The sequence below is a fragment of the Niveispirillum sp. FG156 genome, from assembly GCF_057809555.1.
Genome location: NZ_JBMDKE010000013.1, coordinates 1 through 112,508 on the forward strand (window position 1 = coordinate 1; position 112,508 = coordinate 112,508).

Here is a 112,508-nt window from a genome sequence, read left to right on the forward strand (position 1 = left end):
TCCAGGTCGCCGATTACGGCATCGTCGGCGATCTGTTCAAGATCGTTCCGGAGCTCACCGAGGCGCTGGGTTGATGTGAGTGCGGCGCGCCGGGGGAGACCCCGGCGCGTTTTTTCCAAACCGGTATTGGACAAATGTCGCCGGGACGAAGGCGTGGCCTTCATGCAAGACTGGGGGATGCGGGAGGTCAAAATTGTTGACCGCCCGTACGGCGGCGACCGCCGCCGCGCGCCACGTGGCGCGTAGCCAAACCCACGCATGTGGGTGCCGGCGATTGAGGGGCATGAAATATTGACCACCGGTCAAGATTTCATGCCGTTGGCATATGTTGGAATTCCAACCCTGAATGGGGACTGTGATGATCGAGAAGGTTGGCGTTATCGGGGCGGGTCAGATGGGCAGCGGCATCGCGCAGGTCTGCGCGGCGGCGGGCCTGTCGGTGGTGATCTCGGACATCAATGCCGAACAGCTGTCCAAGTCTGTGGCCGGTATCGCCAAAAATTACGATCGCCAGATCGCCAAGGGCAAGATGAGTGATGCCGAAAAGGATGCGGCCCTGGCCCGTATCGGCACCTCCACCGAACTGTCGATCTTCAAGGACAGCGATCTGGTGATCGAGGCGGCGACCGAGTCGGAAGACGTCAAGCGCCTGATCCTGAAGGCCCTGGTCCCCAACCTGTCGCCCACCGCCATGGTGGCGACCAATACCAGCTCCATCTCCATCACCCGTCTGGCAGCCGCCACCGACCGGCCGGAAAAATTCATCGGCATGCATTTCATGAACCCGGTGCCGGTGATGCAACTGGTGGAGATCATCCGGGGCATCGCCACCGATGACCCGACCTTCCAGGCCATCAAGGCCCTGACCCTCCGGCTGGGCAAGACGGCGGCCATTGCCGAGGATTTCCCCGCCTTCATCGTCAACCGCATCCTGCTGCCCATGATCAATGAGGCGGTCTATACCCTGTATGAGGGTGTGGGCGGGGTGGAGGCCATCGACACGGCCATGAAGCTGGGCGCCAACCACCCGATGGGGCCGCTGGAACTGGCGGATTTCATCGGATTGGATACCTGCCTGTCGATCATGCAGGTGCTATATGAGGGCCTGGCCGACAGCAAGTACCGGCCCTGCCCGCTGATGGTGAAATATGTCGAGGCAGGCTGGCTGGGTCGCAAGGTTGGCCGTGGCTTTTACGACTATTCCGGCCCGACGCCGCGCCCGACGCGGTGAGGATCGGCGGATAGCAACGCACAAGGGTACTGATCATGGGTAAGCTGCTGCGATCACTGATTTTGACCGCCATGCTGGCCAGTTGCTCCTTTGCCTTGTGCGTTGCTGGACCGGCGATGGCCGGTGATGCGGGCCGTGATCTGGCCCAGGAAGAAGCAAACCGCAAGCTGGTCCTGGACTTCTATAACACCGTGTTCAACAAGCACGATGTCGCCAGGGGCGCCGCTGTCATCGGCGATACCTATATCCAGCACAATCCGGCGGTCCCGGACGGCAAGGCACCGTTCGTCAACTTCTTCACCGGATATTTCAAAGCCAATCCGCAATCGGCAGCGCGCATCGTGCGGTCTGCCACTGATGGCGATCTGGTCTATCTGCATGTCCATGCCACCAACGGCAGCGATGATCGCGGTGCTGCCGTGATCGATATTTTCCGCGTAAAGGACGGCAAGATCGTCGAGCATTGGGACGTGGTACAGATGGTGCCGGCCAAGGCCGCAAACCAGAACACCATGTTCTGATGCTGCTTCTGCCGGTGGCGCTCCCGGCTTGTCCTTGATGATCGGCAGGGCCGTCATGCCGCGATCGTCGGCAGGGTACTGTCTCCTATGCCCAATTCCTCTGTCCGATGGTATCCTGTCCCTGTCACGGGCGTTCATCGGAGATACTGGTGCGTGTAGTCGCGTTGTGTTGCCTGGGTATCGCGCTGCTGACCTTTCCGGCTGCGGCCACATCGCCGGCCAAGACCTTCACATCGGCCTTGCAGCACCGGTTGAACAGCGGCGTAGGCACGCCGGAAACCGACCGCGACAGCCAGGACCTGCTGACGCTGGGGCGTTTTTATGAAAAGCGGCATTACGCGCCGGCCTGGATTGAACAGGGCAAGCCGTCGGACCGGGCGCGGCTCTTGCTGCTGGCCCTGCAAAAGGCGGCGTCAGAGGGGCTGAACCCTGCCGATTATGGCGTGGCACGCATCGCCACCCTGCTGGAACGTGGCGACAGTCCCGATGCGCTGGCCGAACTGGAAGTGATGCTGTCGCATGGGGCGCTGGATTATGGGCGCGATCTGGCCACGGGCCGGCTGGCCCCCATGAGTATCGACAGCGAGCTTTATGTCGAAAAGCGTGAGATCGATGTCCTGACACTGTTGAGCCGGCTGGCCACTCTGCCTGACCCCGGCGTCGAACTGGCCGAGCTGCCGCCGCGCCGGGCCGAGTATCAGCGTCTGAAAGGCGCGTTGCAGCTTTATCGCGAACTGGCGGCGGCGGGCGGGTGGAATCCCGTGCCCGTCACCGATGTCTCCCTGAAGCCCGGTGGAAATGACGAACGGCTGCCAGCCCTGCGCGCCCGGCTGAAGGTGACGGGGGAGCTGGCGGCGGATGCGCCGACACCGGAAGACCCAACCCTGTTTGATGAGGCCACGATCGCGGCGCTGCAAAAGTTCCAGGGCCGGCATGGGCTGGAGCCTGACGGGGTGCTGGGCAAGCAGACCTTGCTGGCCCTCAATATCAGTGCCGAACAGCGCGTGGCCCAGATCGCCATGAATATGGAGCGCTGGCGCTGGATGCCCATCGATATGGGCCCGTCCTATATCCTGGTGAACCTGGCGGCCTTCCACCTGTCGATCTTTGATCAGGGCAATGTGGTGCATGAGGCCCGCGTCGTGGTGGGCACCACCTCCACCCGCACGCCCGTCTTTTCCCGCAAGATGTCCTATCTGGAGATCAATCCCTATTGGCATGTGCCGACCAAGATCGTGCGGGATGAGATTTTTCCCAAGGCCAAGAAGGACCCCACCTATCTGGCCAAGCAGGGCTATGAGCTGCTGTCCGACTGGTCGGAAAGTGCGGTGCCGGTCGATCCCAAGACCCTGGATTGGGCGCACATGACCCGCCTGCCCTACCGCGTGCGGCAGGTGCCGGGCGATAAGAACAGCCTGGGCCGCATCAAGATGATGTTCCCCAACGAGTTCGACGTCTATCTGCACGACACGCCGTCCAAGAACCTGTTCAACCGCGCCAACCGCAGTTTCAGCCATGGCTGCATCCGGGTGGAGCATCCGTTCGACGTGGCCGACACCATCCTGCGTCTGACCGGCACCACCGATTGGCCGCGCGCCAAGGTGGATGAGGTCTTGGCCAACGGTCAGCGCACCGTCGTGCGCCTGAAAAAGCCCATCCCCATCCATATCTCTTATGTCACGTCCTTTGTGGCGGATGATGGGACGGTGAATTTCCGGTCCGACATCTATGGCCGCGACCGCAAGCTGGCCACGGCCATGCGTGCGTCGCGCGTGAAATGGGATGCGGTGGAGGCCGAGGCGCGGCTGGCCCCTGGCGGGGCGGCGGCGGGGCGGGCCAAGGACAGCCCCCCGTAATCTCCCGATCACGGAAGAGATATACCGGAAATAGGCCGGAAGGGTGGATTTCTGCTTGCACCCCCTATGCCGTTCTGCCAGAAGTGCAAATGTGTCCTGCTTGTGGCGCGGGGGCATTTGACGAAATCAGGAAAGAGAGTGTCCCCGGCGCAACGGACGCGGGGGGTGCCTGACGGGGCTGAAGGGGGATTAGGGCATGGTGGCACGGCCGAACACGACCGATCTGACCATTGGTATGACGCCCGACACCCAACCTGAATCCGCCCCTGTTCCCTGTTCTGCCCTTGATACCAGTGTTGAGACGGGCCGCCGTGGCTTCCTGCGCGGGCTGGGTGGCTTGTTCCTGGGTGCCGGTGCCGCGATTGCCGCCCCTGCTATCATCACCAATCCGGCGGAGGCCGCCGCCTCCGTCGCGGCCCCCCGTCGGCAGTTGTCCTTCGTGTCGCTGCATACCAGCGAGAAGCTGCGGGTCACCTATTACAATAACGGTTCCTACGACCGCTCGGCCCTGAAAGATGTGAACCACATGCTGCGCGACTGGCGCACGGGCGAGGTGGGGAGCATGGATCCCAAGCTGCTGGACCTGCTGTTCCAGTTGCGTCAGCGCCTGCGCACCGATGAGCCGTTCCAGGTGATCTCCGGCTATCGCTGCCCCAAGACCAACGCTATGCTGGCGTCGAAGTCGGAAGGTGTGGCGACCAAGAGCCTGCATATGGAAGGTAAGGCCATCGACATCACCATGGCAGGCCGGCAGTTGAGCCGCATCCGCCAGGAAGCGCTGAACATGCGCATGGGTGGCGTCGGCATCTACAGCAAGACCGGCTTCGTGCATGTCGATACGGGCCGCGTGCGGCAATGGGGCGTCTGACGCGTCCTATTGTTCCGGGCCTGCTGGCCCTGCTGCTGGGCACGGCCCCGGTCTTTGCCGCTGACACCCATCAGCACAGCAACGCCCCCGCCCCGCAGAGCCTACGTAATCCTGGCAAAGGCGCGCCCGAACCCATTGGCACCTATGCCAATGGCTGTGTGCGGGGTGCCGAGGCGCTGCCCGCCGATGGTCAGGGGTTTCAGGTCATGAACCTGTCCCGCCATCGCAATTACGGCCATCCCCAGCTGACCGCCTATCTGAAGGCCCTGGCCGGAGAGGTGGAGCGGGAAGGGCTGGGCATCCTGTCCATCGGTGACATGTCCATGCCGCGCGGCGGGCGCATGAAGACGGGCCATGCCAGCCATCAGATGGGGCTGGATGTGGATATCTGGTTCGCCCTGGACCTGGGCCGCTTACCCGTGGCAGCGCGGGAGCGGGAGGATTTTGCCAGCATGGCGGATGCCAAGGCCCAGCGCGTGAACAGCCAGTTCGGCCCGGCCCAGGCGCGTCTGGTGAAGCTGGCGGCAGCCGCCCCCAATGTCACCCGCATCTTCGTGAACCCGGCCATCAAGCTGGCTTTGTGTGAGCGGGAAACCGGCGACAAGGCCTGGCTGCACAAGGTTCGGCCCTGGTTCGGGCATGCCGCCCACCTGCATGTGCGGCTGGCCTGCCCGTCAGGGGCCGGCCAGTGCGAGACGCAGGAGCCGCCGCCCGATGGCGATGGCTGTGGCGAGGAATTGCTGAGCTGGTTCAAGCCGCCACCGCCCGTGACCGGCCCGCCGCCCGCACCAAAGCCTCCACCCCCGCCGCCCGCCGCCTGTCTGGCGCTCTATGCCGAACCGGATTGAGGGACGGCAAAGCGGGAGGGCATTTTGCCTGATCCGTACAAGCGCCCCCTGCATAGTTTCCCCCTGACAAGCCACCCTGCAATGCCGCGTCGGAAAGGCGCATCTGCATCGTCAGGGATTGCGAGCGGTTCGCAGGGGTGGGACAAGAGCACATGACCCAGCACACCCTGACCGATCCCGTCCCGACCCTGCCTGCCCCGGCCGCCGCCTGGCGCCGATACCTGCCCAGCGGCTGGACCCTTGTGGTCCTGGCCATTGCGCTGGGTGTGGCGCTGCCGGTGATGATCGTGGGCAGCCGGGTCTTCGTCTCCTCCAACGGGGTCTGGACGCATCTGGCGAATACGGTCCTGTGGACCTATATCGGCAATACATTGATGCTGGCCGGCGGGGTGGCGGTGGGCGTGTCCATCATCGGGGTGGGCACGGCCTGGCTGGTCACCATGTGCCGGTTTCCGGGGCAGCGCTGGCTGGAATGGGCGCTGCTGCTGCCCATGGCGGTGCCGGCCTATGTGATGGCCTATACCTATACCGACCTGTTGCAGTTCGTCGGCCCGGTGCAGACGGCGTTGCGCGAGCTGTTCGGCTGGCGGCGGGCGGATTACTGGTTCCCCGACATCCGCTCCCTGGGCGGGGCCATCGCGGTCCTGTCCTTTGTCCTTTACCCCTATGTCTATCTGCTGGCCCGCGCCGCCTTCCTGGAACAGTCGGTCTGTGTGCTGGAGGTGGCGCGAACCTTGGGCGCGGGGGCGTGGCGTAGCTTTGCGCGTGTCGCCCTGCCGCTGGCCCGGCCCGCCATCGCCGCCGGTCTGGCGCTCTCCATGATGGAGGTGCTGGCCGATTTCGGGACGGTGCAATATTTCGCCGTCGATACCTTTACCACCGGCATCTACCGCACCTGGTTCGCCATGGGGGAACCGGTGGCGGCGGCACAGTTGGCCTCTGTCCTGATGCTGTTCGTCATGGCGCTGGTGGTGATGGAACGGACCAGCCGGGGCCGCGCGCGGTATTTCCATTCCACGGGTCGTTACCGCGTGCTGCCCTCATACCGGCTGCGGGGCGTGCGGGCGGGGGCGGCGCTTGCGGCGTGCCTGCTGCCCTTGCTGCTGGGCTTCGTGGTGCCTGTCATCCTGCTGCTGCATATGGCCGTGACGGAGGGGGATAGCCTGTTTGCCGACAGTTTCCGGCAATTGGCGGGCAATTCCTTCGTGCTGGCCGGCATCACCTCGGTCCTGGCCGTGGCGCTGGCCGCGCTGGTTGCCTATGGGCTGCGGCTGCGGCCCACGCCTGTGCTGAAGGTGGCGTCGCGGGTGGCGGCCATGGGCTATGCCGTGCCGGGCAGCGTCATCGCCGTGGGCATCCTGATCCCCGCTGCGCATGTCGATAATGCCCTGGACGGGTTCATGCGCGGCCATTTCGGTGTGTCGACGGGTTTGATCCTGTCGGGCACCATCGTGGCCATCGTCTATGCCTATCTGGTGCGGTTCCTGGCCGTGTCCTTCAACACCGTGGAGGCCAGCCTGTCCAAAATCCGCCCCACCCTGGATCAGGCGGCCCGCATCCTGGGCCAGACGCCGGGCAAGACATTGCTGAAGGTGCATACCCCCATCATGCGCGGCAGCCTGCTGACGGCGGCCCTGCTGGTCTTTGTCGATGTCATGAAGGAATTGCCGGCCACGATGATCGTGCGGCCCTTCAATTTCGATACGCTGGCCGTGCGTGTCTATACCCTGGCCAGCGACGAACGGCTGGCAGAGGCCAGCACCCCGGCGCTGGCCATTGTGGCCGTCGGCATCATCCCCGTCATCCTGCTGTCGCGCGCCATCGCGAAAAGCCGACCGGGTAGCGCGGATTAGCGAAGCGTAATCCGCGGGGCAACGGTTCCGGGCTTTCCGCGGATTACGGCTGACGCCTAATCCGCGCTACGACACCCGGTTGTCCGCCCTCACTTACCCGTAAGGATGCGATCCACCAGTTCCTTGACCGTCGGCACGAAGCCGTTGGCGTACCAGGGGTCCTGGGCGAAGCGATAGGCATTGTGGCCGGCGAACATCAGCTGATGCTCGCAATCATCAGAATGGCTGATGTTCTGCAGGGTCTTCTGGATGCAGAAGGAACGCGGATCGGCGCGGCGGCCCGTGGTCCCTTCCTCATTCTGCGACCAGTTGGAAAACGCGCAGGCCGACAGGCAGCCCATGCAATCCACCTGGTCCTTCAGGATGGCGCGGCCACTATCGGGCGTCACGAACACCATGGTCGTGTCCGGGGTCTTCAGCGCCTGGGTATATCCCTCTGCCACCCAACCCTCGGCATGGGCCTTGTCAGCAGCGGTCAGATAGACGGGGCGGCCGCGCGGGCCGATGGCGAATTCTTCGGTCAGTTCACCCACCGGCTCCGTCGCGAAGGCCACCTGCCGTTCGGATCGCAGACGCAGATCTTCCAGGAAGGGGTTGCGCACCGCGGACGAGTAAAAGCCCGTGGGGGAGAATTTGTTCAGATAGACGTCGCCCGCCTTCAAGGTAAGAAGCTTCTGCTTCCAGGCGTCCGAAATCGGGCTTTCCTTGGTCAGCAGCGGGCGGGTGCCGAACTGGAACGCGACCGGGCCGATTTCCGGGTTGTCCAGCCAGTGATCCCATTCCTCCAGCCACCAGACACCACCGGCCATGACGATGGGCGTTTGGGTCAGGCCGAAGCTGTTCATCATCTGGCGCAGGGCCGCGACGCGCGGATAGGGATCTTCCGGCTTCTGCGGGTCCTCGCTGTTGGACAGGCCGTTATGGCCGCCGGCCAGCCACGGGTCCTCATAGACCACGCCGCCCAGATTGCTGGGGAACTTGTTGTAGGCGCGCAGCCACAGGGCGCGGAAGGCGCGGGCCGAACTGACGATGGGATAGTAATGCACGCCGTGGCGCACGGCGATTTCCGCCACGCGGTAGGGCATGCCGGCCCCGCAGGTCACGCCATGGACCAGACCCTTGGCCCCATCCAGGATGCCTTCCAGGATCTCCTCGGCCCCGCCCATTTCCCACAGCACATTCACATGCAGCCGGCCATTGCCGTTCGACACTTCATGCGCGATGCGGGCCTGGGCGATACCGCCCTGGATGCCATAGGCGATCAGCTCGTGATGCCGTTCACGGCGGGTGCGGGTGTGGTAGACCTGGGTAATCAGATTGCCGTCTTCGTCATACGTATCGGCATTGACGCCTGAGAAGGTGCCGATGCCGCCGGCCGCGGCCCAGGCGCCCGCACTTTGCCCGTTCGACACGGCGATGCCTTTCCCGCCTTCGACCAGGGGCAGCACTTCCTTGCCGGACATGAACAGGGGCTTCAGCGCCTTCACCGTACTTCCTCCGAAAGACCAACCGGTACCAGCCCCGCCGCCAATCACAGGCGCGGGTTCACCAGGGCTGCATATAGGAAAAGATATCGGAGCGAAAGAGGGGGGTGGCAAGCGGGGTCAGATTATGTTGACGTAACGGAAGGTCATAAGGATAGCAGCGGGGGCAAAGGCATGTCGGAACAGGACCGTAATGGGCAGGTCACCCCCTGTCTGCGCTATCGCGACGCGCCCGCCGCCATTGCCTGGCTGGGCCGTGTGCTGGGCTTTACCGAACAGCTGGTGGTGCCGGGCGAGGACGGGGGCATCGTGCATGCCCAGCTGGTGCTGGGCCAGGGCATGGTCATGCTGGGCAGCGACCGGGAGGATATTTACGGGTTCCGGGCACCCGGCCCCGACGGGTCGGGCGCGGCACTGAACTGTTTCATCATCACCGACATCGACGCTGCCTATGCCCGTGCGGCGGCGGCGGGGGAGAAGGCGCTGGAAGGCGGGATCACCGAGACGCCCTACGGGTCGCGCGCCTTCACCCTGCGCGACCCGGAAGGCCATCTCTGGCACCTGGGGACCTACGATCCGTGGAAAGGGTGATTACCCCCCGTACGCCCGGCGGAACCCTTCGGTCACCTTGGCGATGAAACCGGGGTCGCGGTCGCGCCAGTAGCGGGGGTCGGCGATCATGCGGTTGAGGTCGCCCATCCCCTCGCCCCCGCCGTCACCGGTTCCGGGCCGCAGCACCTTGGGTTCGCCGCCGCCATCAGCCATCAGCCGGTGCAGCGCCATCACCCCATCCGCCGTGCCCGACAGGGCCGACAAAAGCGGGGCCGGCAGGTTGCGTTGACCCCAGGCCAGCATCTGGCCCGACAGGTCGCGCCATTTCTCCTCGCCCCCGAAATGGCCGATCAGCTTTTCCAGCTCTGCCTCGGCCTGATAGCCTTCGGCCATCTCCTGCAACAGGGGCAGCAGCTTTTCAGCGGCCAGATCATAGAGAAGCTGGGCCTGTTCGGGCGTGTAGCCGGCACCGTGCAGGCGGGTATTGATCTCCGTGTCCGGTTCGAACAGGCCATGGTCGCAGCGGATGCCGTAATCCGTCGCACTGGCCGGCACGCCCAGCAACGACATCGCCTTGGCCTTCTCCGCCGCCGGGTCGGGCGGGGTGGACAATTTACGCTCCAGCTCCTGATAGGATTTCAGCAGGGCATCGACCCGGATAGTGCCCGCGTCCGGGTCCCAGAATTTCACGGGCACATGGTCGGGACGGGCCGGGGTTTCGGTGGTCTGGGTAACGTCCATGATGGGTTCCTTTGATGTAAAGGCCGGCGACTGCCGGCCCGCGACCCCATGGTCGCGTAAGCCAAGCCGCCGGAGAGCGGCGCCCGGCGTTTGAGGGCGTCACGTAACGCCCAAAACCAGGCCGCCGCGCGCGGCAAGGGTGCGCAGGGTGAGGACCAAGGCCCGCTGCCCCTCCAGGTGGCGCAGCCGCGCCTCCGTCACGTCGGGGCCGGGGCTGGTGGTCAGGGTGGTGCGGGTCAGGTGCGACAACAGCAGATGCCCGTCCGGGGTGGCGAACAGCCGGGCACAGGCGGCGGCCAGCCGATCCTCCACCTCTGGGGCGGGGTCGGGATCGATGCCCGTCCAGGGCCAGCCAGGATCAGCCATCCGTGGCCTCCACCACCGGCAGCGACCGGATCAGCGCCGGTGGCACCCCCGCCGCGTCCGCAAGGAACCGGGCGCATGCCGGCAGGTCAACGACGGACAGGGCATCCGGCCCCAGGCTGGACACGGTTTCCAGCCAGCGCAGCGTCGCCTCCGCATCGCGCTGCGCCTGGGCGCGGGCCAGCGGCGATAGGATGCGGATCTGCACCTGCCGCCCATCGGCGGCGATGTCGGGCACCAGACCCCGACGGCGCAGGATCGACAGGCAGCGCCGCACTAGCGGCACCAGCAGTTCCGATTGCAGCCGCCCGAAGGTGGCGCCCAGCAGCCGCGCCACCTCCGCCCCCCGCTCCAGCACCTCCGTCGCCGTCATGCGCGGCCCCGCAACGGGGGCCAGCCGGTCGGCCAGCAGGGCATGGCGGATGCGGGCGCGCAGATCATCCAGCACCAGCTGACTGACATCGAACCGCCCCGGACTGGCCAGCGGCGTCAGCCCCGCCGACCCCACGGCCTTGGGAATGATGGTACCGGGCACCAGCCGGATGGAACCAGGGTTCAACACCCCGTCATCATCAGCCTGCCAGATGCCGGTGACGGCGATGGAGGCGTTTTTCAGGACGAGTTCGACCACCTTGTTGGCGGTCTTGATATCGGGCAGGGCCTTCATCACGGGGCTGCGGCCATAGGTTTCGCCCGGTGCCTTCAGCCAGCGGAAGGCGATGAAGGGCATTTCGGCAAAGCGGCCATCGGCCAGCAGCACCGGGTCGCCTTCCTCCAGCACGATACGCCAGCGCCAGCCGGCCCCTTCGGCCATCACCGCCTCGATGATGGGGAAGCGGCGGGCGGGGTCGGCGGCACCGTCGCGCTTGACCGTGTCGGGGATGCGGTCCACGGGCACGCGGGCCGCCAGTTCGGCCAGGGTCAGGCGCTGGCGGCGGTAAAGCTGGTCCAGCCGTCCCTCCTCCCCCTCCTCCAGCACCAGATCGGACAGGGGGACGGCGGTGAAGCGCAGGGCGGATGGGGCACCGGGGGCGGCTTCTTCCACCAGCAGGCAGCCGGTTCCACCCGTCACCACATCCAGAAAGGCCTGATGCGCCTCCACCGCGAAGTTGGAGCGGTCGATTTGGGCATGGAATGCCTCCGACGCCTCCAGCAGCAGCGGGGCCAGGGCATCGGTCAGGTCGGCATCCAGCGCCGGGCCGGGCATCAGCCCCATCCAGCGCGACCAGGGCGGCGTCAGCTGCGCCAGCAGGGAGGCCGCCAGCTGATCCACGGCATCGGCGGCGGTGGCATCATAGAGACGGTCGCCGCGCCGGGTGCCGGCGGTGGCCCCGCTGTCGAAGGCCGCATGCTGGGGCAGGGCATGCTCATAACATTCCCGCCATAGCGGTTCCCAATTGGCCCGGAGCGCGGCGGCACGGGCGTAACGGTCCAGAAGGAAGGCGGCCTGCGGATCGGATTTCAGGCTGTCGGCGGTGTGGGGCAGGGGACTGTCCATGGATCATTCCCCCAGCAGGGTTTTGCGGGCAGGCGCCAGCGCACCGGGGGCCAGCACCCCGCGCCAGCCGGTCAGGACCGTGCCCGCCCGGCCCGTAGCCCGGCGCAGCAGGCTCTGTTCGCCCGCCGTATGGCCGGTGACGGTACTGGCCGGGGGGACGACGGTGGCGGATGTGGCGACCGCAGATGTGTTGGCCGCAGCTGTGGCAGGGGCCGCGACCGTGACGGCACGCGGTTTGGGGGCGGAGACGAGACGGGCCAAGATCGAAGGCTCCTTCCTGATGTTCCGGGGAATGGGGGGATCGCCGCCCAGATGGCGGTAGAGCTGCCAGGGCGTCAGGATCAGCGGGGCGCGGATGCCCAGGATGCGTTTGGCCACGGACACGCAGGTCAGCGGCGTGAACGGCCATTGTGTGGGCAGGGGCGGATGAAGCGGGCTTTCCAGCACGCGGTGGCCACGCGTGCGGAACCAGGCGGCCAGATCGGTGTCGGGCGGCAGCGGGTGATATTCCACCTCCAGCAGGGTCGACAGCGGATCGATGGTGATCCAGCCACCCGGCACTGGCAGCGCCACGAACACATGCCGGAAGCCGGGTTTCAGCCCGCGCAGCCAGGCAATCTCCGTCTCATGACAGAAGACCAGCAGGGCCGGCCCCCTCATGTCACGATGCCCTTCTCGTGCAGGACCGGGGCCAGGACGGCAAAGGCCTCGCACCAGATTGTGTGATCGCGCATTTCCCGCCGGCATGCCGGATCGGGCGCGCATTGCCGACGGCCGTAATGGGCCAGGACCAGCAGGTGATCACGCAGCAAACGGCGCTTACGGTGCAGCCGGTCCAGGGTGCGCAGGATGTCCAGCGGCTCACAGGGGCGGTTCACCAGACCCTGGCCGGCCCGTATGCGGGCACCGGCCTGCCGCGCCTCATTGGCCATGATGAACCAGAACCACGCCTCTTCCGCGCTGTCGAAGGGAGTGGTGGGCGGGGGAGGTGGAATGCGCGTGGCACGCGGGTGCGGGCCAGGGCTGCGGGAAAGGGGTTGTGCCGTCATGTCAGGGGCTCCCAGGAAGGGTGAGGAATATTTACCCTAAAACGACATGTAATAATTCCTATGTCAAGGGATAAATGAAAATTATCCTAGGGACAGGGTTGGTCGTTTCTGGGATAAGACTCCCATGCTCAAGCATGCAGACATATGGCGGGCCATCGATCGGCTGGCGCAGCGACATGGCCTCTCCGCTTCCGGACTTGCCAAGCGCGGCGGTTTGGACCCGACCACCTTCAACAAGTCCAAGCGCATGACGCCGGATGGCAAGCTGCGCTGGCCCTCCACGGAAAGCATCGCCAAGGTGCTGGAAGCGACGGCCAGCAGCTTCACTGACTTCGTGGGCATGACGGGAGAGGGCGCGGGTTCCGGCGATGCACCCACGGCCGCCGCTGCGGCCTCCCTGCGCCGTGTGCCGGTCATCGGCTATGCCCAGGCGGGCAATGACGGCTATTTCGACGATGCCGGTTATCCCGCCGGCAATGGCTGGGACGAGCTGGAATTTCCGCATGTTACAGACGACCATGCCTATGCGCTGGAAGTGTCGGGCGACAGCATGGAACCCGTCTATCGTGACGGCGACATCATCATCATCTCGCCTGCCGCATCTGTCCGCCGGGGGGACCGGGTCGTGGTCCGCACCCGGGATGGTGAGGTGATGGCCAAGCAGCTGGCCCGCCAGACGGCCAACCGGCTGGAGCTGGTCTCGCTCAACCGCGCGCATCCCGACCGGTCGCTGGCCATGGCGGACGTGTCCTGGATCGCCCGCATCATGTGGGCCAGCCAGTAGTAGGCGGCGGCTTTTTGACCCCCTAACCCTTGTGGTGCATCCGATTCGTTTCCCGTCTTGGCGACTCGAGTCGCAGACACAGGGACAGAGTCAGAATGCGCGACTCTTCTGTCCTAGGAATAAAAGCATTGACGACAGGTGTCAGGCTGCCATAGCCTGTCTCCAGTTGCTTTTTCCTGCCGGAGTCGCGTCCATGTCCCTGCCAGATGGCGTTGAAACCCCTGAAGCGGAAGATGATCTGGCGGTACTGCAGGCCCGCTATGATGGACGGCCACCGCGGCGGGCGCGGTTGTCGGCTTTGGCGGGTGGGGATGATATCCTATATTCCTGGGCCGAACAGGCGCGGGGTGACCGGCTTCTGGTGCAATGTGCGGCGGCACGGCTGGCGCTGGCCCGACGGCGCCGGCAATTGCCGGCGGTACAGGCCCCCGACGATCCCTGGCTGCGCCGCCTGACCGCCGCCTTGCGCACCGCGCGGGACGGGGTGGTGGCTCGTGTCCTGATCGCGAAACTCCCAAGATCAAGCGGGTGATTTTAGGGGACAATAATGGGTAAGGCGGCAGTATCAGATAACTCTGGGCGCCCCGCAGCAGGAAGAATTGAGGGCTCTTTCGCCTGCGCGCAAGACCAGCCAAAGGATGCGCTTCGGGCTCGAATCATGCTTTTGGCGGCGTCTGGTGAGGAGAACAAAGCCATCTGCGCTTTGGTTGGGGCAATGGTGAACACGGTGTCTAAATGGCGTCGTCGGCTTACCGACACCATCCGGTCCCCCCTCACCATTCCACCGGCTCATAGGCCAGAACCGCATCAAACGCGGCATTGGCCGGGTCGATATCGGCATTGATCGGGTCGGCCTTGCCCAGAATCTTCAGCACGAAGCGGCTGGCCACCAGCCATTTGCGCCGGTCGCCCCATTTCAGCTCCGCCACCGCCTCCTCGCACAGCAAGGCCGCCGCCAGCGTATCGGCCATCAGGGTCAGCAGGCGACGCCCATGGCGCGGCCCCTGTTCCGGATTGCGGCGCAGGAAGGACAGGGCGGCGCGGCATTCCTCCAGTGCGCCTTCCAGAATGGCCGACACATCGTCAACCACCGGTTCCTGCAGCCGCGTAGGCAGGTCGGACAGGATGGTGCCGACGCGGGCCAGGAACATCTGGTCCCCCGGTCGCTTCCCCGTGACCAGCCGCAACAGTTCCAGCGCCTGGATATTGGCCGGCCCTTCCCAGACCGACACGACCAGACAGTCGCGGTAGAAGCGGCTGGTCGCCATCTCGTCGGTATAGCCATTGCCGCCCACCATCTCCACGGCCTGACGGCAGCCGGTGACGGCCTGCTCCGCAGTCCGGTATTTGGCGAGCGCGGTGGCAAGACGCAGCCAGTCGCCGCCCATGTCCGGGTCGGCCAGCTGCGCATCGAAGGCCAGGACCGACTCGAACGCCAACGCCGTCGACGCCTCCAACTCCATCTGCATGTCCAGCAGTTGGTCCTGCACCATCGGGTATTTGCGGATGGGCTTGCCGAAGGCCACCCGGTGCGTGGCCCACCCCGCACTTTCCAAAAACGCCCGGCGCAGCAGGCCCGCCGATCCCACGGCATTGTGGATGCGGCTATATTCCAGTGCCGCCATCATGACCTTCAACCCGTCCGGCGGCGGCGCCAGTTCCACGGCAAAGCAACCGTTCAGGTCCAGTTCCGCGGTCGCCAGCCCCCGGGTCCCCGCCTTTTCCTTCAGCCGCCGGGCGCGCTGATGGTTGGGCGTGCCATCCCCCAGATGGGAGGGGACAAGGTAGCAGCCCAGACCCCGCCCGCCCGGCTCCGCGCCATCCGGCCTTGCCGTCGCCATCGCCAGACCCGCCCCGGCATTGCTGGTAAACCATTTCAGCCCGTGCAGGCGATAGAAGTCATTGCGCTGTTCGGCCCGCGTCGTGGTCGCCCCCACATCCGACCCGCCATGCCATTCGGTGGCCCAGGTGCCGCCCGACAGGGCCTTGCCATCCATGCGGATCATGTCGGGTAGATAGCGGCCACGCACAGCGGCGGGGGCCGCCATGTCCAGCACATGCGCCACCGCCCCCGTCATGGTGACGGGGCAATGGATGGAGATATCGGCCTGCGACAGCATATAGCCCATGGTGAAACAGGCGGCATGGCTGGGCGCCCCCGTCGGCCCCTGCCCTTCTGGCAGATAGGCCAGGCCCACGGCCCCGCGCCGGTACGCCTCGGCATGACAGGCAAGGTAATCGGGGTTGAAGACCACGCGTCCCGTGCGATTGCCGTCACTATCATAGGGGTCCAGGCGCGGTGGCGCGAACCGGTCTGTATACTCGGCCTGTCGGTCCAGCGCGTCGCTCGCCCAGGCCCCGAATTCCGACAGCCGCCCCTCATGCGCCTCCAGAACATGCGGCGCCCGGCGTTCCAGAAGGCGGATCAGGTTGGTATCCGTCTCGAAAAAATTCGTGCCGCGCGCCGTGCGCGGATAGTCGGCGGCGTCACTCATGCCCGCTTCCTCCCTGGATTTGGGCCGCAGCATGACGCAAAGAGCAGCCGTGTGATAGAGGGCCGGTCGGGACCGCGCGCAACAGCCATGTGTACGCCCACCGACGATAGTTCTTGTTATGGGACGCAAAGACGCCCATGTTTGGCAAGTCGACTTTGCTACTGGGCTATCTTCCGGCTACCGCTGGTTCTTCCCTGTCGTGACTTTGATGCCCGTGCCGCACTCTCGCGCCGGGCAGCTCCGAACGGGAACTATCCCAGGAGGCTTTTATGTCTGTCGGTACCGTCAAGTGGTTCAATGGCACCAAGGGTTTTGGCTTCATCCAGCCCGAGGATGGCTCGGCTGACGTGTTCGTCCATATCTCCGCCGTTGAGCGTGCTGGCCTGTCCAGCCTGAACGAAGGCCAGAAGGTCACCTTCGACGCCGTGCGCGATCCGCGCAAGGGCAAGACGGCGGCTGAAAACCTGCGCGTGGCCTAAATCCACGTTCAGTAAACGGCTTTGAAGGGGCGGCGGCATGGTTTCATGCCGCCGCCCTTTCTGTTTCAGGGGTACAGAATGACCAAAGAAGAATTTATCGAGTTCGACGGCATCATCTCGGAAGCGCTGCCCGACGGTCGCTTCCGTGTGAAGCTGGAGAATGGGCACGAGATCATCGCCTACACCGCCGGTCGCATGCGCAAAAGCCGCATCCGCTCCCTGGCCGGCGACCGCGTCACCGTGGAAATGACGCCCTATGACCTGACCAAGGGCCGCATCACCTATCGTCACAAGGACGAGCGCCCCGCCGGTGCCGGCGGCCCGCCGCGCCGTCCGGGCGGCCCGCCATTCCGGCGCTGACAAGCCTGCCCCGCGAGGGGTGAAGAATTTACGCCCCTCGCCCACGAAAGTGGGAGAGGGAGGGGCCTAAACGCGTCAGCGCGTTTGGGAGGGTGAGGGTTCAACGCCCCCACCCAACCCCCACTTAAAGCGCTACCTCGAACACCGCTTCCGTCTTCTCCTTGATCTCATCAAGCGTCACGCCGGGAGCCAGTTCGATCAGGGTCAGCGGGCCGGTGCCGTACTTGTCCACCTGGAACACGCCCAGGTCGGTCACCACCAGATCAACAACGCGCGTGCCGGTCAGCGGCAGGGTGCAGGCCTTCAGCAGTTTCGGCTCAATGGTGCCCGTCTTCTTGTCGACGGCGCAATGTTCCATCACCACCACGACCTTCTTGACGCCGGCGACGAGGTCCATGGCCCCGCCCATGCCCTTGACCATCTTGCCGGGGATCATCCAGTTGGCCAGATCGCCATTGGCGGCCACCTGCATGGCGCCCAGCACCGACAGGTCGATATGCCCGCCACGGATCATGGCAAAGCTGTCGGCGCTGCTGAAATAGCTGCTGTAAGGCAGCTCGGTGATGGTCTGCTTGCCGGCATTGATCAGGTCGGCATCCTCTTCCCCTTCAAACGGGAAGGGCCCCATGCCCAGCATGCCGTTCTCCGACTGGAGCGTGACATGCATCCCCTCGGGGATGAAGTTCGCCACCAGGGTCGGAATACCGATGCCCAAATTCACATAGAAACCGTCGCGCAACTCCTTGGCGGCGCGGGCGGCCATTTCCTCACGGGTCCAAGCCATTTTTGTTCCCCTCGAATTACAGTGCCCCCTCAAGCGCCGGGCGCCGCCATCCGGCGGCTTGGCTTGCGGCACCATGAGGTGCCGGGCCGCCGGTCGGCGGCCTACCCGCCACTCGCTGGGGCGAGCGTCGGGTTAATCGCGCTTGCGGGTGGTACGCTGTTCGATGCGCTTCTCGTGCTCACCCATGATGATGCGCTGCACGAAAATGCCGGGTGTGTGGACATGATCGGGGTCGATCGTGCCGACATTCACCAGCTGCTCCACCTCGACCACCGTGACCTTGCCGGCCATGGCCATCATGGGATTAAAGTTCCGGGCCGTCTTGCGATAGATCAGGTTGCCTTCGGTATCGCCCTTCCAGGCCTTCACGATGGCCAGATCGGCGCGCAGGCCACGTTCCATGACATAGGTCTCGCCGTCGAACTCGCGCAGTTCCTTGCCGTCGGCCACAAGCGTGCCCACGCCCGTCTTGGTGAAGAAGGCGGGGATGCCCGCACCGCCGGCGCGGATACGCTCGGCCAGCGTGCCCTGCGGGTTGAATTCAAGCTCCAGCTCGCCCGACAGGAACTGCTGTGCGAACAGCTTGTTCTCACCCACATAGGAGCTGATCATCTTCTTGATCTGCTTGGTCTCCAAAAGCTGGCCCAGGCCGAAGCCATCCACGCCCGCATTGTTGGAGATGACCGTCAGGCCCTTCACGCCAGACAGCTTGATCGCAGCGATCAGATTTTCGGGAATGCCGCAGAGGCCGAACCCGCCGGCCATCACGGTCATGTCATCGCGCAGCAGCCCCGCCAGGGCCGATACGGCGTCGGTATAGACTTTCTTGCTCATGAGCGTGCCCGCGGCCTCCTCCATTATGTGGGCTTTTCTCTTGAGGTGTACGGCGGTGCAGCATGGGTGTCAATGCGCCATCCCACACAATATGAAACATGATTCAATTTTCATGTTTGATGTGTCCGACAGGCGACAAATCGACCGCCATGTTACGAATGTTACACCTGTGGCGTGTGGGCATCGGTCACGGCATGATCATCGCGATGGGGTGTTCGGGGGGCCTGGGGGCGGGCCCGTATCTTCCAAGGAATCTCAAGGTCAGATCATGTCCATGTCTTCTACGATCGGGCGGGCCCTGCGCCCCGTCCTGCTTTCCTGCATCCTGCTGTCCGCCACCGGGGTCGCCCTGGCGCAGGACCGGCCCAACCCTGACAAGGTGGCGCGCGGCGCCTATCTGGTCGGCATCCTGGGCTGTGGCGACTGCCACACGGCGGGCGCCATGGCCGGGCATCCCGATACGGCGCGCCTGCTGGGCGGCAGCGATGTCGGCTGGCAGGTGCCGGGTCTGGGCACCTTTGTCGGCCCTAACCTGACGCCCGACCGCGATACCGGCCTGGGGGCCTGGACCGATGCGGAAATCGTGAAGGCCCTGCGCACCGGTGTCCGCCCTGACGGGCGGCAATTGGCCCCCGTAATGCCATATATGGGGTATAGCCGGATGACTGACACTGATGCCGGCGCCATCATCGCCTATCTACGCTCGCTGACGCCGGTATCGGGCGCCGTGCCCGGACCCTTCGGGCCTTCGGAAAAGCCGACCCTGCCCTATTTCGCCCTCACCATGCCGGGCAAATGACGGAGAACCTTCGTGAAGATCGCCCATGTCGCCCTGTGGACCGCTGATCTGGACGCGGCTGCATCCTTCTGGGCCACGCATTTCGGGGCCGATGTGGGCGATCTTTACGAAAGCCGCCGCCGACCGGGCTTCACCTCCCGCTTCCTGCGGCTGCGGGAAGGGGCCATCATCGAACTGATGAGCGCGCCCTGGCTGTCGGGCGAGGGTGAACAGGGCTGGGAACGCTATGGCTGGGCCCATATCGCCCTGTCGCTGGGGTCCGAGGCCGCCGTCGATGACCTCGCCGCCCGCCTGTCCACCCTCGACCTGCTGGAAAGCGCCCCGCGCTGGACCGGCGACGGCTATTACGAGGCGGTGGTGAAGGACCCGGACGGCAACCTGATCGAGATCACGGTGTGAGTGCCCGGCCTTCACATTGAACACCGTCACTGTAGGTCAGGTCGAGCCGAAGGCGAGCCCTGACAGGTATGGCTTTCAATCCTTTACTGTCAGGGCTCGGGCTGATGCCCTCGACCTGACCTACACCATCCAACACCCGCCATGGCAGCCCTGTCGGCCCGGCATTTTACAGCCGCGCGGCCCTGGGATAGAGAATGTCCATTCCCGACATCCCCTGTTCCCGCCCGGTGGCCATAATGACCGACCTGGTCCTTTCCACTTTTATCGCCTTTTTCGTGACCATCGATCCCATCGGCCTTGGCCCCATGTTTGCGGGGCTGACGGCGGGCATGGATGCGCGCCACCGTCGCCGCACTGCCGTGAAGGGCGTGCTGATCGGCACGGGCCTGCTGTTCGGCTTCGCCTTCATCGGCGAATTGCTGCTGACCTCGCTGGGCATCGGCGTCGGGGCCTTCCGCATCGCGGGCGGCATCCTGTTGCTGCTGGTCGCCATCGACATGGTGTTTGCGCGTGAGAGTGGTCTGCGCACGGCCACGGCGGAGGAAAAGGAAGAGGCGACGCACAAGGCCGACATCTCCGTCTTCCCCCTGGCCATCCCGCTGATCGCGGGGCCGGGCGCCATGACCTCGGTCGTGCTGCTGATGGGCCGCGCCGATGGCGACCTGATGATGCAGGCGACCGTGCTGGCCGTGCTGTCGGGCGTGCTGCTGGCCACCCTGTTCGTGCTGGTCTTCGCGGGCGAGGTATCGAAGCTGCTGGGCGTCACCGGCATCAACGTGATCAACCGCGTCCTGGGCATCCTGCTGACGGCCTTGGCCTGTCAGTTCATCATCGACGGCGTCATCGAAAGCGGCATTCTGGGCCATTGATTACCCTATGACCATATCGCCCTTTTGGGGATATTGCGTCGGGTGAACACTTAAAAACTGGCATTCCCATCATTGGTGCGTTTTATTCCCCCATCCGGGGAGTGACCTGACCCGCGGATCGTTTTCTTGCGGAAGGCCCGATGCACGATCCCGTCGAACTGTTGAATGCCTGGCTGGCCCTGGAAGCGCTGGAACCCGTCAGTATAAAGCGCCAGCAGGACCTTCTGGGGGAAGAGGCCCCGCGCAAGCGCAAGGGCGAAGCGGATCGCCACCCGTCGCGGTTGCTGGTTCCGTTTGATCTGGACAAGGGATTGATGCCCTGGCAAAGCCCGGCCGGCGACCGGCAGGTGCTGGGCCTTGATCCGGAAACCGGCATCCGCTGGTTCGTGCCCCTGGGCTTCATCCGGCTGAAACCCGCCGTGGAAAAGCTGGTGACGAGCGTGGAGCCGGACGGGCCGGAACGGGAAGCGGCGGACGGCCTTGCCATCGTCGCCCTGGCCGCCTTCGATGAACAGGGATATGCCGCCCCGTCCAAACTGCTGCTGTCCGCCTTCGGCTGGGCGGCGGGCGAGGTGCTGGCCGGGCGGATCAACACGCTGCACCGGTTCCTGGATATCCAGGATGATCTGCGCCATGAGATCGCGGAACCGCTGGTGGAACGTGATGATGATGGAAGGGTGGTGCCCACGGGCAAACGCGGCTTTGTCCAGAGCATGAAGGCGCTGATGCGCCGCTTGAACCTGGACAAGGATCTTCTGGCTGGACCGGAGGTGGCCATCCGCGTGCTGGGGGATGCGGAAAAGGACCCGGTCGAGATCATCAACAGTTTCCTTCTGGATGATCTGCATCGGGTCCGCAACGCCTTGAGCAGCGGAGCTACGGGCGATTGCGGGCCGGCCCTGCGTGCCTATCTGGGCATGACCGCACCGGCGGCCCGCCATGATGTGCTGCGGGACAAGGTCAGGCTGGAGGCGCTGCTGGCGCCGTCCCGGATACCGGCGGCCCGCTGGCCAGCCCCGCCACCGGCCAAACTGGTGACCTTGCAGCAGGCTGCCGTCAACGTTGCCGTGGCCGAACTGGCCGATGGCGGCATCATGGCGATCAATGGGCCGCCGGGCACGGGCAAGACCACGCTGCTGCGCGATGTCGTGGCGGCGGTCATCGCCGAACGGGCCGACCGGATGGCCGAATTCGATGATCCGGCCCTGGCCTTCACGGCCATCGATCTGGTGGCGGAGGGAGGGCAGGCCCGCAGCCTCTATGCCCTGGATGAAAGGCTGCGCGGTCGGGGGATCGTTGTGGCGTCCGCCAACAATGCCGCAGTCCGCAATGTCAGCGCGGAACTGCCCCTTGCCAAAGCGGTCGACCCCGCCCTGGACCTGCGGCATTTCCCCGGTGCCGCCGACCACATGGCCGAGGCGCCGGGCAGCAGCTGGGGTCTGGTGGCCGCCGTGCTGGGCAACCGCGCCAACCGCAGCCGGTTTGTCGAAACCGTCTGGTGGGATGAGGAATGGGGGCTAGAGCGGTATTTCGCCGCCATCACCAACCGCATTTCCAAGAGCCGGACAGGCCGCCCGCCTTCCCGGCTGGTGGAAAGCGAACAACCGCCGGCCAATATGGTGGCGGCGCTGGAGCGCTGGCGCCGGGTGCGGCTGGATTACGCGGAAAAGCGCGCGCATCTTGAAAGGCTGCGGCACGAGCGTGAGGATCTGCGCGCGGCCCTGGCCCCCGGCGCTGCCGGTCAGCAGGCGATAGAAGCGGCGGAAAGGGCCGGAGCCGAGGCCGCGATCGCCGAAACGGAGGCGGCGGCAACCGTGGCCGCCGCCGGCACCGCCCTGAACAAGGCGCAGCAGGGGCTGGCCGATGCACGGCGTCTGCTGGACGGCACGCTGGCCCTGAAGCCGGGTCTGCTGGGCCGGCTGCTGGGCGATCGCCCCACCTGGTCCCAGGATCACGAACGGGCGCTGGCCCGCCTGGAATCCTGTCTGCGCGACCATGACCGGGCGGAAGTGGAACTGAAGGCGGCCCAGGGCAGGCTGGCCACCGCGCGGGCCGAAGCCAGGGCGGCAGCGGCGGCGGTCGATGCGGCGAAGAACCATCTGCGCCGTATGGCAGCCGTGGCGGCCCGTGCGTCCGACATCGCGGGCGACACCGCCACCGGCCCCGCCTTCTGGGACCGCTCGCATGCGGATATCCACACGGCCAGCCCGTGGAGCGATCCGGCCTTCACGGCGGCGCGCGACGCGATGTTCGTCGCCGCACTGGCCCTGCACCGGGCCTTCATCGACGCCGCCGCCCATCCGATGAAGTCCAATCTGGGCCTGATGATGGAGCATCTGAAGGGCAAACGGGTGCCATCGGGTGCGGCCCGTCACCTGGATCAGCTGTGGGACAGTTTCTTCCTGCTGGTTCCGCTTGTGTCTAGCACCTTCGCCTCCATCGGGCGGCTGCTGGACGGCATGGGCCGCGAAAGCATCGGCTGGCTGATCGTGGACGAGGCGGGGCAGGCGACGCCGCAGCAGGCCGCCGGTGCCATCTGGCGTGCGCGGCGTGCGCTGATCATCGGCGATCCGTTGCAGATCGAGCCGGTAACGACGGTGCCGGTGGGGCTGATCCGGTCCATCGCCGATGCCCATGGCGCCCAACCGGACCTGTGGACGGCCCCCCGCGCCTCGGTGCAGACATTGGCCGATGCCGCCAGCACCCACATGACGGTGATGAGCGGCAGCAAAGGCAAGCGGGAGATCGGCCTGCCGCTGCTGGTTCACCGCCGCTGCATGGACCCGATGTTCACCATCGCGAATAATATCGCCTATGACGGGCTGATGGTCCATGCGGTGAAGCCGCAGCCATCCGCAATCGCCCATTCTCTATCGCCCTGGCTGCCGGTGGATAGTTGCTGGATCGACGTCCAGTCCAATGCCGTGAAGTTCAGCCCGCAGGAAGCCGCCGTCGTGCTGGACATGCTGCGCCGGATGGCCGCCGCTGGCATCCAGGAACCCGACCTCTACATCATCTCCCCCTTCCGCGACATCGCCCTCACCCTGCGCAAGCGTGTGGTGAAAAGCGGGGTTCTGGGCGATCTTGGCATTCCCCGGGGCGAGAATTCGGCCCGCTGGAAGAAATGGGCGGAACAGCATATCGGAACGGTCCACACGTTCCAGGGCAAGGAGGCGGAGGCCGTGATCCTGGTGCTGGGCGCATCGGCAGCGGAAAGCCGGGGCAGCCGCAACTGGGCCGGCAATACGCCGAACATCCTGAATGTGGCCGCCACGCGCGCCAAGCGGGTGATCTATGTCGTGGGCCACCGCGAGCATTGGCGCCAGGCGGGTGCATTTGCCACCGCCGCCGCCGAACTGAACCAGGCCGTCTGGCCCCTGCCGGGTCAGGATATCGACGGTTCTGCAAATGAGTCCAGCGATGAGACTGACGGGGAGGTGTAACGCTCACTCCCCCGCCAGCCGCGCCCCTTCCCAGGCCAGAAGCGTGCGCTTCTGCACAGGCCCCCAGCGGTAATTGTCCAGCACGCCCGTCCCCCGGATAACGCGGTGGCAGGGGATCAGCCAGGCGAGCTTGTTGGCCCCCACGGCATTACCCACGGCGCGGGCCGCACTGGGCTGCCCGATACGGTCGGCGATGCCGGCATAGGTGGTGACACCGCCATAGGGAATATCCAGCAGGGCCCGCCACACCCGCATCTGGAAGTTGGTGCCCTTCAGGTGCAGCGTCACCCGCCCCTGCCCCGATGACACGGGATCAAGGGAGGCCGCCGCCGCCCGCGTCGGCTCCGGGTCTTCCACAAACGTCGCCATCGGCCAGTCGTTGCGCAGCTCCGCCATCTGCCCCGCCGGGTCGCCATCGGCCCCGATGAAGCCGAACCAGCAGACCCCACGGTCGGTCGCGGCCAGCAGGGCTGCCCCCAGCGCCGTCTGATGCACGGCCCAGCGGATGACCATGCCCTTGCCGGCGGCCTTGTATTCGCCGGGCGTCACGCCCTCTGCCACCACGAACAGGTCATGCAGGCGGGATGGGCCGGACAGGCCCAGATCCAGGCTGGCGCCCAGCAGATCATTCCCGCCTTCGCCCCGCAGCAAGGCGCGGGCATGGCCCAAAGTCGCGAATTGGGCAAAGCGTTTCGGGCTGATCCCGGCCCAGCGCTTGAACAGCCGCTGGAAATGCCACTGCGTCAGCCCAGCATCAGCCGCCAGTTCCTCCAGCGAGGGCGGTTCCTGCCAGTCGCGGGCCAACCGGTGCAGGGCACCCGCCACCAGCCGCGCCCCGCCATCGGCCAGCACCGGGTCGCGGGGATCATCGGGGGCCGGGGCGGTCTGGTCATTCATGGCGGTCAGGGCGCGCAACGGGGTGAGGGTGGATTGCGTGGCGGTCAGCATGATCGTTCCTTTCCGGTTCCTGAACCAGAAAATGACGCAAGGCCCCGCCGCCCCCCACCCGATTATTGCGGTCACTGACCCCGGATCGGACTTTAAGCCGCGTGTATATGATGACAATATACATTCATGATTGATTTGGACCGGATCACAGGGTTCGAATGGGATGCGGGCAACCTGCTCAAGAATGAGCAGAAGCACGGCGTCACCCCGGCGGAAGCCGAACAGGTCTTCCTGAACGATCCCCTGCTTCTGTCGCCCGACAGGGGACATAGTCAGTGGGAGACGCGCTTCCATGCGTTGGGGCGGACAGATGATGGCCGGTTTCTGCACCTCACCTTCACCCTGCGCGATGACCGCAGGCTGATCCGGGTGATTTCCGCCAGACCGATGAGCCGCAGGGAAAGGATGCACTATGCCAAAGAAGCTTGAACCTGTTCCCAGCTTCGCGTCGGAAGCAGAAGAACGGACATGGTGGGAAACGCATGACAGCGCCGATCATGTCGACTGGACAAAGGCGGCACGGGTGCGGTTCCCCAACCTGAAGCCCAGCACCACCGCGATTTCCCTGCGCCTGCCCGTCACGCTGCTGGAACGGATCAAGGTGGAGGCGAACAAGCGGGACGTTCCGTATCAGTCGCTGATCAAGATATGGCTGTCGGAACGGCTGGACAATCCATCCGCCGGTTGACGCACGCGCCACGCGGCCCCACCATCCCCCCTGCCACCAAAGGGAGAGCAGCCGGTGAAGGAGAAGGAGCTTCGCATCGCGCTGGTCTGTTATGGCGGGGTCAGTCTGGCCGTCTATATGCACGGCGTGACCAAGGAACTGTGGAAGCTGGTGCGGGCCAGTCAGGCCCTGCATGCGGGCCGCAACGCACACGGCAACGGCCATGCCGGCAGTTTCCAGACGGCGATGGCCGGTGATCCCCGGCCCTTCGATACCGAATCCATCTATTTCGACCTGCTGCGCGATCTGCTGCCCGACCTGTCCTTGCGCGTCCTGATCGATGTGGTCGCGGGCGCCAGTGCTGGCGGCATCAATGGTGTGCTGCTGGCCCGCGCCCTGGCCCATGATCTGGACCTGGAGCCGCTGACCAGCCTGTGGCTGGAAAATGCCGACGTGACACAGCTGCTGACGCCCGACAGCCGGGCCGGCAAATGGTCGAAATGGTTCATGCGGCCTGTGGTCTGGGCCATGACCCAGCGTCTGGAACGGCTGGCACCGGACGCGGAGGTGGCGGAGAAACTGTCGCTGTTCGTGCGGTCCCGTTGGTTCCGCCCGCCCTTTGACGGCAAGCGGCTGATGGAATTCCTGCTGGATGCCGCCCATGCCATGGGCGACAGCACGAAAAAGCCGCTGGCCAGCCTGCTGCCACGCGGCCTGCCCTTGTCGCTGCATGTGACGGTGACGGATTTCCACGGCTACACCACGCGCATCCCCGCCCATGACCCGCCGGAGATTCTGGAGCGGGAGCATCGCCACCGCTTTACGTTCCGCTATCGCCGGACCGAGGGCGATCTGGACAGCGATTTCAAGGATGACAATGTGCCGGGCCTGGTGTTCGCGGCCCGTGCGTCCGCCTCCTATCCCGGCGCCTTTCCCCCGGCCCAGGTGCGGCAGATGGACCGGCTGCTCAATGAGCGGGATGAACGGTGGGAGGGGCGGGCACGGTTCTTCGAACGCAACTTCGCCGAATATCGCCGCCAGGGGGCGGACCCCGAACAGGCCAGCTTCATCGACGGCTCCGTGCTGAACAACAAGCCGTTCGCCGCCGCCCTGTCGGCCATCGCAGGCCGCCCCGCCTATCGCGAGGTGGACCGCCGCATCGTTTATATCGATCCCAAGCCGGCGGCCCGCGTCGGTCTGGGCGGCCGGCCAGAGGCGCCGGGCTTTTTCCGCACCATCCGGGGTGCCTTGTCCGACATTCCCCGCAATGAACCCGTGCGTGATGAGCTGCTGGCCATCGCGGGCCGCAATGCCCGCATTGAGCGGCTGCGTGGCCTGCTGGATGCCGCCCGCCCGCGCGTGACCGAACAGGTGGCGCGCGTGCTGGGCGGGCCGCTGCCGCCAGCCCCCACTATCGAACAGATCCGCCATTGGCGCGATCAGGCCAGTGCAGTCGCCGCCCAGCAGGCGGGTTTCGCGTTCGAGGCTTATCTGCGTCTCAAGATCGAAGGGGCGCTGGAACATCTGGCCACGCTGCTGTCGCCATGCCTGGGCCGCGCCGATGCCGGGGCCAGACCGGCCCTGCTGGCAGCGTTGAACGGTTGGGCGCGGGCGCGCGGGGTTCTGCCCGACCGGCTGGATTTCCCCGCCGACGGGGAAAAACCGGCCTGGGTGCGGTTCCTGCGTGATTTCGACATCGCCTTCCGGGGACGGCGCCTGCGCTTCCTGATCCGGGAACTGAACGCCATCTATCCGATGGTGGGCGAAGGCGAACATGCCGATACGCGCGCCCCGGACCTGGATGAGATGAAAGCCAGCCTCTACAGCGCGCTGGAGCGGCTGCCCGGTCTGGCCGCCGATGGGTTGGGCCTGTTCAATGCCGGGGAACGGATCGCGCTCAACAACCTGATGCGCGCCGACGGGCCGGTACCATCCGCAGAGACCCTGGACCGCATGCTGCCGCAGTTGGCAGCCGTCTGGAAGCTGGAGGATCAGTCAGCGGAGATTGACGAGATCTTCGCCCTGATGGGCCTGAACTATCTGGGTCCCGCCGCGCGGCGGCAGATATTCGAGGCCTATCTGGGCTTCGCCTTCTGGGACGTGCTGACCTTTTCGACCAGCGGCTGGGTGGAGCTGGATGAATTCCACGCCATCCGCGTGGACCGCATCGCCCCACCCGATGCCCGCCTGCTGCGCCGGTCCGGGGCACCCACCGACCTGCGCAGTGCCCGCATGAACGCCTTTGGCGGCTTTTTCAGCCGCCATGACCGCGAACATGATTACCTGCTGGGCCGCCTGCACGCCGCCGAGCGTGTCATCGATCTGGTGGTGGATGCCGGCGGCATCGCCCTGTCGGAAGCCCGCATCAACGGCCTGAAACTGCGCGCCTTCCACACCGTCCTGGTGGCCGAGGAAAAACGCCTGGGCAAGGGCAACCGCGCCCTCGAACAGGTCCGCGCCTGGGTGGAGGCTTGTGGCTAAATCGTGTTTGCGTTGCCTCAAGCGCCGGCGCTGCATCCGCAGCTTGGCTTCACGCCGCACGTGCGGCGCGGCGGCAGTCGCCGCCGTCAGGGAGCTGCGGGCACCGCTTAGAACGGCCGCACGATCACCAGGATGACGATGCCGATCATCAGGACGGTCGGCACCTCGTTCAGGATGCGGAAGAACTTGGCCGGCTTGGTGTTGGCGTCATTGGCGAACATCCGCACATGCTTGGCCAGCACCCCATGCACGCCCGACATCAGCAGCACCAGCGCCAGCTTGGCATGCAGCCAGCCCTGACCCTTCATCAGCTCAGGATTCAGGGCGATCATGGCGATGCCGAAAATCCAGGTCCCGCCCATGGCCGGGTTGATGATGGCCTTCAACAGGCGGCGTTCCATCACTTTGAAGGTTTCCGACTGCACCGACCCGCGCTCTGCATCGCAATGATAGACGAACAGGCGCGGCAGATAGAGCATGCCCGCCATCCAGGCGATGATGCTGATGACATGCAGGGCCTTGATCCAGAGGTAATAATCACCCACGCCGCACCCTCCCCGTTTCGTCCTGGATATCCCGATGGACATTTGCCCATGGGTACATGCCCCGGCTAAATAGCATCTGACCAACCCTTCACCAAGCACCATGCCACGTCCGCGACAAGGGAACGCCTTGCATACACGGCGATGCGTGCTAGGTTGCCGCTCACAAAACCTCCGGCCATCCAGGCCCTGGGAACCGATATGGCCGATACCGCCCAGACCGACGCCCCCGAACAAGGGGAAGTTGAGGTCGCTCAGTTCGATGACGCGTCGCGCGATGCGCTGCATATCCTGCCCATGGCCATGCTGCCATTGGAAACGCCGGGCCTGCGCCGTGCCAAGCTGATCAAGAATGCGCGCCTGGAAACCGTCGTGGAGATTTTCCAGGACCGGTCCACCGGCAGCGGCCAGATCAGCCCCGACCATCTGGGCAGCCTGTTTCCCAGCCACAGCAAGACCCTGCGCGTCGATATGATGCAGATCAGCAAGCTGGTCCGCATCAACAGCTTCGATATCTATACGCTGCGCAAGGAGCTGCGGCGCGTCGGCATCGCGGTCAACGATGCCAAGGCCCTGCAATTGTCGGACAGCAAGCGTGCCGAACTGACCGGCTATATGAAGGATTTCACCCGCCCCCTGCTGCAGCAGGTCTATGGCGGGGAGCAGCGGCAGATCAGCGACGTGTCGGACATCCTGGCCATGCTGGCCAATCCCGACCGGGAGGAGGCGCTGGCCAACCTGCGCCTGCTGTCGGAAAAGCTGAAGGTGAAGCTGAACGAGATCCCGGACTTTCTGGAGGATTACGGCGACGTCTTCCTGTCGCTGGCCTATTTCCGGTCCTGCCTGGACGGCATCGTGCCGGAGGTGCAGAAATTCCTGAAATGGGCCATGGAGCCGAAGGCGTCGGAACTGATCGCGCGTGACCGCAATATCGTGAAGATGCTGTCGGATGTGCAGTCGAAACTGACCTCCATCACCACCTCCATCACAGGCCGGTTCGAAGCGTTCGACCGCCGGTCCAAGGATTTCTGGAACGATATCAGCGCCGACAGCTTCCGCTCGGTGCGCCACCAGATCGAAAGCCACCATGTCACCATCGGCGGCGTGCTGTGCGGTCTGGCCGTGAAGATGGCCCTGTGGAAGGCCCGCTTCCCGCAGGGCGGGGCCGGCCCCAACAAGCGCGTGGAATTCATCCGCTCCGAGATTCTGCCCGGCCTGGACCATATCCTGGCCATCGAAAACGCGGCCAGCGGGATGAAGTGAGGGGCCTCAACGTAGCGCGGATTAGCGAAGCGTAATCCGCAGAAATCCCCTCAACGTCATTCCCCCCGCAGCATCTTGCGGATCGCGTCGGCCAGAAGCTGATAGGGGTCTTCCCCCTTGGCCTTGGCCGCCCGCTGCACCTGTTCCTTGAAGCCCTTGTCGCTGGCCTGACGGCGCAGCCGTTCAATCTCCCCCTGCCGGATGCGCCCATCCAGTTCTCCCGCCTGGGGAGCGCCGGAGATGGCGGGCGCTTTCGGCGGGGCGCGCTTCACCTCACACCTCAATCACCGACATAGGTGTTGCCGACGCCGGTATTGCGGACATTGGCCTTGCCCTCATGCTTGGCGATGCGGACATTGCCGGCGCCTGATGCCACCACCGTGGGGTTGATGGCGGTGCCGTTGAATTCCAGCGAGCCGGCACCCGTCACCCGCGCCTCCAGCTCCGCCTCGCCCTCGCCGATGCTGATGCGACCGGCACCGGGGAAATCGACGCGGACCGGGCCGTTGACGCGACCGATATCCATCTCGGAATGGCCAGCGATGGACACGGCCAGACCGTTTTCCACGCGGCCCAGCGAGACATTGGCATGGCCGTTCACGTCCAGCTTGGCCGTTTCCGCCCGCTCCACCGACAGTTCGCCGGCCCCCTGCACCCGGAAATTCAGCGGCCCCTCGACCCGTTCGACGGAGACGGAACCCGATTCCAGGATATCAACCGACAGCGCCCCCACCCGTTCCGCCGCGACGTCGCCGCGCAGCAGCTGCACCGACAGCTTGGCATTCGACCGGCCACCGATGGACAGATCACCGGCCAGGCCCGCGACCGTCAGGTCGGTATCGGACGGGATGGTCAGGCGCATGTCGGTCCTGCCGACATGGGGATCGCCGCGGCCCCGGACGGTCAGCACGCCATCCTTGACGTCCAGGTCCATGTTGCTGGCACCGCTGTCGATCTCCACTCGCACCTTGTCAGACCGCGAGGAGCGTTCGATGGTGATGTCGCCGCCGATATTGACCAGTTGCACGCCCTTGGGTGCGTCAAAGGACTGCATGAGACTGCCTTCGCCCTGCTGGGTCTGGGCCTGCGCGCCCTTGGCGGCACCGGCGGCGGCGGCCACACCCAGTTCCGCCACGCGCAGGGCACCCTCGGCGATGGCCGGCACGTCCTTGCCTTCACGCTGCAACTGTGCGCGGGCGGCGGCCAGCTCGCGCTGGGCATCGGCAAGCCCTGCCTGCGCTTCCCGCAAACCCTGCATCCGCGTGGCATCGAGATCCACCCCGCGCATGGCGTCGCGCACGGCGCGTTCAACCATCTGCGGGTTCACATCGACATTCACGCGCACATCCGGCGGCTCGGGCGGTTCCGGCGGCTCAGGGGGTTCCGGTGGCTCCGGCGGTTCGGGGATATTGATATCGAAATGCGAGGAATGGCGTTCCTGCGGGCCATCAATGTCGCCGGCGGCCAGGCCCCAGCCGATGACACCCATCGCCACCAGGATGGCGGCGATGCCACCCGCCGGCACGCCGGGAGTCAGGCGCGGACGGTTGGAAAGGCTGCTGGGCGTAGTGCTGGAAAGGGCGCCATCCATGGGTCGGTTCCTGTACTTCATCGGTTACCCGTATCTCGCCTTGGATAATGCGGCTGCCCGGTCCCCCTGTCCGCCGCATTTGCAGGGGGTTTACAAATATCCGGCCTTGGTAACCGATGATAACGGATTGTTACGAACGCTTAACTCTTCATCCGCCATCCCGCCGAATAAAGCCGTGCTGCCAGCGCATAGAGCAGGACGATGGCCACCAGCAGGAACAGCGCCGATCCCCAGGGCATAGCCCCGCCCAGGATACCGTAGCGAAACCCCTCCATCGCATGGAAGATCGGGTTCAGCCGCACGATGGTGCCCAGCGTTTCCGGCATCGACTCGACCGGCGCGAACAGGCCCGACAGGAAGGAGAGTGGCGTGAACAGGAAGGTGAAATAGGCGGAGATATGGTCCCACTTGGTGCTGGCCATACCGCAGAGCAGACCGCACAGCGCCATGAACAGCGATCCGGCCAGCGCAAAACCCAGCGCCGACAGCGGGTTCGCCACCGGCAGCGGCCAGAAGAACAGGGACGCGATCCAGACCACGATGCCGCTGCCCATGCCGGCCACGACGCCGGCCAGAAGATAGGCCGGGATGGCCTCCCGCGCGCCAATGGGGGCCATCAGCTCATCGATGATATGGCCCTCGATCTTGCTATAGAGCAGCATGAAGCCGCCATTTTCCGCCGAGCGCAGCAGGATCGACAGCATGATCAGGCCCGGCACCAGATAGGACAGAACCGCGTCACCTTCCGGCGTGCCCCGCTGCGGACCCAGCCCGAACAGGAAACAGACGAAATAGATACCCGCCATCAGGGCCGGCGCGATCAGGAAGGCCGCCGCCATCTTCACCATGCGCCGCAGCTCGCGCCGGCACAGCGTCAGGAACGCCACCCAGTGGAAACCGGGCACCTGCCGGCTGATCGCGGGATTGAAGGCGCCGGCGGGGCCGCGCGTCTGTTCCATGCTCATTCCCAGCTTTCCTTCACCTTGAGCGCAATGTCGCTTCTATCGTCATCCCGGCGACAAGCCGGGACCCAGGGGTCCCAAGATCAACAGCGCCGCGATCTGGATAAAAGCGGTGGAAAGGTCGGGCATCTGATCCCTGGGTCCCGGCTTGTCGCCGGGATGACGAAGGGGGATGCCAAATCCCTCACGCCTTCAGCTTGTAACCCTTGTTGATCATCCGCCAGGCCACAAAGCCCAGGACCAGATTGATGCCCAGCATCACCAGGATGCCCGTCACCAGGGTCCCGTCCGTCTGGCCGATGAAGCCGTAGCGGAAACCGTCGATGAAATAGAAGAACGGGTTCAGATGCGCGATGAAGCGGAAGGCCGGCGGCACACTGTCGATGGAATAGAAGGTGCCCGACAGGAAGGAGAGCGGCGTCACGATGAAGTTCGTGACGACGGCCATATGGTCGAACTTGTCGGCCCAGATGCCGCCGATCAGGCCCAGCAGCGCCAGAAGCGAGGCCGCCGCCACCCCGTGGAACAGGATGAAACCGATGGAATGCAGTTGCAACGGAATGAACAAGGCGATGGCCAGCGCCGTGACCAGCCCGACAATGGCCCCGCGCACCACGCCGCCGATGACATAGGCCGCTGTCAGTTCCAGCGCGGAAATCGGCGGCATCAGCACATCGACGATATTGCCTTGCACCTTGGCCACCAGCACGGAGGAGGAGGAATTGGCAAAGGCGTTCTGGGCGATGGCCATCATGATCAGGCCGGGCGCCAGGAACAAGAGGAAGGGCACATCCCCCACCATCCGCACCACCCCGCCCAGCGCCAGGGCGAAGACGGCATAGAACAGCAGCGTGGTGACGACCGGGGCGGCGATGGTCTGTATCCAGACCTTCAGGAACCGGTGAACTTCCTTGCGGATCAGGGTGGCAAGCCCGATCCAGTTGACGGCGCCGACGGCGCGGGGCATGGGGATGGTCGGTTGCGACATGGCTTTCGGGATCTTCCGGGGCAGCGGAAAAGAGGTGCCCGACACTATACGGGCATCCGGTCGGCGGCAATGATGGCGCGAAGGCAGGGGATTGGCAGTGACGGACGACACGGGACGGGCCGGAAACGGGCGCAAGGTGGTGAAGCGGGTGACGGCAGCCTATCTGGACCGGGCGGCCCTGCATTATCTGGAGCGGTTCGCCAGTTCGGCGGCCAATCTGCGCCGGCTGCTGCTGCGCCGCGTCGATGCCTCGGCCAAGGCACACGACACCGACCCGCAGGAGGGGCGGGAATGGGTCGACGCGCTGATCGCGCGCTATGTCCGCTCCGGTCTGCTGAATGACGGGCTTTACGCGGAGATGAAGGCGTCGGGCCTGCAACGGCGCGGCGGGTCCACGCGGGTCATCCGCCAGAAGCTGATGGCCAAGGGTCTGGACGGCGATCAGGTGGAAAAGGCGCTGGGCAGCCTGGAAGGGGCCGAGGAGGGGGAGGCGGAATGGAACGCGGCGCTCGCCTATGCCCGCCGCCGCCGGCTGGGCGGCTTCCGTCCCGACCGGGGCCTGTCGGAGGAAGAGGCGCGGATGCGGCGCGACAAGGATATCGCCGCCATGGCGCGGGCCGGGTTCGACCTGGAAACCGCGCGGCGGGTGATCGACAAGGAGGGGGAGGAATAGCCCTCCCCCACAAAAAATCTACTACTCGCTCTGGATCTGCTGGCGGGCCGTGTCCAGCAACGTCTCCAGTTCCTTTTCGATGCGGTGCTCCGACACGTCCACGCCCTTGGCCTGGAAATCGGCCAGGATGCGGCGGACGATATCCTTGTGGCCCGGCTCCTCGAAATCGACGGTGACGATCTGCTTGGCATAGGCGGCGGCATCGTCGCCGGTCAGGCCCAGCAGGCCGGCGGCCCACAGGCCGGCCAGCTTGGCGCGGCGGGCGAAGACACGGAATTGCACTTCTTCGTCATGCTTGAACTTGTTTTCGAAGGCTTGTTCGCGTTCGTCAAACGTCGTCATTTTTAATCCTCTGCTGGCGGGTCGAACGTAAGAGCCCTAGCCCTTATATATGCCCGATGTGACATAAGCCACCATCCCGCCCATCCTGACCATAGGGATGGACAGGTCTTCAGGAAACGCGGAAGGTCGACGCCGCCATGTGTACACTTGTGATCCTGCGCCGCCCCGGCCATGACTGGCCCCTGCTGCTGGCCGGCAACCGGGACGAGATGAAGGGACGGCCCTGGAAGCCGCCGGCCCGCCACTGGCCCGACCGGCCGGAGGTGATGGCCGGCATCGATGAAACGGCGGGCGGGTCCTGGCTGGGCCTGAACGACCATGGCGTCGTGGCCACCGTGCTGAACCGTGAAGGCACGCTGGGCCCCATGGCGGGCAAGCGGTCGCGGGGCGAACTGGTACTGGATGCCCTGGACCATGCCGATGCCGCCAGCGCCGCCGAGGCCCTGGCCCATCTGGATGGCCGCGCCTATCGGCCCTTCAACCTGGTGGTGGCCGACAATCGCGACGCGTTCTGCCTGTCCCTGACCGGGGAAAGCCGGCGGGTGCGGGTGGAAACGGTCCCGGCGGGCCTGTCCATGGTCGCGGCCTCCGATCTGAACGACCCCGACCATCCCCGCCTGCGTTTCTTCCGCCCCTTGTTCCAGGCGGCACCCGTGCCAGATCCCGCACAGGATGACTGGTCCGGCTGGACCCCGCTGCTGGGTAGCCGCATCTGGGACGGGGATGCCGGCCCGCGCGGGGCCATGTGCATCGTGACGCCCAGCGGGTTTGAGACGGGCAGCTCCGCCCTGGTGGCCCTGCCTTCCATCGACCGGCTGGGCACCAAACCGCGCTTCCTGTTCGCGCCCGGACGGCCCGATCAGGTGGCGTTCGCGCCTGTCGCCCTCTGATCACCGCCACCCAGCACTGACCCGCCCGCATCGCTGGTTTCATTGTGCGGAGGCGCGTTGCTTGCTATAGGGTGGGGCGTCGGACCCGCTGGTTTTGCCATGCGGGTCCGTCTCCCTTTGGCTGGAACGATTGCTGGACACCAGACCCATGACGCGACGCCGGCGCATCTACGAAGGCAAGGCCAAGATTCTGTATGAAGGCCCTGAGCCTGGCACCCTGGTCCAGTACTTCAAGGACGACGCGACCGCCTTCAATGCCCAGAAGAAGGGCACGATTACGGGCAAGGGCGTCCTGAACAACCGCATCAGTGAATATCTGATGACGAAGCTGGGCGAGATTGGCATCCCCAATCATTTCGTGCGCCGCCTCAACATGCGTGAGCAGTTGGTGCGCGAGGTGGAGATCATCCCCATTGAGGTGGTGGTCCGCAATATCGCCGCCGGGTCCCTGACAAAGCGTTTCGCCATTCCCGAAGGCACGCCCCTGCCCCGCTCCATCGTTGAATATTATTTCAAGAACGATGAGCTGGGCGACCCGATGGTCTCCGAAGAGCATATCACGGCCTTCGGCTGGGCGGCCCCGCAGGATCTGGACGACATGCTGTCGCTGGCCCTGCGCATCAACGACTATCTGAATGGTCTGTTCCTGGGCATCGGCCTGAAGCTGGTGGACTTCAAGGTGGAGTTCGGCCGGCTTTATGAGAATGAAGAGATGCGCATCATCCTGGCCGACGAGATCAGCCCGGATAATTGCCGTCTGTGGGACGCCAAGACCAACGAGAAGCTGGACAAGGACCGTTTCCGCCAGGACCTGGGCAATGTTGCCGAGGCCTATCAGGAAGTGGCCCGCCGCCTGGGTATCCTGCCCGAGGCCGGCCCCGGCGACCATACCGCGCCCAAGCTGGTGCAGTAAGTTTTGATCTTCCATTGCTGAAAAGGGTTCTCCCATGAAGGCCAAGGTCGTTGTGACGCTGAAGAACGGCGTGCTGGACCCGCAGGGCAAGGCCATCGGCCATGCCCTGACCAATCTGGGTTTCGATGGCGTCGGCGAAGTCCGTCAGGGCAAGCTGATCGAGCTGGAGGTCGCCGAGACCGACCCGGCCAAGGCCAAGGCCCAGATCGAGGAAATGTGCCGCAAGCTGCTGGCCAACACCGTGATCGAGAATTACGCGATCGAACTGGTGGCCTAAAGTCTTGTCGGGGTTCGGCGATGCCTCACCCGCGACCTACGAAGGAAGAGTGCCGTAGGTCGCAGGTGAGCGGAACGCGAACCCCGACAATGACCGTGCCAAGCAAAAAGGGGCGCCCCACAGCGCCCCTTTTTGCTTGCTGAGTTGAGATATTCGCGGCCAGCGGCTACAGGATGGTTCAAGGACCTTCCTTTGGGGAAAACCACCCGATGCGCCAAATCCGTCTGTCCCGCCTGCTTGCCGCCGCCCTGATCCTGGCGGCCCCCGCATCGCTGACCCTGCCGGCATCGGCTGCGGGTCAGGATGATGTGCTGAAATGCCTGGGCATCGTCGATAATGGCGCCCGTCTGGCCTGTTACGACCGCACGGTTCCGGCCCTGCGCCACACGCCGCAGCCGCCCACCGCCCCATCGGCCCCCGTGGCTCCGGCGGCCCCCGCCGTCGCGGCGCCGGTGAACAAGGAACAGGCCTTCGGCGCCGAACGCATCGACCGCAAGGATGCCCCCGCCGGCACGGTGGCGCAGGAAGCTGAAAGCATCACGGCCAAGCTGACCAGCGTCAGCCAGCAGACCGTGGACCGCTACACCTTCACCCTCGACAATGGTCAGGTCTGGTCCCAGGTCGTCGCCCGCTCCGTCGCCAATGCCAAGCCGGGCAAGGAAGTGAAGATCGAAAAGGGCATGTTCGGCAGCTTCACCATGACCATCGACGGCGTCACCGGCATCATCAAGGTCCGCCGGGTGAAGTAGGGGCGGGTGGACTTGTTTTCCGGCAAAGGTCCACGGGCGCCATGGTTGAAGTTTGTCAGGTCCAGGTGGAACCGCCCTTTTTCGTCATCCCGGCGAAAGCCGGGACCCAGGGGCCGTAGGAGCAGCCGTTGACGCTGCCTTGACCAACACAGCCGATAGGTTGGGCGTTTGGCACTGGGTCCCGGCTTTCGCCGGGATGACGAAGTGTAACGCCTCAACGTGAACCCGACCGGTACCGATGTGATCCCCCTTGACCGTGTTCCGTAAATGAGATTTTATCTCTTTTATGGAACACGACATTGATACACGTCTGGCCGCGCGTCTGGCCCAATTGCGCCGTGATGCCGGCTGGTCGCTGGATGATCTGGCGGCGCGCAGCGGTGTGCCCAAGGCCACCCTGTCCCGGCTGGAACGCGGGGAGACCAGCCCCACGGCCAGCCTGCTGGGCAAGCTCTGCGCCGCCCATGGCCGCCCCATGTCCCGCCTTCTGGCGGAGGTGGAGGCCGAACCCGCCCTGCTGATCCGCGCAGGCGACCAGCCCGTCTGGACCGATCCCACCAACGGCTTCGTGCGCCGCTCCCTGTCACCGCCCGCAGCAGGGCTGGAGACGGAGATGATCCACGGCACCCTGCCGCCCGGTACCATCATCGATTATGACGCCCCGCCCGTGCCGGGCCTGGAACAGCATATCTGGCTGCTGGACGGGCGGCTTGAATACCGGCTGGATGGGGTGGCCCATGTGCTGGAACCAGGCGACGTCCTGCGCTTCCGGCTTTACGGCGCCTCGCGCTTTCACGCGCTGGGTGACGCGCCCGCCCGCTACATCATCGCCATCACCCGACCCTGAAGGTTCATCCATGCGTTACGACATCGTCACGGCTGGTGCGGAGGATTTCGCGGCGGCGATACCGGATCTTGCCTGTGTCCTGGGGAGTTGCGTCGCCAGCGGGGCCGCCGTCGGCTTCATCCCACCCCTGGACCTGGATAGCGCCGCCGCCTTCTGGCGCGGACAGGAAGGGGCCGTGCGGTCGGGGGAGAAGCAGATATTGCTGGCCATGACGGAAACGGGCCGCATCATCGGCACTGTCACCCTGGCGCTGGCACCACAGGTCAACGGCACCCACCGGGCGGAGATTGCCAAGATGCTGGTGCATCCCGATGCGCGGCGTCAGGGCATCGCAGCCAGCCTGCTGAAACGCGCGGAGGAGGTGGCAAGGTCCAAGGGCCGCCGGCTGCTGGTGCTGGATACGCGGGAGGGCGACGATGCCGAACGTCTTTATGCCCGCCTGGGCTGGCAAAGCTGCGGCACCATCCCGGATTATGCCCTGAATGGCGACGGCACCAGCCACACGACCCATGTCATGTATCGGCAGCTGCCGGCAGCACCCGCCGGCCTGAGCATCGAACCGGCCAGCCCCGATGCCCAAGACGCCATCCCCCTGATCGACGCCCTGTCCGCCGATCTGGCCGCACGGTTCGGCAGTGACGGGCGCGGCGGGCTGGCCGGGTGGGACGCGGTGGCGGACCGGTCCCTGTTCGCCCTGGCGCGTCTGGACGGGGTGCCCGTGGGCTGCGGCGCCGTGCGGCCCTGGGAGGATGGAGAAGTGGCGGAGATCAAGCGCATGTATGCCGTGCCGGGCAGTACCGGCGTGGGTGCCGCCATCCTGTCCTTTCTGGAGGATGGGGCACGGCGGCTGGGCTATCGCCGACTGGTGCTGGAAACACGCTGGGCCAATGACCGGGCCGTCTCCTTCTACCGCCGCCATGGCTACCGGCTTGTGCCCAACTACGGGACCTATCAGGGATGGGTGGAATCCGCCTGTTTTGGCAAGATATTGTAGGCCAAACCCACTGCCGCCCGTACAGGTTGACGCAAAGGGCGCATCTGGTCAGGATGCGGCCCAGTGGATACCAGGGTTTGGGGGGAGTGGGAGATGGCACGGCTGACGGATCGCGTGGCCCTGATCACGGGGGCGGGCAACAATATCGGGCGGGCGGTAGCGCTTGCCTTCGCCCGCGAAGGGGCCGACCTGATCCTGCAATATGAGGATGACGCCCAGTCCAATGCCGTCAGCGAACTGTCGCGGGAGGTGGAACGCCATGGTCGCCGCGTGCTGGCGCTGCGTACCGACGTGACCCATGCCGATGGCGCCTATGGCTTGGTAGAAACTGCCGTCACGGGCCTGGGCCGCGTCGATATCCTGGTCAACAATGCCGGGCTGCGGCCCGCCATCTCCTTCATCGACACCACCGCCGAACAGTTTGACGTGGTGATGGCCGCCAATGTGCGCTCGGCCTTCATGATGACGCGCATGGTCCTGCCGCTGATGTTCGCGCAGAATTACGGGCGCATCGTCACCACCGTATCGGATGTCGCCTATCACGGCGCGCCCGGCTACACGCTCTATGGCGCCGCCGCCGGTGCGCTGCTGGGCTTCACGCGCAGCCTGGTTCACGATATCGGCCCGCGCAACGTCACCGCCAACTGCGTGGCCCCCGGCGCCATCGACCCCAAGGCGGGATCACCTGTGGCCCAGGCCGGGGTGGACGCCCTGCGCCGCGCCCTGCCCAGCCAGCGCCTGGGCAGCGTTGACGATGTCACGCCCGCCTATCTGTTCCTGGCGTCCGACGATGCCAACCACATGATTGGCCAATGCATCAGCCCGTGTGGCGGCGCGGTGATGCTGTAGTCATGGCCGGTAGCCCTGCGTAGCGCGGATTAGCGAAGCGTAATCCGCGGAAACCCCGGCCCCGTTGCTCTGCGGATTACGCTTCGCTAATCCGCGCTACGATTCTGCCGCCGGATCAATCTGACACGTCACCATTTGAACTATGCCTCGACCCGGTCCCCCGGGGCGGCCATCAGGTCCGGGTAACCCGTCACCCAGACATTCCCGTCCTCCACACGGACCCCGGCCCCGAACCGGCGCAGCAGGTCCAGCGCCGGTTCCATCCCCGGCAGCATTGTGACGCCCGTCCGCCCCGGACTGTTCAGCCCGGCCAGCAGCAGGCCCATCCCGTCCGCCGCACCCAGCCCTTCATGCAGCGCCGGCAGCGGCCATGGCGTGCCCGTGATGGCACCCGGCAGCAGATCGCCCCGGCGCAGGGTCAGCCGCGCGCCCACCCGTTCCAGCGCCGGACGCAGCCCCGTCAGCGACACCGACTCGGCGGCCAGAACGGCTGTGACATCATGCGCGGCCAGCGCACCGGCCAGCAGCGGCACCGCCCCCGGTCGCGGCCCCAGATCCAGGACCCGGTCCGGTTCACGCCATCCCCCCATCCCCCTTCCCTGTATCCGCCAGGCCTCCCCCCCCTTCACCATGGCGCCCAGGGCCGTCAGGGCATGCGCCAGCGCGTCCAGGCCATGCGTGTCGCGGACATGCACATGCGCGCCGCCCCGCGCCAGGGCAGCCAGGATCAGGGCCAGGGAGGGCAGGTCGATCGCAGACATGATCCGGCCTTCGGTGGGGGATTTATGGGGACCGGGCATAGCATGGACGGACGGCACCGCAAAGCATGCCGGCCCCGTTTCAAAGGCCCCGCATGGCGGCACCACGCGCGAACCGTGACAGTTCCGTTTGACAGGGGCGCTAAGCCATGGCAGATGCGGCCTGAACCGCGGCGCATGTCCTGGCGCGCGTGATTGACGGAGGTATTGCCGTGGCCAAGGCCGAGTGGGGTATCAAGCGCATCTGCCCGAATTGCGGCGGGCGTTATTATGACATGAAGAAGGACCCGCCGACCTGCCCGTCGTGCGGTACCGTGTTCGATCCCGAAGCGCTGCTGAAGTCGCGCCGCGCCCGTCCCATGCCGGTGGAGGACGTCAAGAAGGTGGTCGCCCCGCGCGACGACGAGGAAGCGTTGGATACGGAGGTCGAGGAGGAACTGGACGAGGCCGCCGATATCGCCGATGACGATGTCGACGTGGCCGACGCGCTGGAAGCCGACGAGGTCGATGACGCCGTGGGCGAGGACGAGGACGTCCTACTGGAAGATGCTGACGAGCTGGATGACGGCGACGACATGGGCGAAGTGGTCGATGTCGAGGGTGAGGAGGAGGTCTGATTCTCCCCCGTTCGGGCCGGCGATGTCAGAAATCCGTCACCGGCCCGAATTTTCTGCTTGCATCCCTGCACGAGTTTCTAGATAAACCCGCGCACGGCGCTGACGACCCAGACAGCGCCAAAAGTTTCGGGGCCATAGCTCAGCTGGGAGAGCGCTACAATGGCATTGTAGAGGTCAGCGGTTCGATCCCGCTTGGCTCCACCAAATCGAAAAGGCTCCGCTGGACACAGCGGGGCCTTTGTCGTTTCGGGCCTTTGACAAATGACGGGTCCGCTTCTGGCCAGGGGGATGGAACCACCGGGCTGGATTGCCGCTATTTCAGTCCTCGGGGCGCTGCTGATACCCGCTGTCCGACCGGTATTCGTTGCAGGTTCTCAAATAAAAATCCCGAATCATGCACCATTGGCCCCATGCCACTTCCGCTCGGTGGCATTTGATTCTTTACATTTCCGCCCCTATAAGTGCCGGCCAGGGGCGTTACTTGGTTGTCGAAATCCAAACCCCGAATGGACTAGCCAAAACAGATATGAATTCACGGATCGGCCCCGGGCCGGTCACGGCGAAGCCATGATCGGGCAGGTAAATCCAAAGGCAGGGGCGGCAACCATCCTTTATGGATCGAGAAAAATGTCTGGTAGCTTGCGGGCGGGTACGCCCAACGATGATACGCTGCTTTCCCAGTCGCCGCGCGACACGCTGGCCGGCGGTGCCGGCGACGATATCTATGATGTCCTGCATTACGGCACGGTGGTGCGGGAGCTGCAGGATGGTGGCTACGATGTTGTGGTCGCCCATATCGACTATGTCCTGCCCGACTTTGTGGAGGATCTGGTCCTGGACTATGCGGCGCGGGGGCATCAGCCCAACCCGGCCAGCGCCGGCGCCCTGATCGGCATCGGCAACCGCATGGACAACACCATCGCGGGCAACGCCCTGAACAATGTCATCAAGGGCATGGCCGGCAATGACACGCTGCTGGGCAATGGCGGCGATGATGTCCTGGAGGGCGGTGACGGCAACGACCTGCTGTCCGGCGGGTCCGGCAATGACACGCTCTATGGCGGGGCCGGCAATGATGATCTGGCCGGCGGCATCGGTGACGATGTCATCATCGGCGGGGCCGGCGATGACCGTATCTTCGGCAATGATGGGCTGGATGTGGTCCGCTATGACGGACGTCTGGGCTTCATCGGCGGTGACCATGCCTATATCCGTGACGCCAATGGCGGCATCACCGTCAGCAGCGTGAATGGCGATGGCGTCGACACCCTGACGGGGGTCGAACTGGTGGTGTTCGGCCTGGATGTGCTGGTCAACAGCCTGCCCACGCCCGGCACGGCCCGCAATGGCTTTGACGAGAAGCTGTATCTGTCGATGAATGCCGACGTGGCCGCCGCCGTCCGCAATGGCAGCATCGCCAGCGGTCAGGAACATTTCCGCCAGTTCGGGGAACGGGAGGGGCGCGACCCCAATGCCCTATTCGACACAGACTATTATCTGGCAAACAACAAGGATGTGGCTGCCGCCGTGGCGCGCGGGCAGATCACGGCCTGGTCGCATTACAGCAATTACGGCTGGAAGGAAGGGCGCGACCCGTCGGCCTATTTCAATACCCGCGCCTATCTGGAGGCCAATGACGATGTCGGGGCCAGCGGCATGAATCCGTTGCTGCATTTCCTGCATATCGGCGCCGACCAGGGCCGTCTGGCCCAACTGTCGAACAGCACGCTGGACTGGATCGGGTAATCCGGGTGCCCTGGCTCTCCTTTCAGGCGGAAGCCAGGGCCCTCAACGGAAACCGCGAATATCGCACCTTCAGTATTATCAAAAATGAAATCAATCTCGCCTCAACGCCCATAATATCCAAAATAAATAGAGAAGTTTCTATTGTTTCTATTTGAAAAAATCTGTTGATCATTTGCAAAAATGTGCAACATTCGCCTTACAGGGGTGATGATTGGCGTGACCGGCCTTCCGGAGCGGGGCCTGGGCGGAGGGGCGCCAGGGCAACCGACCGGGTGGAACAGCGGCGGCAGCCATTTCTTGAGAATTGACACATCATGTCTGCAACCATGCGGGCGGGAACGCCCAATGACGACTATCTCTATTCGGAATCACCCAAGGATACGCTGGCCGGCGGTGCCGGCGACGATACCTACGACATCCTGCATTACGGCACCATTATCCGCGAGGAAGCGGCTGGTGGGCACGATCTGGTCATCGCCCATATCGATTTCGTACTGCCGGATTTCGTGGAGGATCTCAGCCTGGAATATGCCGATCGCGGCCACATTCCAAACCCGGCGACCCGCGGCCCGCTGGTGGGCATCGGCAATGCGCTGGATAATGTGATCCTGGGCAATGTCTTGAACAACACCCTGCGCGGCCTGGGCGGTGACGATGTCCTGAAGGCCGGGGGCGGGCATGATCTGGTCCTGGGCGGCACCGGTCACGATATCCTGCTGGGTGAAAGCGGCAATGACACCTTGATGGGTGAGGCCGGGAACGACGTGCTGAATGGCGGCTTCGGCGACGATATCCTGATTGCCGGCATGGGCGAGGACCGGCTAGTCGGCGGTGATGGGCTGGATATCGCCTATTTCGACAGTCCGGCCAACTCATATCAGTTCACATCGGCCAGCAGCAGCCAGGGCCAGTATATGGTCACCAACACCAAGCTGCCGCAGTTCCAGGAAAGCGCCGATATTCGCGGCGTGGAAGTGGCTGTATTCGGTGTCGATGTGAAGCTGCTGATACCCATCACCCCCGGTACCGGCCCCGCCGGCTTTGACGAGGCGTTGTACCTGTCCCGTTACAGCGATGTCGCGGTCGCAGTGCGCAATGGCAGCTTTGCCAGCGGCTGGGAGCACTTTCAGCGGTATGGTGAAAAGGAGGGACGCGATCCCAACGCCCTGTTCGATGCCGATTATTATCTGGTGCAGTACAAGGATGTCGCTGCCGCCGCTGCCCGTGGGGAGATAACCGCCTGGTCCCATTTCAGCCAGTATGGCTGGAAGGAAGGGCGCGATCCATCGGCCCTGTTCAGCACCAAGGCCTATCTGGCCGCGAACGAGGATGTGCAGGCGGACGGCCTGAACCCGCTGCTGCATTTCCTGACGGTAGGTTCGACCGAGGGCAGGCTGGCCCAGATCGCCAATTCCACGCTGGACTGGCTAGGGTGACATTACACCAGCGGCCTTTAATCCCGACAGGTCGGGATTAAAGGCTTCGGCGGCATGAGCCGCCGCCGCGCCCGTCGGTGCGGATACTAACGGTCAAGAATCTTGACCGTTAGTATTACGTTCCCGCGTCGTTTTGTCCCGCGACAGGGGGCGGAACGGGGCGTAGCAATGAAGGGTGGCCGTGCCGATGACCGGGCGGCCATTCCCATATCCGCGCAGCCGCTTTTATACAGGTGCGTCATGTATGTTGTTTATATGCTGCTGGGCATGCTGGTTGGCCTGCCCTTTGCCGGTGTCTTCTATTACGCCATGTGGATGTTCCTGACCGGTGGCGATGCCGGCGGCGGGGACAGCAGCCCCTTCTGATCCCCACATGCGCTGCCTGACGGCCCTGATCCTGACCTTCGCCGCCCTGGCTTTGCCCTGTGCGGCAGAGCAGACGCGCGTGCATGTCGTGTCGGAGACGCGCGCGCCTGGCGTTGCGGCGGATGACAGCCGCCAGATTGTCGATATCACCGGCCCACCCTGGAACAGCATCGCGCGGGTACAGACCAATATCGGCGGCAAATGCACCGGCACCGTGATCGGCACCCGTCTGGTGCTGACCGCCGCCCACTGCCTTTACAATCCCCGCACCCGCCGCCTGCTGGCGGCTGGGTCGCTGCACGTGCTGCTGGGATATGAGCGGGGGGATTACAAAACCCACCTGACGGTCGATGCCCTGCATGTCCCCGCCGCCTATGACGGCACGAAACCGGGGGAGAGTGTGCGCCATGACTGGGCCCTGCTGCGCCTGTCGGGGCCGGCGGATGTCCCCGTCCTGGCCCCCGCCCCCCGCGCCGCCGCAGCCGGCGACAGCGTGGCCCTGGCCGGGTTCAGCCAGGATCGCGTGCATCTACTGATGGCCGACCGCGACTGTGCGGTGACGGCGCAGGGCCGCCCGGCAGGACCGGGTGGAATGCTGATCTTCCATTCCTGTTCGGCCAGCCGGGGCACCAGCGGCGGGCCGCTGCTGGTCCGTACCGATGGGCAATGGCGGGTGGGCGGCGTGAATATCGGCATTACCGCCCAGGCCGGCAATCTGGCCATCTGGCCCGACGGGCTGGACGGTGCCATCAAGGCGCTTTCCGCACCCTAATACTAACGGTCAAAATTCTTGACCGTTAGTATCCGCGCCGACTGGCGCGGCGGCGGCCCATGCCGCCGAAGCTGAAAATGCCGACCCGTCGGTATTTTCAGCCGCTGGTAAAACGCGGGCAAGGCTTTCCCCGCATTGCGGAAATAGCCTATAGTCGCTGCGACGAGTTTTCCCATCGCCCGTGGAAAGAACCGCTGCCTATGCCCGACCCGATGTCCGGCGACGATCTCGACCGTTCCTCCATCCTGTCCGTACCGGTCCAGGTGTCGGTCCGCCTGGGCCGCCGCCGGCTGCGCATCAGCCAGCTTTTGCGCATGGGGGCGGGCGATGTGGTGGATCTGGAACGCGTCGTGGGCGATCCGGTGGATGTCTATGTCAATGACCGCATGGTGGCGCGGGGTGAATTGGTGGTGGTCGATGGCCGTCTGGGCCTGACCATCGTGGAACTGATGCCCCAGGCCACCCGTGGGCGTGAACCGCTGGGCCCCGGCCCCGGTGAATGACCGGCGCCGTCATGGACAATGCGCCCAAACGCATCCTTCTGATCGATCCGGATGCCGCACTGCGCCAGACCCTGGCCGAACAACTGGCACAGCAGGAGGGAATGCTGCCCGTGCCCGCGGCCACGGGGGAGGCGGCGCTGGCCATCCTGGCCGATCATGGCGCCGATGCCGCCCTGCTGGACGGGGTGCTGGCCGCTGAAGGCCTGATCCCGGCCCTGCGGGCGGGCGGCCTGACGGGGCCGCTGGTCCTGCTGTTGCCGGCGGGCATGGGCGTGCCGGCGGGGGCAGATGATCATCAGGACAAGCCGATCCGCCTGGGCACGCTGCTGGCCCGGCTGAAGGCGCTGCTGCGTCAGGCAGAGATTGTGCAGGCGACGACCGCCCTGTCGGTACGGATCGGCCCCTATCATTTCCTGCCGGCAGCCAAGCGGCTGGAAAGGGGGGACGGCACCGCCATCCGCCTGACGGAAAAGGAAACGCAGATCCTGGATCATCTCTGCCGTTGCGGCGGCATGGCGGCGCGGCAGGACCTGCTGGACAATGTCTGGGGCTATGGCGCCGGCATCGATACCCACACGCTGGAAACCCATATCTACCGCCTGCGCCGCAAAATCCGGGCGGGCCTGGGCCAAGATCCCCTGCTGCTGCGGGTGGATGGCGGCTATCGACTGACGCTGGAGCCTGTGCCGGCATGACGCCTCCTTCCCGCCGCGCCCTGCTGGCCCTGTTCGCCCTGTCGCCGCTGGCTGCCTGTTCATCCGGTCCAAGGCCGGAGGATGAGGAAGGGTTGCCGCCCGACTTGGCCCCCTTGCCGGCGGTGCGGCGCATCGTGCTGTCCCATGCCAAAAGCGGGGAACGGGTGGATGTGGTCTATTTCTTCAACAATGCCTATGACCCCCGCGCCATGCAGAAGATCGAACTGCTGCTGCGCGACCGGCGGACGGGGCAGGTGGGGCGCATTGACCCGCTGCTGATGGATTTCATGTTCGACCTGTTGCAGCGCACGGGCCTGCCCCCCTCCACGGAGGTGCAGGTGACGGACGGGTTCCGTTCCCCCGGCACCAATGCCGATCTGGTGCGCGACAATCCCAATGCCGCCCGCGAAAGCTATCACCTGCAGGGCCGGGCCATGGATTTCAAGGTGCCGGTCCTGCCTGGTCCTGCCCTGGGTGAGATTGCGAAAACCATGCAGCGGGGCGGCGCCGCCTATTACCCGACGACGGGCCATACCCATATTGATACAGGCCCCAACCGCACCTGGAAAACGCGATGAGGCGCTGGCTGCTTGCGCTTGCCATTCTGCTGCCGCTGACCGGGTGCAAACCGGTCCTGACGGCGCGCATGCCCATCCTGCCCACAGGGGACGAACTGCCCGCCGGCGCGGTGCCCCGCGATCTGCCCACCGGCACCGGCGACACGCTGACCGTCACCGAGGAGAAGATGCGGGTGGGCGTGCGCTATGTGGTCAGCGCGCCGGGCGGCCGCGTCGGCTCCATCGCGTTCGAACCCGTGCCCGACATCCCGCTGACCCGCATCCAGGTGCCCGGCGGCGAGGCGCGTGCTGTCTTCCTGGCTCAGGGCCGGGTGACCCAGGCTGGGCTGGAACGGCTACTGCACGGCACCCGCCACGCCAAGGATTTGGCCCGCACCCTGACCGAGGGCGTGGGTAATGCCGAGGAACGCTACCTCTTCGCCTTCTTCGCCCTGATGCGCCAGGGCACCGACGCCCCGCGCCTGGCCCTGATCCAGTGCGGGGTGAGCCATTCCGGCCAGGAACCCATCGCCAAGGCGTTTCAGGCGCAGGCCGCCCGCCAGGGCCTGAAACTGGATGCCGATGGCGACCTGATCCGTCTGCCCAACCGTGATCTGGCCCTGTCGGTACTGTTCCAGGGATTGCGCGACGCCCTGGCCAACGGCGACTGCCGCGCGGACTTACCGTTGCAGCTTCCTGATTTATAACTTCCTCAAACGTCGGCGCGGCATCCGCCGCTTGGCTTCACGCGGCATGGGCCGCGCGGCGGCGGTCGCCGCCGTACCAACGGTCAGTTGCACTGACCTTATGGTTACAGTGATTGCGCCCTACCCCATTTAAGCACTCGTGACCGCCATTCGACCCGTGTGATGGCGCGCTTCATGTGGTAGGGATACGGCGACCGGCTGCCCATTCCTGGGGGTCGGGCCCGGTGCTTCGCGGATGGAACTGGTCAGGCCATGACGATGATGAGCGGCACCCCGGCCATCGTGCCGGAGGTGGGGCGCAGCCCCGATCCCGCAGCTGGCGCGCGACGCCTGCTGGCGCGGTTGCGCGATGTCATGGCGGGCAGCGGGTCCGCGCAGGACCGGCTCGACAAGATCGTGATGACCATCGCCCATGAGATGGCCGCCGACGTGTGCTCCTGCTACGTCATGCGCGCGGGCGAGGTGCTGGAACTGTTCGCCACCATCGGTCTGAACCCGGATGCCGTCCACAAGACTCGCATGCGGGTGGGCGAGGGTCTGATCGGTGACGTAGCGGCCCATTCGCGGCCCATCGCGCTGGCCAATGCGCCCAGCCATCCCAATTTCGCCTATCGTCCCGAAACGGGTGAAGACCCGTTCAACGGCTTCCTGGCCGTGCCGATTGTGCGCGGGGGCCGCGTGCGCGGCGTGCTGGCCATCCAGCATAAGGACCGCCGCGATTATGACGAACAGGAAGTGGAGACGCTGCAGACCATCGCCATGATCGTGGCCGAACTGGTGGTCGTGGGCGAACTGGTCGACAGCCGCGAATTGTCGGTGGTCAATGATCTGGTCCTGCTGCCGTCGCGCGTGGAGGGCACCAGCCTGAACCGCGGCGTGGGCATGGGCGTGGCCGTGCTGCACCGGCCACAGCTGACCATCCGCCAGATGGTGGCCGATGATCCGGAGGCGGAGCTGGCGCGCCTGAAAGAGGCCGTGACCAGCATGCATTCGGCCATCGATCAGATGCTGATCGCGGTGGGCGAGTCTGACAGCGAACATGCCGAGATCATGCAGACCTACCGCATGGTCGCCGCCGACCGCGGCTGGCTGAACCGCATCCGGGAGGCGATCCGGTCGGGCCTGACGGCGGAAGCCGCCGTGCAGCGCGTGCAGGATGACAATTCCACCCGCATGGCACAGGTGGCCGATCCCTATATCCGCGACCGGCTGCTGGACCTGAACGACATCACCAACCGGCTGTTGCAGCATCTGGCCGGAAAGCCCGTGGTGGCCACGGGCGGCACCCTGCCGGATGAATTCGTGCTGGTGGCCCGCAATCTAGGTCCCGCCGAACTGCTGGATTACGACCGCCGCCGCCTGCGCGGGCTGGTGCTGGAGGAAGGGTCGGCCTACAGCCATGTGGCCATCGTGGCCCGCGCGCTGGACATTCCCGTGGTGGGACAGGCCGCCGACATCCTGCGCCGGGTGGAGCCGCTGGATTTCCTGATCGTCGATGGCGACAATGGTCAGGTCTTCGTGCGGCCCGCCGACGATATCCAGGCCGTGTTCGTGGCCAGTCTGGCCGCACGTCAGCGCCGGCAGGCCGAATATGCCAAGCTGCGCGAACTGCCCGCCGTCACACGCGACGGGCAGGATGTGAAGCTGATGCTGAATTGCGGGCTGCTGATCGACCTGCCGCATCTGAAGACGACGGGGGCGGACGGGGTCGGGCTGTACCGCACCGAAATCCCCTTCATGGTCCGCCCGTCTTACCCCGATGTGGCGACCCAGTTCGAGAATTACAGTAAGGTGCTGGAAGAGGCGGGCGGCCTGCCCGTCAATTTCCGTACCCTGGATGTGGGCGGCGACAAGACGTTGCCTTACTTCCCGGAGCTGGGGGAGGAGAACCCGGCGCTGGGCTGGCGCGCCATCCGCATCGGTCTGGACCGGCCCTCCATGCTGCGCAAGCAGCTGCGTGCCATGCTGATGGCCGGGGCCGGGCGTGACGTGCGCATCATGTTTCCCATGGTCGCCACGGTCGCCGAATTCATCCAGGCACGCCGCATCCTGGACCTGGAGGTCAAGCGCCTGAAGGATGGCGGCAATCCGGGTCCGTCCGCCCTGAAGGTGGGCGTGATGATGGAGGTGCCGGCCCTGCTGTTCCAGCTGGATGCCCTGCTGCCGCTGGTCGATTTCATGTCGGTCGGGTCGAACGACATGTTGCAGTATCTGTTCGCCAGCGACCGTGGCAATCCCATGATGAACAACCGCTACGACCTGCTGTCGCCGGCCCTGCTGCGCGTGCTGAAGATGCTGGTGGAAAAATGCGGGGAGGCGGGGGTGACCCTGTCGCTGTGCGGGGAAATGGCCAGCAAGCCGCTGGACGCCATGGCCCTGCTGGGTGTGGGCATGCGCCATCTGTCCATGTCGGCGCCGGCCTTTTTCGAGGTGAAAAGCATGCTGCGCTCGCTGCATGCCGGTGACCTGGCCGCCTATATGGATCAGCTCTATCACCTGCCCGTCCGCAGCCTGCGGCCCTACCTGAAGGCCTATGCGGCTGATCACGGTGTCCGCTTGGGGTAATGCCGGAGCACCGGGCGCGTGGGTTGCGCGAACCCGCTCCCCGTTGCTAAGAGAAATAGCGTAAGGCAAAGGGTCAAAGCCGGCGGGGAACCATGGGCGACCAGTACGGACGACAGCAGGATATGCGCGACATGCGCAATGGCGGTGCGGCCACAACAGCACCGGAGCCGGAGGCACAGCATGCCCATCCGTCCGCCGGCCCCCGCCATGTTGGCGAGGCGCTGAAGGCCCGGCGTGAGGCGCTGGGCTACAGCCTGCCTGATCTGGCCGCCAATCTGCGCATCCGCCAGAACTTCCTGGAAGCGATCGAGGAAGGGCGCTGGTCCGACCTGCCGGGCCACGCCTATTCCACGGGCTTCCTGCGCTCCTACGCCCAGATCGTGGGGCTGGACCCCGGTGCCGTGCTGCTGCGGTTCAAACAGGATGCGGCAGGGCATGAACCGGCGCCGGAACTGTATTTTCCCGAACCCGTGAATGAAAGCCGCGTGCCCGGCGGGGCCGTGCTGCTGATCTCCGCCCTGCTGGCGCTGGGTGTCTATGGCGGCTGGTATGTGCTGTCGGCGGCGGACCGGTCGGTGGGCGATCTGGTCCCGGCCCTGCCGGAACGCCTGTCCAAGCTGATCTATGGCGATGGCACCGTCGTGGAACCGCCGCCCACCCCCACCACCGTCCTGAACCAGGGACAGGTGGAGGCGTTGGTGGAGGCGGCACCGCCATCGGCACCGGAGGTGGGGTCGGCCACGACGACCGGCCTGCCCGCCGCCCCGCCCATGCCCCCCGCCAGCACGGCTACACCGCTGCCCGCCACCGACACCACGCCCGTGGCCCAGGGCCCGGCGACGGAGGAGGATAGCGAGGTGCCGCAGCTGCCCGACCTGGGTCAGGCCCCCGCCCCGACCACGGCACCGGAACCCGCCACACCCGATGTGGAACCGGTGGCCGCCGGTGAGGTGTCGGGCACCCCCGCCGCCCCCGCCGCCAACGCCCCGCCCGCCACCACCGAACAGGTGGTGCCCACGGGCCGCGTCTTCGGTCTGGCCGACGGCAAGGTGCGCGTCACCATCCGCGCCGTGGAGGATAGCTGGATCGAGGTGCGCGACGGTAAGGGCACGCTCTGGGCCTCGCGCGTGCTGCGCCGGGGCGACCTGTTCCGCGCCCCCGACGTGCCCGGCATGGTGCTGAACACCGGCAATGCCGGCGGCCTTGTCGTGTCACTGGATGGCCGCGACCTTGCCCCGCTGGGCGCCAAGTCCCAGGTATTGCGCAGCGTCCCCCTGGCCCCCGAGGCACTGGCAGCGCGGTAACAGGACACCCAATGCGGATCATCTCGCGACGGACCCTGAAGGAACATTGGGAGATGCCGGGGCGGGCCGATAGCGAAACGCCGCTGACAGATTGGTACAATATTGTCCGGCGTGCCGATTGGGCCGATACTGCGGCGGTGAAGGCGCAATTCCGGTCGGCCTCCTTCGTGGTGACCGGGTTGTTTTCAACATTGCCGGCAACAAATACAGGCTGGTTGCCGGCATCGACTATCGCTACCGGACCCTCTATGTGAAGTGGGTCGGCACCCATGCCGAATATGACAGGATCGACGTCAGGGAGGTGTGAGACATGGAAATCCGTCCAATCCGATCCAACGCCGACCATGCGGCCGCCCTGGCCGACATCGACTGGCTGTGGGGTGCCGCCCCTGACAGCGACGACGGCGCCCTGCTGGAAGTGCTGCTGACCCTGGTGGAGGCTTATGAGGAAACCCATCACCCGATCCCGGCCAGCGACCCGGTCAGCGCCATCCTGTTCATGATGGAACAGCGCGGCCTGCGGACCGAAGACCTGGAACCGATGATCGGGCGCGGCAAGGTGGCGGACGTGTTGAACCGTCAGCGCCCGCTGACCCTGCCAATGATCCGCCGGCTTTCCGCCGCGTTGCATATCCCGACCGACATCCTGGTGCGCCCCTACACCGTCAAACGCGCAGCCTGACCCTGAATCCACCGACCAAAAGAGCATCATGAGCCCCAACCACGATCCCGCCGCCCACCGCCCCTGGCGTCAGATCCAGCGCCGCACGTCCCGTCAGGTGCGGGTCGGGTCGGTGCTGGTGGGGGGCGACGCGCCGATCACCGTGCAGACCATGACCAACACGTCCACGGCGGACGCCAAGGCCACGATCGAACAGATCCGGCGGGCCGAAGAGGCGGGTGCCGATATCGTCCGCGTCTCCTGCCCGGATGAGGAAAGCACGGCGGCCCTGGGTGAGATTGTGCGCGCGGCACAGGTGCCGATCGTGGCCGACATCCATTTCCACTACCGCCGCGCCATCGAGGCGGCGAAGGCGGGGGCCGCCTGCCTGCGCATCAACCCCGGCAATATCGGGTCGGCGGAGCGTGTGCGAGAGGTGGTGCAGGCCGCCAAGGACCATGGCTGTTCCATGCGCATCGGCGTCAATGCCGGCAGCCTGGAACGCGAGTTGCTGGAGCGTTATGGAGAGCCCTGCCCCGAGGCGCTGGTCGAAAGCGCCCTGACCCATGCCAAGATCCTGGAAGATCATGATTTCCGGGAGTTCAAGATATCGGTGAAGGCATCCGACGTCTTCCTGGCCGTTGCAGCCTATCAGGGGCTGGCGGAGGCGTGCGACTACCCGCTGCATATCGGCATTACGGAGGCAGGCGGCCTGCGGGCCGGTACCGTCAAATCCTCCATCGGGCTTGGCATGCTGCTCTGGTCCGGGATCGGCGACACGATCCGCGTCTCCCTCTCCGCCGATCCGGTGGAAGAGGTGAAGGTCGGGTATGAGATGCTGAAAAGCCTGGGCCTGCGCCGCCGGGGCGTCACCGTCATTTCCTGCCCCTCCTGCGCGCGTCAGCAGTTTGACGTGATCAAGACGGTGGAGGTGCTGGAAGAACGCCTTGCCCATATCACCACGCCGCTGACCGTCTCCGTCATCGGCTGTGTCGTGAACGGGCCGGGGGAGGCGACCATGACCGATATCGGCTTCACCGGCGGCGGCAAGGGCACGCATCAGGTCTATCTGGGCGGCCTGCCCGCCCACCGCCTGAAGGACGAGGCCATCGTCGACCATCTGGTGAAGCTGGTGGAAGAAAAGGCCGCCGCCATCCGCGCGGGGCAGTAGGTCACGGGTGAACGCGAGTGAACCCCGACGAGCAACGGTATCATTGATGTCGGGGTTCGCCTTCGGCTCACCCGCGACCTACGGCAATCGACACCTGGGAGGCTCCCGCTATTACAGCCAGCCGCGCTTGCGGAAGTACCAGAGCGGCAGGACGGCGGACAGCACCATCAGGCCCAGCGCCAGCGGATAGCCGAAGCTCCAGTCCAGTTCCGGCATATGTTCGAAATTCATGCCATAGATGCTGGCGACCAGCGTCGGCGGCAGGAAGGCGACGGACGCAACCGAGAAGATCTTGATGATATTGGTCTGCTGGATATTGATCACGCCCAGCGTGGCATCTAGCAGGAAGTTGGTCTGCATGGCCTGAAAGGCCGCATGTTCGACCAGCGAATGCACGTCGCGGCCAATGGTCTTCAGCCGCGATTTCTGGTCCTTGTTCATGCGCGGGCCGGCCACGGTGGTGGCAAAGGCCACCAGCCGTTCCAGCCCAGCCAGACTGTCGCGCACCTTCTGCGTCAGGTCGCCGGCCCGGCCCACGGCGGTGATGACGGCACGCATCGACACCGTGGTGGGTGGGCGGCGGCGGACATGGGTGCGGTCCACCACCTGATGGCGCGGCGCCTTGGCCCCGTCGTGGGTTGCCAGCGTCTCCACCGTCCGATCCTCATGATCGGCAAAGACCCGGTGCGACAGCCGGTCCAGATCGGCCGTGACCCGTTCCAGAACGTCAGCGGCCCGGTCCACCACGGCCTCCAGCAGGCCCAGGAATGCCTCCATCGGGCAGGTCACCAGTTCCTGCTGTTTCAGGGCGCGGGCCGCGAAGATGGCGAACCACAGCGGTTCGGTATAGCGGATGGTGACCAGCCGGTCGGGCGCCAGCACAAAGGTCAGCAGACCACGTTCCAGCGGGCCGGTGGCGGAGCGGACAATGACCGGCGTGGTCATGAAGGCCACCTCCCCCTCGGTATAGAGGCGGGAGGAGGTTTCGATCTCGTTGATGTCTTCCAGGGTCGGCAGGTCCGCCGACAGCAGGTTGGAAACGGTCAGCCGCTCCATCTCGTCCGGGTGCAGCAGGTCAAGCCAGACCGTGCCCGGGGGAATGGCATCCCCCGGACCCACGGCCTGGGCCGTCAGGCCGCTGGCGTCCCGGACGTAGGCCGTAATCAAAGGCCGATCCCGGCGGGCAGGGGCACACCGGCGCTACGGCAGGCGGCGGTGACGGTATTGGCCAGCAGGCAGGCGATGGTCATCGGCCCCACCCCGCCCGGCACCGGCGTGATGGCCCCGGCCACCGACGCCGCCTCGACATAGCAGACATCGCCGACGATGCGGGTCTTGCCGGCGGCGGCCGCCACCGGATCACGGGCCGGCACGCGGTTGATGCCGACATCGATGACCACGGCCCCTTCCTTGATCCAGTCACCCTTGACCATTTCCGGACGGCCCACGGCGGCGACCAGGATATCGGCCTCGCGGCAGACGGCGGCCAGATCGCGGGTGCGGGAATGGGCGACCGTGACGGTACAGTCGGCCTGCAACAGCAGCTGCGCCATCGGCTTGCCCACGATGTTGGACCTTCCCACGACGACGGCATGCATGCCGCGCAGGTCCTTCACAATATCCTTCAGCAGCATCATGCAGCCCAGCGGCGTGCAGGGCACCAGGGCCGGCAGGCCCACCGACAGGCGACCGGCATTGACGACATGGAACCCGTCCACATCCTTGGCCGGGTCGATGGCTGACAGCACCGCCTGGGCATCGATATGGGCGGGCAGCGGCAGCTGCACCAGGATGCCGTGGATCGAGGGATCATTGTTCAGCTGGTTGACCAGACGCAGCAGCTCATCCTGGCTGGTGGAGGCGTCCAACCGGTGGGTGACGGAATGCATGCCGGCCTCGCGGGTCTGCTCGCCCTTGTTGCGGACATAGATGGCGCTGGCCGGGTCCTCGCCCACCAGCACGACGGCCAGACCGGGGACCAGGGCATGGGTGGTGCGCAGCTGCTCCACGGCGGCGCCAATGCGCGCCCGCAAGCCGGCGGCGAAGCCCTTGCCATCGATGATGCGTGCCTCGGCCATATCCGGTCTCCCCGTTCTCTCAACAATAAGGTGGCTACAGCCCGCCCAGCCAGTCACTCAGCCAGGGCATCAGGGCCTCTGTCTCGCCGGCAACGAATAATATCTTTGACCGGTCCGTGCCACCCGCGACGACGCCGATGCTGCTTTTCGGAATTCGCCACGCTTTGGCCAGCAATTCGATGATGGCGGCATTGGCCTTGCCATCTTCCGGCACGGCGGTGACCGCGATCTTCACTTGGGCGCGCCCATCCGCCCCTTCCGCCACACCCTGCACCGCATTGCGGCTGGCCCGCGGGGTGGCGCGGACAAACAGACGCACACCGCCCTGGGCCGGTTCCAGCGGCGGCTTAACGCTCATCCGATCATCCCGTAATTCAGGATCAGGCGCTGGATGAACATCACGATCAGGATCAGCACCACCGGCGACAGATCGACGCCCCCCAGATTGGGCAGGACATTGCGGATGGGCCGCAGCGCCGGTTCCGTCAACCGGTACAGCACGTCAGAGATCATGTAGACGGCGCGGTTGCGGGTGTTCACCACATTGAAGGCGATCAACCAGGACAGGATGGCCGAAATGATCAGCACCCAGACATAAAGATCCAGCGCCACATAAAGGATTTCGGCGATGGTGTGCAGCAGCGGGTCCATGTTCATCCCATGTCCGGTGGGCGGGCGGCGGATACCGCCCCGCATCTGATGTGGAACGTAATGTCGCGACCCCGCCCTGTCCACCCCCGCGCGGGTCCGCCCCGGATCGGGACCATGGGGCCATGCGCCGAAAGTGGGACTGGCCCGTGATGGCATGCTTGACAGGGCGGGGCCGGATACGCATTATCCGCGCCACTTCGGGGGCCTGCCGTTCTGGTGGGTTCATGGTGCGGGGCCGTAGCTCAGCTGGGAGAGCGACGCGTTCGCAATGCGTAGGTCGGGAGTTCGATCCTCCTCGGCTCCACCATTCCTCCGGGTTTCCGATCAGACGTGATTTTCGGGTTCGGCAGATGCAGCGCTGTTCCGGCATGGCCGACCTGATATGCTGGTATCCACGCCCTTTGGCGGGAAGACAACAGCATGCCCACTGAAATCCGGCACATCATCTTCACTAATGAAGAGGTGATCCGCGCGGTCGTGGATTATCACCGCCGTTCGGGAAGCCCTCTGCCGTCGGGCAGCATCATCCGCCTGGAAGTACAGACGGAGCCGCAGGTGCGTTGCGCTCTGCATATCGGGCTGGATGACGGGGCGCGGCAGGTGCAGTGGATCGATAACCCGACGCTGGCCGCCTGTCTGATCTTCTACTGCATCAATCAGCGCATCCCGCTGCCCACCAAATCGGCCAAGCAGCTGCATATGATGAACGACAAGGTCACCCTGGTCGTCCACAAGAATGCCCAGACCGACCGGGGCGGCGCGCGGGTGGCGTGATTTGGTCCCTCAGGCGCCGGGCGCGCAGCGGCTGCGGTCGGGGCACCCTATTGTTGCAGTGCGGTGAATATAGACAGTCCACAATGACGGGCGCACCATGCCTGCCACCTTCCACCATGGCGGTCCCAGCCCCATGATTTCAGGCACGGCAAAACGGTCCGACGATCCCATGCCCCCGCCCGCGGAAACCGCTCCCGCCCTGTTGCAACCCCTGCTGCCCTGGTGGCGGGCGCTGCCCCGCGCGGAAGGGTCCTTGCCGCTCTGGACCGGGGAACTGGTCTTCGACCTGAAACCCTGGCTTGGCCACCTGCTGATGGCGCGGTTCCCGCGTGACGGGTCGGGCGCGCATTACACGCTGTATGGTTCGGCGCTGGTGGAATTCACGGGTCGCGACCTGACGGGACGGGGCCTGCGCGATGCCAGCAAATCACCGGGTTTCAAGCTGACCGCCGACAGCTATGTGACGGCGCGGCAGACCGGGCGCGCGCATTGGAGCCGGGTCCGCGTCGATCTGCCGGGTGGAGATACAGTGCGCTATGACCGGCTGCTGCTGCCCTTTGCCTGTGCCGATGGCGATGCCCGCGTCCTGGGCGCCATCCGTTTCGACCGCCGCCTGCCCCGGCATTGGGATGCCGATGACATGCGCCTGTCGATCGAGCAGGAGGCGCTGCTGGCGTGAGGGAGGGCGATGCCGGGGTTTCCGCGGATTACGCTTCGCTAATCCGCGCTACGACTTGCCATCTGAGCTTGGACCTCGTTGCCAGGGGAACCCGTAGCGCGGATTAGGCGCAAGCCGTAATCCGCGGAGCGACTTCGCAGCTCTTCGCTACGCCATGTAATGCCCCAGCGACAGGAAGTTTTCCTTCGTCGTGGCATCCACGGGCAGTTCCCGTTCCAGCACCAGCTCCGCCACGCGCGCGACAATGGCCTCGAAGCCCATGAGCTGGCTTTCGATACTGTAGCTTCCCCGACGCCCCCGGATGGTCAACTGCATCCAGCCGCCAGACTTGTCCTTCTTTGTGGAATAATAGCGCAGCTTCACACCCGTGATCTGATCCCACCGGACCATGACCATGAAGAAGCCGCTGGGCAGGATCATACCCTCTTCTGTCACCCGGCAGGCGGCACCCCGCCGGGCCAGCGTCCGGATGCCCAGCCAGCCGAACAGCACGGCCCCCGCCAGCAGCGGGATCGCCACCAGCGGGTGGGCATCGAACCCGACTAGGGCAAGGGGGCCCAGCGTTACCGCCAGGCCCCCCGCCGCCCGCAACCCATCGGCCTTCAACGCATCGGTCGGGTAGCGACCGAACCCCGGTTCCGTCACTTGGACATCCCGTGGGCGCGCAGGATGAAGGCCTGGGACAGGGCCACTTCCTTCAGCTTGTCAAAGCGGCCCGTGGAGCCGCCATGGCCGGCACTCATTTCCGTCTTCAGCATCAGGACATTGTCGTCGGTCTTGTAGACGCGCAGCTTGGCCGCCCACTTGGCCGGTTCCCAATAGGTGACGCGGTAATCATTCAGCCCCGCCGTGATCAGGATCGGCGGATAGGGCCGCTTGGTCACATTGTCATAGGGGCTGTAGGTCTTCATGACATCATAGATTTCCTTGATGTTGGGATTGCCCCATTCCGGATAATCGCCCGTGGTCAGGGGCAGCGTATCGTCGAACAGGGTGTTCAGCACATCGACGAAGGGCACATGCGCCACGGCCCCGGCAAACATGCCATCGGACGCCATGTTCAGCACGGCCCCCATCAGGGTGCCGCCGGCGGACCCGCCCTCAATGCTGATCTGACCTGGGCTGGTGTAGCCTTGCGCCACCAGGAACTGCGCCACATCCAGGAAATCGTTGAAGGTGTTGGGCTTGTTGGTCAGGCGACCGGCATCATGCCAGGGACGCCCCATCTCCTCGCCGCCTCTGATATGGGCGATGGCATAGACGAAGCCGCGATCCAGAAGGCCGATGCGGTTGGTGGAGAAGCCGGGTTCCATGGCGATGGAGTAGGAGCCATAGCCATAGAGATGCATCGGCGCCTTGCCGTCCTTCTTCAAATCCTTGCGATAGACGATGGAGACGGGGATGGGCGTGCCGTCGCGCGCCGGGGCCATCAACCGTTCGGAGGTGTAGAGCGAGGGATCATAACCGCTAGGGATCTCCTGCACCTTGCGCGTCGTCAGGGTGCGGGCGGCCAGATCATAGTCGAACACGGTCGGCGGTGTGACCAGCGAGTGGTAACGGACGCGCAGGGTACCCGTCTCATATTCCTCGTTATTCATGCCCGACACGGCAAAGGCGGCATCGGGGAAGGCGATGGTGTGCGACCCGCCCTTATTGTCCAGCACCCAGACCTGCTGCGTGCCGTCCTGCCGGCCAAACACCACCAGCCAGTCCTTGAGCGCCAGCAGACCCGTCAGATATTGCCGGTCGCTGCCGGCCATCACCTCTGTCCAGGCCTTCTCCGACCAGTCATTGATCGGGGTCTTCACCAGACGGAAATTCAGATGCTTGTCATTGGACAGGATCCACAGGCTGTCGCCCTGGTCGGCCACGGAATAGAGGTGGTTTTCCCGACGCGGGATCACCGGTTTGGGCTTGGCCGTCGGGTTGTCGGACGGGATCAGCAGGGTTTCGGACGCAACCAGCGTGCCTGACCCGATCTCAATGAAGCGGCCGGATTGGCTTTCGCCGATGCCAACCCACCAGGACGGGTCCTGTTCCTCATAGACCAGGGTACCGGCATCGGCCTTGGCCCCCAGGATGGTGCGCATCACCTGCTTGGGCCGCTGGCTTTCATCTTTGAGCACATAGAACAGGGTTTTGTTGTCGGCAGCCCAGACCACGGAGCCGGACGTGCCGGGGATCGGCTCGCCCACGAACTCCCCGCTGGTCAGGTCTTTCACGACGATGGTGAAATTTTCCGAGCCATTGTCATCGAAGCTGTAGGCGAGATAGCGGCCATCGGGGCTGGGTTCCAGCGCCTCGACATCGTAGAAATCCTTGCCCTTGGCCAGTTCGTTGACGTCCAGGATGGTCTTCTCGGCACCCTCGGCCTCGCCCTTGGCGCGGCGCACGAAGGTGGGATGGTCCTGTCCGGCGGCAAAGCGGGACTGGTAGATATAGGCGCCGCGCGGATAGGGGACGCCGGTATCATCCTCCTTCACGCGGCCCTTCAATTCGGCGAACAGGCTGGCGCGCAGGCCATCCTCCTCCTTGCCCAGGACCGTGTCGGTATAGGCGTTTTCCGCCTTCAGGTAATCCAGCACCTCGGCATCATCGACCTTGGGATAATCCTTGTCGCGCAGCCAGTCATAGGGATCGACCCAGGTCTCGCCATGGCGCACATGCTCCACGGGCACCTGTTTGGCCACCGGCGGTGCGGGGAACAGGCTCTGGCGCAGCGGGGGCAGGTCGGTGGCGGTCTGCTGGACGGGCATCTCGGCGTTTTTCCTTGGCAAGGTCACATAGGCCAGCGTGGTGGCCCCGACCAGGGCGGCAAACAGGATCAGGATGCCGGGCCGGCGCGGCCCGCCCCCGGAATGATGACCTGATGACATAGGCGACACCCCGATAATGGTTGACGGTTGGCCGCAGGATAGGGCCGCCGATTGGAAGCGCCAATGCTGAAATCCAGGCGGCCCCATCATTTAGGGCAGGCATCGGCACCCGAAACGATTTATAGTGGTACTCAATATAGATCGCCGCCCGATCCGGTTCCCGCCGCCAAACGGTGGAACTGGCTGGAGCGGCATACATTTGTTTCAATCTGGTGTTTCACCAGACATTCAGCAGGAAGTCCGTCCAATGGGGGGCGGGCCAGCCGCATGGCGGCGGACGGAACGGGGTCAAACCTTGGTTGATGACGATTTCCTGTTCGCGGAGGATGGCACCCTGAAAGGTGCGCCTGCTGCGCTGCCGGAAAGCCGCCAGCCGGACGGCCCGCCCTGGCGCATCCTGATCGTCGATGACGATGAGGAGGTGCATTCCGTCACCCGCTACGCCCTGCGCAAGGTGCGGTTCCGCGACCGCCCGCTGGAGTTGCTGTCGGCCTATTCGGCGGCACAGGCGCTGACCATGTTGGCGGCAGAGGCTGACGTGGCCCTGGTCCTGCTGGACGTGGTGATGGAGACGGATGATGCCGGCCTGCGTCTGGTCCGCGCCATCCGCGAGGATCTGGCCGATACCGCCATCCGCATCATCCTGCGCACCGGACAGCCGGGGCAGGCGCCCGAGGAACGGGTGATCGTCGATTACGACGTCAATGACTACAAGGCCAAGACGGAACTCACCTCGCAGAAGCTGTTCACGACGGTGATCGCGGCGCTGCGCGCCTATGACAGCATCACGACCATCGAGGCCAACCGCCGCGGCCTGCGCCGCATGATCGCGCTGGATGACCGGCTGCGCCCCGATATGGGGATGGAGGCCTATGCCCAGACGGTCCTGGAACAGGCCGGCCCCATCCTGGGCGCCAATGCCTGCGGTCTTGCCTGTGTCGTGGAGGGGGTGGAGGGCTGGTCCATCGGCGGCACCCGTTTCCGGCCCCTGGCCGCCACGGGCCGTTTTACCGATATGACAGCGGTCCCGGAAGGCAGCCCCCTGCATGAACGTCTGCTGGCCGCCCTGGCCGACCGGCGTACGGGCGTGGCCGGACAGACAGCTACGCTCTACATGCCCGGCCCCGATGGTGGGGCCTTCCTGGCCATTCTGGATTGCGACCGCGTGCTGATGCCGGCGGATGCGGAGATGCTGGGCGTTCTGACGGCCAAGTTCGCGGGCGGGCTGGTCAATCTGGTCCTGTACGAACAGCTGAGTCAGGCCAATACCGACCTGCGCGCCCTGACCCAGACGCTGGAACATCGTGTCGCCGAACGCACGCGGGAACTGTCGGAAGCCAATGCCAAGCTGGAGACGCTGGCCAGTATCGACAGCCTGACCGGCATCCTGAACCGCCGCCGCTTCATGGAACTGGCGGAGGCGGAATGGGATCGCTGCACCCGCTATGGCCGTGCCTTCTCTCTGTTGCTGCTGGACCTGGATCAGTTCAAGCGCATCAATGACAGCCATGGCCACGCCGCCGGCGACACCGCGATCCGCGTCGCCGCCGAACGGGCGGGCAGCAGCCTGCGCACCACTGATTGTCTGGCCCGTTTCGGGGGGGAGGAACTGGTGGTCATGCTGCCGGAAACCGACCTGCCGGCGGCCCTGCTGGCGGCAGAACGTATCCGCAGCGCCATCGGCACCCATCCCGTCCTGCATGAGGACAAGGCCATCCCGCTGACCACCAGCATCGGCGTCGCCTCCTGGCGTGGGGATACGGAAACGCTGGCCCAATTGCTGGACCGCGCCGATCAGGCGCTGTATCAGGCGAAGCTGCAGGGCCGCAACCGCGTGGAAGCGTCCCGCATTACCGTTTCCTGAAGGCGTTCATCGATCATGCCCCTGACCGCACCGGCCTTCCCCAGGCCCCTGCACGCTGTTGTCTTCGATATGGACGGGCTGCTGATCGATACGGAACGCCATGTGCGGGAGGCGACGCTGGGCGCGGCACTGGATATCGGGCGACCCATGGAAGATGATTTCTATGCCGGCATCATCGGTACGCCCTGGCCCGAAACCCTGGCCATGCTGAAGGATTATTTCGGCGGGCAGGACGCGTTCGACCGGTTTCGCGCCCATTTCGTGCCCCGGATGGAGGCGTTGCGCCAGGGGGTGGAGATGATGGCGGGCGTGGTGGAACTGCTGGACCACCTGGACGCGGTGGGCCTACCCAAGGCGGTGGCGACCTCCACGGGCCGGGAAAAGGCCGATGAACATCTGCGCCATGTCGGCATCTATCACCGGTTCCACGCCATCGTCACCCGCGATGATGTCACGCGCGGCAAGCCGCATCCCGAACCGTACCTGACGGCAGCCCGGCTGCTGGGTGTCGATCCCGCCCATTGCCTGGCGCTGGAGGACAGCCATAACGGCATCCGTTCCGCCCATGGCGCCGGCATGATGGCCGTGATGGTGCCCGACCTGCTGCCCGCCACGGACGAGATGCGGTCACTGGCCCTGCATGTGGTGGAAAGCCTGCATCAGGTGCGGGGGATGCTGGTCGGGTAGAGCGGACTTCTTTTGACTGGAAACGCGTTTTCTTCGTCATCCCGGCGGAAGCCGGGACCCAGCGTGAGGCGCGGTCAGCACCGATGTGACCCATGTCGCGGCAGACGCCGCTCTGCGCTGGGTCCCGGCTTCCGCCGGGATGACGATAGGGGGTGCGTCCAGTCAACGCAAACCCGATCTAAACCGGTTCCCGACGCTCCTCTGGCGGGGGGATGGGGCGGCCCAGGCGGGTCCAGACGGCGCGACGTTCGCCCGGCGTCATCACGCCCCAGCGCATGATCTCTTCCAGCAGCCGCTTGCAGCCCAGACAGGTCTGGCGCTTGCGGTCCAGGTCGCAGCGCCGGATGCAGGGACTGGGCACGTAATCGTCGGGATCGGGCACCTGCACCTGGATAACCATCCTTATTATCCCCCCAATTTCCCGATAAGGGCGGCGGCCAACCGCGCACCGCTCACAAAGGCGGCCTCTGCCCGCGCCTCCAGGCACCAGTCGCCACAGGCCCCGATGCCCAGTGAGTCATCCCACAGGAACCCGTCCGTCAACGGCCTTGTGGGCAGGGCATAACGCCAGCGATGGGCGCTGATCAAGGCCGGATCGCCCCCGATGCCCGTCGCGGCGCGGAATGCCGGCAGCAGGGCCGCCGCCACCGCATCCGCCGCATCCTCCAGATGCCGGATGGACCAGTCGGGGGCGGCATGGGCCACGAAACTGGCACCCCCGGCGCGGCCCGGCTTGGCCCCGTCATGGGCGATCCAGGACAGGGGCCGATCCTCCGCCCCCGCGCCTGCGACGAAGGCGGCATCCCAGGCGGGCAGTACTGCCTGATCGAAGCCCAACATCAGGGCCCAGCACGGGGCCATCACCGCCTCGCCTGCGCGTGCAGCCAGGGCGGGAGCGACGGGCGACAGCAGATCCACGGCCTGGGGCGACGGGACCGCGATGATGACGCCAGCAAACGGTCCTTCAACCGCCCCATCCTCCATCCGCAGATGCCAGTCACCGGGCGCGCCCGTGATGGTGATGGCGCGGCGGTTGAAACGGGGGCGGGCCGCATCAGGCAGACGGGTGATCATGCCCTGAAGGATGCCATTCATGCCGGGCACGCCCACGAACCGTTCCACGGGATGCGGCTCCACCCCGCCTTCGGCAGTCAGGCGAACGATATGCCCGGTCCAGGGCGCGGCATGGCCATCAGCCACCAGCCCGTCCATGACACGGGCCAGGCCGGCATCGCGCACCGTCAGATATTGTCCGCCATGGTCAAAGCGCCAGCCATCGGCCCGCCGCGTGGACAGACGCCCGCCCGGTCCCCGCCCCTTGTCGAACAGAGCGACGGCCATCCCCCGCTGCGTCAGCGACAAAGCCGCCGACAGACCGGCAAGGCCGGCGCCGATAATGGCGATGGGGTGGGCGGAGACAGGCTTCTGCATGATGGTTCCGGTCTGCGGAGATAAGGTGCGGTGCCAGATGGGGTGCCGCCGCCACCTGTCCAGGGTGTAAAGGCGAGAATCTGTTCGGCTACTGCCCATACTATGCTTGTGCGTCATGGCACCAGGGGCCATGGAATGGTAACAATAGTCCATTCATTGAGGCCGCGAGCAGGCGATGGACGGCACGACCGGCGCAGAACGGCCCCCCACCTCCCCGGACCGCCTTCGGGCGCGCTATCCGGTACTGTCCCCCTGGCTGGCTTTGCCGCTGGCACTGGCCGGGATGGCGGCACTTGTCGTGACCTTGCTGCGACCCGAAGCGGCCCTGCCCGCCGGGGTCAATCCCTGGCAGCCGGTGGCCCTGGCCTGTGCCGGTCTGGCGGTGTTGCTGCTGCTGTCCGTCACCATCCATGCCGCCATGCAGCAGCGATCCCAATCCATCCGCGAACGCCAGGAACTGCGCGATGCCAATGCCGCCCTGGTGGCGCAGATGGCGCGTCAGCAGGCGGTGATGGACCGGTTGGCGCAGTCGGAACGCAAATACCGGGAGATTTATGAGACGGCGATGGAGGGGATGTTCACCATCGACATTCCTGGTCGTTTCCTGTCCGCCAACCCCGCCCTGCTGGCCATGCTGCGCTATGACAGCCTGGAACAATTGCAGGCGGAGGTGCAGGACGCAACCGTCAGTTTCTACATGGATCAGGACAACCGGGAGGCCATCACCCAGGCCCTGCTGGCGCAGGAAGAGGTGGGCAGCGTGCCCGTCGAACTGCGCCGCCGCGATGGCGAAGGCTTCTGGGTCGCGATTTCGGCCCGCATCATCCGCAATGCCGATGGCAAGGCCGTGGCCTTCCAGGGCAGCGTGCGCGACATCACGCAATGGCGCCGCGACCGGCAGGCCATGGAGGCCGCCTTGAGCGCCGCCGAAATGGCCAACCGCGCCAAGTCGGAATTCCTGGCCAACATGACGCATGAGTTGCGGACACCGCTGAACGCCATCATCGGCTTTTCAGAGATCATCGCGACGGAGGCCATGGGGCCGATGGGCCAGCCCGCCTATCGCGAATATGCCCATGATGTCCATGATAGCGGCCAGATGCTGCTGTCGCTGATCAACGACATCCTGGACCTGTCCAAGATCCAGGCCGGCAAGAAGGAACTGTCGGAAAAGCTGGTGGATATCCCCCGCCTGATCCGGTCCAGCATGCGCCTTGTCGCCGAACGCGCCGACAAGGGCGGGGTGCTGCTGGAGACGGAGATGGAGGCGGAACTGCCGCCCGTGCGCGCCGATGAGGTGGCGTTGAAGCAGATCCTGTCCAACCTTCTGTCCAACGCCGTGAAATTCACGCCCCAGGGCGGCAAGGTGGTCTGTGGCGCCCGGGTGGAGGCGGATGGCGGCATGTCGCTCTATGTCCGCGACAATGGCATCGGCATGCGCGAGGAAGATATCGCGACCGCCATGGAGCCGTTCCGCCAGATCGAGGGCAGCCATTCCCGCTCCGCCGGCGGCGTGGGGCTGGGTCTGCCTTTGGTCCTGGCGTTGGCCCGTCTGCATGGCGGCGACGCCACGCTGGAAAGCACCATCGATATCGGCACCACCGTCACCGTTACTCTGCCGCCCACGCGGGTGCAGGCCATGCCCCTGGCCTTCCTGCGCTCCGTCATTCCGGCATAGGCCGGCATAGGGATGCCAGGAACCAAGCCTTCAGGACCTTAACCATGACCATTTACATCCGACTACGGATGAATTAGTCTTCGCGCCGAAACAAGCCGGAGCCTGACGCCCATGGATTTGAACCCGCACATCTGACCGCCGCCCCCACCGGGGGCCGTCTCATGTCCGACCTGGGTTCCATCCATGCCGCATTGGCTTGTGGCCGAGGGGCTGTGCTTCACGCATGGTCCTGACCAGCCATTGATCGACGCTCTTTCCCTTTCCATCGCCGATGAACGGGTCGCCCTGCTGGGTGGCAACGGGGTTGGCAAGACGACCCTGCTGCGCCTGCTGACGGGGGCCTTGCAGCCCGCGCGCGGCCATGTCGCCCGGCGGGGCCGGCATTTCCATTGGCCGCAACTGCCCGAACCGGGGCAGGTGGTGGGCGACCTGCTGCCCGATGATCCGGGACGCGCGGCGGCATTGGCGCGCCTGCACCTGCCATCCGACCTGCCGGACGCGCTGCCGCTGGACCGCCTGTCGGGCGGACAGGTGGCGCGGCTGCGGCTGGCCGCCATCCGGTTGACGCGGCCCGATATTCTGATCCTGGACGAGCCGGGCAATGATCTGGACGACGCGGGGCGGACGCTGCTGTCGGACCTGATCCGGGGCTGGCGCGGCGGGTTACTGCTGGTCAGTCATGAGGTCGGGCTGCTGTCGCTGACCGACCGTATCCTGGATCTGTCGCCCCTGGGCCTGCGCAGCCATGGCGGGGGCTATCAAGGTTGGCTGGCGGCCAGGGAGGCGGAGCGGCAGGCGGCGGAACGCGCCCTGGCCGATGCCGGCAAACAGGCCCGTCTGGTGCGGGAAACGGCACGGGAGGAGGCGGCCAGGGCCGCGCGGCGGGCGCGCACCGGCAAACAGGAAAGGGCGCGGGGATCGAACGCCCCCATCCTGATGGGCATGCGCCGCGACAATGCCGAACGCGCGGCATCGGCCCGGCGCATCAAGGGGGAACGGCAGATGCAGGCCGCCAACATGGCGCTGGATCAGGCGCAAGGCCGTCTGCCCCCGCCCCTGCCACCCCTGAACATGGCCATCAGCCCGTCTGCGGTCCCGGCGGGCAGGATGCTGCTGCGGGCAGAAGGGCTGTGCCTGTCGCGCGGCGGGCGGGAACTGTGGCGGAACCTGTGCTTCACCATCACCGGTCCCGCGCGCATCGCCCTGACGGGGCCGAACGGGGCGGGGAAAAGCAGTCTGCTGGACTGTCTGACCGGTTGCCTGACCGCCGATGCCGGCCTCATCACCCGTGCACCCGGCCTGCGTCTGGCACGGCTGGATCAACGTCTGGCCGCGGCATCGGATAACACGCCCCTGTCGCTGTCCCGCGCGGCACAGCCGGAACAAGCGGAGGGGGCGATCCGCGCCAGCCTGGCCCGATTCGGCTTCCGAGCAGGGGCGGCGCTAGTGCCGCTACGCCTGCTGTCGGGCGGCATGCGGGTGCGCGCCCATCTCTGCGCCGCGCTGGGTGGTCCGGCGGCACCGCAGCTTCTGCTGCTGGATGAGCCGGCCAACCATCTGGACCTGGAAGGGCGCGCAACCTTGCTGGAGGCCCTGAACGCCTATGATGGCGCCCTGATCCTGGTCAGCCATGACAGGGATTTCCGCCGCGCGGTAAACACCGATCGGGCGATCGAAATCCCAGGCCAAAACCATAGGTGATGATTATGACTGGCAGGGTCGGCCATAAGCGCATAATCAACCTATGTCTGATACAATGTTAACGAGTAAATCATTTGATGGTCATACGACCAACCATTAATCTCTTCGCATCCTGATCGGCACGCGGCGCCCATCCCGGCCCGCCGCGTGCCCACCAGCCAAAGTGGAGGGGATGGGAATGAGCGATATCCTGGATATAGCGATTGTCGGTGGCGGCGTGACCGGCACCTATTGCGCCTGGCGCCTGACCGGCGATCAGGGGATCACGGGCGCCAAGGTGGCGATGTTCGAATATAGCGACCGTATCGGCGGTCGCCTTTATACCAAGACCATCCCCGGCATGCCCAACATCGCCGCCGAACTGGGCGGCATGCGCTATATCCCGCCCAGCGAGGATGACGACGCCTCCAACCAGCCGATGGTCAGCAACCTGATTGATGCGCTGGGCCTGCCGTCGCATGTCTTCCTGATGGGCAATCCCAAGCCCGGCCCCGATGGGCAACCCATCGGCGAGAAGGACAACATCTTCTTCCTGCGCGGCAAGCACCTGAAGATGAAGGAACAATCCGACCCGGACAAGGTGCCCTACAACCTGTCCTGGAACGAACGCGGCAAGAGCGTGAACGACCTGCAGGTCTTCGCTTTCGATCTGCTGGTGCCCAAGAACAAGCGCAATTCGCTGGACGCGCTGATGGAAACCACCGTGTTCGGCCACCCGCTCTACACCTACGGTTTCTGGAACCTGATGAGCCAGACCCTGTCGTCAGAGGCCTATCAGTTCATGAAGGATGCCGGCGGCTATGACGCGAATGTCGCCAATGCCAATGCCGTGGCCCAGCTGCCGGCCACCGAATATGCCAATACCAGCGGTTTCAAGGCCATCACCGGCGGCTATCAGCGCCTGCCCCTGACCCTGGCGGAAAAGGCCGCGGCACAGGGCACCGATATCCGCATGAACCGCCGCATTTCCCGCATCGAACGCGATCAGGACGGTCTTTATCTGCTGACCGTCGTGGAGACGGAAACGAAGCTGGTCTATGCCGACCTGGGCGGGCTACGCGAGGTCACGAAGGACAAGGAAGGGGTGGAACCCAGCATCGTGAAGGCCAAGGATATCATCCTGGCTCTGCCGCGCCGGTCGCTGGAACTGATCGAATGGGTGGAATGGAAGCAGCCCGACGTGAAGGCCATGGTCAGTTCCGTGCTGATCCAGGACGCGTTCAAGCTGCTGTTGGCCTATGATTATCCCTGGTGGGAGGCGCAGGGCCTGGTGGCCGGACGTTCCATCACCGACCTGCCCGTCCGCCAGATCTATTATTTCGGGACGGAAGAGGATCAGCCGCACGGGGAGAAGGGCAATACCCGTTCCCTGCTGATGGCATCCTACAATGACATCACCACCGTCCCCTTCTGGAAGGGCCTGGAAAAGGGCGCCCCCTTCCTGGGTCGCCTGCCGGACGGCGTGAAGGGTGTCGCCAAGGAGAAGTCAGGATCGGGTGAGGAAGGTACGCCCATCCCGCTGGCCGAATGCATCGCCACCGACGCCATGGTCTCCAGCGCGCATTCACAGATCCTGGCCGTCCATGGTCTGGTCGATGTCGATCAACCCTATTCCGCCATCTATCATGACTGGTCGGGCGATCCGTATGGCGGCGGCTGGCACGAATGGAAAGCGGGTTTCCGCTACGACAAGCTGATGCCCGCCATCCGCCAGCCCGTGTTGAAGGATCGCGTCTTCATCTGCGGCGAAGCCTATTCCAACAATCAGGGCTGGGTCGAGGGCTGCCTGCAAACCGCCGAGCATGTGCTGCTGGAGAAGTTCGACCTGCCCTGGCCCGCCTATCTGGCACATCTGAAGGACAGCCAAGCAGAGGTTCTTGGACCGTAAGTCAACACTTACGGAAGGGGCGCCCGACAGGCCGGGCGCCCCTTCTTCCCCATCCGGCATATCCGCATTCCTAGCCCACGGGAGATGGCGCCCATGAATCCGCTGCCCACAGATTTCACCGTTTCCGACTATCTGATCCAGCGCCTGCACGAGGCGGGCCTGCGCGATGTCTTCACGGTGCCCGGCGATTATGTCGCCCGCTGGTTCGACTATATCGACGACAAGGCCCGCAACGAGGGCGCGCAGTTGAACCGGCTGGGTTGCCGGTCGGAGCTGGAGGCCGGCTATGCCGCCGACGCCTATGGCCGCATCAACGGCATTTCCTGCGCCGCCGTCACCTATGGCGTGGGCGCCTTCTCCCTGATCAATCCGGTGGCCGGGTCCTATGTGGAACGCGTGCCGACGGTCGCCATTTCCGGTAGCCCCGGTACCGGTGCCGCCGACCGGCCCTTTGCCCGCACCTACAAGATCCTGCTGCATCATGCGACGGGCAATTACGAAGCCGACCGCGATGCCTATACGGACATCACGGCGGAAGCCATCATCATCAGCGACGCCGCAGAGGCCCCGGCGATGATCGACGGCGCCCTGGGGGCCGCCCTGTCGGAAAAACGCCCCGTCTATATCGAGATCTGGCGGCAATTATGGGATGCGCCCTGCGCCGAACCGAAGGACGCCCTGGTCATCCCGCCCCTGCCCGAAGATGCCGATTCCGTGGCCGCCGCCGTCAAGCATGTGGCCGGCCTGATCAAGGCTGCCGCCAAGCCCCTGTTCTGGGGCGGGATCGAGGTGCAGCGTTTTGGCCTGCAAAACGGTTTCGCAGGCCTGGTGGATCAGACGGGCGTCCCCTATGTCACCAGCCTGCTGGCCAAAAGCCTGCTGGCCGAAACCCATCCGGGCTTTATCGGCACCTATACCGGTCCATCCTCCGACTATTGGACCTATACGACCGTCGAACAGGCCGATCTGGTGGTGGTGACGGGTGACCTGCTGACCGATGATTATGAAGGGTTCGTGGGTAAGGATTTCAGCAGCATGATTGTCGTCTATGACAATCAGGTGCGGGTGGGCGAGGCCTATTATTTCGGCGTGCCGATCAAGAGCTTCATCGAGAAACTGTCCGAGGCGCTGAAGGACACGCCCAAGCGTGAACCCTGGGCGGTCAAGGGTCCGGCGGTAATCGACCCGGATTTCAAGCCCTTCCCGCCAGACATCATCACCTATGCCCGCTTCTTCCAGCGCATGCTGACCTGGGTCGATGCCGACATGACCCTGGTGCCCGATGAAAGCAGCAGCATGTATGTCAGCTGCAATATCCCGGTGAACCGGGCCAATGGCTTTGTGTCGGAAGCGGCCTGGGGCAGCATCGGCTATGCGTCGGCGGCGGCGCTGGGCCTGTCGGTGGCGGCGCCCGACGCGCGGCCCGTGGTCTTTGCCGGCGATGGCGGGTTCCAGATGGTGGCGCAAACGGTCAGCACCATGGCCGTCTATAAGCGCAATCCCATCATCTTCGTGATGGCCAACACCATCTATGGCATCGAACAGGCCCTGACCAATGACAAGGCCTATACCGAGGGCCAGCCCTTCAACCCGTTCAACGTCATCCCGTCCTGGGATTACGCGGCCCTGGCCGTGGCGCTGGGTGCCAAGGGCGTGGCCGTGACGACCCTGACGGAGCTGGAAAACGCGCTGTCGACGGTGAAGGCGGATACGGAGTCGGTCTGGCTGGTGCAGGTCAACCTGCCCGCCGATGACATCCCACAGGAAATCCTGCGTCTGGCCACCAACCAGGGTCCGACCAAGCCGTAAGGTGTTTGGGGGCGGGTATCACCACCCGCCCCCCTTTCTCACACAAACAGCATCTGGTCACCGGGTCGGACCTGCCCCAGCAGGGTGACCATCCCCGTCGTCTCCACATTCAGGTCAGGGCGCAGCACCGGCTCGCGGATGCCCAGCGCGCGCCAGCCCATCTCACAGGCCAGGAAGGTCACGCCCAGTTCGGCGCAGGCGGTGAGCAACTCATCGAAGGTACCCACGCCGCGATGGGCCAGCGTGTGGTCGCGCGCCTCCGGGCTGGTGCCGTCGTCGGAGAAATCCAGCCGTTTCCAGCCTTCGCGGGCCAGCAGGGCCGGCAGAGCGCGCCCGGTGAAGAACAGGGTGACAGGCCTTCCCGTGGCCACGGCGGCGGCGGCGGTGACCAGGGCATAATGCACACGGTCATAGCCGCCGGACTGGATCACCAGCACCAGACCCCATTTACCGTCGGACATGCAAAGGCTCCCCAGCGTGGTTTCACTTATGGTGGGAAAGATCGATGTAGGTCGGGTGGGTACCGCAAACAGGGCAATCCGGGTCGCGGCGGATTTTCACCGTCCGGAACCCTGTCTCCAATGCTGAATACATCAGAAGCCGGCCCGACAGGCTGTCACCGATCCCCAGCAGTTCCTTCAACACCTCAACGGCCTGAAGGCTCCCCATTGTTCCCGCCAGCGCACCCAGAACCCCGCCTTCCGAACAGGACGGGATCATGCCGGGCGGCGGCGGCTCGCGGAAAATGCAGCGGTAGCACGGGTGTGGATCGCCGCAATGCGCCTTGAAGGTGGAAAGCTGCCCGTCAAAGCGCAGCATGGCCGCACTGACCAGCGTCCTGCCCGCCAGATAGCAGGCATCATTCAACAGGAAGCGCGTGGCGAAATTGTCGGTGCCGTCGGCCACGACATCGTACCCGCCGATGATGTCCATGACGTTGGAGCGGTTCAGGCGGGTCTTATGGACCTCCACCTTCACATCCGGGTTGATGGCGGCAATGCGTGCCGCCGCACTGTCCACCTTGGGCACACCGATGCCGGCGGTATCATGGATTACCTGACGCTGCAGGTTCGACAGGTCCACGACATCATCATCGACAATGCCGATGCGCCCCACCCCGGCGGCCGCCAGATAGAGCAGCATGGGGGCACCCAGGCCGCCGGCCCCCACGATCAGAGCGGACGATGACAGCAGCTTCGACTGCCCCTCCCCGCCCACCTCGCGCAGCATGATATGGCGGGCGTAACGGTCGATCTGGCTGTCGGTGAGGTCGAGCATCAGAGTTCCTCAGGCGGCGAACAGGTCGCGCAGCAGAAGATACAGAGGGTGATCGGGCTGCGCCACCAATCGGATGGTCATACCCAGACAGACAATGACCAGCAATGGACGCACCAGTTTGGTGCCGAAGCGCAGGGCGGCGTGGCTGCCGGCCCAGGCGCCGATCACCTGTGCCACCGCCATGATCAGGCCGGCCTTCCAGACGATCTGCCCGCCCAGCGCGAACACGCCCAGGCTGACGACATTGGAGGTGAAGTTCAGCAGCTTGGTATTGGCCGTGGCGCGGCGCATGTTCATGCCCAGCAGCGCCACACAGCCCAGCGCAAAGAAACTGCCCGTACCCGGCCCGAAAAACCCGTCATAGAAACCGACCGCAAAGCCGATTGTCAGGCTGAAGGCCGGCAGGGTCATCCGCGCCTTAGCCTCCATATCGCCCACCCGCGGGCTGAGCAGGAAATAGACGGCGATGGCGACCAGCAGGATCGGGATCACCGCCGTCATGAAGCCGGTCCCCGTCATCCGCACCACCATGGTGCCCGTGGCCGACCCCGCAAAGACGCAGGCAACGGCAAAGCCCATGGTTTTCAGCTCAATCTGCCCGGCCCGCCAGAAGGTGATCGTGGCCATGGCGGTGCCGAAACTGCCCTGCAGCTTATTGGTGGCCAGTGCCGCCGCCGGCGGGATGCCCGTGGACAGCAGGGCCGGAATGGTGATCAACCCGCCCCCACCGGCAATGGCATCGACAAACCCCGCCAGCAGTGCGGCACAGGCCAGGAAGACCAGAAGGTCGGTGGTGAACAGTTCGGTCAAGATCAGACCCGCAAGCGTAGGGAAGATGCGCCGATACTGATACGGGGTGTGAACGGCGGGGGGAAGGGCGAAGGGGCTGGGACTGTCAGGCAGCCACACCAGCCTGGATATGCAGCTCCAGGCCAAGGGCGGCTGTCATGCCCAGCAGATCCTCAATCGAGAAACGGTCGATCTGCCCACGCTGGAAGGCGATCAACTGCTCCTGGTCGATCCCCATCCGCCGTGCGGCTACGGCTTGCTCCCAGCCCTGCTGTGCCAGATGCGCTTCAATCATATCCATCAATTCGCTGCGCAGCTTCAGCCCCGCACGCTGCCCTGCGTCCCCCTCAATCGCGTCCCAGACGCTGGCGAATGCCTGACTGGTCATGGCAAACCTCTCAAGAGTGCGCGATAGCGGCGAGTGGCTAGCATCTGTTTGGCTTAAACTTAAATGCAGCCAGCTTCACCTTGCCTTAACAGTCATCCCCGCGAAAGCGGGGACCCAGCGTGAGGCGCGGTTAGCGCCGATATGACTTATCTCGCGGCAGACGCCGCTCTACGCTGGGTCCCCGCTTCCGCGGGGATGACAAGGAGGGGGCCCAAGAGAGCACACGTTACACTCGGCGAGCGTGCTGCTTGCGAAGGTGGCGGTGCTGACCGTCTGACCACCGATTACCCTCGCCCCCCGCTCCTGCGTTTGCTAAGAAGGTTGGACCAGTCGAAATCGGGCGGGATGGCCGGGATGGCGAAGCAGGGTGCGGATGGGTGGCGGGATGTTGCCCGCCGGGACCGCTGATCCCATGTGTTGGTGATCATGGTCCAGATACATGCAAGCTGTGTCGCCATTGACGGAATGGCCCTGCTGCTGCGGGGGCCGTCGGGGTCGGGCAAGTCCGATCTGGCCCTACGGCTGGTCGATGAAGGGGCGCGGCTGGTGGCCGATGACCGCGTCGACCTGATATCCGACGGCAAGGGCGGTCTGATCGCCCGCTGTCCACAGCCCATCGCGGGATTGATGGAGGTGCGGGGCCTGGGTGTGCTGCCGGTGCCTGCCATTGATGTCGCCCCCGTGGTCCTGATTGTCGATCTGGGCACGGACGAGGAACGATTGCCCGATCCGGGGTTTGAGGTGGTGGCCGGTATCGCCCTGCCCCGCATCCGCCTGAACCCGTTCCACGTCTCCACCCCCGCCAAGCTGCGTCTGGCCATGGCCGCCCTGGCGCGCGGCTGGCCGCTGGTGCCGGGGGAGAGTGCCTGGCGCGGGCTGGTGGCTGCCGCCGCCACGCAGGGCACGCAAGGGGGCCGGGCATGAGCGAGGCCAGCGCCCTGGGCCCCGATGGCCGCCTGCCCATCGTGGTTGCCACCGGCATGTCGGGCGGTGGCCTGTCCACGGCCATGAAATGCCTGGAGGATATGGGCTATGAGGCGGTCGACAATCTGCGCCTGTCGTTGCTGCAGCCGCTGGTCAGCCAGCCGCATGACCGGCCCCTGGTGATCGGCATCGACAGCCGCACCCGCGATTTCAACGCCCAGGCCCTGCTGGCCCAGATATCGGAACTGCGCGCCCGGCCCGACCTGCGCATGCGGGTCCTGTTCATGGATGCCCATGCCGATGCGTTGCAGCGGCGCTATACCGAGACGCGGCGCCCCCACCCGCTGGCCGCCGACCGGCCCGTTCTGGACGGCATCGCCACCGAACGATTGCTGATGCAGCCGCTGCGCGATGCGGCGGACGAGGTGGTGGACACCACCAACTTCTCCGTCCATGACACGCGCCGGCACCTGACGGGGCTGTTCCGGCTGGATGGCGGGCCGGGCCTGTCGATCTTCGTCACCAGCTTCGCCTATCGCCATGGCGTCCCGCGTGAGGCCGATCTGGTCTTCGACGTACGGTTCCTGGACAATCCGCATTGGGACCCGGTCACCCGCCCCCTGACGGGGCTGGATCAGCCGGTGGCCGATTACATCACCCGCGATCCCGACTGGCCGGAATTTTTCGGCAATCTGACGCGGCTTCTGGAACCCTTGCTGCCCCGCTATGTGCGGGAGGGCAAGCATTACCTGACCATCGCGGTCGGCTGCACGGGCGGTCGTCACCGGTCGGTCTTCACCACCCATCTCCTGGCCAACTGGCTGAAGGAGCGGGGATACAAGGTGGGCGAGGCGCATCGCGATCTCGACCGCAAGGCGCAGGTGCCGCCCGTGCCCGAAGATCGGGCGGCCACCGGCACGAACCTGAGGGAAAGCGCATGATTGGCTTGGTCCTTGTCACCCATGGCAACCTGGCTGTGGAGTTCATCGCCGCCATGGAGCATGTGGTGGGCCCACAAAAACAGGTCTGTGCCGTCTGTATCGGACCGGAAGACGACATGGAGCAGCGGCGCAACGACATCCTGGCCGATGTTGCCAAATGCGATGCGGGCGATGGCGTCGTTGTCCTGACCGACATGTTCGGCGGCACGCCCTCCAATCTGGCCATCTCCATCATGGACCGCGCCAAGGTGGAGGTGATCGCCGGCATGAACCTGCCCATGCTGATCAAGCTGGCTTCCATCCGCAAGACAGGCGCTGACCTTAAGGGGGCCGTCGCCGCCGCCCAGGAAGCGGGCCGCAAATATATCAACGTCGCCTCCGCCCTGCTGTCGGATGGCTGAGGCGTTTTCCTCAATCGCCGGCGCTGCTTCCGCAGCTTGGCTTACGCCGCATGGGCGGCGCGGCGGCAGCCGCCGCCGGAGCTGCTTCCGGTAAACCGAAAACAGCTCTAACCATCAACCTGGACCCAAGCCCCTGATGAGCGAAAGCATCCTGCCGCCCGACGCGCTGTCCCGCACCGTCACCATCCGCAACCGCCGTGGTCTGCATGCCCGCGCAGCCGCCAAGTTCGTGAAGCTGGCCGGCGATTTCGATGCGATGGTGGAGGTAGAGCGCGCCGACAATATCGTGTCGGGCGTATCGATCATGGGCTTGATGATGCTGGCCGCCAGCATCGACACCACCATCGATATCCGCACTGCCGGCCCGCAGGCGCGCGAGGTGCTGGACGCGCTGACCAAGCTGGTTGACGATAAGTTCGGCGAAGAGTGAAGAAGAACAAAGTTCGGGGAGTAGCCGCCCATGACCACGCGACAGCAGCCGGGCCTGACAGGCACGGAGTCCGGCCCCACGGCTGAACGGACCCTGCGCGGCCTGGGCGTATCGCCCGGCATCGCCATCGGCCCCGCCCATGTCATGGAGGCGGGCGCCATCCAGGTGCCCGAATATACTGTCGCCGAAACGGCGGTGACGGAAGAGGTTGCCCGGTTCCATACCGCCGCCGAAAAGGCGCGGCGGCAGCTGGGCAAGTTGAAGGCCAAGGCCGGCACCCTGCCCGCCGATGCCGCCGCCGACATGGCCATCCTGCTGGATGCGCATCAGGCCATGCTGACCGGATCACGCCTGATCCGGGGCGTGGAACGGCGCATCCGTGCCGACCGGTTGAACGCCGAATCGGCGGTGCAGCAGGAGATCGCGGTCCTGGCGCAAAACTTTGCCGCCATGGACGATGCCTATCTGGCCGCCCGCGTCGCCGATGTGCGGGAGGTGGGGCGCCGCCTGATCCGCAATCTGATGGAAACGCCCTATCAGGCTTTCTCCCGCCTGCCCAACGGCGCCATCATCCTGGCCGAGGAACTGTCGCCTGCCGACACGGCCCTGCTGGACCCGCGCCGCATCGGCGGCTTTGCCACCGTGCTGGGCGGGGCGGAGGGGCACACGGCCATCATGGCCCGTTCCCTGTCGCTGCCCGCCGTCCTGGGTGCCGCCGGCCTGTTGCAGGGGGTGGAGACGGGCGATCTGGTGGTGGTGGATGGGCGCGCGGGCCGCGTCCTGATCAACCCGTCCGAGGATGTGCTGGCCGATTACCGGCAGCGTCAGGCCCTGTGGAAAGCCGAGCGGGAGCAGCTAAAAGCCCTGGCCGGCCTGCCCGCCATCACCCGCGACGGCACAGCCCTGACCCTGAACGCCAATCTGGAACTGCCGCGCGAGATGGAAAGTGCCCGCGATGCCGGGGCCGCTGGCGTGGGCCTGCTGCGGACCGAGTTCATGTATATGAACCGCGAGGACCTGCCGGGCGAGGAGGAACAGTATCAGGAGCTGCGCGACCTGATCATCGCCATGGAGGGAAGGCCCGTCACGGCCCGAACCCTGGATGTGGGCGGGGAAAAGCTGGCAGGCGCGCTGGCCGACCGGTTCGCCACACCGGCCAACCCGGCCCTGGGCCTGCGCGCCATCCGCCTGGGGTTGAAGGAACCGAAGCTGCTGGAAACGCAGCTGGCCGCCATGCTGCGGGCAGGGGCCCATGGGCCCATCCGCATCCTGGTGCCGATGATCAGCAACCCGTCGGAAATGCGCAAGGTACGCGAATTGATGCGGGCCGTGGCCCGCCGTCTGCTGCGTCGGGGTCATGCCATCGCCGACCCGCTGCCGCCGCTGGGTGCCATGATCGAGATACCGGGAGCCGCCCTGGCCGCCGACAGTCTGGCCAGCGTGTCGGACTTCTTCGCCATCGGGACCAATGACCTGATCCAGTACACGCTGGCCATCGACCGTGGCGATGAGCAGGTGGCCTATCTCTATGACCCGCTGCATCCCGCCGTGCTGCGTCTGGTGCAGTTCACGGTGGAGGCGGCGGGGCGGGCCGGCATTCCGGTTTCCGTCTGTGGCGAAATGGCGGGCGACCCGCGCTATGCCGCCTTGCTGATGGGACTGGGCGTGCGCGAACTGTCCATGGCGCCGGGCAATCTGCCCCTGGTGAAGCGGCGGGTGCGCGGTATGGACCTGATCGAGGCGACGCGGCGGGCCGGCATGATCATGGGACAGACGGATGGCGGGCGCATTGCGGCGCTGCTGGATGATTTCAACGAAGCGTTGGGGTAAAAGGGATCATCATCCCTATCTGCCCGTACCGACGCGAGGGCCGCCGATGACGCCATGGACCTGTAAAGCGCTCGCCCTGGCCGTCCTTCTGGCCATGACCGGACCAGCCATTGCTCAGGCCGACCTGACCATCCGGGAGGAACGGGCGGTCACGGTGGATGACACGCCGGAGATGTGGCAGGTGGCCTGGGTCGGCCCCGTGCGCGATTATTGCGAGGCGGTAAGCCCGGAAGTGGCCATGACCCCCGCCTGTGCCATGTTCACCCGTGGACAGGCGGGCCGCCTGCTGCTGCGCCGGCTGCGGGGCGGGGCCGTGGTGGATCAGTTCGATCCCGCCCCGGCCTTCAAGGGCATGGGGGATGGCTGGACCGATGGTTGGTCGCTGCTGCCCCGCCATGTAGTGCGCGAAGATGATTATGAGCGCTGGCTGGAGGATGAAGGGGCATTCCTGCGCGCGGTCCAGGAGCGCCCGGTCGCCACCGTCCTTGAGCTGTATGATTATGATCGGGACGGCAAGGCCCTGGAATTCCTGATCCGCACCGAAACAGGACCGTCGGGCCGGGGGCTTTATGCCGCCGTTGGTGTGATCGGTGGCAAGCTGGGCTTTCTGCGCTCCACGGGTCGGCCCGACCGGGCGCTGGTCCTGCCGCGCGACATCTGGGTGGCGCTGCGCGACCGTGGGGGACCTGTCGCCCAGACAAGGACGGCTTGCGGGGACAAGGGTGCTTCAATACGCAGTGAACAGATCCTGACCGCCGCCGATGGCCGGATCGGCGTGAGGGCGCGCGATTATGAATGCGCCCTGGGTACCCCGCCCGTGTTGAAAGCCGAATATGACGGATAGGAATGACGGCCTGGTTCTATACCAACGGCACGAAATCATGACCGATGGTCAAGATTTCGTGCCCCTCAATCGCCGGCGGGCGCATCTGCGCCCTTGGCTACGCAACATCGGCTTTGCTGCGGCAGTCGCCGCCGTACCATCGGTCATAGTTTATGACCGATGGCTTTATTCGCCCCTGCCTTCTCCCGTATGCTGCCCGCCCCTGTTCATGGAGCGTGAGAGCACATGATGCCCCTGCCCGACCGTGCCACCGCCTTCTGGACGCTGGCCCCTGGCAAAGGGGCGCTGTGCCAGCAGGAATTGCCCGAACCCATGGCGGGTGACGTGCTGGTCCGCGCGCTGGCCAGCGGGATCAGCCGCGGGACGGAAGGGCTGGTCTTCCGGGGCGGCGTGCCTGCCGAACTGCACCCAATGATGCGCTGCCCGTTTCAGGAGGGGGATTTTCCAGGGCCGGTGAAATATGGCTATGCCCTTGTCGGCATTGCCGATTACGGCCCTGCCAATCTGAAGGGACGGCGCGTCTTCTCCCTGCACCCGCATCAGGATGTGGCCGTGATCCCGGTGGAGGGGTGCCGCCCCGTACCCGATGCCGTCCCCACCGAACGCGCCATCCTGGCCGCCAACATGGAAACGGCACTGAACATCTTGTGGGATGGCGGGGCCGCCCCCGCACAGCGTATCGCCGTGGTGGGCGGCGGCATCGTCGGCGGGCTTGTCACCTATCTGGCGGCGCGCATGCCGGGGGCGGATGTCACGCTGATCGATATCGACCCGGCCCGCGCCGATCTGGCCCATGCCTTTGGCGCCGTGTTCATGACACCGGACAAGGCCGATGGCTTGGATTGCGATCTGGTCATCCATACCAGCGCCAGCGAAAGCGGCCTTGCCACCGCCCTGCGCCTGGCGGGGATGGAGGCCACCATCGTGGAGGCATCCTGGTATGGCGACCGGCCCGTGACGGTGCCGCTGGGCGGCGGGTTCCATGCCGGGCGGCACCGCATCATCTCCTCGCAGGTGGGCAGGGTATCCCCCTCCTTCCGCCCACGCTGGACCCTGTCGCGGCGCCTGGACAAGGCCTTGTCACTGCTGGCCGATCCGGTCCTGGACCTTCTGGTCGGCCCTGCTGTTGATTTTACGGACTTGCCCATGGCCATGGCAGACCTAGCTGGCCTGCCATTCGGATGTCCCGTCGTCCGTTACCAGCACTCCGTTCCCTGAAAGGACAGGCATGTATTCCGTGTCGGTGCGTGACCACATCATGATCGCCCATTCCTTTGTGGGGGCGATTTTCGGCCCGGCGCAGGCCCTGCACGGCGCCACCTTTGTCGTGGATGCCGAATTCCGCCGCCGGCAATTGTCGCCGGAGGGGTTGGTGGTGGATATCGGGGCCGCATCCGCCCTGCTGAAACAGGTGCTGGCGCCGCTGAACTATCAGAACCTGGACGAGATGCCGGAATATCGCGGGCGCAACACCACCACCGAATATCTGGCGGGCGACATCCACCGCAAGATCGCAGCCGGCATCCGCGCAGGTGCGCTGGGCGCCGATGGGCCGGCGCTGGATGGCCTGCGGGTCACCCTGTCGGAAAGCCATACCGCCTGGGGTTCCTATGAAGCACCGCTGAACGGGAATGTGGCACAATGATCGGCCAGCCCCTGCATATCCTTTGCCCCGGTGACATAAACCAGCTGACGGGCGGTTACGGCTATCTGCGCCGGCTGGTGGCGGGTCTGCGTGATCTGGGGGAAACGGTCATCGTGCATGAACTGCCGGGACCACATCCCTTTGTCGATGATCCGTCGCGCAATGCCGCCGATGCCATCATGGCGGCCATCCCCGATGGCGCGCCCGTCCTGATCGATGGTCTGGCCCTGCCGGTGGCCGCACATGCGATCTGGGTGGACCGCTACCGCCTGCGCTTTGCCGCCTTGGTGCATCATCCGCTTTATCTGGAAAATGGATTGACGCCGGAACAGGCCGATATCCTGTTCCGGATTGAACGCGATGCCCTGGCCCATATGCGCCATGTCATCGTGCCGTCGCGCACCACGATGCAGGGGGTGATCGGCCTGTCGGTGCCGCCGGCCCGGATCAGCATCGCCAATCCCGGCACCGATCCTGCCGAACCCGCCACGGGCAGCGGCGGCGGTGATGGCCCCACCATCCTATGTGTCGCCACCCTGACCCCGCGCAAGGGGCATCTGGTGCTGATCGAGGCGCTGGCCCGCGTCAAGCACCTGCCCTGGCGGCTGGTCCTGGTGGGCAGCGACGCCCGCCATCCCGGACAGGCCGCCTCCATCGCCCTGTCCATCGCCGGGCATGGTCTGGCCGACCGGGTGCGTCTGGCGGGTGAATTGTCGGGCCCGGCACTGGACGCTGAATGGCGCGCGGCGGACCTGTTCACCCTGGTCAGTTTTCATGAAGGCTATGGCATGGTGGCCGCCGACGCCCTAAAACGCGGCCTGCCCTGTATCGTCACCGATGCCGGCGGTCTGGCAGAGGTGGTGCCCCCCGCCGCCGGTGCCGTTGTCCCGCCGGGCGACGTAGTCGCCTTGGCTGCGGCCTTTGAACGGCTGCTGTCCGATTCTGCCGCACTGGACGCGGCCCGCGCGGCGGCAGGGCGGGCGGGCGAAGGGTTGCCGACCTGGCAACATTCTGTGTCATTGATCAGGGGCGTCCTATCCGGCATCCTGGTTTCCTAGGGAAAGTGATCGGACACCGGCATGAACCTTGATTTCGAACCCGACTGGCTGCGCCTGCGCGAACCGCTGGACGAGGCGGCGCGCGCCGTGGGGCTGGCCTGGGCCTTCGGGCGCGTCCTGCCGGCCCATCCCATGATCATCGATCTGGGCGCCGGCACCGGCAGCAATGTCCGGCAGCTGGCCATGAAGCTGGGACGGGGCGAACAGGATTGGACCCTGATCGAGAAGGACCGCAAGCTTCTAGCCAAGGCACCAGGGGAGATCGGGCGCTGGGCCGACCGCAATGGCTGGGAACATAAGGAACAACGCCGCGCCTATATGATCACCTGCGACGATATGGCCGTGCGGGTTGAGATGCGCAGCTTCGATCTGGCGCAGGACCCGGCGGAACTGGGCCTGAACCAGTATGACGGGATCACCGCCAAGGCCCTGTTCGATCTGGTATCGCTGCCCTGGCTGGACCGGTTCGTGAAGGAACTGGCCAGTTGCGGCTTTCCCCCCCTGCTGGTGACGCTGACCGTTGACGGGCGCGTGGAATTTTCCATTGCGGACGAGGATGACGGGTTCGTGCTGGACCTGTTCCACACCCATATGGGCCGGGCCAAGGGGCTGGGCGGACCCGCCCTGGGACCGGCGGCCCCGCCGGCCCTGGCCAACGCCCTGACGGGGGCGGGGTACAAGGTGGAAACAGCCCAGGCCGACTGGAAGATCGGACCCAAGCAGATTGCCGCCCATCTGGCCATGATCGCCGGCTATGAAAAGGCGGCCAGCGAGCAGGACCCCGACAGCAGCGCCCGCATCGCCGCCTGGGCCACCCGCCGCCGTACCCTGGCCAGCGAACAGGGCGCACGGCTGATGGTCGGCCACCAGGATCTGCTGGCCAAAAGGTAGGGGCTGTTAAGATATAGAAGGCGGTTCGCGCCATCCCGTTGGGATTGCCATATCGCCTCCCCGGCGAAGGCCGGAGCCCAGGGGCCCCAAGCTCAACTTCTCCCCCTGCATCACCATCCTTAGCGCTGCCGTCGGGCGCTGGCCCCTGGGCCCCGGCCTTCGCCGGGGAGGCGGATAGTCTCAGCTCATCAAGCCGTAAATCTCAAAACCCAGCGGCAGACGCGGGTGTAAAGCCCTGCGCAGGCGCGGCGCGGGACAGGGTGACACGCACCCCATCCTTCCACAGCGCCAGATGCCGTGACGAATCCGCCGCCGCGTCGATATCCGCCACAACATTGCCGGGCACCAGCAGCAGGTCCGCCGCCGCCCCCTTCACGATGCGGCCCCGGTCGGGGAAATCCAGAAGGTCTGCGGCAACCGAGGTCCCGGCCTTCAATGCGGCCAGCGGGTCCATGCCCAGCGCCACCATGTGCCGCAGCTCCTGCGCATTCTCCCCATGGCGGTTACCGGGCGTGCCGGCATCGGTACCCAATGCGACCACCCCGCCCGCCGCGACGAAGCGGCGAAAACTGTCGAAATGCATGCTGCCGAACCGTTCCGCCTTGGCCCGGACAAAGGCCGGCAGCCGGTCCTTCATCTCCAGCAGGGCCATCATGGCGGACAGGGTGGGCACCAGCCGCACACCCTTGTCGATCATGATGGCGATCTGCGCATCGGTCAGTTCGAACCCATGTTCGATACTGTCCACCCCCGCCGCGACGGCACGGGCAATGCCGCGCGCACCCTGGGCATGAGCCGTGATCCTCAACCCGAAATCATGGGCCATGCTGACGGCAGCGGCCAGTTCGCCCTCTGCCGGGTGCGGGGCCAGCGGGTCCACTCCACCGGTCAGAACACCGCCGGTGGCGATCAACTTGATACAGTCGGCCCCATGTTTGACATTGGTGCGCACCCCGCGCAGCCAGTCATTGGGCCCGTCACATTCAATCCCGATCCAGGCCCCATGCCCACCGGTAATGGTCAGTGCCTTGCCGGCACAGCGCATGGAGGGACCGGTATGCCGGCCCGCGCGGATGGCGTCGCGGACGGCGATTTCCAGCCATTCCACCCCGCCCAGATCGCGCATGGACGTGATGCCGCCGGCCAGCGTGGCCTGGGCATTCTCCAGCAGGCGCAGGGTCAGGTCGCCCATGGGCCGCTGGCGCAGGGTCGTGACGACGTCACCCGTCGCCTCCAGCGCCAGATGCACATGCGCATCGACCAGACCGGGCATCAGGGTGGCGCCCGACGTATCGTGACGCGGCCCCGCATAGCCCGCGAAATCCGCCACTGGCGCCACCGATGCGACGCGCCCGTCACTGACCAGCACGCCCAGCCCCGGCTGCGGGGCCGAAAGCCCGTCAAACACCAGACCGCCGGAAAGGAGCAATTGCTGCGTCATGAAAGGACCTTCACCACCGATGGAAACCGGCGGGCAGCATAGCGCGGGTTGGAAATGAAATCACGCAGGCGGCGCAGCTGGATAGCGAAGACCGCCCTTACCCCCGCGCCAGCATCACCGGCGTGGCATAGGCGCCGATGGGCAGGACGCTGGAGGCGCTGTCGCCCAGGCGCTGCAGAACGGCAGCCAAGCGGGGGTCGTCCAGGGGGACGAAGCCTTCGACCTCCACCAGATGCACCGCGCCGCCACCGCCGGGCAGATGGTGGGTGCGCAGCTGCAAGGTGGCGAAACCGGCCCCTTCCAACACATCCTTCAACCGACCCCGGCTGACATCCTGGGTCACTTCCACCGCCAGAAGGGCGCGGTCATCGCCGGTAGCCTCCATCGGCACGGCGGCCAGGACCAGGGCGTCGCCGCCCTCGCGCCCCACGCTTTGCCCCTCAACCCGCAGGAAGGGCAGGCGGGCGATGATGCGCGGGGTCTTGGGATCAGGCGACAGGATGTAACGCCACCAGGGGTCGTTATCATCTTCCTCCGGCCAGGGGACGACGGCCAGGGTCGCGGTGCCTTCGGAGACGGCGCGCAGTGCCGCCATCGGCGTATTGACGGCGAAGGTCGGCGTGGTGGACCCGAAATGGTCGCGCGCATTGTCCCAGAGCGGGCTCTGGGCCTCGTTCGCACACACAACGGCCACAGCCAGCGGACCCTGGATGCGGGTCAGGGCGGCGATCATCTCACGCCACATGCGGACAACGGCTTCCACGGGGAAGGCACCGCTGTGCCGGCCCACCAGATTGCGCACGATCTCCGCCTCACGGCCGGGGCGGATGTGGGGACGGCCGGGCGGTTTCACCTTCGCCACCTCCTCCACCACCTGCGCACGGCGCATGAGCAGCGTATGGATTTCCGCATCGATCGTATCGATCTGGCGGCGCAAGTCGTCCAAGGTCGGTTTGGTGGGCATGGAGGGCCGGTTGTAGGTCCTTCGGGAGGCGGATAGTATTAGGCGGGATGCCCCCCCGAAATCAAAGAAAACATTGACACCCGCCGCCCCCCTTCATAGCTGTTGTCACCCAGCCCGGCACGGCCCCACAGGGCCCGCCACACCGGGTCGCATGACCGGACGGGACAGCCAGCAACCATGAATGTGGCCATCGACGCGACGAGCCAGGACCCCAGCGAAGCCGCCAACTCCGGCCCCGCAGGCTGTATCCGCCTGGGCCTGGATCAGCCGCTGGAACTGGATGGCGGCGGCACGCTTTCGGGCTTTCGGCTGGCCTACCGTACCTATGGCAGGCTGAATGCAGACCGTTCCAACGCCGTGCTGGTCTGCCATGCGCTGACCGGCGACCAGTATGTGGCCGAACAGCATCCGGTGACGGGCAAGCCCGGCTGGTGGGACCTGATGGTGGGTCCGGGCCGGCCCGTGGATACCGACCGTTTCTTCGTCATCTGTTCCAATGTCATCGGCGGCTGCCTGGGCAGCGAGGGGCCGAAAGAGACGGATGCTGCCACGGGCAAGCCCTGGGCCCTGAATTTCCCCGTTATCACCATTGCCGACATGGTGCGGGCCCAGAAGATGCTGATCGACCATCTGGGGATCGACCAATTGTTCTGTGTCATCGGCGGGTCGATGGGCGGGATGCAGGTGCTGCAATGGGCCGTCAGCTATCCGGACAAGGTCTATTGCTGCCTGCCCATCGCCACGGCGGCCCGCCACAGCGCGCAGAACATCGCCTTCCACGAGGTCGGGCGTCAGGCGATCATGGCCGATCCCGACTGGCGCCTGGGTGATTATCTGAACCAGGGGACAAGGCCGACCAAGGGCCTGTCAGTGGCGCGCATGGCCGCCCACATCACCTACCTGTCCGAACCAGCATTGCACCGCAAGTTCGGGCGCAACCTTCAGGACCGCAAGTCGATCACCTTCGGCTTTGATGCCGATTTTCAGGTGGAAAGCTATCTGCGCTATCAGGGCATCAGCTTCGTCGAACGGTTCGATGCCAATTCCTATCTCTATATCACCCGCGCCATGGATTATTTCGATCTGGCCGCCGACCATGGCGGGGTGCTGGCCAATGCCTTCCGCGTCACCGGACCCGACGGGCGCCTGACGGGCACGCCGGTCAAGTTCTGCGTCATCAGCTTTTCCAGCGACTGGCTGTTCCCGACCAGCGAGAGCCGAGCCCTGGTTCATGCCCTGAACGCCGTTGCCGCCAATGTCAGCTTCGTCGAGATGGAGACGGACAAGGGCCACGACGCCTTCCTGCTGGATGTGCCGGAATTCTATCAGGTGGCGCGGGGCTTCATCGAAGGCCACGCGGCGCGGCGCGGCATCGCCGCCAAGGTGGGGTAACAGACCAATGGCCGTGACCTCCCTTCTGCCGCCCGCCGCCATCCGCAGCGATCTGGAAAGCATTGTCGACTGGGTCGAGGCCGGCAGCCGCGTGCTGGATGTCGGCTGCGGCGATGGCGAGCTGCTGCATGCCCTGGTTCACCGCAAGCAGGTGGACGGACGCGGCATCGAGCTGTCGATGGACGGGGTGCGGGCGTCGGTCGCCCGCGGTTTGGCCGTGATCCAGGGCGACGCCGATACCGACCTGAAGGATTATCCCAGCGGTGGGTTCGACTATGTGATCCTGTCGCAGACGCTGCAGGCAACGCGCCACCCGCGCATCGTGCTGGATCATCTGGTGCGGATCGGACGGCATGCCATCGTGTCGGTGCCGAATTTCGGCTATTGGCGGGTGCGGGCCGATCTGCTGCTGCGCGGGCGGATGCCGGTGACCGACCGTCTGGGCCATGAATGGTACGAGACGCCCAATATCCACTTTTGCACCATCGCGGACATGGTCGCTTTGTGCCAGGATATGGGAATTACCATCGAACGCAGCCTGATCCTGGGTGCCGATGACCGGGCCGTTCCCGCCCCCGCCGACAGTGTCCGCGCCAACTGGCTTGGCGTGCAGGCGGTCTTCTTGCTGCAACGCAGCTAAGGAAATTACGTTAAACCGATACAGAAGGTTATAAACGTACTTTTCCCCTTGCCCCCTACCGCCTTTGGGTGCAGTCTTTTGTGACGGTTCGGCGGCAAGTGGGTGACAGTACAGCCCCCCAGCGCATTCCCCGCCCGCTTGTCGCCGCGCCGCCCCTTTTCGATCCTGGCCCCCTTTGCGGGGTGTGCCAGCCCCAAGGATGGGAGGCCTGTAAACATGCTCCGACCCCAACGCGCCTATGCCGACATGGCCGGCAACCTGCGCCGCGCGCGCCAGCGTCTGGAACGGCTGGAATATGTATCGACGGCCCTGATGGGATTGTCGCTGGCCCTGCTTTTGGGTGCGGCGATGATGTGAGGGGTGGGGCGGTTCTCTCCGTGCCGCCATGCCCTGTTGAGTTGCCCTGTTCCGTAGGATTTCTGCTAACCTGTACGGCCCCCGGCTCTGCCTGGGGCCGTTTTTCTGTCTGAAGCAGCCCCGAAGGGATGACCCCGTGCGCTATCTCTCCTGGATCCTCACCCTGCCGCTGACGGCGCTGGCCATTTCGTTCGCCGTGTCGAACCTGACGCCGGTGCAGTTGGCGCTCTGGCCCCTGGTCGGCACGCTGGAGGCACCGGCCTTCACCCTGGTGCTGGTGACCTTGGTCGTGGGGTTCTTTGCCGGTGGGCTTACCGTCTGGCTGGGCCAACATGCCAACCGCCGCGCCGCCCGCCAGCATCAGGCCCGCGCCGACCGGTTGCAGAAGGAATTGGACGCGGCGCGCGCGGTGAAGCCCGCCGACCTGCCGTAACGCTTGCCAATCGCACCTCTCCTCCCACACTATGCGCTGAAACAAGCGTTTGAATTCTGAGGGAGAACACGCGATGCAGGGTCCGAAGCAGCCGTCCCTGGCGCTGGCCGAGTATCAGGCGCGGGTGGGCACGGAAATGGGCCGGTCAGACTGGCTGACCGTGGACCAGGGCATGATCGACCGGTTCGCCGACCTGACGGGCGATCACCAGTTCATCCATATCGATCCGGTGCGTGCCGCCGCCACGCCGCTGGGCGGCACGGTGGCACATGGCTTCCTGACCCTGTCGCTGCTGGGCGCCATGGGGATGGAGATGGTGCCGCCGCTGACCGGTGCCGCCATGATCATCAATTACGGCTTCGACAAGCTGCGCTTCATCACGCCGGTGCGCAGCGGCGGCCGCATCCGTGGCGCGCTGACCCTGCTAGGCGTGGAGGCGAAGGGTCCCGGCCAGCATCTGATGCGCTATGCCGTCACGGTAGAGGTGGAAGGCGCGGACAGGCCGGCCCTGGCCGCCGAATGGCTGGTCATGATGGTGATCGCGGGCTGACAGCGCGCGATGTCACGCTCTATGGGCCGCTGAGATTCATCTGAAATCGAGAATACCCGCCTCCCCGGCGAAGGCCGGGGCCCAGGGACCACGCGCCCGACGCTGGTGCTACCGACCGCGAGGCAGATGGAAAAGTTAATGCCTGTGGCCCCTGGGCCCCGGCCTTCGCCGGGGAGGCATTCTATAAATTTCAATAGGTTATCCAGAAAACTCCTTGAATCTCAACAGCCTCTACAGCGACGCCATGGCCAGCAGCAGGCCGGCGCCGATCAGCAGGGCACCCGTCATCCGGTTCAGCCAGCGTTGCGCCACCGGTCCCGTCAGACGCAGGGCCAAGCCCTTGCCACCCACGGCATAGGCCATGATCCAGCCGAATTCGATGATCAGCATCGTGACCACCAGGATGGTCAGCTGCGGCGCCATAGGCCGTTCCGGATCAATGAATTGCGGGAAGAAGGCGGCCATGAACACCAGCGCCTTGGGGTTGGACAGGGTGATCAGCAGACCCTGACCCAGCAGCCCCAATTGCCCCCGCCGGTCGGGGCCTGCCTTCATGGCGGCATCCATATCCGCCGCCTCGTCCCGGATGGGTGCCCGCCAGGCCTGGATGCCCAGCCAGGTGAGATAGGCAACGCCCACCCATTTGAAGAGGGTGAAAGCCAGCGGTGAGGTCTTTAGCAACACACCCACCCCCAGCGCCGACAGGCCGGCCAGCAGGCCCAGCGACAGGCACATGCCGATCCCCCCCCAGGCCGCCCCGGCCAGCCCATGGCGCATGCCCATGGACAAAGCCGACAACATATTGGGACCGGGCGTGGCCGACAGGAAGAAGCAGGTGGTCAGGAAAATGACCAGGGTCTGGGTGGAGATCATCATGCATCCGTACGCGAGGCGCCATCCATGCCAGCCGTGAACGGATTGGCGGCGGCGCTTGAACCGGAACTGATATGCAACACCTGCTGCGGGAAGGGAATGGTGATGCCATCAGCATCGAACCGCTTCTTCATGCGGCGGTTGAATTCGCGACCAATCCCCCATTGTTGCCCGGCCCGCGTCTTGATGCGGCCCTTGACCAGGACGGCGCTGTCCTGAAACGCGTCGACACCGGCGATTTCCACCGGCCCCAGGATATTGGCCGCATATTCCGGCTCCGCCTGCATCTGTGCCCCGATATCCCGCAGCACGGCCACCACCTTGTCCGTGTCCACGGCGTAATCGACGGTGACATTCAAGACATAGAAGCTGAAATCCTTGGTGGAGTTGGTGACGGTGGTGACGGAACTGAACGGGATGGTGTGAACGGCACCGTCATAACCGCGCAGGCGGATGGACCGGATGGACATGGCCTCCACCCCGCCCGACAGGCCACCGACGGTGACGCTGTCGCCCACCGCAATCGTATCTTCGATCAGGATGAACAGGCCGGTAATCACATCCTTGACCAGGGTCTGCGCCCCGAAACCGACAGCCAGACCGATGACGCCGGCACCGGCCAGCAGCGGTGCGATATTCACCCCCATTTCCGACAGCACGATCAGCCCGGCCATGGTGACCAGGAAGATGGTCAGGGCATTGCGCAGCAGCGGCAGCAAGGTGCGCATCCGCGCACTGCGCACCAGACGCGTCCCTTGATCGTCGGTGGCGTTCAGGTAACGCAGGATGGCGCCATTGACCATTTCCCAGACGACCAGGGCCAGGGTCAGCACCACCAGGATGGTCACGGCACTGGACGCCACCCGCTGCCCCAGATCGGAACCCAGCCAGGACAGGGCATCGGCACCCCAGGCCTGCAACAGCAGCAGCACGGTGAACAGGGCCAGCACCGCCTGCGCCACCCGGCGAAGGAAGGGCAGGTACCGGTTGGCCCGTTCCTCCAGCCCCGGATAGGCCGTGCGCACATCGGCGGGAACCCTCAGCCCCTGATCCACAAGCCGGTCCAGTCCTTCGGACAGCAGGCGGGAGACGATCAGGATGGCGCCCGTGACCAGGGTGGCACGCAGCACGAAATCAAACCCGCCCGCGATCTCCAACGCCCAGATCAGATAGACGGCACCCAGATAGAGGATGGCCAGTATATGCCAGACATCCGCCAGCCTTTGCCGCACCATCGACAGGGCTGCATGGCGGCGGGCCTGTGCCGTGCTGGGCGGCGGCAGGGGTTCATCCCCCGCCGCCTCCCCCGCCAGGACGGCGCGCAAGGCCTCGTCATCCCCGGTGGGGACCGGGGCCGTCCGGCCCCGCAATGTCAGCGCCACCGCTTCCCGATTCTGCAGGATCAAAACGATCAGCATGGCGGTGACCAGCAGGCCCACCAGCTTCAGCCAGGCGGCATAAGGCGTGGCGGGCAGGCCCAGCACGCGCATCGCCTCGCCTGCGAAATAGCCGTAGACGCCGATGATGGTGACGCGGCGTATCCAGATCAGCAGATATTGCGCGGTTTCATCCGTCACGCGCGCCAGCCGCAGATTGGCGGTGCTGGGGGACAGCAGCACGCGGCTGACCACCAGCACGCCTTGCACGATCAGGCTGGCATTCAGGATGGTGAGCGACGCCAGCCGCACCGCGCGCGGCGCGTCTGTCGCCGACAACAGGCCGAACCCGGCCAGCGCGAAGGACGCCATGGGCAGCAGGTCGATCACCAGCCGGGCCAGCAGCAGCAGCAGTTTGGCCGGCAGGCCGCCCGGTGATCGGGCCCCCAGCGCCTTACGGGGCCGGACCAGCAGCCAGATCATGGCAAAGCGCGCGGCATAGCCACCGCCGATGATGCCCGCCAGATGCAGGGCCAGCAGGCCCCAGGCATCGCGTCTGGCCGGATCGGCCACCTGCTGGTTCAGCCAGCGCAGCGCATGGGGCGCGTCGATGACGGCGCGGCTGGCCGCGGCCACCTGCTGGCTGAACAGGTCGATCCGGTCCGACAAAGTATCCAGCGCCCGGCTTCCAATCGTTTCCGGCTCCGCAACCGGCTTCTCCACCGCCTTCAACGCCTTCAACTGCGCCAGCAGCGCGTCGCGCTGGGCCGGGTCCTCCAGGGTTGTGATCAGCCGATCAACCTCGGCAGCACTGGGTTTGTCCGTGGTGGAGGCGGCGCCCTGTGCGGTGGCAACGCTGGCGACGGGAAGCGTAAGCATAAACAACAGCAGGCAGCGGCCAAGCTGCCTTGCCAAAATCGAAGCCATTTTCCTCACCCGGGCATCGCCATCACTGCGCGCACCGTAAGGCCCAACGCCCTCCCGATCAACGGGGAGCAGGATGCGCGGTTATCATGGATAATGCATATATCTAACTCTACCAATTAGACTATCACCCATAGCCATTTATGGTTAATTTTGTAGTCTGTCGTCTACCCGTGCGTGCTTGACGGGCCGACGATGCGCCCTGCAACAGCGGTCAAACGAGAGGTAGCGCGATGAGTTGGATTCTTCAGAACGCCAGGGGCTTGATGACCGGGCAAACGGTCGGCTCCCTGTTGAAAGAGATCACGAACGCGGTCGGCCCGGCACCGAAGGCTGTCAGCGGACTGATTGATTTCATCGCCAAGTCCAAGTCGCCGGATGCTGTTGCGTTGGCGGAATATCTTCTGGGCGACAAAAAAGACGCTGACCGCTACATCCGATTCATAAGCCGCCTTGAGAAGCTGGAACAACGCCCTGTTGGAGAGCGAAAATTCAGCTGGGATGGCCTGACCTATTCCGGCAAGGTCGAGGCCAAGCCTGCCCTTGCCCTCAACCTGAACGCCGGTGCCGAGATCGGCTTTGAAATTCTGGGTGAAGAGGGTGAAACCACGCCCGGCGCCCTGGATGAAACCCTGATCCGATTTGACGCGTCGGGGCACCTGCAGGGGTCGATGGCCCTGGCGGGCGGAGGCCTGGGAACCAGCCTGTCCGTGGATGTGCAGCGCAGCCTATCCTGGCTTTTCGGGTTCGACCAGGACAATTACCTGTTCGAGGCATTAGCCAACTCCCTCACGCGGGTCGCGCACCCGTTCTTCGAGTTCTCAGAGGTTCTGGCCGCCAGCAATGGCCCGCCATTGTGGGCCGCTGGCGCCGACAAGAATAGCATCGATACGCCGGCCAGTCTTAAAAGCATCACCTATGGCGGCTCTCTGACATTTATCGGCAAAAGCGATGCCAAGGTCGGATTTGCCGGCGCCGCAGGTGCTGTCAGCATTGGCTTCAGCACCTTCGCGAACCTCTCGCACGATTTCAAGCTGGTGGTGGTCCCAAGCGATGATGGCAAGGGGCTGGCCGTGGACGTGGCGCTGAACAACAGCGAAGAGCGGGGCTATGACCTTTCCATCGGCTACAAGCTGGGCCTGGCGGCGATCAGCCCCGACCTTGCGGGGCGGTTGCTGTCAAAGATCGATCGGGTCAACGGGTTTCTGAAAGATCTGGAAGACAAGGTGGCGGGTGCCCGCCAGGACCTGTTGAACCTTGTCAAGCCCGGCACTTGGCTGGAAAGCAAGTTCACCGCAGAGATCGACAAGTTCCTGGCAAAATCGGGCAATGACAAGGTTCTGAAACAGGTTGTCGCGACCGTCTTCAAGGAAGATGGCACGGCGACGCTGAAACAGCAGGCACAGGAATGGCTGCGGCGGGCCTTTGACGATGTTGAACAACTGCCGGTGCCGGCACAGCTCAAGAAGTTCAAGGAAGACGCCCTGGCCGGGCTTGATGCGGAACTTGCCAAGGGTGTGGGCACGCTGATCGACGGCACATTCGGTGTTGTGGCCAGCAAGGTGCAGGCATCCATCGACGCGCTCGCCACCAAGATCGACAAGAATGCCCTGTCGCAGGTGCTGGGCCAGAAAGTTACCGATATTACCAAGGCGCTGAACGAGTTGCTGTCGCTGCTGCGTTCCTGGCTTGGCAAAATCTCCGAGGCTGTTCAGGAGGCCAACGAAAATCTGATCGGCATCAGCTGGGCCCGAACCCGCAAGCGGACCGGCAGGATGAGTTTCAAGGCGAAGTTGCTCTTCGATGCGGCGGCCTCTGACCATTACCGCGACCTCATCCTGTTCCCGGAAAGGACATTACCGAAGCTGGTATCAGCCAAGCCGAAAGGCGTCCTTGTCTTGAAGGATGAGTTCACTGGCGTTTTCCAGGACCTGACCAAGGATGTTTTCAGCCTGAACATCCTATCCTTCGGCCTCAGCGCCAGTACGGAGCTTGTGACGGATTTGGAGGTGAATGTCGCGGCAGGGGTCGTCAACATCGAGTCTAAAGGCCGGTATGCGAAGACACGCACGTTCTTCAATGGCGACAAGCGCAGACTGACGATCAGTGACCTGTTGACGGTCGGCACCAACGAGGCCGCACGCCTGGAAATCGCTTTTCAGCAGACTGAAAAGAATTGGGACGCCGGCGAGTTGGGCGGTGTGATCGATGGCTTCGACGGGAATGGCGTGACCATTGATGCGGTGACCAGGACAGAGATGAAGGAGTTCTACAATCAGTCATTGGCCAAGGTCGGCAAGAAAGCTGGGTTGCCGGGATCAATCAGTGCAGTGCTGACCCTGGATTCGGATATTGCCATCCGTTTGATCAAGGCTGCGGCGCAGGCAAGCCCGCATGAGTTGCATTCACGCGCAGCCCTGACATTGGTGCAAAGTCAGCAACTTCGTAAGGAAATCGAATATTGGCTTAACGCGCAGGGCGGCAACTTAGGTCAAGGTCTTCGCCAATTTGTCTATGATATTGAAAAATACTCGCCTGCGATTGAAAGGAAAGATCAAAAAAGCATTATCAACTGGGATCGGCTGTTCCAGCCCGACGATGGCGCATGGGCCAACACACTGCACGATATATATGAAGATCACAGAATGGATACTGACTACAAGCCATTGCGTGAGTTTCAACTGACGGTCTGGAACGCGTTCCGAGGCCTGAGAAACCTTCACAAGTTCTTTCAAGCGGCCAACAGGGCATTGGACACCGCGCAGCAATTCAAAGCCAATCCCGATATCAGCGGTGCCACGCTCCTGAAGCTTCGCGATGATCTCGATATGTACCAGAGTGCAGCGCTGTCGGCTTTGGCACCCTGGACGGAGGTTGGTCAACCTGTGGGCAAGAAACAAAAATCACTGCCAGTGGCCCTGATCAACATCTTCCAGGATTTTGCCCTGCATTATGGCGCGCCGGCGCGACCGGATGTGTTTTTCACGTTTGATTTCGGGGCGACCGGCAAGAAGCTGTTCATCGACAGCCTCAACTGACCTGGATCAGCCGTCACGTCACCCGACCCAGGGCAAACCCCCTCGCCCTGGGCCGGTTGGCGCGCTATGTAAGGGGCAAAGCAATCCAACGCATAATGGACAGACCATGCCCCCCGCCGATACGCCCGAGAACCCGCCCAACGCCAAGCTGGTGGAGAGCAAGCAGAAATGGGCCGAGGAAGGCCGCCTGATGACGGGTGCGGCCGCCCCGCGTGCCGACCGTCTGCCGCCCGGTCAGCGGGAGGTGAAGAACTGGCCCGTGCTGGATCTGGGTATCCAGCCGGAGATCGATCTTGATCAGTGGGAACTGACCATCGACGGGCTGGTGGCCTATCCCACGACCTGGGGCTGGGCGCAGTTCAAGAGCCAGCCGCCCTTCACCGACGTGTCCGATATCCACTGCGTCACGGCCTGGTCGCGCTATGACAATCACTGGGAAGGCGTGTCAGCCAAACATATCCTGGAGACCGTGAAGCCGCTTCCGGAAGCCCGGCATGTGGTTTTCCATTCCTATGATGGCTACACGACCAATGTGGCGCTGTCGGTGTTTGACGATACCGATGTCCTGCTGGCCCATAGCTGGGAAGGCAAGCCGATCACGACCGAACATGGTGGGCCGGTGCGGGTGATCATCCCGAAATTCTATTTCTGGAAGTCTGCCAAGTGGGTGAACCGCATCGAATTCGTGGCCGATGACCGCCCCGGCTTCTGGGAAGAACGCGGCTATCACAATGAAGGCGATCCCTGGACCGAACAGCGCTACAGCTGAGCCAGGGTATCAAGGCCGGCGACTGCCGGCCCGCGACCCCATGGTCGCGTAAGCCAAGGCGGCGGATGCCGCCGCCCGGCGCTTGAGGGAATATGCAAAGACCCAGGGTCATGGTCCATGACCCTGGGGGTAAACGATTCGGTCCGTTGTCAGAAGGCGGCAGCGGGATTATATTCAAGAAGGTTGCCGGGGTGCTCGTAACACCCCGGCTTCCCCTTAGAACCGGATCACAAGGCGCAGGCTGATGCCGAAGCCTTTGAAAACCAATTCTATGGAACGGGGTTGCTTAGGTTCAGTAAGCATCCTTCTCGCTCCTCTCGTGGCGGGGGTGGCCGATCCGTCCCCTGTTACACCACGATGAATAGAGTAGGCGAAACGCTGTTTCCTCTTGAAGGAACATGTCGGCGTTTCGCCTATTTTTTTTGCCTTCAGATCATCTTGTGCACGTGGAAATCATCCCCTTGAAGAACCCGAAGAAAGAAGCCCCCTTTCCCACCAAGGAGCAGGTCCTGGAATTCATCCGGGAAAGCCCGTATCCGGTGGGCAAGCGGGAGATCGCGCGCGCCTTTCACATCAATGGCGATGACCGCATCGCCTTGAAGGAGTTGCTGCGCGATCTGGAAGGGGATGGGACCATCGAAAAGGGCGGGCGGCGCCGTCTGGCCCCGCCGGCCAGCCTGCCGCCCGTGGGCGTGGTGATTGTTACGGGCGTGGATGGCGACGGCGAACTGATCGCCCGACCGCTGAACTGGTCCGACCCGGACCGGGAACCGCCGCGCATCATCATGAAGCCGGAACGCAAAGGCAGCCCGGCCCTGGGCGAGGGCGACCGGGCCCTGGCGCGGCTGGCCCGCGTCCGTGACGACCTGTATGAGGGCCGCACCATCAAGAAGCTGGGCGGCGATCAGACCGCGCAGATCGTGGGCGTCTATGAGCTGGGTCCCGATGGCGGTCGCCTGCGCCCCGCCGACCGAAGGGCCAAGGCGGAATTCGTCATCTTGGCCCAGAACGCCATGGATGCCGCACCGGGTGATCTGGTGGTGGCAGAGGTTCTGCCCGCCTCCCGCCACGGCCTGAAACAGGCGCGCGTGGTGGAGGTGCTGGGCGGTATCGACCAGCCCAAGGCCATCAGCCTGATCGCCATCCACCAGCATGGCATTCCCGTACATTTCCCGCCCGCCGCGATTGAGCAGGCGGAAGCGGCACAGGAACCGACCCTGTCGGGCCGCACCGACCTGCGCGATATCCCGCTGGTCACCATCGACGGGGCCGATGCGCGGGATTTCGACGATGCCGTCTTCGCGGAAAAGGATACGGACCCCAATAATGAGGGTGGCTGGCACCTGCTGGTCGCCATTGCCGACGTGTCGGCCTATGTCACGCCGGGCAGCCCGCTGGACAAGTCGGCGCTGGAACGCGGCAACAGCTGCTATTTCCCCGACCGCGTCGTGCCCATGCTGCCCGAAGCGCTGTCGAATGAGCTGTGCAGCCTGAAACCCGGCGTCAACCGCGCCTGTCTGGCGGTCCATATCTGGATCGACGCGTCGGGCCGGATCAAGCGGCACCGGTTCGTGCGCGGCCTGATGCGCTCTGCCGCGCGCCTGACCTATGAACAGGTGCAGGAAGCCTTCGACGGTGCGCCTGATGACCTGACGGGCCCGCTGCTGGACCCCGTCATCCGCCCGCTCTATGGCGCCTATACGGTGCTGGCCCATGCCCGGTCACGGCGCGGCACGCTGGAACTGGACCTGCCGGAACGCAAGGTTCGGATCGGGGAGGATGGCAAGGTCGCCGAAATCGGCGTGCGCGCCCGGTTCGACAGCCACCGCCTGATCGAGGAATTCATGATCGCCGCCAATGTCGCGGCGGCAGAGGCGCTGGAGGCGCGCGACACCCCCCTGCTCTACCGTGTCCATGCCGAACCGGCCCTGGACAAGCTGGAGCCGCTGCGCGAATTCCTGAAAACGATGGGCTACAACCTCGCCAAGGGGACGGTGATGCGGCCCGCGGCCTTCACCAACCTCCTGGACAAGGCCAAGGACACGCCGGAGTCGGAGATGATCAGCACGGTCATCCTGCGCTCCCAGGCGCAGGCCGTGTACCAGCCCGATAATATCGGCCATTTCGGTCTGGCGCTGGAGCGTTACGCCCATTTCACCAGCCCCATCCGCCGCTATGCCGACCTGATCGTGCATCGTGCGCTGGTAAGGGCCTACCACCTGGGTGATGGCGGCCTCAGTGATGAGGAGATGGGCAAGCTGGACACGATCGGGGAGCAGATTTCCGGCACCGAACGCCGCGCGGCGGATGCGGAGCGCGACGCGCTGGACCGCTATGTCGCCGCCTACCTGTCCGACCGGTTGGGGGCGACCTTCAGCGGCAAGATCAGCGGCGTCTCCAATTTCGGTCTGTTCGTCAGACTGGATGAGACGGGGGCGGACGGGATCGTGCCCGTTTCCACCCTGCCCGACGATTTCTATGATCATGACGAGGTGCATCACTGCCTGCTGGGCCGCCGACACCGCCGCGTGTTCAAGCTGGGTGAGCGGGTGAAAATCCGGCTGATCGAGGCCGACGCCATCACCGGCTCCATGGTCTTCCGCCTGCTGAACCAGGACGGGACGGAGATGCCGGGCGGGCGCGGGTCGGGAACGGGGGCATCGCGCCGGGGCCGTCCCGAACGGCGGCGTGAGAGGGCAGAGGCCGAACCGTCAGGCATGGATACGCCCAAGCCGCCGCGCCGGCGGCGGTAAGGAGGGTTATTGCTCCCCCGTCGCCGGGCGGGCGGGCGCATCCGCGCCCTTGGCTACGCCCCCCGGGGTGCCCAAAGGATGGTGGCGGCCCCGATCAGGCAGAGGGCGGCACCGGTCATGTCCCAGCGGTCGGGCCGCTGCCCCTCCACCAGCCACATCCAGGCCAGCGAGGCCGCGATATAGACCCCGCCATAGGCGGCGAAGGCCCGGCCCGCCGTATCGGCGGGCACCCGCGTCAGGACCCAGGCGAACAGGGCCAGGCTGGCCATGCCGGGCACCAGCCACAGGGCCGTGCGCCCATCGCGCGCCCAGGCCCAGAAGGCAAAACAGCCGGCGATTTCCGCAATGGCGGCGACGGCATAGAGCAGGATTGTGCCGCCGGCCACCGGCGCTTTAGCCCTTCTTCAGGACCAGGGTGGACCAGTCGCCCAGACGGAAGCGCTTGACCAGACGCAGGCCCTGCGCCCGGTGGGCATTGATCACCAGCGGTTCCTGACGGTGCAGCAGGCCCGACAGGATGGCCGTACCGCCCGGTGCCAGGAACCGGTCCAGGTCCGGTGACATCCGGGCCAGCGGGCGGGCCAGGATATTGGCGACGATCAAATCGAACTTGCCATGACGGCGCACCGCCTCGGCGGCATAGCCATTGGCGGCGTACAGCTTCACCAGCTTATGCACGCGGTTCAGCTTCGCATTCTCCGTCGCGATCTCAATCGACAGTTCATCGATATCCACACCGATCACGGGTTTGTGCGCCAGCTTGGCGATGGCGAAGGCCAGGATGCCGGAACCGCAGCCCATGTCCAGCGCGCTGCGGAAACTGCCGCGTCCGCGCGAGGCCAGTTCGGAAATGGCGCGCAGGCAGCCCTGCGTCGTCGCATGCTCCCCCGAACCGAAGGCCATGGCGGCTTCGATCTGCAGGCCCATCTTGCCCTTAGGCACCGGCTTCTTGTGATGGCTGCCATGGATGAAGAAGCGCCCGGCCTCGATGGGCGGGAAGGACAGATAGGTCTGGGTCACCCAATCGATGGGGGCCAGCGGCTCCTTGGTCAGTTCCGGCTCATTGATGCCATGGGCGGCGGCCAGCACCGCCAGCTTCAGGCCGATGCGGCTGGTGTCGGGCTCATTATAAGAGGTGCACTCGATCAGCCACTGGCCGCCCTCCTGCAACTCAAAGGTGGAGACGGCGTCCACATGCGGTTCCACCATGTCGGCGAAAACAGGGACCAGCGCCTCCGGCACCTCGAACGCGACACGCCACATCGGCTGCATGGAACTCTCCGCCCGTAAACCTGACAAACCCAAGGATGATGGCCTTTCTAGTCGCAAAGCCCGCAGGCCGGCAATGGCGGTTTGCGGCGGGGACATCTGCGGCGGCAGCGGGGATTCGAGGGGCCCGACCTTCCGTAAGGGAAGGGGCATGTGGCGGCATTCCGTCCTGCAACCACGCAACAGAACCATCATGGTTTCGACCGTAACACGTCAAATCATTGAAATATAACAATGCTATCCGCCCATTGTGCGCCGCAGCAATCATGTCGGCGACCGAAGGGATGCCCATAATGAACCATCGTCAGCTGATCACAGGCACGGCACTTGCCACCCTGTTCGCCGTCTCTCCCGCCTTTGCGCAGACCGCGCAGGTGGCCGAAGCCGCCCCGATGCTGGAAGAGATCATCGTTTATGGCCGTGGCGAGGCCCGGCAGGTGCAGGGCGTGACACAGGCTGCCATCGCCCTGGAAGCGCCGGGCACCAGCCCCCTGAAGGCCATTGAGAACCTGCCCGGCGTCAGTTTCCAGTCCGCCGATCCGTTCGGCGCCTATGAATGGTCGACCCGCATCACCATCCGTGGCTTCAACCAGAACCAGCTTGGCTTCACGCTGGATGGCGTGCCGCTGGGCGACATGTCCTATGGCAACCATAATGGCCTGCATATTTCCCGCGCCATCAGCAGCGAGAATATCGATCAGGTGACGGTGGCGCAGGGGGCCGGATCGCTGGCCACCGCATCAACCAGCAACCTGGGCGGTACGGTGCAGTTCACGTCGCGTCGTCCGGCCAAGGAAGCGGGCGCCTATATCGCCGGCACCCTGGGTAGCGAGAAGACGGGCCGCGGCTTCGTGCGCCTGGAAACAGGTGAGCTGTCCACCGGCACCAGCGCCTATGTCAGCTATACCCGCCAGAATGCCGACAAGTGGAAAGGCAATGGCGTCCAGCGCCAGGATCAGTTGAATTTCAAGGTCGTGCAGAGCGTGGGCGAGGGCGAGATCAGCGCCTGGGTCAACTGGTCCGACCGGGCCGAGAATGACTATCAGGATCTGTCCAAGGAAATGATCGGCCGCCTGGGCTATAACTGGGACAATTTCGCCAAGGATTGGGCCACGGCCCTGCGCGTCGCCGATATCTATAACGGGCTGGCCACCGGTCCCTATCCGGGCAAGATCACGTCCGTGGACGATGCCTATTATGATGCGGCAGGCCTGCGCGAGGATACGATCGGCGCGGTGAACCTGACCTATCCGCTGACCGACGCGGTGAAGCTGGATGTCACGGGCTATGCCCACAAGAATGACGGCCAGGGCCTGTGGTTCACGCCCTATGTGGTCACGCCGGGCGGGGCGCCCATGTCCATCCGCACCACCGAATATGGCATTGAGCGTTACGGTGCGGTCAGCCAGCTGACGGCGGAAATCGGCGATCATACGGTCAGCGGTGGCTTCTGGTTCGAACAGAATGATTTCGCCCATGCCCGCCGCTTCTATGGCCTGAACCGCGCCAGCCCGGGCCGGTCCTCCACGCAGTTCCAGCGCGGGGCCATGGCCACGCAGTGGGAATATGATTTCGACACCGAAACCCGGCAGTTCAACCTGTCGGACAGCTGGAAGGTCATGGACGCCCTGACCGTGACCGCCGGGTTCAAGGCCGTGAAGGTGGAGAACACCGCCAAGACCCTGGTCGGTCCCGTGAAGAACGGCACCATCAAGGCCAAGGACAATTTCCTGCCGCAGGCGGGTTTCGTCTATGAACTGTCGGACGAACATCAGGTCTTCGGCTCCTATGCCGAGAATATCCGCACGTTTGAAAGCTCCAACACCGGCGGCCCCTTCTCCACCAGCCAGGACGGCTTCAACGCCATCCGCAACAGCCTGGAGCCGGAAAGCAGCCGCACCATCGAGCTGGGCTGGCGCTTCAATGTCGGCATGGTCCAGGGCGTGGTCGCCGCCTATGACGTGCAGTTCGATGACCGCCTGCTGGCCCTGACCCTGGGGCCGGGCATCGTCGGCAACCCGTCGGCGCTCCAGAATGTCGGCGGTGTGTCCACGCGCGGTATCGAAGCGGGCGCCACGGTGGAGGTGACGGACGCCGTCTCCATCGTCGCCTCCTACACCTATAATGACAGCTCCTATGACGACAACGTCCTGGGGGCCAATGGGGCCGTGACGGCGGCGACCGATGGCAAGACGGTCGTCAACGCACCGAAGAACCTGCTGCGTGGCGAGCTGAAATATGACGATGGCAATCTCTACGCCTCGGCCAGCGCCGCCTATACCGGCAAGCGCTATTATACCTACCTGAACGACGCCTCGGTCGAAGGCTACACGCTGGCGGAAATCAGCGTCGGTTACCGGTTCGAGGGCAATGCCTGGCTGGAAGGAACCGAGCTGCAGGCCAATGTCACCAACCTGTTCGACAAGAAGTATGTGTCGACCATCGGTTCCAACGGCTTCACCAACAGCGACCCGACCGGCACGTCCCAGACCCTGCTGGCCGGTGCCCCGCGTCAGTTCTTCGTATCGCTGAAGAAGCAGTTCTAAGTCGTCGCCTTTCCTCTCTCTCGACCGTCAATTACTTGCTTAACCGTCATCCCCGCGAAAGCGGGGACCCAGCGTGAGGCGCGGTTAGCGCCGATATGACCCATATCGCGGCAGACGCCGCTCTGCGCTGGGCCCCCGCTTTCGCGGGGGTGACGACAGGGGGGCGGGGAAATGGTGGTCTGAAGTTCGTCTGTCTCTCTTCCCTTGTTGAAACTGGGGCGGACCGTGGGTCCGCCCCTTCTTTCTGTCTGGAGGCCCCTATGTCCCGCCCCCTTCTCGACCGCCGCCTGCTGCTGACCGGGCTGGCCGCAGCGCCACTGGTGGCGCAGACCGTTCAGGCTCAGGCCGTGCGCCGCCTGCCGGAAGCCGCCATGCCCACCCGTATCGCCTTCGGGTCCTGCGCACACCAGACCAAGGATCAGCCGATCTGGGACGCCATCCTGGCCGCCAAACCCGACCTGATGATCCTGCTGGGCGACAACGTCTATCTCGACACCCGCAATGTCGACGATATGAAGGCCAAATACGCCATGCTGGCCGCCAAGCCGGGATTTCAGAAGCTGCGCGACGCCGTGCCTATCGTCGCCACCTGGGACGATCATGATTTCGGCGAGAATGACGCCGGTGCCGACTATCCCATGAAGACCGAAAGCCGGAAGCTGTTCTGTGATTTCTTCGGCGAGGCACCCGACAGCATCCGGCGCACCCGGCCTGACGGCATCTACACCGCCTATGAATTCGGGCCGAAGGGCCGGCGGTTGCAGATCATCCTGCCCGACCTGCGCTGGAACCGCACGCCGCTGGCCACCATCGACATGGGCGGCAAGGAGTATAAGGAATGGGCCACGGCCCGGCATGAGGCGGGGCAGAGCGTTCCCGGCCCCTATGCCCGCCTGCCCGAAGGGGCGGCGACGCAGCTGGGGCAGGCGCAGTGGCAATGGCTGGAGGGGCAGTTGGCCCGACCTGCCGACCTGCGCATCCTGGCCTCGTCCCTGCAGGTCGTGTCGGATTTTCCGGGCTGGGAGGCCTGGATCAACTTCACTCACGATCATCAGCGCCTGATCGAGGCGATCCGGGAGAAACGGGCCAATGGCCTGTTCTGTATTTCCGGCGACACGCATTACGCCGAAATCTCAAAGCTGGATTGGAACGTACCCTACCCGCTGTGGGATTTCACCTCGTCTGGCCTGACGGAGGTCTGGCCCGTGCTGCCACCCAACGCGCGGCGGGTGGGCGAGGCGTACCGTGCCCAGAATTTCGGCCTGATCGAGATCGACTGGGCGACCAAGCAGGTGGCGGTGACCATCCGCGATGTGTCAGGGGCCGAACAGCTGCGTCAGGTGGTGGCGCTGGGGGATCTGCGGGTGGGGTGAGGTTGCTCCGCGGATTACGCTTCGCTAATCCGCGCTACACATTTACCGAGGCCCTGAATCGTAGCGCGGATTAGGCGCAAGCCGTAATCCGCTGCCCCCTCAAAACCCCGGATCTGGGCGCAGGTGAACGACGTCAAAGCCATGGGCCGCCGTCAGACGGTTAGCGACCGTCAGGCGGTGGCACTGGCTGTGGTCGACCTCAAAGCACAGAAGGCAGGCGGGTTTGTTCAGCGACAGTGAACCCGCCAGCGCCAGTTCATACTGCGCCTCGGGTCGTGCCAGCCCTTCCTCCACGATGGACCAGAATTCGTCCATGCGACCGGCCCGGTTGGCCAGACGCCCCTCCTTGGGCGTGCCCAGCTTTTTCAGGTGCAGATACTCGATCCCTTCCGCCTCCAGACTGGCGCGAAGCGGCGATTTGGAGAAACCGGCGCGGCGGGAGGATGGCAGTTCGCGCACATCCAGCAGCAGCCGTACCCCCGCCGCCTTCAACGCCGCGATCACCGCCCCTTGGCTGGCGCCTTCATATCCGATCGTGTGCAGGATCATGGGGTACTCCTCCGGCTGGTCGTGGTTCCCTCACCCTCCCATCGGTTGACACCGATGGGCCCCTCCCTCTCCCACCTTCGTGGGCGAGGGAAGAAGTTTTCAGCCCTCGCCAGCTTGGCAGGGAGAGGGAGGGTGAGGGAACGACGCTCACCTTCAGCCCCCCTCCTCCGCATCGGCAAACCGATAGCCGATGCCCGGTTCCGTCTGTACGAAAACGGGTGCGTTGGGGTCATCCTCGATCTTCTGGCGCAACTGGCGGACATAGACGCGCAGATACTGCACCTCGTCCGCCTTGGCCGGCCCCCAGACCTCTTTCAGGATCTGGGCGTGGGTCAGGATGCGGCCCGCATGCTGGGCCAGCAGGCGCAGCAGGTCAAACTCCGTGGGTGACAGGTGCAGGCGCTTGCCCGCCTTCTGCACATGCCGGTTGACCATGTCGATCTCCAGATCGCGCACGCGCAGCAGGGGGCGCCCCCCCACCTGCTGTATGGCATGGCGCTGGGCCGTCCGGATGCGGGCCATCAATTCGCCGGCCCCGAACGGCTTGGTCACATAGTCATCGGCCCCTAAGTCCAGGGCCAAAATCTTATCCTGCTCCCGGTCGCGTGATGACAGCACGATCAGCGGTACCGGCCGTTCACGCTTCAAGGTGGGGATCAGGTCCAGACCGTCCATATCGGGCAGGCCCAGATCCAGCAGGATCAGTTCGGGCAGGGACTGACGGGCCAGCATCAGGGCTTGGGACGCGGATGTTGCCTCCACCATCTCCCACCCTTCCGGGGTGATGATGGTTTTCAGCAGGCGGCGGATCGCCACCTCATCCTCGACCACCAGGATGCGGTGGGGCCGCGTCATGCCGTCGCCTCCGCCATCACCACATCGCCGCGCGGGTCCACGGCCAGGGTCATCTCAAGACAGGCGCCAGGGCTGCCATCGGCCCGGTCGCGCGCCGTCAGGGTGCCGCCCATCGCCTCGACAAAGCCGCGCGCAATGGCAAGGCCCAAGCCCGTGCCGGCGGTGCGGTGGTCCTTCGCCTCCACGCGGAAGAACTTGTCGAAGATGCGGGCCCGCGCCTCCTCCGGAATGCCCGGCCCCTCATCCTCCACTCGCAGCTTCACATGCGCCGCGTCGCGCAGGGCCTGGATGCGGATGGCGGTGCCGTGGGGCGCGTATTTGCCGGCATTGTCCAGAAGGTTGAACAGGGCCTGTTCCAGCAGCAGATGATCGCCCTGCACCAGCGGCAGGTCGCCCGGCATGCGGATATCGATCATATGGCCCGTCAGGACCGGCCCCGCCCGGCGCACCGCGCCTGACACGACATCGGCCAGATCGATGGGTTCGCGTTTCAGGTCCAGGGCGCCGGCCTCCAGCCGCGTCATGTCCAGCAGGTTGCGCACGAAGCGGGCCATGCGTTCGGCCTCCCCATGCAGCGTGTCCAGCATGGATGCGGTCTCCGCCGGGTCCAACCGCCCCTGCCCCGCCTTCAGGCCCGTGACGGTGCCAATGATGGCGGCCAAGGGCGTGCGCAGGTCATGGGACAGGGAGGTCAGCATGGCGGAGCGCAGCCGTTCCGTCTCCCCCTCCAGCTTGGCCTGATCGATGGCGCGGACCAGCTTCACCCGCTCAATCGCCACCGCCGCCTGATCCAGCAGCGCATCCAGCAGGCGGCGGTCATCGGGCGTCAGCAGGGGGCCGGTGCCGGCATCATCGCTGCCGATGCCCGCCACCGCGACGGTCGCGCGTTCGGTGCGCAGCGGCAGGTACAGGCGCTGCGTGCCCGGCAGGGTGGCAGCCCCCCGCCCCGCCGGCTTGCCATTCTCAAACGCCCAGACGGCGGCGGCATGGTCGGCATTGGAAATCTGGTCATCGGGCGGGTAGGCGGATGCCGGATACAGGCTGGCGGCATTGTCATCATCCGCCGGCAGCATCAGAACGACGCGCAGTTTCAGCATCAAGGCGATCTGGTGGCTGGCCGCCCACAGTAGATCATCCATATCGCCGATCCCAGCCAGCTTGCTGGCAAAGGCCGACAACTGTGCCGTGGTGCGGGCCCGGACGCGGGCGATTTCCGCCTGTTCGCGTACCCGCGCCGTCAACCGGCTGGTCAGCATGGCCACGGCGGTGAAGAAGACCAGCGACCAGATGTTGGACGGGTCCCCGACGGAGAAGGTGTAAAGCGGCGGCAGGAAGAAGAAATTATAGGCGGCAACGGCCAGCACCGCCGTGAACAGCGACGGCAGGAAGCCGTGCAGAACCGCACTGCCCAGCACCGCCATCAGGAACACAAGGCTGATATTCTGCACGCCCAGCCATTCATCGACCAGGACCCCTGCCCCCAGCGCCATGGCGGTGAAGGCGATGCCGGCCAGATAGGCCTTGTAATCGGCGGGTCTTGCGGGGGGCCGGGTGGTCACGCGGCGGGCGGCGTTGCTGTCGGGGTCGGGCTGTTCGCTGGCGATGACATGCACGGAAATGCCCGTGGCCCGGCGCAGCAGATCATGCACCACCGACCCGTTCACCATCTCAAACCAGCGCGACCGCTGCGACTTGCCGATGATGATCTGGGTGATGTTATGGGCGTGCGCAAAGCCGACCAGCGCCTCCGTCACCGTCCGGCCCGGCAGGGTCAGCGCCTCCCCGCCCAGCTGTTCGGCCAGACGCAGCGTATCGGCCACGCGGTCGCGCGCCGCCTCGTCCAGGCGCTGATGGCGGGCGGTTTCCACATAGATGGCGGTGAAGGGGGCCTTCAGCCGGTCGGCCAGACGCTTGGCATGGCGGACCAGCCCGCCCGCCCCCGGATCGTCGGAGATACAGACCAGCAGCCGGTCACCCGCCGCCCACGGCCCGGCAATGGCGTGGCTGCGCATATAGGTGACCATCTGGTCATCCACCCGCTGCGCCGTGCGCCGCAGCGCCAGTTCGCGCAGCGCCGTCAGGTTGCCGGGGGAGAAGTAATGTTTCAGGGCACGTTGGGCCTGATCACGGACATAGACCTTGCCCTCGCCTAACCGCTTGATCAGGTCGGCGGGGGTGAGGTCGATCACCTCCACCTCGTCGGCGCTGTCGATCACCTGATCGGGCACCGTCTCGCGCACCCGAATGCGGGTGATGCGGGCGACCACATCATTCAGGCTTTCCACATGCTGGACGTTCAGTGTGGTCAGCACATCGATGCCGGCGTCGCGCAATTCCTCCACATCGGAATGGCGCTTGGCGTGTCGGCTGCCGGGCGCGTTGGTATGGGCCAGTTCATCGACCAGGACCATGGCGGGACGGCGCGCGATCAATCCGTCCAGGTCCATCTCCGACAATTCCTGCCCGCGATAGGACAGGCTTTTGCGCGGGAAAACCTCCAGCCCGGCCAGCATGGCGTCGGTTTCGGCCCGTCCATGGGTTTCGACCACACCGACCACGATATCGACCCCGTCCTTTTTCAGGGCGTGGGCCGTGCGCAGCATCTCATACGTCTTGCCCACGCCGGGGGCGGCACCCAGAAAGATTTTCAGCTTGCCGCGCCGTTCAGCCGTGGCCGCCTGCAGCAGGGCGTCGGGGGAGGGCCGGCGCGTATCATCGGCCATGATGATTACGCCTGCTTGGCGTCGATGATGGAGCGGCGGACGGCGCGGGTGCGGGTGAACAGCTCATGCAGCTTTTCCCCCTCGCCCCAGCGGATGGCGCGCTGCAAGGCGGTCAGATCCTCGGTGAAGCGCTGGATCACCTCCAGCACCGCCTCCCGGTTGTTCAGGAAGATGTCGCGCCACATGGTCGGGTCGCTGGCCGCGATGCGGGTGAAGTCGCGGAAGCCGGACGCGCTGAACCGGATCACCTCGGACTGGAGATGGTCTTCCAGATCGGTGGCCGTGCCCACGATGGTATAGGCGATCAGGTGGGGCAGGTGGCTGGTGATGGCCAGCACCCGGTCATGATGGCCGGGTTCCATCACCTCGATCATCGACCCGCAGCCGGTCCAGAAGGCCGACAGCTTGTCCAATGCGGTCTGATTGGTGCCCGGCGTGGGGGTCAGGATGCACCAGCGGCCCTTGAACAGCAGGGCGAAACCACTTTCCGGGCCGGAATGTTCAGTGCCGGCCAGGGGATGGCCGGGAATGAAATGCACCCCGTCGGGCACATGCGGGGCGATATCGCGGATCACCGACTGTTTCACCGACCCGACATCGGTCAGGATGCTGCCCGCCGTCAGGTGCGGGCCGATGACGGCGCCCAGATCGGCAAAAGCGCCGATGGGCGTGGCCAGCACCACCAGATCGCATTGCGACACCAGGGCGGGATCGGTCCCGGCCTGCTGTGCCAGCCCCAGTTCCAGCACGCGGTCACACACGTCCTGCGACCGGTCCACGCAGACCACGCCGTTGGCCAAACCCGGATATTCCGCCACGCACCGCGCGATCGACGAACCGATCAGGCCGAAGCCGACGATGGCAACCTTGTTGAACAGCGGGGCGGTCATGGGGGGCAACCTTGCATGCAGAAAAGACAAGACCGGGGTTCACTATCATGTGAACCCCGGTCCCGTGTAGAGCGGATTAGGCGGAGCCGTAATCCGTGGCTGTTCTGTAATCGTGGCTGTGGTTCCCTCACCCTCCCATTGGCTGGCGCCAACGGGCCCCTCCCTCTCCCACCTTCGTGGGCGAGGGAAGAAATTTTAGCCCCTCGCCCGTTTACGGGAGAGGGAGGGGCCCGAACGCGCCAGCGTTTGGGAGGGTGAGGGAGCCGGCGCCCTTACATCTTGAAGGTCAGGCGCGCATAGCCGAACTGGCCCGGCGCGTCATAGGTGGTGGGGTCGTAATTGTTCAGGCCGCAGCTGAAGCAGGCCGGCGGGTCCTTGTCGAACAGGTTGTTGACGCCAAGGGTCATGCCGATCTTGCTGTCGAACATCGCCGGGTACCAGCTGACCTGTACGTCGGTATAGAGACGGTCGTTCAGCTTGTTGACGGCCTGGGTTTCATCCACGCTCTTCACGAAGCGGTTGGTGAGCGAGGCGGAGAAATCATTCTTCGCCCAATCCAGGATCGCCGTGGCCTTGTACTTGGGGAAGGCTTGGTCAGGGCTGCCCTTTTCGGTGCCTTCACGGTCGATCTTGGAGGTGCCGCTGGTGGCCGGGACCGTCTCCGTATAGTTCAGCAGGAAGGTCTGGTTCAGGCTGAAGCGGAAGGTGCCCAGGTCGCTTTCGGGACCCTGCCAGTTGATGGTGAAATCGATGCCGTTGGTGTCGATGGCGCCGATATTCTGCAACAGACCGCTGATCTGGTTGATGGCGCCAGAGGCGGTACGGGTGACAGAGCCGCAGGAGAAGGCGTCGTTATTCTGTTCGCAACGGCCCAGGATGGTCTCCGCCCCGATCGGCTGGATCGCGTCCTTCAGCGAGATGTCATAATAATTCACCTCGAAATCCAGACGGTCGGCCCAGCCCATTTCCCAGGACGGGCTGAACACGCCACCAAACACCCAGCTTTCCGAGGTTTCGGGCTTCAGCTTCTTGTTGCCGCCGGTGATGACCGACAGCTGCGGGTTGGCCTGCACATAGGAACCGCTGGCCGGCACGCCATGGGCGATACAGTTGGCGCGAACACCCGCTGCCGCCGCGGTGCCACCGAACCGGCCCAGCATGTCGGAGCAGGGATCGACCAGTTCCTGGTCAAAGCGCGATGGGGTGCCGAACAGTTCGCCGATGCCCGGCGCCCGGAAGCCCTGGCCATAGGAACCCCGCAGCAGCACGTCATCATTCAGGCGCCAGTTGACGCGACCGCTATAGGTCGTCTCGCTGCCGAAGGTGGAATAATCGGAATAGCGCAGGGCACCCGACACTTCCAGCAGCTTGGCGATGGGCATGTCGGCGATCAGCGGCACGCGCAGCTCACCATAGGCCTCATTCACGTCGAAGCTGCCCTTGGACGGCTGGGCCGGGATGTCGGAACCCAGGCCGGCGGCGACCACGGCATCCGGCTGGAACTCACCACGCTGGTCACGGTACTCGTATCCCACGGCCAGACCGACGGCACCCGCCGGCATCTGGAACAGGTCACCCGACAGGTTGAAGGAGGTGTCGGCCAGACGCTGCTTGCTGCTGTCCTGCTGCGTGAACAGCACATAATCGATCATCGGCTGGGTGATGGAACCCTGGCCACCGAAAATGTTGAAGGGCACGCAGGAACCGGTGCAGTTGGCGACGGGACCCAAGGCCTGGGCCAGACGCTGCGCGTTCACATTGCCCGTGAATTTCTGCGTGGCGCTGTTGCGGGAGAAGATGGTGTTGACATCCCAGTACCACTTGTTCTCGCCCAGCATCAGCGAGCCGTCCAGCGTGCCGGACACGTACCAGGTGTTCACCTCCTGCTCATAATGGCGGGGGCCCGCCTCGACAAAGCGGCGACCGATGAAGGCGTAATTAGCCGGACCATTGGCCCCGCCCGACGACAGGGTCACGCCGAACGGGTTGTAGGGGTTGGTACGGTCGATGCTGATCTGGTCCAGCAGATTGCCATTGCCGGCATCGGGACCCACGAACAACGGGATCGGGGCAGCCTGGTTGGCGGACTGGCGGTTGTTATAGACAGCCTTCAGGCGGAAATTGATGTCGGGCGTGATCTCCTGGGTGACCTGGAAATAGGTGCCCAGACGTTCCGACGGGGCCTGGATATAGTTATAGGGCTGGAAATTGAAGCGGTCGGCGGTGGTGAAGTTCTTGAAGCTGCCCGCCGTGGGGTTCAGCGGGTCGAAGGTCGGACGGCCCGTCAGCACCGCGTTCTTCAAGGTGAGGTTCATGCCCTCGCCCGTGACGGGATTGTTGACGATGAAGCGGCCCAACGGCGTGCCCGACGAACAGGAGCTGTCGCAGGCGGTGACGCCCGGCGTCGGGAACTGCGAGATGGAGCGGTCGCCCGACATCACGCTTTCCTGCTTCACATAGGTCAGGTCGGCCACGATGCTGGTGCCGCCGGAGGTGGCACCCCAGGACAGGTCATATTCCTGCGTGACGCCATCGCCTTCATCAAAGGCGCCGACCTGGGCGGAACCGGAGAAGCCATCCTGCTTGCGCTTGGTGATGATGTTCACCACGCCGGAAATGGCATCGGAGCCGTAAATGGGCGAGGCGCCTTCCTGCAACACCTCGATCCGGTCGATGATGCCCTTGGGGATCGAGTTCAGGTCGGTGGAGGAGGGGATGCCCGACGCGGATGCGCCATTGACCCAGCGCAGGCCATCGACCAGCACCAGGGTGCGGCGCGAGCCCAGATAGCGCAGGTCCACTTCCGCCGAACCGGCACCCACGCCGCCGCCATCGGGCGGGTTGCCGAAATTGCCGCTATTGTTGAACTTGCTGTTCAGGCCGCCGCCGGAGATGGGCAGGCGCTGAAGAATTTCGGCGGTGCTGGACAGGCCGGTACGGGCCATGGCCTCGCTGTCGAGCTGTACGATCGGCTGCGTCTGGTTCAGCGGGCTTTGCCGGATACGCGAACCGGTGACGACAATTTCATCCAGCGTATCCTGGGCGGCGGCAGGCATCGCACTGGCGGCGCCGGCTGCCAAAAGGGCAAGCGTCGCCGTCCTGAAAAACAGGCTGTTCTTGGATTGCATTAGGTTCCCCTGTCCGAGAAAGGTTTGTTTTTAAACGCGGTTTCATGCCCGCGCCGCACAGCGTTAACAGATTATCAACCATCTGCGGAAGTCCCATGATTGCAACGGAATCGTATCCTTGGTCACTGTTTCTTTTCTGCATCTAAACAATTGGTACCAGTGATTGCGGCAACCGGTGTCAGGCTG

Annotated in this window: 110 protein-coding genes and 2 tRNA genes; 72 read left to right on the forward strand and 40 right to left on the reverse strand. The window is 65.0% G+C overall.

Annotated features, from left to right (window positions below):
• Positions 1-358: 358 nt before the first annotated feature.
• From ACODSP_RS09910 to ACODSP_RS09935, 6 genes are all read left to right on the forward strand, one after another.
• Positions 359-1,231, forward strand: coding sequence for a 3-hydroxybutyryl-CoA dehydrogenase (locus tag ACODSP_RS09910; RefSeq protein ID WP_444732683.1), 873 nt, complete (start codon positions 359-361; stop codon positions 1,229-1,231).
• 35 nt (positions 1,232-1,266) lie between these two features.
• Entirely contained in the window at positions 1,267-1,752 is a 486-nt protein-coding gene (locus ACODSP_RS09915) for a nuclear transport factor 2 family protein (protein ID WP_488965438.1), read from the forward strand.
• A gap of 149 nt (positions 1,753-1,901) precedes the next feature.
• Positions 1,902-3,608, forward strand: coding sequence for a L,D-transpeptidase family protein (locus tag ACODSP_RS09920; RefSeq protein ID WP_488965439.1), 1,707 nt, complete (start codon positions 1,902-1,904; stop codon positions 3,606-3,608).
• Positions 3,609-3,804: 196 nt separating this feature from the next.
• Positions 3,805-4,476 carry a peptidoglycan L,D-endopeptidase MepK gene (mepK, locus tag ACODSP_RS09925; protein ID WP_488965440.1) on the forward strand — a complete coding sequence of 224 codons (672 nt, stop codon included), beginning with the start codon at positions 3,805-3,807 and terminating at the stop codon, positions 4,474-4,476.
• Positions 4,464-5,324, forward strand: a complete 861-nt coding sequence (mepA, locus tag ACODSP_RS09930; RefSeq protein WP_488965441.1) for a penicillin-insensitive murein endopeptidase — start codon at positions 4,464-4,466, stop codon at positions 5,322-5,324. Before mepK ends, mepA begins: the two co-directional genes overlap by 13 nt.
• A gap of 152 nt (positions 5,325-5,476) precedes the next feature.
• Entirely contained in the window at positions 5,477-7,177 is a 1,701-nt protein-coding gene (locus ACODSP_RS09935) for an ABC transporter permease (protein WP_488965442.1), read from the forward strand.
• A gap of 89 nt (positions 7,178-7,266) precedes the next feature.
• Here ACODSP_RS09935 and ACODSP_RS09940 read toward each other — a convergent pair whose 3' ends face one another.
• Entirely contained in the window at positions 7,267-8,664 is a 1,398-nt protein-coding gene (locus tag ACODSP_RS09940) for an NAD(P)H-dependent flavin oxidoreductase (RefSeq protein ID WP_488965443.1), read from the reverse strand.
• A gap of 171 nt (positions 8,665-8,835) precedes the next feature.
• Between ACODSP_RS09940 and ACODSP_RS09945 the strand changes: the two genes are divergently transcribed.
• Positions 8,836-9,252, forward strand: a complete 417-nt coding sequence (locus tag ACODSP_RS09945; RefSeq protein ID WP_488965444.1) for a VOC family protein — start codon at positions 8,836-8,838, stop codon at positions 9,250-9,252.
• On the opposite strand, the gene ACODSP_RS09950 is transcribed toward ACODSP_RS09945, so the two are convergent.
• From ACODSP_RS09950 to ACODSP_RS09970, 5 genes are all read right to left on the reverse strand, one after another.
• Positions 9,253-9,954, reverse strand: a complete 702-nt coding sequence (locus ACODSP_RS09950) for a capsid assembly protein (RefSeq protein WP_488965445.1) — start codon at positions 9,952-9,954, stop codon at positions 9,253-9,255. It abuts the gene before it with no gap.
• Between the two features lie 99 nt (positions 9,955-10,053).
• Positions 10,054-10,320 carry a Bbp19 family protein gene (locus ACODSP_RS09955; RefSeq protein ID WP_488965446.1) on the reverse strand — a complete coding sequence of 89 codons (267 nt, stop codon included), beginning with the start codon at positions 10,318-10,320 and terminating at the stop codon, positions 10,054-10,056.
• Positions 10,313-11,815, reverse strand: coding sequence for a portal protein (locus ACODSP_RS09960; RefSeq protein WP_488965447.1), 1,503 nt, complete (start codon positions 11,813-11,815; stop codon positions 10,313-10,315). Before ACODSP_RS09960 ends, ACODSP_RS09955 begins: the two co-directional genes overlap by 8 nt.
• 3 nt (positions 11,816-11,818) lie before the next feature.
• Entirely contained in the window at positions 11,819-12,475 is a 657-nt protein-coding gene (locus ACODSP_RS09965) for a hypothetical protein (protein ID WP_488965448.1), read from the reverse strand.
• Positions 12,472-12,864 carry a hypothetical protein gene (locus ACODSP_RS09970; RefSeq protein ID WP_488965449.1) on the reverse strand — a complete coding sequence of 131 codons (393 nt, stop codon included), beginning with the start codon at positions 12,862-12,864 and terminating at the stop codon, positions 12,472-12,474. Before ACODSP_RS09970 ends, ACODSP_RS09965 begins: the two co-directional genes overlap by 4 nt.
• Before the next feature lie 124 nt (positions 12,865-12,988).
• Here ACODSP_RS09970 and ACODSP_RS09975 point away from each other — a divergent pair, with 124 nt between their 5' ends.
• The 3 genes from ACODSP_RS09975 to ACODSP_RS09985 all read left to right on the forward strand — a co-directional run bounded on the left by ACODSP_RS09975 (position 12,989) and on the right by ACODSP_RS09985 (position 14,492).
• Positions 12,989-13,648, forward strand: a complete 660-nt coding sequence (locus tag ACODSP_RS09975) for a S24 family peptidase (RefSeq protein WP_488965450.1) — start codon at positions 12,989-12,991, stop codon at positions 13,646-13,648.
• Between the two features lie 193 nt (positions 13,649-13,841).
• Positions 13,842-14,180: a hypothetical protein gene (locus ACODSP_RS09980; RefSeq protein ID WP_488965451.1), complete on the forward strand. Its 339-nt coding sequence runs from the start codon at positions 13,842-13,844 to the stop codon at positions 14,178-14,180.
• Positions 14,181-14,195: 15 nt separating this feature from the next.
• On the forward strand, positions 14,196-14,492 hold the full coding sequence (locus ACODSP_RS09985; RefSeq protein WP_488965452.1) for a helix-turn-helix domain-containing protein: 297 nt from the start codon (positions 14,196-14,198) through the stop codon (positions 14,490-14,492).
• Here the strand turns inward: ACODSP_RS09985 and ACODSP_RS09990 are convergent.
• On the reverse strand, positions 14,422-16,143 hold the full coding sequence (locus tag ACODSP_RS09990) for an acyl-CoA dehydrogenase family protein (RefSeq protein WP_488965453.1): 1,722 nt from the start codon (positions 16,141-16,143) through the stop codon (positions 14,422-14,424). The genes ACODSP_RS09985 and ACODSP_RS09990 overlap by 71 nt on opposite strands.
• A 269-nt stretch (positions 16,144-16,412) precedes the next feature.
• Between ACODSP_RS09990 and ACODSP_RS09995 the strand changes: the two genes are divergently transcribed.
• Together ACODSP_RS09995 and infA are read left to right on the forward strand one after the other, a co-directional pair.
• Positions 16,413-16,622 carry a cold-shock protein gene (locus ACODSP_RS09995; protein ID WP_054167915.1) on the forward strand — a complete coding sequence of 70 codons (210 nt, stop codon included), beginning with the start codon at positions 16,413-16,415 and terminating at the stop codon, positions 16,620-16,622.
• A 78-nt stretch (positions 16,623-16,700) separates the two neighbouring features.
• On the forward strand, positions 16,701-16,982 hold the full coding sequence (infA, locus tag ACODSP_RS10000) for a translation initiation factor IF-1 (RefSeq protein ID WP_488965454.1): 282 nt from the start codon (positions 16,701-16,703) through the stop codon (positions 16,980-16,982).
• Positions 16,983-17,106: 124 nt separating this feature from the next.
• Here infA and ACODSP_RS10005 read toward each other — a convergent pair whose 3' ends face one another.
• Together ACODSP_RS10005 and ACODSP_RS10010 are read right to left on the reverse strand one after the other, a co-directional pair.
• The gene (locus ACODSP_RS10005; RefSeq protein WP_488965455.1) at positions 17,107-17,766 is read right to left on the reverse strand and encodes a CoA transferase subunit B; all 660 of its coding nucleotides are present in this window, start codon (positions 17,764-17,766) and stop codon (positions 17,107-17,109) included.
• A 132-nt stretch (positions 17,767-17,898) separates the two neighbouring features.
• On the reverse strand, positions 17,899-18,600 hold the full coding sequence (locus ACODSP_RS10010) for a CoA transferase subunit A (protein WP_488965456.1): 702 nt from the start codon (positions 18,598-18,600) through the stop codon (positions 17,899-17,901).
• Between the two features lie 274 nt (positions 18,601-18,874).
• Between ACODSP_RS10010 and ACODSP_RS10015 the strand changes: the two genes are divergently transcribed.
• The 4 genes from ACODSP_RS10015 (at position 18,875) to ACODSP_RS10030 (ending at position 24,110) form a co-directional block, all read left to right on the forward strand.
• Positions 18,875-19,399 carry a c-type cytochrome gene (locus tag ACODSP_RS10015; RefSeq protein ID WP_488965457.1) on the forward strand — a complete coding sequence of 175 codons (525 nt, stop codon included), beginning with the start codon at positions 18,875-18,877 and terminating at the stop codon, positions 19,397-19,399.
• A 12-nt stretch (positions 19,400-19,411) separates the two neighbouring features.
• The gene (locus ACODSP_RS10020) at positions 19,412-19,798 is read left to right on the forward strand and encodes a VOC family protein (protein ID WP_488965458.1); all 387 of its coding nucleotides are present in this window, start codon (positions 19,412-19,414) and stop codon (positions 19,796-19,798) included.
• A gap of 236 nt (positions 19,799-20,034) precedes the next feature.
• Positions 20,035-20,667 (forward strand): MarC family protein, encoded by a 633-nt coding sequence (locus ACODSP_RS10025; protein ID WP_488965459.1) that lies wholly within the window; start codon positions 20,035-20,037, stop codon positions 20,665-20,667.
• Positions 20,668-20,807: 140 nt separating this feature from the next.
• A complete protein-coding gene (locus tag ACODSP_RS10030) occupies positions 20,808-24,110 on the forward strand; it encodes a DEAD/DEAH box helicase (RefSeq protein ID WP_488965460.1) in 3,303 nt (1,100 codons plus the stop codon).
• A 3-nt stretch (positions 24,111-24,113) separates the two neighbouring features.
• On the opposite strand, the gene ACODSP_RS10035 is transcribed toward ACODSP_RS10030, so the two are convergent.
• Positions 24,114-25,058: a methylated-DNA--[protein]-cysteine S-methyltransferase gene (locus ACODSP_RS10035; RefSeq protein WP_488965461.1), complete on the reverse strand. Its 945-nt coding sequence runs from the start codon at positions 25,056-25,058 to the stop codon at positions 24,114-24,116.
• Between the two features lie 126 nt (positions 25,059-25,184).
• Between ACODSP_RS10035 and ACODSP_RS10040 the strand changes: the two genes are divergently transcribed.
• From ACODSP_RS10040 to ACODSP_RS10050, 3 genes are read left to right on the forward strand one after another with little or no spacing between them, the layout of a single operon-like run.
• Entirely contained in the window at positions 25,185-25,487 is a 303-nt protein-coding gene (locus tag ACODSP_RS10040) for a BrnT family toxin (protein WP_488965462.1), read from the forward strand.
• Entirely contained in the window at positions 25,471-25,746 is a 276-nt protein-coding gene (locus ACODSP_RS10045; protein ID WP_488965463.1) for a BrnA antitoxin family protein, read from the forward strand. The genes ACODSP_RS10040 and ACODSP_RS10045 overlap by 17 nt, the downstream gene beginning before the upstream one ends.
• A gap of 54 nt (positions 25,747-25,800) precedes the next feature.
• Positions 25,801-28,206 carry a patatin-like protein gene (locus tag ACODSP_RS10050; RefSeq protein WP_488965464.1) on the forward strand — a complete coding sequence of 802 codons (2,406 nt, stop codon included), beginning with the start codon at positions 25,801-25,803 and terminating at the stop codon, positions 28,204-28,206.
• A 107-nt stretch (positions 28,207-28,313) separates the two neighbouring features.
• Here ACODSP_RS10050 and hemJ read toward each other — a convergent pair whose 3' ends face one another.
• Entirely contained in the window at positions 28,314-28,751 is a 438-nt protein-coding gene (gene hemJ, locus ACODSP_RS10055; RefSeq protein WP_488965465.1) for a protoporphyrinogen oxidase HemJ, read from the reverse strand.
• Between the two features lie 198 nt (positions 28,752-28,949).
• On the opposite strand from hemJ, the gene ACODSP_RS10060 reads away from it, so the two are divergent.
• Positions 28,950-30,011: a hypothetical protein gene (locus ACODSP_RS10060; RefSeq protein WP_488965466.1), complete on the forward strand. Its 1,062-nt coding sequence runs from the start codon at positions 28,950-28,952 to the stop codon at positions 30,009-30,011.
• A 56-nt stretch (positions 30,012-30,067) separates the two neighbouring features.
• Here the strand turns inward: ACODSP_RS10060 and ACODSP_RS10065 are convergent, their stop codons facing one another.
• The 4 genes from ACODSP_RS10065 to ACODSP_RS10080 all read right to left on the reverse strand — a co-directional run bounded on the left by ACODSP_RS10065 (position 30,068) and on the right by ACODSP_RS10080 (position 33,552).
• The gene (locus tag ACODSP_RS10065; RefSeq protein ID WP_488965467.1) at positions 30,068-30,283 is read right to left on the reverse strand and encodes a hypothetical protein; all 216 of its coding nucleotides are present in this window, start codon (positions 30,281-30,283) and stop codon (positions 30,068-30,070) included.
• 8 nt (positions 30,284-30,291) lie between these two features.
• Positions 30,292-31,602: a GIN domain-containing protein gene (locus ACODSP_RS10070; protein ID WP_488965468.1), complete on the reverse strand. Its 1,311-nt coding sequence runs from the start codon at positions 31,600-31,602 to the stop codon at positions 30,292-30,294.
• A gap of 140 nt (positions 31,603-31,742) precedes the next feature.
• On the reverse strand, positions 31,743-32,567 hold the full coding sequence (locus tag ACODSP_RS10075; protein WP_488965469.1) for an ABC transporter permease: 825 nt from the start codon (positions 32,565-32,567) through the stop codon (positions 31,743-31,745).
• A 181-nt stretch (positions 32,568-32,748) separates the two neighbouring features.
• Positions 32,749-33,552 carry an ABC transporter permease gene (locus ACODSP_RS10080; RefSeq protein ID WP_488965470.1) on the reverse strand — a complete coding sequence of 268 codons (804 nt, stop codon included), beginning with the start codon at positions 33,550-33,552 and terminating at the stop codon, positions 32,749-32,751.
• A gap of 97 nt (positions 33,553-33,649) precedes the next feature.
• On the opposite strand from ACODSP_RS10080, the gene ACODSP_RS10085 reads away from it, so the two are divergent.
• The gene (locus tag ACODSP_RS10085; RefSeq protein WP_488965471.1) at positions 33,650-34,225 is read left to right on the forward strand and encodes a regulatory protein RecX; all 576 of its coding nucleotides are present in this window, start codon (positions 33,650-33,652) and stop codon (positions 34,223-34,225) included.
• A 21-nt stretch (positions 34,226-34,246) separates the two neighbouring features.
• On the opposite strand, the gene ACODSP_RS10090 is transcribed toward ACODSP_RS10085, so the two are convergent.
• Positions 34,247-34,567 (reverse strand): DUF1476 domain-containing protein, encoded by a 321-nt coding sequence (locus ACODSP_RS10090; RefSeq protein ID WP_488965472.1) that lies wholly within the window; start codon positions 34,565-34,567, stop codon positions 34,247-34,249.
• A 137-nt stretch (positions 34,568-34,704) separates the two neighbouring features.
• Here ACODSP_RS10090 and ACODSP_RS10095 point away from each other — a divergent pair, with 137 nt between their 5' ends.
• From ACODSP_RS10095 to ACODSP_RS10125, 7 genes are all read left to right on the forward strand, one after another.
• On the forward strand, positions 34,705-35,457 hold the full coding sequence (locus ACODSP_RS10095) for an NRDE family protein (protein ID WP_488965473.1): 753 nt from the start codon (positions 34,705-34,707) through the stop codon (positions 35,455-35,457).
• A 148-nt stretch (positions 35,458-35,605) separates the two neighbouring features.
• Positions 35,606-36,370, forward strand: a complete 765-nt coding sequence (gene purC, locus ACODSP_RS10100) for a phosphoribosylaminoimidazolesuccinocarboxamide synthase (RefSeq protein ID WP_488965474.1) — start codon at positions 35,606-35,608, stop codon at positions 36,368-36,370.
• A gap of 34 nt (positions 36,371-36,404) precedes the next feature.
• Positions 36,405-36,647 carry a phosphoribosylformylglycinamidine synthase subunit PurS gene (purS, locus tag ACODSP_RS10105; protein WP_488965475.1) on the forward strand — a complete coding sequence of 81 codons (243 nt, stop codon included), beginning with the start codon at positions 36,405-36,407 and terminating at the stop codon, positions 36,645-36,647.
• 209 nt (positions 36,648-36,856) lie between these two features.
• Positions 36,857-37,396 (forward strand): hypothetical protein, encoded by a 540-nt coding sequence (locus tag ACODSP_RS10110; protein WP_488965476.1) that lies wholly within the window; start codon positions 36,857-36,859, stop codon positions 37,394-37,396.
• Positions 37,397-37,682: 286 nt separating this feature from the next.
• Positions 37,683-38,243, forward strand: a complete 561-nt coding sequence (locus tag ACODSP_RS10115; RefSeq protein WP_488965477.1) for a helix-turn-helix domain-containing protein — start codon at positions 37,683-37,685, stop codon at positions 38,241-38,243.
• 10 nt (positions 38,244-38,253) lie between these two features.
• Positions 38,254-39,237, forward strand: coding sequence for a GNAT family N-acetyltransferase (locus ACODSP_RS10120; RefSeq protein WP_488965478.1), 984 nt, complete (start codon positions 38,254-38,256; stop codon positions 39,235-39,237).
• 93 nt (positions 39,238-39,330) lie between these two features.
• On the forward strand, positions 39,331-40,086 hold the full coding sequence (locus tag ACODSP_RS10125) for an SDR family NAD(P)-dependent oxidoreductase (protein ID WP_488965479.1): 756 nt from the start codon (positions 39,331-39,333) through the stop codon (positions 40,084-40,086).
• A gap of 140 nt (positions 40,087-40,226) precedes the next feature.
• On the opposite strand, the gene ACODSP_RS10130 is transcribed toward ACODSP_RS10125, so the two are convergent.
• Positions 40,227-40,847: a 3-phosphoshikimate 1-carboxyvinyltransferase gene (locus tag ACODSP_RS10130; RefSeq protein WP_488965480.1), complete on the reverse strand. Its 621-nt coding sequence runs from the start codon at positions 40,845-40,847 to the stop codon at positions 40,227-40,229.
• Positions 40,848-41,035: 188 nt separating this feature from the next.
• On the opposite strand from ACODSP_RS10130, the gene ACODSP_RS10135 reads away from it, so the two are divergent.
• From ACODSP_RS10135 to ispG, 15 genes are all read left to right on the forward strand, one after another.
• A complete protein-coding gene (locus ACODSP_RS10135; RefSeq protein ID WP_488965481.1) occupies positions 41,036-41,461 on the forward strand; it encodes a TIGR02300 family protein in 426 nt (141 codons plus the stop codon).
• 128 nt (positions 41,462-41,589) lie between these two features.
• Positions 41,590-41,665, forward strand: a tRNA-Ala gene (locus tag ACODSP_RS10140).
• Between the two features lie 423 nt (positions 41,666-42,088).
• Positions 42,089-43,207 (forward strand): calcium-binding protein, encoded by a 1,119-nt coding sequence (locus ACODSP_RS10145; protein WP_488965482.1) that lies wholly within the window; start codon positions 42,089-42,091, stop codon positions 43,205-43,207.
• A 314-nt stretch (positions 43,208-43,521) separates the two neighbouring features.
• Positions 43,522-44,643: a calcium-binding protein gene (locus ACODSP_RS10150; protein ID WP_488965483.1), complete on the forward strand. Its 1,122-nt coding sequence runs from the start codon at positions 43,522-43,524 to the stop codon at positions 44,641-44,643.
• Positions 44,644-44,883: 240 nt separating this feature from the next.
• The gene (locus ACODSP_RS10155; RefSeq protein ID WP_488965484.1) at positions 44,884-45,009 is read left to right on the forward strand and encodes a hypothetical protein; all 126 of its coding nucleotides are present in this window, start codon (positions 44,884-44,886) and stop codon (positions 45,007-45,009) included.
• A 7-nt stretch (positions 45,010-45,016) separates the two neighbouring features.
• Positions 45,017-45,781: a trypsin-like serine peptidase gene (locus ACODSP_RS10160; RefSeq protein WP_488965485.1), complete on the forward strand. Its 765-nt coding sequence runs from the start codon at positions 45,017-45,019 to the stop codon at positions 45,779-45,781.
• A gap of 200 nt (positions 45,782-45,981) precedes the next feature.
• Positions 45,982-46,284: a flagellar motor switch protein FliN gene (gene fliN, locus ACODSP_RS10165; RefSeq protein ID WP_054168127.1), complete on the forward strand. Its 303-nt coding sequence runs from the start codon at positions 45,982-45,984 to the stop codon at positions 46,282-46,284.
• Entirely contained in the window at positions 46,281-46,979 is a 699-nt protein-coding gene (locus tag ACODSP_RS10170; RefSeq protein ID WP_488965486.1) for a response regulator transcription factor, read from the forward strand. The genes fliN and ACODSP_RS10170 overlap by 4 nt, the downstream gene beginning before the upstream one ends.
• Positions 46,976-47,557, forward strand: coding sequence for a YcbK family protein (locus ACODSP_RS10175; RefSeq protein ID WP_488965487.1), 582 nt, complete (start codon positions 46,976-46,978; stop codon positions 47,555-47,557). Before ACODSP_RS10170 ends, ACODSP_RS10175 begins: the two co-directional genes overlap by 4 nt.
• Positions 47,554-48,243: a hypothetical protein gene (locus tag ACODSP_RS10180; RefSeq protein ID WP_488965488.1), complete on the forward strand. Its 690-nt coding sequence runs from the start codon at positions 47,554-47,556 to the stop codon at positions 48,241-48,243. Before ACODSP_RS10175 ends, ACODSP_RS10180 begins: the two co-directional genes overlap by 4 nt.
• Before the next feature lie 261 nt (positions 48,244-48,504).
• Positions 48,505-50,808 carry a phosphoenolpyruvate--protein phosphotransferase gene (ptsP, locus tag ACODSP_RS10185; protein ID WP_488965559.1) on the forward strand — a complete coding sequence of 768 codons (2,304 nt, stop codon included), beginning with the start codon at positions 48,505-48,507 and terminating at the stop codon, positions 50,806-50,808.
• A gap of 92 nt (positions 50,809-50,900) precedes the next feature.
• The gene (locus ACODSP_RS10190) at positions 50,901-52,112 is read left to right on the forward strand and encodes a helix-turn-helix domain-containing protein (RefSeq protein WP_488965489.1); all 1,212 of its coding nucleotides are present in this window, start codon (positions 50,901-50,903) and stop codon (positions 52,110-52,112) included.
• A 118-nt stretch (positions 52,113-52,230) separates the two neighbouring features.
• Positions 52,231-52,419 (forward strand): type II toxin-antitoxin system HigB family toxin, encoded by a 189-nt coding sequence (locus ACODSP_RS10195; protein WP_488965490.1) that lies wholly within the window; start codon positions 52,231-52,233, stop codon positions 52,417-52,419.
• Positions 52,420-52,422: 3 nt separating this feature from the next.
• Positions 52,423-52,794, forward strand: a complete 372-nt coding sequence (locus tag ACODSP_RS10200) for a helix-turn-helix domain-containing protein (RefSeq protein WP_488965491.1) — start codon at positions 52,423-52,425, stop codon at positions 52,792-52,794.
• Between the two features lie 28 nt (positions 52,795-52,822).
• Positions 52,823-53,944: a flavodoxin-dependent (E)-4-hydroxy-3-methylbut-2-enyl-diphosphate synthase gene (gene ispG, locus ACODSP_RS10205; protein WP_488965492.1), complete on the forward strand. Its 1,122-nt coding sequence runs from the start codon at positions 52,823-52,825 to the stop codon at positions 53,942-53,944.
• Positions 53,945-54,055: 111 nt separating this feature from the next.
• On the opposite strand, the gene ACODSP_RS10210 is transcribed toward ispG, so the two are convergent.
• The 4 genes from ACODSP_RS10210 to ACODSP_RS10225 are packed head-to-tail and all read right to left on the reverse strand — an operon-like array spanning position 54,056 to position 56,673.
• Positions 54,056-55,111: a magnesium transporter CorA family protein gene (locus ACODSP_RS10210; protein WP_488965493.1), complete on the reverse strand. Its 1,056-nt coding sequence runs from the start codon at positions 55,109-55,111 to the stop codon at positions 54,056-54,058.
• Positions 55,108-56,022 carry a bifunctional methylenetetrahydrofolate dehydrogenase/methenyltetrahydrofolate cyclohydrolase FolD gene (gene folD, locus ACODSP_RS10215; RefSeq protein ID WP_488965494.1) on the reverse strand — a complete coding sequence of 305 codons (915 nt, stop codon included), beginning with the start codon at positions 56,020-56,022 and terminating at the stop codon, positions 55,108-55,110. The genes ACODSP_RS10210 and folD overlap by 4 nt, the downstream gene beginning before the upstream one ends.
• A gap of 34 nt (positions 56,023-56,056) precedes the next feature.
• Positions 56,057-56,380 (reverse strand): DUF167 domain-containing protein, encoded by a 324-nt coding sequence (locus ACODSP_RS10220; protein WP_488965495.1) that lies wholly within the window; start codon positions 56,378-56,380, stop codon positions 56,057-56,059.
• Positions 56,377-56,673 (reverse strand): YggT family protein, encoded by a 297-nt coding sequence (locus ACODSP_RS10225; RefSeq protein WP_488965560.1) that lies wholly within the window; start codon positions 56,671-56,673, stop codon positions 56,377-56,379. The genes ACODSP_RS10220 and ACODSP_RS10225 overlap by 4 nt, the downstream gene beginning before the upstream one ends.
• A 231-nt stretch (positions 56,674-56,904) precedes the next feature.
• On the opposite strand from ACODSP_RS10225, the gene ACODSP_RS10230 reads away from it, so the two are divergent.
• From ACODSP_RS10230 to ACODSP_RS10240, 3 genes are all read left to right on the forward strand, one after another.
• Positions 56,905-56,980: transfer RNA gene (locus ACODSP_RS10230), tRNA-Ala, on the forward strand.
• 113 nt (positions 56,981-57,093) lie between these two features.
• Entirely contained in the window at positions 57,094-57,447 is a 354-nt protein-coding gene (locus tag ACODSP_RS10235) for a hypothetical protein (protein WP_488965496.1), read from the forward strand.
• Positions 57,448-57,544: 97 nt separating this feature from the next.
• Positions 57,545-58,126, forward strand: a complete 582-nt coding sequence (locus tag ACODSP_RS10240; protein ID WP_488965497.1) for a PAS domain-containing protein — start codon at positions 57,545-57,547, stop codon at positions 58,124-58,126.
• 147 nt (positions 58,127-58,273) lie between these two features.
• Here the strand turns inward: ACODSP_RS10240 and ACODSP_RS10245 are convergent, their stop codons facing one another.
• Entirely contained in the window at positions 58,274-58,771 is a 498-nt protein-coding gene (locus ACODSP_RS10245; protein WP_488965498.1) for a hypothetical protein, read from the reverse strand.
• On the reverse strand, positions 58,768-61,002 hold the full coding sequence (locus ACODSP_RS10250) for a S9 family peptidase (RefSeq protein ID WP_488965499.1): 2,235 nt from the start codon (positions 61,000-61,002) through the stop codon (positions 58,768-58,770). The genes ACODSP_RS10245 and ACODSP_RS10250 overlap by 4 nt, the downstream gene beginning before the upstream one ends.
• A 295-nt stretch (positions 61,003-61,297) precedes the next feature.
• Here ACODSP_RS10250 and ACODSP_RS10255 point away from each other — a divergent pair, with 295 nt between their 5' ends.
• Positions 61,298-62,866, forward strand: a complete 1,569-nt coding sequence (locus ACODSP_RS10255) for a diguanylate cyclase (protein ID WP_488965500.1) — start codon at positions 61,298-61,300, stop codon at positions 62,864-62,866.
• Positions 62,867-62,881: 15 nt separating this feature from the next.
• Entirely contained in the window at positions 62,882-63,553 is a 672-nt protein-coding gene (locus ACODSP_RS10260; RefSeq protein WP_488965501.1) for an HAD family hydrolase, read from the forward strand.
• 178 nt (positions 63,554-63,731) lie between these two features.
• On the opposite strand, the gene ACODSP_RS10265 is transcribed toward ACODSP_RS10260, so the two are convergent.
• A complete protein-coding gene (locus ACODSP_RS10265; RefSeq protein WP_488965502.1) occupies positions 63,732-63,953 on the reverse strand; it encodes a DUF1289 domain-containing protein in 222 nt (73 codons plus the stop codon).
• A 5-nt stretch (positions 63,954-63,958) separates the two neighbouring features.
• The gene (locus tag ACODSP_RS10270) at positions 63,959-64,984 is read right to left on the reverse strand and encodes an NAD(P)/FAD-dependent oxidoreductase (protein WP_488965503.1); all 1,026 of its coding nucleotides are present in this window, start codon (positions 64,982-64,984) and stop codon (positions 63,959-63,961) included.
• 175 nt (positions 64,985-65,159) lie between these two features.
• Between ACODSP_RS10270 and ACODSP_RS10275 the strand changes: the two genes are divergently transcribed.
• The 4 genes from ACODSP_RS10275 to ACODSP_RS10290 all read left to right on the forward strand — a co-directional run bounded on the left by ACODSP_RS10275 (position 65,160) and on the right by ACODSP_RS10290 (position 72,060).
• Complete coding sequence (locus ACODSP_RS10275) at positions 65,160-66,662, forward strand: sensor histidine kinase (protein WP_488965504.1); 1,503 nt, start codon at positions 65,160-65,162, stop codon at positions 66,660-66,662.
• Positions 66,663-66,845: 183 nt separating this feature from the next.
• The gene (locus ACODSP_RS10280; RefSeq protein WP_488965505.1) at positions 66,846-68,363 is read left to right on the forward strand and encodes an ATP-binding cassette domain-containing protein; all 1,518 of its coding nucleotides are present in this window, start codon (positions 66,846-66,848) and stop codon (positions 68,361-68,363) included.
• A gap of 178 nt (positions 68,364-68,541) precedes the next feature.
• Positions 68,542-70,251, forward strand: a complete 1,710-nt coding sequence (locus ACODSP_RS10285) for a flavin monoamine oxidase family protein (protein ID WP_488965506.1) — start codon at positions 68,542-68,544, stop codon at positions 70,249-70,251.
• A gap of 93 nt (positions 70,252-70,344) precedes the next feature.
• Positions 70,345-72,060, forward strand: a complete 1,716-nt coding sequence (locus ACODSP_RS10290; RefSeq protein ID WP_488965507.1) for an alpha-keto acid decarboxylase family protein — start codon at positions 70,345-70,347, stop codon at positions 72,058-72,060.
• A 38-nt stretch (positions 72,061-72,098) separates the two neighbouring features.
• Here the strand turns inward: ACODSP_RS10290 and ACODSP_RS10295 are convergent, their stop codons facing one another.
• The 4 genes from ACODSP_RS10295 to ACODSP_RS10310 form a co-directional block, all read right to left on the reverse strand.
• Positions 72,099-72,521: a DsrE family protein gene (locus ACODSP_RS10295; RefSeq protein ID WP_488965508.1), complete on the reverse strand. Its 423-nt coding sequence runs from the start codon at positions 72,519-72,521 to the stop codon at positions 72,099-72,101.
• Positions 72,522-72,543: 22 nt separating this feature from the next.
• A complete protein-coding gene (locus tag ACODSP_RS10300) occupies positions 72,544-73,338 on the reverse strand; it encodes a HesA/MoeB/ThiF family protein (RefSeq protein ID WP_488965509.1) in 795 nt (264 codons plus the stop codon).
• A 9-nt stretch (positions 73,339-73,347) separates the two neighbouring features.
• Entirely contained in the window at positions 73,348-74,148 is an 801-nt protein-coding gene (locus ACODSP_RS10305; protein ID WP_488965510.1) for a TSUP family transporter, read from the reverse strand.
• An 85-nt stretch (positions 74,149-74,233) separates the two neighbouring features.
• Positions 74,234-74,515 (reverse strand): helix-turn-helix domain-containing protein, encoded by a 282-nt coding sequence (locus tag ACODSP_RS10310; RefSeq protein WP_488965511.1) that lies wholly within the window; start codon positions 74,513-74,515, stop codon positions 74,234-74,236.
• A gap of 426 nt (positions 74,516-74,941) precedes the next feature.
• Between ACODSP_RS10310 and ACODSP_RS10315 the strand changes: the two genes are divergently transcribed.
• The 10 genes from ACODSP_RS10315 to ACODSP_RS10360 all read left to right on the forward strand — a co-directional run bounded on the left by ACODSP_RS10315 (position 74,942) and on the right by ACODSP_RS10360 (position 83,479).
• Positions 74,942-75,439, forward strand: coding sequence for an HPr kinase/phosphorylase (locus tag ACODSP_RS10315; protein WP_488965512.1), 498 nt, complete (start codon positions 74,942-74,944; stop codon positions 75,437-75,439).
• Positions 75,436-76,380, forward strand: a complete 945-nt coding sequence (rapZ, locus tag ACODSP_RS10320; protein WP_488965513.1) for an RNase adapter RapZ — start codon at positions 75,436-75,438, stop codon at positions 76,378-76,380. The genes ACODSP_RS10315 and rapZ overlap by 4 nt, the downstream gene beginning before the upstream one ends.
• Positions 76,377-76,781: a PTS sugar transporter subunit IIA gene (locus ACODSP_RS10325; RefSeq protein ID WP_488965514.1), complete on the forward strand. Its 405-nt coding sequence runs from the start codon at positions 76,377-76,379 to the stop codon at positions 76,779-76,781. The genes rapZ and ACODSP_RS10325 overlap by 4 nt, the downstream gene beginning before the upstream one ends.
• 136 nt (positions 76,782-76,917) lie before the next feature.
• Positions 76,918-77,211 carry an HPr family phosphocarrier protein gene (locus tag ACODSP_RS10330; RefSeq protein WP_488965515.1) on the forward strand — a complete coding sequence of 98 codons (294 nt, stop codon included), beginning with the start codon at positions 76,918-76,920 and terminating at the stop codon, positions 77,209-77,211.
• A 30-nt stretch (positions 77,212-77,241) separates the two neighbouring features.
• Positions 77,242-79,041, forward strand: a complete 1,800-nt coding sequence (gene ptsP / locus ACODSP_RS10335) for a phosphoenolpyruvate--protein phosphotransferase (protein ID WP_488965516.1) — start codon at positions 77,242-77,244, stop codon at positions 79,039-79,041.
• Positions 79,042-79,087: 46 nt separating this feature from the next.
• Entirely contained in the window at positions 79,088-79,885 is a 798-nt protein-coding gene (locus tag ACODSP_RS10340; RefSeq protein ID WP_488965517.1) for a hypothetical protein, read from the forward strand.
• 225 nt (positions 79,886-80,110) lie between these two features.
• Positions 80,111-81,103 (forward strand): zinc-dependent alcohol dehydrogenase, encoded by a 993-nt coding sequence (locus ACODSP_RS10345; RefSeq protein ID WP_488965518.1) that lies wholly within the window; start codon positions 80,111-80,113, stop codon positions 81,101-81,103.
• Between the two features lie 10 nt (positions 81,104-81,113).
• Positions 81,114-81,530 (forward strand): 6-pyruvoyl trahydropterin synthase family protein, encoded by a 417-nt coding sequence (locus tag ACODSP_RS10350; RefSeq protein WP_488965519.1) that lies wholly within the window; start codon positions 81,114-81,116, stop codon positions 81,528-81,530.
• Complete coding sequence (locus ACODSP_RS10355; protein ID WP_488965520.1) at positions 81,527-82,588, forward strand: glycosyltransferase family 4 protein; 1,062 nt, start codon at positions 81,527-81,529, stop codon at positions 82,586-82,588. Before ACODSP_RS10350 ends, ACODSP_RS10355 begins: the two co-directional genes overlap by 4 nt.
• 21 nt (positions 82,589-82,609) lie before the next feature.
• Positions 82,610-83,479, forward strand: coding sequence for a hypothetical protein (locus tag ACODSP_RS10360; RefSeq protein WP_488965521.1), 870 nt, complete (start codon positions 82,610-82,612; stop codon positions 83,477-83,479).
• A 202-nt stretch (positions 83,480-83,681) separates the two neighbouring features.
• Here the strand turns inward: ACODSP_RS10360 and ACODSP_RS10365 are convergent, their stop codons facing one another.
• Together ACODSP_RS10365 and ACODSP_RS10370 are read right to left on the reverse strand one after the other, a co-directional pair.
• Positions 83,682-84,920 carry a metal-dependent hydrolase family protein gene (locus ACODSP_RS10365; protein ID WP_488965522.1) on the reverse strand — a complete coding sequence of 413 codons (1,239 nt, stop codon included), beginning with the start codon at positions 84,918-84,920 and terminating at the stop codon, positions 83,682-83,684.
• Between the two features lie 97 nt (positions 84,921-85,017).
• Entirely contained in the window at positions 85,018-85,884 is an 867-nt protein-coding gene (locus ACODSP_RS10370) for a chorismate mutase (protein ID WP_488965523.1), read from the reverse strand.
• 177 nt (positions 85,885-86,061) lie between these two features.
• On the opposite strand from ACODSP_RS10370, the gene metX reads away from it, so the two are divergent.
• The 5 genes from metX (at position 86,062) to ACODSP_RS10395 (ending at position 89,256) form a co-directional block, all read left to right on the forward strand.
• Entirely contained in the window at positions 86,062-87,276 is a 1,215-nt protein-coding gene (gene metX, locus ACODSP_RS10375) for a homoserine O-acetyltransferase MetX (RefSeq protein ID WP_488965524.1), read from the forward strand.
• 7 nt (positions 87,277-87,283) lie between these two features.
• Entirely contained in the window at positions 87,284-87,916 is a 633-nt protein-coding gene (metW, locus tag ACODSP_RS10380; protein WP_488965525.1) for a methionine biosynthesis protein MetW, read from the forward strand.
• 216 nt (positions 87,917-88,132) lie between these two features.
• Positions 88,133-88,273 (forward strand): hypothetical protein, encoded by a 141-nt coding sequence (locus tag ACODSP_RS10385; protein ID WP_156344592.1) that lies wholly within the window; start codon positions 88,133-88,135, stop codon positions 88,271-88,273.
• Positions 88,274-88,409: 136 nt separating this feature from the next.
• Entirely contained in the window at positions 88,410-88,706 is a 297-nt protein-coding gene (locus ACODSP_RS10390; protein ID WP_082372322.1) for a LapA family protein, read from the forward strand.
• A 73-nt stretch (positions 88,707-88,779) separates the two neighbouring features.
• Positions 88,780-89,256, forward strand: coding sequence for a MaoC family dehydratase (locus ACODSP_RS10395; protein ID WP_488965526.1), 477 nt, complete (start codon positions 88,780-88,782; stop codon positions 89,254-89,256).
• A 231-nt stretch (positions 89,257-89,487) separates the two neighbouring features.
• Here ACODSP_RS10395 and ACODSP_RS10400 read toward each other — a convergent pair whose 3' ends face one another.
• Together ACODSP_RS10400 and ACODSP_RS10405 are read right to left on the reverse strand one after the other, a co-directional pair.
• A complete protein-coding gene (locus ACODSP_RS10400) occupies positions 89,488-90,132 on the reverse strand; it encodes a LysE family translocator (RefSeq protein ID WP_488965527.1) in 645 nt (214 codons plus the stop codon).
• Positions 90,129-92,384 carry a mechanosensitive ion channel domain-containing protein gene (locus ACODSP_RS10405; protein ID WP_488965528.1) on the reverse strand — a complete coding sequence of 752 codons (2,256 nt, stop codon included), beginning with the start codon at positions 92,382-92,384 and terminating at the stop codon, positions 90,129-90,131. The genes ACODSP_RS10400 and ACODSP_RS10405 overlap by 4 nt, the downstream gene beginning before the upstream one ends.
• Positions 92,385-92,662: 278 nt before the next feature.
• Here ACODSP_RS10405 and ACODSP_RS10410 point away from each other — a divergent pair, with 278 nt between their 5' ends.
• The 3 genes from ACODSP_RS10410 (at position 92,663) to rnr (ending at position 98,989) form a co-directional block, all read left to right on the forward strand.
• Positions 92,663-95,467, forward strand: coding sequence for a hypothetical protein (locus ACODSP_RS10410; protein ID WP_488965529.1), 2,805 nt, complete (start codon positions 92,663-92,665; stop codon positions 95,465-95,467).
• Positions 95,468-95,573: 106 nt separating this feature from the next.
• Entirely contained in the window at positions 95,574-96,236 is a 663-nt protein-coding gene (locus tag ACODSP_RS10415; RefSeq protein ID WP_488965530.1) for a sulfite oxidase-like oxidoreductase, read from the forward strand.
• Between the two features lie 461 nt (positions 96,237-96,697).
• Positions 96,698-98,989 (forward strand): ribonuclease R, encoded by a 2,292-nt coding sequence (rnr, locus tag ACODSP_RS10420; protein ID WP_488965531.1) that lies wholly within the window; start codon positions 96,698-96,700, stop codon positions 98,987-98,989.
• A gap of 53 nt (positions 98,990-99,042) precedes the next feature.
• On the opposite strand, the gene ACODSP_RS10425 is transcribed toward rnr, so the two are convergent.
• Together ACODSP_RS10425 and ACODSP_RS10430 are read right to left on the reverse strand one after the other, a co-directional pair.
• Positions 99,043-99,375 carry a YnfA family protein gene (locus ACODSP_RS10425; protein ID WP_488965532.1) on the reverse strand — a complete coding sequence of 111 codons (333 nt, stop codon included), beginning with the start codon at positions 99,373-99,375 and terminating at the stop codon, positions 99,043-99,045.
• Positions 99,376-99,382: 7 nt separating this feature from the next.
• On the reverse strand, positions 99,383-100,261 hold the full coding sequence (locus tag ACODSP_RS10430) for a 50S ribosomal protein L11 methyltransferase (protein ID WP_488965533.1): 879 nt from the start codon (positions 100,259-100,261) through the stop codon (positions 99,383-99,385).
• 290 nt (positions 100,262-100,551) lie between these two features.
• Between ACODSP_RS10430 and ACODSP_RS10435 the strand changes: the two genes are divergently transcribed.
• On the forward strand, positions 100,552-102,804 hold the full coding sequence (locus ACODSP_RS10435) for a TonB-dependent receptor (protein WP_488965534.1): 2,253 nt from the start codon (positions 100,552-100,554) through the stop codon (positions 102,802-102,804).
• A gap of 260 nt (positions 102,805-103,064) precedes the next feature.
• Positions 103,065-104,177, forward strand: a complete 1,113-nt coding sequence (locus ACODSP_RS10440; RefSeq protein WP_488965535.1) for an alkaline phosphatase D family protein — start codon at positions 103,065-103,067, stop codon at positions 104,175-104,177.
• Positions 104,178-104,276: 99 nt separating this feature from the next.
• Here the strand turns inward: ACODSP_RS10440 and ACODSP_RS10445 are convergent, their stop codons facing one another.
• The 5 genes from ACODSP_RS10445 to ACODSP_RS10465 all read right to left on the reverse strand — a co-directional run bounded on the left by ACODSP_RS10445 (position 104,277) and on the right by ACODSP_RS10465 (position 112,322).
• Positions 104,277-104,726 carry a DUF488 domain-containing protein gene (locus tag ACODSP_RS10445; RefSeq protein ID WP_488965536.1) on the reverse strand — a complete coding sequence of 150 codons (450 nt, stop codon included), beginning with the start codon at positions 104,724-104,726 and terminating at the stop codon, positions 104,277-104,279.
• A gap of 153 nt (positions 104,727-104,879) precedes the next feature.
• Positions 104,880-105,581 (reverse strand): response regulator, encoded by a 702-nt coding sequence (locus tag ACODSP_RS10450; protein WP_488965537.1) that lies wholly within the window; start codon positions 105,579-105,581, stop codon positions 104,880-104,882.
• On the reverse strand, positions 105,578-108,304 hold the full coding sequence (locus ACODSP_RS10455) for a DUF4118 domain-containing protein (RefSeq protein WP_488965538.1): 2,727 nt from the start codon (positions 108,302-108,304) through the stop codon (positions 105,578-105,580). Before ACODSP_RS10455 ends, ACODSP_RS10450 begins: the two co-directional genes overlap by 4 nt.
• A 5-nt stretch (positions 108,305-108,309) precedes the next feature.
• A complete protein-coding gene (locus ACODSP_RS10460; protein WP_488965539.1) occupies positions 108,310-109,194 on the reverse strand; it encodes a prephenate/arogenate dehydrogenase family protein in 885 nt (294 codons plus the stop codon).
• 272 nt (positions 109,195-109,466) lie between these two features.
• On the reverse strand, positions 109,467-112,322 hold the full coding sequence (locus tag ACODSP_RS10465; protein WP_488965540.1) for a TonB-dependent receptor plug domain-containing protein: 2,856 nt from the start codon (positions 112,320-112,322) through the stop codon (positions 109,467-109,469).
• Between the last annotated feature and the right edge of the window lie 186 nt (positions 112,323-112,508).

Coding starts and splice junctions, on each gene's coding strand:
- ACODSP_RS09910 (WP_444732683.1), top strand. CDS start 359: ATGATCGAGAAGGTTGGCGTTATCGGGGCGGGTCAGATGGGCAGCGGC.
- ACODSP_RS09915 (WP_488965438.1), top strand. CDS start 1,267: ATGGGTAAGCTGCTGCGATCACTGATTTTGACCGCCATGCTGGCCAGT.
- mepK (WP_488965440.1), top strand. CDS start 3,805: ATGGTGGCACGGCCGAACACGACCGATCTGACCATTGGTATGACGCCC.
- mepA (WP_488965441.1), top strand. CDS start 4,464: ATGGGGCGTCTGACGCGTCCTATTGTTCCGGGCCTGCTGGCCCTGCTG.
- ACODSP_RS09935 (WP_488965442.1), top strand. CDS start 5,477: ATGACCCAGCACACCCTGACCGATCCCGTCCCGACCCTGCCTGCCCCG.
- ACODSP_RS09945 (WP_488965444.1), top strand. CDS start 8,836: ATGTCGGAACAGGACCGTAATGGGCAGGTCACCCCCTGTCTGCGCTAT.
- ACODSP_RS09950 (WP_488965445.1), bottom strand. CDS start 9,954: ATGGACGTTACCCAGACCACCGAAACCCCGGCCCGTCCCGACCATGTG.
- ACODSP_RS09955 (WP_488965446.1), bottom strand. CDS start 10,320: ATGGCTGATCCTGGCTGGCCCTGGACGGGCATCGATCCCGACCCCGCC.
- ACODSP_RS09960 (WP_488965447.1), bottom strand. CDS start 11,815: ATGGACAGTCCCCTGCCCCACACCGCCGACAGCCTGAAATCCGATCCG.
- ACODSP_RS09965 (WP_488965448.1), bottom strand. CDS start 12,475: ATGAGGGGGCCGGCCCTGCTGGTCTTCTGTCATGAGACGGAGATTGCC.
- ACODSP_RS09970 (WP_488965449.1), bottom strand. CDS start 12,864: ATGACGGCACAACCCCTTTCCCGCAGCCCTGGCCCGCACCCGCGTGCC.
- ACODSP_RS09975 (WP_488965450.1), top strand. CDS start 12,989: ATGCTCAAGCATGCAGACATATGGCGGGCCATCGATCGGCTGGCGCAG.
- ACODSP_RS09980 (WP_488965451.1), top strand. CDS start 13,842: ATGTCCCTGCCAGATGGCGTTGAAACCCCTGAAGCGGAAGATGATCTG.
- ACODSP_RS09985 (WP_488965452.1), top strand. CDS start 14,196: ATGGGTAAGGCGGCAGTATCAGATAACTCTGGGCGCCCCGCAGCAGGA.
- ACODSP_RS09990 (WP_488965453.1), bottom strand. CDS start 16,143: ATGAGTGACGCCGCCGACTATCCGCGCACGGCGCGCGGCACGAATTTT.
- ACODSP_RS09995 (WP_054167915.1), top strand. CDS start 16,413: ATGTCTGTCGGTACCGTCAAGTGGTTCAATGGCACCAAGGGTTTTGGC.
- infA (WP_488965454.1), top strand. CDS start 16,701: ATGACCAAAGAAGAATTTATCGAGTTCGACGGCATCATCTCGGAAGCG.
- ACODSP_RS10005 (WP_488965455.1), bottom strand. CDS start 17,766: ATGGCTTGGACCCGTGAGGAAATGGCCGCCCGCGCCGCCAAGGAGTTG.
- ACODSP_RS10010 (WP_488965456.1), bottom strand. CDS start 18,600: ATGAGCAAGAAAGTCTATACCGACGCCGTATCGGCCCTGGCGGGGCTG.
- ACODSP_RS10015 (WP_488965457.1), top strand. CDS start 18,875: ATGTCTTCTACGATCGGGCGGGCCCTGCGCCCCGTCCTGCTTTCCTGC.
- ACODSP_RS10025 (WP_488965459.1), top strand. CDS start 20,035: ATGACCGACCTGGTCCTTTCCACTTTTATCGCCTTTTTCGTGACCATC.
- ACODSP_RS10030 (WP_488965460.1), top strand. CDS start 20,808: ATGCACGATCCCGTCGAACTGTTGAATGCCTGGCTGGCCCTGGAAGCG.
- ACODSP_RS10035 (WP_488965461.1), bottom strand. CDS start 25,058: ATGCTGACCGCCACGCAATCCACCCTCACCCCGTTGCGCGCCCTGACC.
- ACODSP_RS10040 (WP_488965462.1), top strand. CDS start 25,185: ATGATTGATTTGGACCGGATCACAGGGTTCGAATGGGATGCGGGCAAC.
- ACODSP_RS10045 (WP_488965463.1), top strand. CDS start 25,471: ATGCCAAAGAAGCTTGAACCTGTTCCCAGCTTCGCGTCGGAAGCAGAA.
- ACODSP_RS10060 (WP_488965466.1), top strand. CDS start 28,950: ATGGCCGATACCGCCCAGACCGACGCCCCCGAACAAGGGGAAGTTGAG.
- ACODSP_RS10070 (WP_488965468.1), bottom strand. CDS start 31,602: ATGGATGGCGCCCTTTCCAGCACTACGCCCAGCAGCCTTTCCAACCGT.
- ACODSP_RS10075 (WP_488965469.1), bottom strand. CDS start 32,567: ATGAGCATGGAACAGACGCGCGGCCCCGCCGGCGCCTTCAATCCCGCG.
- ACODSP_RS10080 (WP_488965470.1), bottom strand. CDS start 33,552: ATGTCGCAACCGACCATCCCCATGCCCCGCGCCGTCGGCGCCGTCAAC.
- ACODSP_RS10090 (WP_488965472.1), bottom strand. CDS start 34,567: ATGACGACGTTTGACGAACGCGAACAAGCCTTCGAAAACAAGTTCAAG.
- ACODSP_RS10095 (WP_488965473.1), top strand. CDS start 34,705: ATGTGTACACTTGTGATCCTGCGCCGCCCCGGCCATGACTGGCCCCTG.
- purC (WP_488965474.1), top strand. CDS start 35,606: ATGACGCGACGCCGGCGCATCTACGAAGGCAAGGCCAAGATTCTGTAT.
- purS (WP_488965475.1), top strand. CDS start 36,405: ATGAAGGCCAAGGTCGTTGTGACGCTGAAGAACGGCGTGCTGGACCCG.
- ACODSP_RS10110 (WP_488965476.1), top strand. CDS start 36,857: ATGCGCCAAATCCGTCTGTCCCGCCTGCTTGCCGCCGCCCTGATCCTG.
- ACODSP_RS10115 (WP_488965477.1), top strand. CDS start 37,683: ATGGAACACGACATTGATACACGTCTGGCCGCGCGTCTGGCCCAATTG.
- ACODSP_RS10120 (WP_488965478.1), top strand. CDS start 38,254: ATGCGTTACGACATCGTCACGGCTGGTGCGGAGGATTTCGCGGCGGCG.
- ACODSP_RS10125 (WP_488965479.1), top strand. CDS start 39,331: ATGGCACGGCTGACGGATCGCGTGGCCCTGATCACGGGGGCGGGCAAC.
- ACODSP_RS10130 (WP_488965480.1), bottom strand. CDS start 40,847: ATGTCTGCGATCGACCTGCCCTCCCTGGCCCTGATCCTGGCTGCCCTG.
- ACODSP_RS10145 (WP_488965482.1), top strand. CDS start 42,089: ATGTCTGGTAGCTTGCGGGCGGGTACGCCCAACGATGATACGCTGCTT.
- ACODSP_RS10150 (WP_488965483.1), top strand. CDS start 43,522: ATGTCTGCAACCATGCGGGCGGGAACGCCCAATGACGACTATCTCTAT.
- ACODSP_RS10155 (WP_488965484.1), top strand. CDS start 44,884: ATGTATGTTGTTTATATGCTGCTGGGCATGCTGGTTGGCCTGCCCTTT.
- ACODSP_RS10160 (WP_488965485.1), top strand. CDS start 45,017: ATGCGCTGCCTGACGGCCCTGATCCTGACCTTCGCCGCCCTGGCTTTG.
- fliN (WP_054168127.1), top strand. CDS start 45,982: ATGCCCGACCCGATGTCCGGCGACGATCTCGACCGTTCCTCCATCCTG.
- ACODSP_RS10170 (WP_488965486.1), top strand. CDS start 46,281: ATGACCGGCGCCGTCATGGACAATGCGCCCAAACGCATCCTTCTGATC.
- ACODSP_RS10175 (WP_488965487.1), top strand. CDS start 46,976: ATGACGCCTCCTTCCCGCCGCGCCCTGCTGGCCCTGTTCGCCCTGTCG.
- ACODSP_RS10180 (WP_488965488.1), top strand. CDS start 47,554: ATGAGGCGCTGGCTGCTTGCGCTTGCCATTCTGCTGCCGCTGACCGGG.
- ptsP (WP_488965559.1), top strand. CDS start 48,505: ATGAGCGGCACCCCGGCCATCGTGCCGGAGGTGGGGCGCAGCCCCGAT.
- ACODSP_RS10190 (WP_488965489.1), top strand. CDS start 50,901: ATGGGCGACCAGTACGGACGACAGCAGGATATGCGCGACATGCGCAAT.
- ACODSP_RS10200 (WP_488965491.1), top strand. CDS start 52,423: ATGGAAATCCGTCCAATCCGATCCAACGCCGACCATGCGGCCGCCCTG.
- ispG (WP_488965492.1), top strand. CDS start 52,823: ATGAGCCCCAACCACGATCCCGCCGCCCACCGCCCCTGGCGTCAGATC.
- folD (WP_488965494.1), bottom strand. CDS start 56,022: ATGGCCGAGGCACGCATCATCGATGGCAAGGGCTTCGCCGCCGGCTTG.
- ACODSP_RS10220 (WP_488965495.1), bottom strand. CDS start 56,380: ATGAGCGTTAAGCCGCCGCTGGAACCGGCCCAGGGCGGTGTGCGTCTG.
- ACODSP_RS10225 (WP_488965560.1), bottom strand. CDS start 56,673: ATGGACCCGCTGCTGCACACCATCGCCGAAATCCTTTATGTGGCGCTG.
- ACODSP_RS10235 (WP_488965496.1), top strand. CDS start 57,094: ATGCCCACTGAAATCCGGCACATCATCTTCACTAATGAAGAGGTGATC.
- ACODSP_RS10240 (WP_488965497.1), top strand. CDS start 57,545: ATGCCTGCCACCTTCCACCATGGCGGTCCCAGCCCCATGATTTCAGGC.
- ACODSP_RS10250 (WP_488965499.1), bottom strand. CDS start 61,002: ATGTCATCAGGTCATCATTCCGGGGGCGGGCCGCGCCGGCCCGGCATC.
- ACODSP_RS10260 (WP_488965501.1), top strand. CDS start 62,882: ATGCCCCTGACCGCACCGGCCTTCCCCAGGCCCCTGCACGCTGTTGTC.
- ACODSP_RS10265 (WP_488965502.1), bottom strand. CDS start 63,953: ATGGTTATCCAGGTGCAGGTGCCCGATCCCGACGATTACGTGCCCAGT.
- ACODSP_RS10270 (WP_488965503.1), bottom strand. CDS start 64,984: ATGCAGAAGCCTGTCTCCGCCCACCCCATCGCCATTATCGGCGCCGGC.
- ACODSP_RS10275 (WP_488965504.1), top strand. CDS start 65,160: ATGGACGGCACGACCGGCGCAGAACGGCCCCCCACCTCCCCGGACCGC.
- ACODSP_RS10280 (WP_488965505.1), top strand. CDS start 66,846: ATGCCGCATTGGCTTGTGGCCGAGGGGCTGTGCTTCACGCATGGTCCT.
- ACODSP_RS10285 (WP_488965506.1), top strand. CDS start 68,542: ATGAGCGATATCCTGGATATAGCGATTGTCGGTGGCGGCGTGACCGGC.
- ACODSP_RS10290 (WP_488965507.1), top strand. CDS start 70,345: ATGAATCCGCTGCCCACAGATTTCACCGTTTCCGACTATCTGATCCAG.
- ACODSP_RS10295 (WP_488965508.1), bottom strand. CDS start 72,521: ATGTCCGACGGTAAATGGGGTCTGGTGCTGGTGATCCAGTCCGGCGGC.
- ACODSP_RS10300 (WP_488965509.1), bottom strand. CDS start 73,338: ATGCTCGACCTCACCGACAGCCAGATCGACCGTTACGCCCGCCATATC.
- ACODSP_RS10310 (WP_488965511.1), bottom strand. CDS start 74,515: ATGACCAGTCAGGCATTCGCCAGCGTCTGGGACGCGATTGAGGGGGAC.
- ACODSP_RS10315 (WP_488965512.1), top strand. CDS start 74,942: ATGGTCCAGATACATGCAAGCTGTGTCGCCATTGACGGAATGGCCCTG.
- rapZ (WP_488965513.1), top strand. CDS start 75,436: ATGAGCGAGGCCAGCGCCCTGGGCCCCGATGGCCGCCTGCCCATCGTG.
- ACODSP_RS10325 (WP_488965514.1), top strand. CDS start 76,377: ATGATTGGCTTGGTCCTTGTCACCCATGGCAACCTGGCTGTGGAGTTC.
- ACODSP_RS10330 (WP_488965515.1), top strand. CDS start 76,918: ATGAGCGAAAGCATCCTGCCGCCCGACGCGCTGTCCCGCACCGTCACC.
- ptsP (WP_488965516.1), top strand. CDS start 77,242: ATGACCACGCGACAGCAGCCGGGCCTGACAGGCACGGAGTCCGGCCCC.
- ACODSP_RS10340 (WP_488965517.1), top strand. CDS start 79,088: ATGACGCCATGGACCTGTAAAGCGCTCGCCCTGGCCGTCCTTCTGGCC.
- ACODSP_RS10345 (WP_488965518.1), top strand. CDS start 80,111: ATGATGCCCCTGCCCGACCGTGCCACCGCCTTCTGGACGCTGGCCCCT.
- ACODSP_RS10350 (WP_488965519.1), top strand. CDS start 81,114: ATGTATTCCGTGTCGGTGCGTGACCACATCATGATCGCCCATTCCTTT.
- ACODSP_RS10355 (WP_488965520.1), top strand. CDS start 81,527: ATGATCGGCCAGCCCCTGCATATCCTTTGCCCCGGTGACATAAACCAG.
- ACODSP_RS10360 (WP_488965521.1), top strand. CDS start 82,610: ATGAACCTTGATTTCGAACCCGACTGGCTGCGCCTGCGCGAACCGCTG.
- ACODSP_RS10365 (WP_488965522.1), bottom strand. CDS start 84,920: ATGACGCAGCAATTGCTCCTTTCCGGCGGTCTGGTGTTTGACGGGCTT.
- ACODSP_RS10370 (WP_488965523.1), bottom strand. CDS start 85,884: ATGCCCACCAAACCGACCTTGGACGACTTGCGCCGCCAGATCGATACG.
- metX (WP_488965524.1), top strand. CDS start 86,062: ATGAATGTGGCCATCGACGCGACGAGCCAGGACCCCAGCGAAGCCGCC.
- metW (WP_488965525.1), top strand. CDS start 87,284: ATGGCCGTGACCTCCCTTCTGCCGCCCGCCGCCATCCGCAGCGATCTG.
- ACODSP_RS10385 (WP_156344592.1), top strand. CDS start 88,133: ATGCTCCGACCCCAACGCGCCTATGCCGACATGGCCGGCAACCTGCGC.
- ACODSP_RS10395 (WP_488965526.1), top strand. CDS start 88,780: ATGCAGGGTCCGAAGCAGCCGTCCCTGGCGCTGGCCGAGTATCAGGCG.
- ACODSP_RS10400 (WP_488965527.1), bottom strand. CDS start 90,132: ATGATGATCTCCACCCAGACCCTGGTCATTTTCCTGACCACCTGCTTC.
- ACODSP_RS10405 (WP_488965528.1), bottom strand. CDS start 92,384: ATGCTTACGCTTCCCGTCGCCAGCGTTGCCACCGCACAGGGCGCCGCC.
- ACODSP_RS10410 (WP_488965529.1), top strand. CDS start 92,663: ATGAGTTGGATTCTTCAGAACGCCAGGGGCTTGATGACCGGGCAAACG.
- ACODSP_RS10415 (WP_488965530.1), top strand. CDS start 95,574: ATGCCCCCCGCCGATACGCCCGAGAACCCGCCCAACGCCAAGCTGGTG.
- ACODSP_RS10430 (WP_488965533.1), bottom strand. CDS start 100,261: ATGCAGCCGATGTGGCGTGTCGCGTTCGAGGTGCCGGAGGCGCTGGTC.
- ACODSP_RS10435 (WP_488965534.1), top strand. CDS start 100,552: ATGAACCATCGTCAGCTGATCACAGGCACGGCACTTGCCACCCTGTTC.
- ACODSP_RS10440 (WP_488965535.1), top strand. CDS start 103,065: ATGTCCCGCCCCCTTCTCGACCGCCGCCTGCTGCTGACCGGGCTGGCC.
- ACODSP_RS10445 (WP_488965536.1), bottom strand. CDS start 104,726: ATGATCCTGCACACGATCGGATATGAAGGCGCCAGCCAAGGGGCGGTG.
- ACODSP_RS10450 (WP_488965537.1), bottom strand. CDS start 105,581: ATGACGCGGCCCCACCGCATCCTGGTGGTCGAGGATGAGGTGGCGATC.
- ACODSP_RS10455 (WP_488965538.1), bottom strand. CDS start 108,304: ATGGCCGATGATACGCGCCGGCCCTCCCCCGACGCCCTGCTGCAGGCG.
- ACODSP_RS10460 (WP_488965539.1), bottom strand. CDS start 109,194: ATGACCGCCCCGCTGTTCAACAAGGTTGCCATCGTCGGCTTCGGCCTG.
- ACODSP_RS10465 (WP_488965540.1), bottom strand. CDS start 112,322: ATGCAATCCAAGAACAGCCTGTTTTTCAGGACGGCGACGCTTGCCCTT.